General features: G+C 66.6%; 103 protein-coding genes, 5 pseudogenes and 1 riboswitch (1 of these 109 running past the window's edge). Of the genes and pseudogenes, 43 read left to right on the top strand and 65 right to left on the bottom strand.

Annotation, left to right across the window (positions count from 1 at the left end):
• The 9 genes and pseudogenes from QF040_RS25100 to QF040_RS25060 form a co-directional block, all read right to left on the bottom strand.
• Positions 1-3,882 carry the 5' portion of an alpha-2-macroglobulin family protein gene (locus QF040_RS25100; protein WP_429613282.1) on the bottom strand. 2,130 nt of this gene lie to the left of the window's left edge, so the window shows 3,882 of its 6,012 coding nt (coding positions 1-3,882); it begins with the start codon at positions 3,880-3,882; the stop codon falls past the left edge of the window.
• A 121-nt stretch (positions 3,883-4,003) separates the two neighbouring features.
• Positions 4,004-4,480 (bottom strand): DUF2269 family protein, encoded by a 477-nt coding sequence (locus QF040_RS25095; RefSeq protein WP_429613281.1) that lies wholly within the window; start codon positions 4,478-4,480, stop codon positions 4,004-4,006.
• Positions 4,477-4,854 (bottom strand): DoxX-like family protein, encoded by a 378-nt coding sequence (locus QF040_RS25090; protein WP_429613280.1) that lies wholly within the window; start codon positions 4,852-4,854, stop codon positions 4,477-4,479. The genes QF040_RS25095 and QF040_RS25090 overlap by 4 nt, the downstream gene beginning before the upstream one ends.
• Entirely contained in the window at positions 4,851-5,969 is a 1,119-nt protein-coding gene (locus QF040_RS25085; RefSeq protein ID WP_429613279.1) for a saccharopine dehydrogenase NADP-binding domain-containing protein, read from the bottom strand. The genes QF040_RS25090 and QF040_RS25085 overlap by 4 nt, the downstream gene beginning before the upstream one ends.
• Positions 5,966-7,598, bottom strand: a pseudogene (locus QF040_RS25080) (FAD-dependent oxidoreductase). Before QF040_RS25080 ends, QF040_RS25085 begins: the two are co-directional and overlap by 4 nt.
• Positions 7,599-7,606: 8 nt before the next feature.
• Positions 7,607-9,175, bottom strand: a complete 1,569-nt coding sequence (locus tag QF040_RS25075; RefSeq protein ID WP_429613278.1) for a polyamine aminopropyltransferase — start codon at positions 9,173-9,175, stop codon at positions 7,607-7,609.
• Positions 9,176-9,302: 127 nt separating this feature from the next.
• A complete protein-coding gene (locus tag QF040_RS25070) occupies positions 9,303-9,521 on the bottom strand; it encodes a DUF350 domain-containing protein (protein ID WP_429613277.1) in 219 nt (72 codons plus the stop codon).
• A 45-nt stretch (positions 9,522-9,566) separates the two neighbouring features.
• Positions 9,567-11,054, bottom strand: a complete 1,488-nt coding sequence (locus QF040_RS25065) for a DUF4178 domain-containing protein (protein WP_429613276.1) — start codon at positions 11,052-11,054, stop codon at positions 9,567-9,569.
• A 127-nt stretch (positions 11,055-11,181) separates the two neighbouring features.
• Entirely contained in the window at positions 11,182-12,231 is a 1,050-nt protein-coding gene (locus QF040_RS25060) for an SPFH domain-containing protein (protein ID WP_013544334.1), read from the bottom strand.
• A gap of 171 nt (positions 12,232-12,402) precedes the next feature.
• Between QF040_RS25060 and QF040_RS25055 the strand changes: the two are divergent.
• The 4 genes and pseudogenes from QF040_RS25055 (at position 12,403) to QF040_RS25040 (ending at position 16,046) form a co-directional block, all read left to right on the top strand.
• Positions 12,403-14,752: pseudogene (locus QF040_RS25055) on the top strand (NADP-dependent malic enzyme).
• 183 nt (positions 14,753-14,935) lie between these two features.
• Positions 14,936-15,349, top strand: coding sequence for a ribonuclease domain-containing protein (locus QF040_RS25050; protein WP_429613275.1), 414 nt, complete (start codon positions 14,936-14,938; stop codon positions 15,347-15,349).
• Positions 15,350-15,399: 50 nt separating this feature from the next.
• Entirely contained in the window at positions 15,400-15,825 is a 426-nt protein-coding gene (locus QF040_RS25045; RefSeq protein ID WP_086011111.1) for a barstar family protein, read from the top strand.
• 77 nt (positions 15,826-15,902) lie between these two features.
• The gene (locus tag QF040_RS25040; protein ID WP_167330532.1) at positions 15,903-16,046 is read left to right on the top strand and encodes a hypothetical protein; all 144 of its coding nucleotides are present in this window, start codon (positions 15,903-15,905) and stop codon (positions 16,044-16,046) included.
• Positions 16,047-16,094: 48 nt separating this feature from the next.
• Here the strand turns inward: QF040_RS25040 and rsmA are convergent, their stop codons facing one another.
• Genes rsmA through QF040_RS25025 form a run of 3 tightly spaced genes read right to left on the bottom strand, consistent with a single transcriptional unit; the run spans position 16,095 to position 20,909 of the window.
• Positions 16,095-16,859, bottom strand: coding sequence for a 16S rRNA (adenine(1518)-N(6)/adenine(1519)-N(6))-dimethyltransferase RsmA (rsmA, locus tag QF040_RS25035; RefSeq protein WP_429613274.1), 765 nt, complete (start codon positions 16,857-16,859; stop codon positions 16,095-16,097).
• Positions 16,860-16,862: 3 nt separating this feature from the next.
• Positions 16,863-18,272: a peptidylprolyl isomerase gene (locus QF040_RS25030; protein ID WP_429613273.1), complete on the bottom strand. Its 1,410-nt coding sequence runs from the start codon at positions 18,270-18,272 to the stop codon at positions 16,863-16,865.
• Positions 18,273-18,293: 21 nt separating this feature from the next.
• Positions 18,294-20,909, bottom strand: a complete 2,616-nt coding sequence (locus QF040_RS25025; protein ID WP_429613272.1) for an LPS-assembly protein LptD — start codon at positions 20,907-20,909, stop codon at positions 18,294-18,296.
• Positions 20,910-21,146: 237 nt separating this feature from the next.
• On the opposite strand from QF040_RS25025, the gene QF040_RS25020 reads away from it, so the two are divergent.
• From QF040_RS25020 to QF040_RS25000, 5 genes are all read left to right on the top strand, one after another.
• The gene (locus tag QF040_RS25020; RefSeq protein WP_429613271.1) at positions 21,147-22,244 is read left to right on the top strand and encodes an aminoglycoside phosphotransferase family protein; all 1,098 of its coding nucleotides are present in this window, start codon (positions 21,147-21,149) and stop codon (positions 22,242-22,244) included.
• A 70-nt stretch (positions 22,245-22,314) separates the two neighbouring features.
• Entirely contained in the window at positions 22,315-23,055 is a 741-nt protein-coding gene (locus QF040_RS25015) for a 16S rRNA (uracil(1498)-N(3))-methyltransferase (protein WP_429613270.1), read from the top strand.
• Between the two features lie 94 nt (positions 23,056-23,149).
• Positions 23,150-24,505: a M20/M25/M40 family metallo-hydrolase gene (locus tag QF040_RS25010; protein WP_429613269.1), complete on the top strand. Its 1,356-nt coding sequence runs from the start codon at positions 23,150-23,152 to the stop codon at positions 24,503-24,505.
• A 98-nt stretch (positions 24,506-24,603) separates the two neighbouring features.
• Positions 24,604-25,065: a YidB family protein gene (locus QF040_RS25005; protein ID WP_198785438.1), complete on the top strand. Its 462-nt coding sequence runs from the start codon at positions 24,604-24,606 to the stop codon at positions 25,063-25,065.
• Positions 25,066-25,155: 90 nt separating this feature from the next.
• On the top strand, positions 25,156-26,325 hold the full coding sequence (locus tag QF040_RS25000) for an MFS transporter (protein WP_429613268.1): 1,170 nt from the start codon (positions 25,156-25,158) through the stop codon (positions 26,323-26,325).
• A gap of 9 nt (positions 26,326-26,334) precedes the next feature.
• Here the strand turns inward: QF040_RS25000 and QF040_RS24995 are convergent, their stop codons facing one another.
• The gene (locus QF040_RS24995) at positions 26,335-27,189 is read right to left on the bottom strand and encodes a lysophospholipase (RefSeq protein WP_429613267.1); all 855 of its coding nucleotides are present in this window, start codon (positions 27,187-27,189) and stop codon (positions 26,335-26,337) included.
• 73 nt (positions 27,190-27,262) lie between these two features.
• Positions 27,263-28,771, bottom strand: a complete 1,509-nt coding sequence (locus QF040_RS24990) for a M20 family metallopeptidase (protein WP_429613266.1) — start codon at positions 28,769-28,771, stop codon at positions 27,263-27,265.
• A 91-nt stretch (positions 28,772-28,862) separates the two neighbouring features.
• On the opposite strand from QF040_RS24990, the gene QF040_RS24985 reads away from it, so the two are divergent.
• On the top strand, positions 28,863-29,657 hold the full coding sequence (locus tag QF040_RS24985; protein WP_429613265.1) for a DUF72 domain-containing protein: 795 nt from the start codon (positions 28,863-28,865) through the stop codon (positions 29,655-29,657).
• Here QF040_RS24985 and QF040_RS24980 read toward each other — a convergent pair.
• A complete protein-coding gene (locus QF040_RS24980; protein WP_307511757.1) occupies positions 29,654-30,175 on the bottom strand; it encodes a bactofilin family protein in 522 nt (173 codons plus the stop codon). The two genes, QF040_RS24985 and QF040_RS24980, sit on opposite strands and share 4 nt — an antisense overlap.
• A gap of 136 nt (positions 30,176-30,311) precedes the next feature.
• Between QF040_RS24980 and QF040_RS24975 the strand changes: the two genes are divergently transcribed.
• Positions 30,312-31,238, top strand: coding sequence for an ion transporter (locus tag QF040_RS24975; protein ID WP_429613264.1), 927 nt, complete (start codon positions 30,312-30,314; stop codon positions 31,236-31,238).
• Here QF040_RS24975 and QF040_RS24970 read toward each other — a convergent pair.
• From QF040_RS24970 to QF040_RS24955, 4 genes are all read right to left on the bottom strand, one after another.
• Complete coding sequence (locus tag QF040_RS24970; RefSeq protein WP_429613263.1) at positions 31,183-31,770, bottom strand: IMPACT family protein; 588 nt, start codon at positions 31,768-31,770, stop codon at positions 31,183-31,185. The genes QF040_RS24975 and QF040_RS24970 overlap by 56 nt on opposite strands.
• 22 nt (positions 31,771-31,792) lie before the next feature.
• Positions 31,793-32,380, bottom strand: coding sequence for a methionine biosynthesis protein MetW (metW, locus tag QF040_RS24965; RefSeq protein WP_429613262.1), 588 nt, complete (start codon positions 32,378-32,380; stop codon positions 31,793-31,795).
• Positions 32,377-33,534, bottom strand: coding sequence for a homoserine O-succinyltransferase MetX (gene metX / locus QF040_RS24960; protein WP_429613261.1), 1,158 nt, complete (start codon positions 33,532-33,534; stop codon positions 32,377-32,379). Before metX ends, metW begins: the two co-directional genes overlap by 4 nt.
• A gap of 121 nt (positions 33,535-33,655) precedes the next feature.
• A complete protein-coding gene (locus QF040_RS24955; protein WP_013544354.1) occupies positions 33,656-34,219 on the bottom strand; it encodes a TMEM165/GDT1 family protein in 564 nt (187 codons plus the stop codon).
• Between the two features lie 9 nt (positions 34,220-34,228).
• Positions 34,229-34,415, bottom strand: a riboswitch (yybP-ykoY riboswitch).
• A 260-nt stretch (positions 34,416-34,675) separates the two neighbouring features.
• Here QF040_RS24955 and QF040_RS24950 point away from each other — a divergent pair.
• Positions 34,676-35,242, top strand: a complete 567-nt coding sequence (locus tag QF040_RS24950) for an RNA recognition motif domain-containing protein (RefSeq protein WP_429613260.1) — start codon at positions 34,676-34,678, stop codon at positions 35,240-35,242.
• A 68-nt stretch (positions 35,243-35,310) separates the two neighbouring features.
• Here the strand turns inward: QF040_RS24950 and QF040_RS24945 are convergent, their stop codons facing one another.
• From QF040_RS24945 to QF040_RS24930, 4 genes and pseudogenes are all read right to left on the bottom strand, one after another.
• Complete coding sequence (locus tag QF040_RS24945) at positions 35,311-36,099, bottom strand: SDR family oxidoreductase (protein WP_429613259.1); 789 nt, start codon at positions 36,097-36,099, stop codon at positions 35,311-35,313.
• 23 nt (positions 36,100-36,122) lie between these two features.
• The gene (gene lptC / locus QF040_RS24940) at positions 36,123-36,776 is read right to left on the bottom strand and encodes an LPS export ABC transporter periplasmic protein LptC (RefSeq protein WP_429613258.1); all 654 of its coding nucleotides are present in this window, start codon (positions 36,774-36,776) and stop codon (positions 36,123-36,125) included.
• A complete protein-coding gene (locus tag QF040_RS24935) occupies positions 36,773-37,321 on the bottom strand; it encodes a KdsC family phosphatase (RefSeq protein WP_429613257.1) in 549 nt (182 codons plus the stop codon). The genes lptC and QF040_RS24935 overlap by 4 nt, the downstream gene beginning before the upstream one ends.
• Positions 37,321-38,323: pseudogene (locus QF040_RS24930) on the bottom strand (KpsF/GutQ family sugar-phosphate isomerase). Before QF040_RS24930 ends, QF040_RS24935 begins: the two are co-directional and overlap by 1 nt.
• Before the next feature lie 87 nt (positions 38,324-38,410).
• Here QF040_RS24930 and QF040_RS24925 point away from each other — a divergent pair.
• Positions 38,411-40,402: a cation:proton antiporter gene (locus tag QF040_RS24925; RefSeq protein ID WP_429613256.1), complete on the top strand. Its 1,992-nt coding sequence runs from the start codon at positions 38,411-38,413 to the stop codon at positions 40,400-40,402.
• A gap of 117 nt (positions 40,403-40,519) precedes the next feature.
• Here the strand turns inward: QF040_RS24925 and QF040_RS24920 are convergent, their stop codons facing one another.
• The 7 genes from QF040_RS24920 to rpmH all read right to left on the bottom strand — a co-directional run bounded on the left by QF040_RS24920 (position 40,520) and on the right by rpmH (position 46,220).
• Entirely contained in the window at positions 40,520-41,446 is a 927-nt protein-coding gene (locus tag QF040_RS24920) for a zinc-ribbon domain-containing protein (RefSeq protein ID WP_429613255.1), read from the bottom strand.
• A 106-nt stretch (positions 41,447-41,552) separates the two neighbouring features.
• The gene (locus tag QF040_RS24915) at positions 41,553-42,014 is read right to left on the bottom strand and encodes a Crp/Fnr family transcriptional regulator (RefSeq protein WP_429613254.1); all 462 of its coding nucleotides are present in this window, start codon (positions 42,012-42,014) and stop codon (positions 41,553-41,555) included.
• 100 nt (positions 42,015-42,114) lie between these two features.
• A complete protein-coding gene (mnmE, locus tag QF040_RS24910) occupies positions 42,115-43,524 on the bottom strand; it encodes a tRNA uridine-5-carboxymethylaminomethyl(34) synthesis GTPase MnmE (RefSeq protein WP_429613253.1) in 1,410 nt (469 codons plus the stop codon).
• Positions 43,525-43,601: 77 nt separating this feature from the next.
• The gene (yidC, locus tag QF040_RS24905; protein ID WP_429613252.1) at positions 43,602-45,293 is read right to left on the bottom strand and encodes a membrane protein insertase YidC; all 1,692 of its coding nucleotides are present in this window, start codon (positions 45,291-45,293) and stop codon (positions 43,602-43,604) included.
• Positions 45,290-45,577 (bottom strand): membrane protein insertion efficiency factor YidD, encoded by a 288-nt coding sequence (yidD, locus tag QF040_RS24900; protein ID WP_013544365.1) that lies wholly within the window; start codon positions 45,575-45,577, stop codon positions 45,290-45,292. Before yidD ends, yidC begins: the two co-directional genes overlap by 4 nt.
• A complete protein-coding gene (locus QF040_RS24895) occupies positions 45,574-45,999 on the bottom strand; it encodes a ribonuclease P protein component (protein ID WP_429613251.1) in 426 nt (141 codons plus the stop codon). The genes yidD and QF040_RS24895 overlap by 4 nt, the downstream gene beginning before the upstream one ends.
• Positions 46,000-46,085: 86 nt before the next feature.
• Positions 46,086-46,220: a 50S ribosomal protein L34 gene (gene rpmH, locus QF040_RS24890; RefSeq protein ID WP_007834827.1), complete on the bottom strand. Its 135-nt coding sequence runs from the start codon at positions 46,218-46,220 to the stop codon at positions 46,086-46,088.
• Positions 46,221-46,508: 288 nt separating this feature from the next.
• Between rpmH and dnaA the strand changes: the two genes are divergently transcribed.
• The 3 genes from dnaA (at position 46,509) to gyrB (ending at position 51,841) form a co-directional block, all read left to right on the top strand.
• Positions 46,509-47,888, top strand: a complete 1,380-nt coding sequence (gene dnaA, locus QF040_RS24885; protein WP_013538471.1) for a chromosomal replication initiator protein DnaA — start codon at positions 46,509-46,511, stop codon at positions 47,886-47,888.
• A gap of 89 nt (positions 47,889-47,977) precedes the next feature.
• Positions 47,978-49,084: a DNA polymerase III subunit beta gene (dnaN, locus tag QF040_RS24880; protein WP_013538472.1), complete on the top strand. Its 1,107-nt coding sequence runs from the start codon at positions 47,978-47,980 to the stop codon at positions 49,082-49,084.
• 135 nt (positions 49,085-49,219) lie between these two features.
• Positions 49,220-51,841: a DNA topoisomerase (ATP-hydrolyzing) subunit B gene (gene gyrB, locus QF040_RS24875; RefSeq protein WP_429613250.1), complete on the top strand. Its 2,622-nt coding sequence runs from the start codon at positions 49,220-49,222 to the stop codon at positions 51,839-51,841.
• Between the two features lie 126 nt (positions 51,842-51,967).
• Here the strand turns inward: gyrB and QF040_RS24870 are convergent, their stop codons facing one another.
• Positions 51,968-52,228 carry a hypothetical protein gene (locus QF040_RS24870; RefSeq protein WP_307511779.1) on the bottom strand — a complete coding sequence of 87 codons (261 nt, stop codon included), beginning with the start codon at positions 52,226-52,228 and terminating at the stop codon, positions 51,968-51,970.
• Between the two features lie 298 nt (positions 52,229-52,526).
• Between QF040_RS24870 and QF040_RS24865 the strand changes: the two genes are divergently transcribed.
• From QF040_RS24865 to QF040_RS24855, 3 genes are all read left to right on the top strand, one after another.
• The gene (locus QF040_RS24865; RefSeq protein ID WP_429613249.1) at positions 52,527-53,045 is read left to right on the top strand and encodes a hypothetical protein; all 519 of its coding nucleotides are present in this window, start codon (positions 52,527-52,529) and stop codon (positions 53,043-53,045) included.
• A gap of 137 nt (positions 53,046-53,182) precedes the next feature.
• Positions 53,183-53,680, top strand: a complete 498-nt coding sequence (locus QF040_RS24860; protein ID WP_429613248.1) for a hypothetical protein — start codon at positions 53,183-53,185, stop codon at positions 53,678-53,680.
• Between the two features lie 133 nt (positions 53,681-53,813).
• Positions 53,814-55,061: a metallophosphoesterase gene (locus QF040_RS24855; RefSeq protein ID WP_429613247.1), complete on the top strand. Its 1,248-nt coding sequence runs from the start codon at positions 53,814-53,816 to the stop codon at positions 55,059-55,061.
• Between the two features lie 17 nt (positions 55,062-55,078).
• Here the strand turns inward: QF040_RS24855 and QF040_RS24850 are convergent, their stop codons facing one another.
• Positions 55,079-55,576, bottom strand: a complete 498-nt coding sequence (locus QF040_RS24850; protein WP_429613246.1) for a polyhydroxyalkanoate granule-associated phasin — start codon at positions 55,574-55,576, stop codon at positions 55,079-55,081.
• Positions 55,577-55,776: 200 nt separating this feature from the next.
• Between QF040_RS24850 and QF040_RS24845 the strand changes: the two genes are divergently transcribed.
• On the top strand, positions 55,777-56,352 hold the full coding sequence (locus QF040_RS24845) for an acyloxyacyl hydrolase (protein WP_429613245.1): 576 nt from the start codon (positions 55,777-55,779) through the stop codon (positions 56,350-56,352).
• 1 nt (position 56,353) lies between these two features.
• On the opposite strand, the gene QF040_RS24840 is transcribed toward QF040_RS24845, so the two are convergent.
• Genes QF040_RS24840 through QF040_RS24830 form a run of 3 tightly spaced genes read right to left on the bottom strand, consistent with a single transcriptional unit; the run spans position 56,354 to position 59,424 of the window.
• Positions 56,354-57,334: a lysylphosphatidylglycerol synthase domain-containing protein gene (locus QF040_RS24840; RefSeq protein ID WP_429613244.1), complete on the bottom strand. Its 981-nt coding sequence runs from the start codon at positions 57,332-57,334 to the stop codon at positions 56,354-56,356.
• Positions 57,335-57,350: 16 nt separating this feature from the next.
• Complete coding sequence (gene clsB, locus QF040_RS24835; protein WP_429613243.1) at positions 57,351-58,622, bottom strand: cardiolipin synthase ClsB; 1,272 nt, start codon at positions 58,620-58,622, stop codon at positions 57,351-57,353.
• Between the two features lie 13 nt (positions 58,623-58,635).
• Positions 58,636-59,424: an endonuclease/exonuclease/phosphatase family protein gene (locus QF040_RS24830; protein ID WP_429613242.1), complete on the bottom strand. Its 789-nt coding sequence runs from the start codon at positions 59,422-59,424 to the stop codon at positions 58,636-58,638.
• Positions 59,425-59,643: 219 nt separating this feature from the next.
• Between QF040_RS24830 and QF040_RS24825 the strand changes: the two genes are divergently transcribed.
• A complete protein-coding gene (locus QF040_RS24825) occupies positions 59,644-60,078 on the top strand; it encodes a serine/threonine protein kinase (RefSeq protein WP_429613241.1) in 435 nt (144 codons plus the stop codon).
• A 91-nt stretch (positions 60,079-60,169) separates the two neighbouring features.
• Here the strand turns inward: QF040_RS24825 and QF040_RS24820 are convergent, their stop codons facing one another.
• The 9 genes from QF040_RS24820 to QF040_RS24780 all read right to left on the bottom strand — a co-directional run bounded on the left by QF040_RS24820 (position 60,170) and on the right by QF040_RS24780 (position 70,221).
• A complete protein-coding gene (locus QF040_RS24820) occupies positions 60,170-60,625 on the bottom strand; it encodes a Spy/CpxP family protein refolding chaperone (RefSeq protein WP_429613240.1) in 456 nt (151 codons plus the stop codon).
• A 270-nt stretch (positions 60,626-60,895) separates the two neighbouring features.
• Positions 60,896-61,969: a flavodoxin family protein gene (locus QF040_RS24815; protein ID WP_429613239.1), complete on the bottom strand. Its 1,074-nt coding sequence runs from the start codon at positions 61,967-61,969 to the stop codon at positions 60,896-60,898.
• 86 nt (positions 61,970-62,055) lie between these two features.
• Positions 62,056-62,952: a pirin family protein gene (locus QF040_RS24810; RefSeq protein WP_429613238.1), complete on the bottom strand. Its 897-nt coding sequence runs from the start codon at positions 62,950-62,952 to the stop codon at positions 62,056-62,058.
• 87 nt (positions 62,953-63,039) lie between these two features.
• Complete coding sequence (locus QF040_RS24805; protein WP_429613237.1) at positions 63,040-64,476, bottom strand: carotenoid oxygenase family protein; 1,437 nt, start codon at positions 64,474-64,476, stop codon at positions 63,040-63,042.
• Between the two features lie 110 nt (positions 64,477-64,586).
• Positions 64,587-65,378: a GNAT family N-acetyltransferase gene (locus QF040_RS24800; protein ID WP_429613236.1), complete on the bottom strand. Its 792-nt coding sequence runs from the start codon at positions 65,376-65,378 to the stop codon at positions 64,587-64,589.
• Positions 65,375-66,520 carry a biosynthetic peptidoglycan transglycosylase gene (locus QF040_RS24795; protein ID WP_429613235.1) on the bottom strand — a complete coding sequence of 382 codons (1,146 nt, stop codon included), beginning with the start codon at positions 66,518-66,520 and terminating at the stop codon, positions 65,375-65,377. Before QF040_RS24795 ends, QF040_RS24800 begins: the two co-directional genes overlap by 4 nt.
• A gap of 133 nt (positions 66,521-66,653) precedes the next feature.
• Entirely contained in the window at positions 66,654-67,232 is a 579-nt protein-coding gene (locus QF040_RS24790) for a hypothetical protein (RefSeq protein WP_429613234.1), read from the bottom strand.
• Complete coding sequence (xrtQ, locus tag QF040_RS24785) at positions 67,213-68,142, bottom strand: exosortase Q (RefSeq protein WP_429613233.1); 930 nt, start codon at positions 68,140-68,142, stop codon at positions 67,213-67,215. Before xrtQ ends, QF040_RS24790 begins: the two co-directional genes overlap by 20 nt.
• Positions 68,143-68,160: 18 nt before the next feature.
• Positions 68,161-70,221, bottom strand: a complete 2,061-nt coding sequence (locus QF040_RS24780) for a VIT and vWA domain-containing protein (protein ID WP_429613232.1) — start codon at positions 70,219-70,221, stop codon at positions 68,161-68,163.
• Between the two features lie 205 nt (positions 70,222-70,426).
• On the opposite strand from QF040_RS24780, the gene creD reads away from it, so the two are divergent.
• The 3 genes from creD (at position 70,427) to QF040_RS24765 (ending at position 76,277) form a co-directional block, all read left to right on the top strand.
• The gene (gene creD / locus QF040_RS24775) at positions 70,427-73,180 is read left to right on the top strand and encodes a cell envelope integrity protein CreD (RefSeq protein ID WP_429613231.1); all 2,754 of its coding nucleotides are present in this window, start codon (positions 70,427-70,429) and stop codon (positions 73,178-73,180) included.
• A gap of 11 nt (positions 73,181-73,191) precedes the next feature.
• Entirely contained in the window at positions 73,192-75,594 is a 2,403-nt protein-coding gene (locus QF040_RS24770; protein ID WP_429613230.1) for a penicillin-binding protein 1A, read from the top strand.
• Between the two features lie 77 nt (positions 75,595-75,671).
• Positions 75,672-76,277: a hypothetical protein gene (locus QF040_RS24765; RefSeq protein ID WP_429613229.1), complete on the top strand. Its 606-nt coding sequence runs from the start codon at positions 75,672-75,674 to the stop codon at positions 76,275-76,277.
• Here QF040_RS24765 and creC read toward each other — a convergent pair.
• Both creC and creB read right to left on the bottom strand, forming a co-directional pair.
• A complete protein-coding gene (creC, locus tag QF040_RS24760; protein WP_307511807.1) occupies positions 76,271-77,710 on the bottom strand; it encodes a two-component system sensor histidine kinase CreC in 1,440 nt (479 codons plus the stop codon). The two genes, QF040_RS24765 and creC, sit on opposite strands and share 7 nt — an antisense overlap.
• Positions 77,711-77,834: 124 nt before the next feature.
• Complete coding sequence (creB, locus tag QF040_RS24755; protein WP_429613228.1) at positions 77,835-78,626, bottom strand: two-component system response regulator CreB; 792 nt, start codon at positions 78,624-78,626, stop codon at positions 77,835-77,837.
• A 569-nt stretch (positions 78,627-79,195) separates the two neighbouring features.
• Between creB and QF040_RS24750 the strand changes: the two genes are divergently transcribed.
• Positions 79,196-80,140, top strand: a complete 945-nt coding sequence (locus tag QF040_RS24750; RefSeq protein WP_429613227.1) for a YcjF family protein — start codon at positions 79,196-79,198, stop codon at positions 80,138-80,140.
• Position 80,141: 1 nt separating this feature from the next.
• Here the strand turns inward: QF040_RS24750 and cueR are convergent, their stop codons facing one another.
• Together cueR and QF040_RS24740 are read right to left on the bottom strand one after the other, a co-directional pair.
• Positions 80,142-80,543 carry a Cu(I)-responsive transcriptional regulator gene (cueR, locus tag QF040_RS24745; RefSeq protein WP_013538501.1) on the bottom strand — a complete coding sequence of 134 codons (402 nt, stop codon included), beginning with the start codon at positions 80,541-80,543 and terminating at the stop codon, positions 80,142-80,144.
• Positions 80,540-80,734, bottom strand: a complete 195-nt coding sequence (locus tag QF040_RS24740; protein ID WP_206176408.1) for a heavy-metal-associated domain-containing protein — start codon at positions 80,732-80,734, stop codon at positions 80,540-80,542. Before QF040_RS24740 ends, cueR begins: the two co-directional genes overlap by 4 nt.
• Before the next feature lie 144 nt (positions 80,735-80,878).
• Here QF040_RS24740 and QF040_RS24735 point away from each other — a divergent pair, with 144 nt between their 5' ends.
• Complete coding sequence (locus QF040_RS24735; RefSeq protein WP_429613226.1) at positions 80,879-83,131, top strand: heavy metal translocating P-type ATPase; 2,253 nt, start codon at positions 80,879-80,881, stop codon at positions 83,129-83,131.
• Positions 83,132-83,258: 127 nt separating this feature from the next.
• Here QF040_RS24735 and QF040_RS24730 read toward each other — a convergent pair whose 3' ends face one another.
• Genes QF040_RS24730 through QF040_RS24710 form a run of 5 tightly spaced genes read right to left on the bottom strand, consistent with a single transcriptional unit; the run spans position 83,259 to position 87,424 of the window.
• On the bottom strand, positions 83,259-83,741 hold the full coding sequence (locus QF040_RS24730) for an N-acetyltransferase family protein (RefSeq protein ID WP_429613225.1): 483 nt from the start codon (positions 83,739-83,741) through the stop codon (positions 83,259-83,261).
• 52 nt (positions 83,742-83,793) lie between these two features.
• Positions 83,794-84,921: a sterol desaturase family protein gene (locus QF040_RS24725; RefSeq protein ID WP_429613224.1), complete on the bottom strand. Its 1,128-nt coding sequence runs from the start codon at positions 84,919-84,921 to the stop codon at positions 83,794-83,796.
• A 24-nt stretch (positions 84,922-84,945) separates the two neighbouring features.
• Positions 84,946-86,238: a beta-ketoacyl-[acyl-carrier-protein] synthase family protein gene (locus tag QF040_RS24720; RefSeq protein WP_429613223.1), complete on the bottom strand. Its 1,293-nt coding sequence runs from the start codon at positions 86,236-86,238 to the stop codon at positions 84,946-84,948.
• A complete protein-coding gene (locus QF040_RS24715) occupies positions 86,235-86,525 on the bottom strand; it encodes an acyl carrier protein (protein ID WP_429613222.1) in 291 nt (96 codons plus the stop codon). The genes QF040_RS24720 and QF040_RS24715 overlap by 4 nt, the downstream gene beginning before the upstream one ends.
• Before the next feature lie 38 nt (positions 86,526-86,563).
• Entirely contained in the window at positions 86,564-87,424 is an 861-nt protein-coding gene (locus tag QF040_RS24710; protein ID WP_429613221.1) for an alpha/beta hydrolase, read from the bottom strand.
• A 138-nt stretch (positions 87,425-87,562) separates the two neighbouring features.
• Here QF040_RS24710 and QF040_RS24705 point away from each other — a divergent pair, with 138 nt between their 5' ends.
• Together QF040_RS24705 and QF040_RS24700 are read left to right on the top strand one after the other, a co-directional pair.
• On the top strand, positions 87,563-88,252 hold the full coding sequence (locus QF040_RS24705) for a response regulator transcription factor (protein WP_013538509.1): 690 nt from the start codon (positions 87,563-87,565) through the stop codon (positions 88,250-88,252).
• Positions 88,249-89,628, top strand: coding sequence for a sensor histidine kinase (locus tag QF040_RS24700; protein WP_429613220.1), 1,380 nt, complete (start codon positions 88,249-88,251; stop codon positions 89,626-89,628). Before QF040_RS24705 ends, QF040_RS24700 begins: the two co-directional genes overlap by 4 nt.
• 132 nt (positions 89,629-89,760) lie before the next feature.
• On the opposite strand, the gene gloA2 is transcribed toward QF040_RS24700, so the two are convergent.
• The 7 genes and pseudogenes from gloA2 to gstA all read right to left on the bottom strand — a co-directional run bounded on the left by gloA2 (position 89,761) and on the right by gstA (position 96,088).
• Complete coding sequence (gene gloA2, locus QF040_RS24695) at positions 89,761-90,510, bottom strand: SMU1112c/YaeR family gloxylase I-like metalloprotein (protein WP_429613219.1); 750 nt, start codon at positions 90,508-90,510, stop codon at positions 89,761-89,763.
• Between the two features lie 5 nt (positions 90,511-90,515).
• Positions 90,516-90,983, bottom strand: coding sequence for a GNAT family N-acetyltransferase (locus QF040_RS24690; RefSeq protein WP_429613218.1), 468 nt, complete (start codon positions 90,981-90,983; stop codon positions 90,516-90,518).
• Positions 90,980-91,465 (bottom strand): RidA family protein, encoded by a 486-nt coding sequence (locus QF040_RS24685; protein ID WP_429613217.1) that lies wholly within the window; start codon positions 91,463-91,465, stop codon positions 90,980-90,982. The genes QF040_RS24690 and QF040_RS24685 overlap by 4 nt, the downstream gene beginning before the upstream one ends.
• A 70-nt stretch (positions 91,466-91,535) precedes the next feature.
• On the bottom strand, positions 91,536-92,639 hold the full coding sequence (locus QF040_RS24680) for an alkene reductase (protein ID WP_429613216.1): 1,104 nt from the start codon (positions 92,637-92,639) through the stop codon (positions 91,536-91,538).
• 83 nt (positions 92,640-92,722) lie between these two features.
• Positions 92,723-94,553, bottom strand: a pseudogene (locus QF040_RS24675) (acyclic terpene utilization AtuA family protein).
• Positions 94,550-95,332, bottom strand: coding sequence for an enoyl-CoA hydratase/isomerase family protein (locus tag QF040_RS24670; RefSeq protein WP_429613215.1), 783 nt, complete (start codon positions 95,330-95,332; stop codon positions 94,550-94,552). The pseudogene QF040_RS24675 and the gene QF040_RS24670 overlap by 4 nt, the downstream one beginning before the upstream one ends.
• Positions 95,333-95,479: 147 nt before the next feature.
• On the bottom strand, positions 95,480-96,088 hold the full coding sequence (gene gstA / locus QF040_RS24665) for a glutathione transferase GstA (protein WP_013538517.1): 609 nt from the start codon (positions 96,086-96,088) through the stop codon (positions 95,480-95,482).
• A gap of 204 nt (positions 96,089-96,292) precedes the next feature.
• On the opposite strand from gstA, the gene QF040_RS24660 reads away from it, so the two are divergent.
• From QF040_RS24660 to QF040_RS24615, 10 genes and pseudogenes are all read left to right on the top strand, one after another.
• The gene (locus QF040_RS24660; protein ID WP_013538518.1) at positions 96,293-96,478 is read left to right on the top strand and encodes a DUF1328 family protein; all 186 of its coding nucleotides are present in this window, start codon (positions 96,293-96,295) and stop codon (positions 96,476-96,478) included.
• On the top strand, positions 96,478-96,624 hold the full coding sequence (locus tag QF040_RS24655; protein WP_307511830.1) for a hypothetical protein: 147 nt from the start codon (positions 96,478-96,480) through the stop codon (positions 96,622-96,624). The genes QF040_RS24660 and QF040_RS24655 overlap by 1 nt, the downstream gene beginning before the upstream one ends.
• An 11-nt stretch (positions 96,625-96,635) precedes the next feature.
• A complete protein-coding gene (locus QF040_RS24650; RefSeq protein WP_306883279.1) occupies positions 96,636-97,523 on the top strand; it encodes a transglutaminase-like domain-containing protein in 888 nt (295 codons plus the stop codon).
• Between the two features lie 176 nt (positions 97,524-97,699).
• Positions 97,700-99,658, top strand: a complete 1,959-nt coding sequence (mnmG, locus tag QF040_RS24645; protein ID WP_013538520.1) for a tRNA uridine-5-carboxymethylaminomethyl(34) synthesis enzyme MnmG — start codon at positions 97,700-97,702, stop codon at positions 99,656-99,658.
• Positions 99,655-100,296 (top strand): 16S rRNA (guanine(527)-N(7))-methyltransferase RsmG, encoded by a 642-nt coding sequence (gene rsmG / locus QF040_RS24640; protein ID WP_429613214.1) that lies wholly within the window; start codon positions 99,655-99,657, stop codon positions 100,294-100,296. Before mnmG ends, rsmG begins: the two co-directional genes overlap by 4 nt.
• Positions 100,297-100,410: 114 nt before the next feature.
• Positions 100,411-101,025 (top strand): LysE family transporter, encoded by a 615-nt coding sequence (locus tag QF040_RS24635; RefSeq protein ID WP_429613213.1) that lies wholly within the window; start codon positions 100,411-100,413, stop codon positions 101,023-101,025.
• 18 nt (positions 101,026-101,043) lie between these two features.
• Positions 101,044-101,958 carry a ParA family protein gene (locus tag QF040_RS24630; protein ID WP_307511838.1) on the top strand — a complete coding sequence of 305 codons (915 nt, stop codon included), beginning with the start codon at positions 101,044-101,046 and terminating at the stop codon, positions 101,956-101,958.
• Positions 101,959-102,000: 42 nt separating this feature from the next.
• Positions 102,001-102,548, top strand: a pseudogene (locus tag QF040_RS24625) (RBBP9/YdeN family alpha/beta hydrolase).
• Positions 102,548-103,489: a ParB/RepB/Spo0J family partition protein gene (locus QF040_RS24620; protein WP_013538525.1), complete on the top strand. Its 942-nt coding sequence runs from the start codon at positions 102,548-102,550 to the stop codon at positions 103,487-103,489. The pseudogene QF040_RS24625 and the gene QF040_RS24620 overlap by 1 nt, the downstream one beginning before the upstream one ends.
• A 121-nt stretch (positions 103,490-103,610) precedes the next feature.
• A complete protein-coding gene (locus QF040_RS24615) occupies positions 103,611-104,504 on the top strand; it encodes a CsgG/HfaB family protein (RefSeq protein WP_306883273.1) in 894 nt (297 codons plus the stop codon).
• Between the two features lie 85 nt (positions 104,505-104,589).
• Here the strand turns inward: QF040_RS24615 and QF040_RS24610 are convergent, their stop codons facing one another.
• Positions 104,590-106,014: an FAD-binding oxidoreductase gene (locus tag QF040_RS24610; RefSeq protein ID WP_429613212.1), complete on the bottom strand. Its 1,425-nt coding sequence runs from the start codon at positions 106,012-106,014 to the stop codon at positions 104,590-104,592.
• An 83-nt stretch (positions 106,015-106,097) separates the two neighbouring features.
• Between QF040_RS24610 and QF040_RS24605 the strand changes: the two genes are divergently transcribed.
• The 3 genes from QF040_RS24605 to QF040_RS24595 are packed head-to-tail and all read left to right on the top strand — an operon-like array spanning position 106,098 to position 107,565.
• Entirely contained in the window at positions 106,098-106,598 is a 501-nt protein-coding gene (locus tag QF040_RS24605) for a DinB family protein (protein WP_429613211.1), read from the top strand.
• Between the two features lie 14 nt (positions 106,599-106,612).
• Entirely contained in the window at positions 106,613-107,218 is a 606-nt protein-coding gene (locus QF040_RS24600; RefSeq protein WP_429613210.1) for a cob(I)yrinic acid a,c-diamide adenosyltransferase, read from the top strand.
• On the top strand, positions 107,215-107,565 hold the full coding sequence (locus QF040_RS24595; RefSeq protein ID WP_429613209.1) for a hypothetical protein: 351 nt from the start codon (positions 107,215-107,217) through the stop codon (positions 107,563-107,565). The genes QF040_RS24600 and QF040_RS24595 overlap by 4 nt, the downstream gene beginning before the upstream one ends.
• 106 nt (positions 107,566-107,671) lie before the next feature.
• On the opposite strand, the gene QF040_RS24590 is transcribed toward QF040_RS24595, so the two are convergent.
• Both QF040_RS24590 and QF040_RS24585 read right to left on the bottom strand, forming a co-directional pair.
• Positions 107,672-108,310 (bottom strand): GDSL-type esterase/lipase family protein, encoded by a 639-nt coding sequence (locus QF040_RS24590; protein WP_429613208.1) that lies wholly within the window; start codon positions 108,308-108,310, stop codon positions 107,672-107,674.
• Positions 108,311-108,380: 70 nt separating this feature from the next.
• Positions 108,381-108,797 (bottom strand): winged helix-turn-helix transcriptional regulator, encoded by a 417-nt coding sequence (locus QF040_RS24585; RefSeq protein WP_429613207.1) that lies wholly within the window; start codon positions 108,795-108,797, stop codon positions 108,381-108,383.
• Positions 108,798-108,911: 114 nt separating this feature from the next.
• Here QF040_RS24585 and QF040_RS24580 point away from each other — a divergent pair, with 114 nt between their 5' ends.
• Together QF040_RS24580 and QF040_RS24575 are read left to right on the top strand one after the other, a co-directional pair.
• Positions 108,912-109,502: a dihydrofolate reductase family protein gene (locus tag QF040_RS24580; protein WP_429613206.1), complete on the top strand. Its 591-nt coding sequence runs from the start codon at positions 108,912-108,914 to the stop codon at positions 109,500-109,502.
• A gap of 124 nt (positions 109,503-109,626) precedes the next feature.
• Positions 109,627-110,070 (top strand): RcnB family protein, encoded by a 444-nt coding sequence (locus QF040_RS24575; protein WP_429613205.1) that lies wholly within the window; start codon positions 109,627-109,629, stop codon positions 110,068-110,070.
• A gap of 75 nt (positions 110,071-110,145) precedes the next feature.
• On the opposite strand, the gene QF040_RS24570 is transcribed toward QF040_RS24575, so the two are convergent.
• Both QF040_RS24570 and QF040_RS24565 read right to left on the bottom strand, forming a co-directional pair.
• Positions 110,146-110,409: a hypothetical protein gene (locus QF040_RS24570; protein WP_042580665.1), complete on the bottom strand. Its 264-nt coding sequence runs from the start codon at positions 110,407-110,409 to the stop codon at positions 110,146-110,148.
• Between the two features lie 136 nt (positions 110,410-110,545).
• A complete protein-coding gene (locus QF040_RS24565; protein WP_429613204.1) occupies positions 110,546-111,490 on the bottom strand; it encodes a CysB family HTH-type transcriptional regulator in 945 nt (314 codons plus the stop codon).
• Positions 111,491-111,647: the final 157 nt, after the last annotated feature.

Raw genomic sequence — 111,647 nt, 5'->3', positions numbered from 1 at the left:
TTTGCCCAGTTCGCCTTCGCCGTCGCCGCCGGGGGCTGCGCCCTGCATGAGCTTCTTGAACTCCGGCAGGATCAGGTCGAGCGTCTGCAGCGTGCCCACTTCGAGCGCGCGCTTCTGGAAGAAGTGCTTGAGCGGATCGGGCGTCTTGTAGCGCGCCACCTGCAGGATGCCTTCGTCCACCGCGAACAGCACGGCGCGCGTGGGCTTGTCGCTGGTGAGTTTCATCTTCACCGTCTGGCCCGGCTTCACAAGCTCGCTGCTGGTGAGCTGCAGGTTGGCGGTGCGCTTCGCGAGGCTGGTGGCGAAGGGGATGACGCCGTACGACAGCGGGCTCATGTAGACCTCGTCCGAAGCCGGGTCGCGCACGAAGTGCACGTTGATGTAGCCGGTGCCCTCGAAGTCCTTGGGCAGCGTGATCTTCTGCACCGAGGCGGTCTTGTCGGTCTTGAACCACGCGTGGGCGTAGACCTTGTCGCGCTCGATGGTGATGAGGCCCGCGCCCACGTACGGCGCGCGGATGCTCACCTCGATCTCCTGGCCCGGCTCGTAGTCCTTGCGGTCGAGCGTGAGCTGCAGTTCGGCGTTGCGGTCCAGCGAGCGCGAGACGTTCGCGTTGCCCGCCACGCTGTACTCGACGCGGTTCAGCTCCAGCCCGCCCGCATTGCGCACCACGTAGGCGAAGTTGCCGGGCGTGGCAGTGTTGAGCGCGATGGTGTTGCCCGCGGCGACGATGGCCAGCGGCTTCTCGTCGATCACGATTTCCTTCTTGCGCGATTCGTAGCGGTACAGGCCGTTGTCCTGCTTCACGAGCACCGACAGCACCTTGCGCTCCACGCGTTCGATCTTCAGGTCGTCCACGGCCGTCTTCTTCGCCTGCGGGTCGATCGCGATCACGGTCGCGTTGCGCGCGGCGCCCTTGCTCACGTAGCTGGTGTCGCCATCGACCTTCACGCCCACGAGATAGGGCATGTCGCTCACCAGCGTCTGCGCTTCGGCCGACACGCTGCGCCCGCCCTCGGGCTCGAAGGCCTTGGCGAGCACGTGCACCTGGTAGGTGGCGGCATCGAAGCGCGAGAGGCGCAGGTCGAACTCCGCCTTTCCCTCGGCGCTGGTCTGCACGCTGCCCAGGTCGTCGACCTGTTTCTCGGTGGCGCGCTGCGGATCGAAGAAAGCGTAGTCGGCGAACGCGCGGAACACCGGGAAGGCCGGGCTCAGCGTGAGCGTGCCTTCGACCTTGCGGTCGGGCGCGGGCGTGCCGAAGAGGTTCTGCACATCGATGAGCGCCTTCAGGTCTTTCGGCTTGACCCAGCCTTCGGCGACTTCGCTGCTGAGCTTGGCGACGACCTTGGTGCGGTCGGGCAAGAACTCCTGCACCTTCACCGTGGTGCTGCCGATCAGCAGGCCCTCCACCTCGGGGTTGCCGGGCGACGACTCGCGCGGCAGGTAGAGGTTGACGGTGTAGTTGCCGGTGGGCGAGGTGTCCTGCGTGGTGTGGGCGATTTCCGCCGCGCCACCGGGGCCGAGCTTGAGCTTCTCGCGGCGCACGCTGAGGCCGCGCGCATCGATGATCTCGGCTTCCAGCGGCAGGTCGCGCAGCGACGTGGCCCAGTTGCCTGCCTTGACCATCATTGCGATGTGCATGGTGTCGCCCGGGCGGTAGATGCCGCGGTCGCTGAACACATACGCCGTCATCTGGTTCGGCACGCCGGCTGCGCGAAGGCCGCCGACGTCAAAGCGCGAGATGTCGAGTGTGCGGTCCGTGCGGTTGAAGGGCAGGAAGCTCAGGTCGCCGTCCTTGCGCACCACCAGCACCACCGGCGCCTTCTCGCGCTGGTAGCCCGCGAGGTTCGGCAGCTTGGCAGCGCCCGTCGCATCGGTGGATTGCGACGCGACGATCATGCCGTTGCGGCCCCACACCTCGACCAATGCGCCGGCCACGGGTTGGCCGTTGGCGATGCTCTGCACGAACACGTCGCGCGTGCCGTCGAGCGATTTCTTCGCGACGATGCCCAGATCCGTGACCAGCACCAGGCGCTGGTCCTTCTGGTCTTCGGGGTTGCCGCTCTCGGGGTTGCCTTCGTCTTCGGAAGACTGCTGCTCTTCCTGCTGTTCTTCTTCGGGCTGGGCCTGTGCTGCATCGCCCTCCGGCTTCTTCTTGGCCTTGGGGTCGTAGCCCTGCACCTTGAGCAGGAACACGCCGCGGCGGTCGGCCAAGTCGCTGCGCAGGTACTCGGCGAAGTCGACGGTCTCGTAGTGCGCCTTGCCGGCGGGAATGCTGAGCGGAATCTCCTTCTGGAAGCGGTCCACGAGGTTGTCCGACTGCAGGCCGCCGTAGAACTGCGGATGCGCGAAGTCGCCGTTGGTCTGCGTGACCAGGTGCTGCAGTTGCTGCGGGAGCAGGCGGCCGATTTCGAGGCGGATGCCCGGCAGGTCGCGCACCAGGATCGGCAGCTTGCGTTCACCCGAGAGCGCGAGCAGCGAGCCCTGGCTCATGATGGTGAGCTCGGGCGCGAAGGTCTTGAGCAATCGGATGTCCTGCCGCCCGACGCCGAGCTGGTAGCCGCCCGGTGTCTTCAGGCCCTTGGCCACGCGCACCAGCAGATAGCGGCCGCCCTCGGCTTGCGGCAGGCGGAAGCTGACCATGTCGGTAACTTCGCGCTCGCTGGCGATGGGCTGCAGACTGAGCTTCTTCGCGCGGCGCAGCACGGCGTCGGTGACCTTCGCAGGATCGGCGGACCAGTCGAACTTCTCGTCCGGATCGCCCTTGGCTTCTTCGGTGACGGGCAGCAGCCAGGCCTGCACCACGCGCGCCATTTCGCGCTCGTGCACCGGCATCGAGGCGGTGACATGCATCACATGCTCCGGCTCGCCGTTCTCGCCGGTGACGATGGTCGGGTCGATGCTGGAGATGTCGAGGCTGAAGAGGCCGGGGATGTCGACCGCGCGCGAGATGTCGTTGCGCTGGGCCGGGCCGCCCTTCTGCGCGACCGCCCCGGCCGTGAGGCTCAGCACGACGGGGCGCGTTTTCTCGGGAATGGGCAGCGGCTCGGACTGGAGCGTGGCGGTGAGGCGCAGCTTGTCGTAGCTGACGGTGAACTTCTCGCTCGCGCAATTACGCACGCCGAAGATCACGGTGCCGCAGGCCTGGTCATAGTTCAGCAACAGGCGTTTTTCGAACTCGGCCGTGTTGACCGGGTGCGAGAAGCGCACCTGGAAGAGCGCACGCCGCACGTTGGCCTGCACCGGGTCTTGATAGAACTCCGCGCCTGCGATGCGCGCGTTGAATTCGGGCGAGGTGAACTCGTACTTGCGCTGCTCGATCTCGATGTGCGGCGCGAGGGCATCTTTCCCAAGTTGCACCTTGTAGGGCTGGCCGATCGGCCAGTCCTGCGCGGGCAGGAATTCGAGCTTCTTCTGGCTGCTCCACGTCCAGCGCCCGGCAATGGCGGGCTCGATGCTGATGCCCGTCGCCTCCTGGCCGATGCGCGCGATCGGCGCGACCGAGGCGGAGAAGTTGATGACGACCGGGTTCGGTCCCTTGTCGATCTCGATCTGCGTGCGCGGCGGCGGCACGATCTGCGCGGTGGAAACGACCGGCTCGACGCGGTCGGGCGTGAGGCCGTGCCACCACTTCAAGACATGCGGGCTGGCGAACCAGCCGGCCAGCACCAGCAATGCCAGCACCACCACCCAGGCCAGCCGCTGCTGCAACCACTGCAGGCCGAAAAGAAGAAAAGCACCCACGATGCGCAGCCACCCCGGGGGTCGCCAGGAACCGACGATTCCACGTGCCAGGGGACGCAGAAAACCGAGCGCACGGCTGAGGCCGGTGAAGAGCACGTCGCTGAGCGACGCGAGTTTTCGATTGGCAACTTGAAGCATGGAAGCTCCCCCGATGTTTTTGTTGGCGCCTGGCAGTCTCTTGCCGGCGTGTGAAACCACGGCGCTGTGTGTGAAGTCTGCGTGAAAACTGCACAGGGCCCGCGCACCGGCCCGGTTCCGATCAGAAAGAAAGTGCGGGCTTGTTCACCATCAGCCAGAACACGACGGCCATGGCCACAAAGGCCGGATAGCCGAGCCACTCCCAATAACGTTGATAACGCGCATACAGCGGCGGCAAGGGCGCGGCATCGCGATGCGCCTGCCCGGCCATCGCCGCCATGCGGATCTGCAACCACACCACCGGCAGCCAGCAGATGCCCGCGAACACGAAGAGCCCCAGCGACACCGCCAGCCACGGCGTCGAGAGCGGCCAGCCCGCCATGTGCGCCAGCGCGAAGCCAGTAGCCGGCTGCAGGATGACCGTGGGCGTGGTGAACCACCAGTCCGCGCGCACCACCAGCCGGCTCACCACCGCCTGCGCCGGCACGCTGCCGCTGCGGTTGGCGAAGAACATGTAGAAGGCCGAACCCAGCCCCGTGCCGACCATCAGCACGCTGGAGACGATGTGCAGCCACTTGAGGACGAGGTAGGTGTTCATGGCGTGGCGCGTCGGTACAGGTGCCAGAGCAGCGCGGCGATGGGCAGGTTCTTGAGCAGCGGGCCGAGCGGGTGCAGCCAGAGCGTGGGCTGCAGGAAGGTCGCAACAGCTGTCATGAGAAGCATCAGGCCAAGGGCCGCGAGATAGCTTGCGCGGCCGGGCCGCCACCAGAGCGCCAGGCCGATGGCGAGGTCGGCCGCCGCACCGCCAACGATCAAGGACTGCACCAGCCACGGCGGCGATGCAATGCCGGCATCGGCCAGCACCTGGCGGCTCTGCCCGTTCAGCTCGACGATGCTGGCGAAGGCCGTGAACAGCCAGACCGCGACGAGGCTCAGGCGCAGCAGGCGATCGTCGTCGGCCGGGCGGGTCATGGGGCGAGCGAGGTCTCGTCGATCACATCGGTCACCATGCTCCAGCGTGCGAACTCAGGCTCGAACTCCGACAACGTGAGCAGACCGGCGCAGGCGTGTGCGCCGATTGGGAGTGCATCGCCGCGCGCGAGCCGGCGGGCCAGCAGGATCGCGGCCATGCAAGGGATCTCTGGGCCGTGGTTGTCGTCGGCTGCGATATGCCAGGCGCGGCGCGCTGCGACACCTTGCGCATCGGTGCCCTCGACGCGCACCACCATCCCGCCCAGCGCGGTGCCGAGCGCATCGAACACGCCGCCCGCCGAATGCAGCAGCGGCGCCAGCTTCTGCGGCGCGCGCAGCAAACCGATGCGGTGCATGAACGCCATGAAGGCAAAGGCCTGCTGCGCGATGCCCACTTCGAGCGCCGCGCGAAACATGACCGACTGCACGCCCGCATAGCGCGCCGGAAAGAGTTCGAGATCGGGGATGTCGCACAGCGCACCCCGGCGCGGCCGCATGCGCGCGAACTGCACCTTCACCGGGTTCGCCCAGACGGGCTGCTCGGTCCATCGACCGTCCTGCCAGACGCGGATCGGCTCGCCGCAGTAGGCGAGCACGCCCGCGAGCGTGGCCTCGCCGCGCGGCGCGCCTTGCGCGGGCGCGATGCAGATGTCGATGCTGCGGATGCCCTGCCAGCCCGCCGCGAGATGGTCGACCACCGCCGACGAGAGCGCCGGCACGGTGCTGGCGCCTGCAACCGCCGTGCGGCCTGCGCTGCGGAAGACGGCATCCATCGCGGCCGGAAAGTCGCAGACGAAACGACGGCCATCCGCCAGGTCGATGTAGTGCGCACCAGCGGCCGCCACGGCTTGCGGCACGCGGTAGTCCTGGTTCTGGAACGGGCCTGCGGTGTGGATCACCAGATCGACACCCAGGTACCCCAGGCCCTGCGCAAGATCGGGCGACTGTGCATCGACGCGAACGCCGCGTGCATGCCCGCCCAGCGATTGCGCAAACGCCGTTGCACGTTCCAAGTCGCGCCCGCCGACCAGCAGCTCGATGCCTTCATCCGCCGCCAGCGCGCGGCAGATGCGCGCGCCGAAATTGCCGTAGCCGCCGAGCACCAGCGCCTTCATGCCAGGCTCGCCCCCGCGACGTGCCCGCGCGTGAACGCTTCCTCGAAGATCGAGTAGCCCGACCAATCCGCATGCGCGAACGACAGGCGTCCCGCGATGACGCTGCCGCGGTGCGCGTCGTCCGGTGCCGTGCGCTGCGAGCCGATCTGCGCCATCAGCCCAGGTCGCGGGATCGACATGGCGTGGCCGTAGCGCGTGATCTCGATGCGCGTGGCGAGCGCGGGCAGGTCCGGGTGCGGCACCGACAGCTCGGCGAGCAGGTCATCGCGCCAGCCGGTCCAGGGGCGCTCCAGCAGCAGCTTGCGGCCGTCGGCGGTGTCGTAGCTGCTCGGCCCCAGCGGCCGGTACCAGCTCAGCACAGTGCCGCGCGGCGTGGGGTCCAGCGTCTGGTGGCGCGCATCGACATAGCCGAGGCCGCGCGTGCCGTAGATCACGTTGTCCCAACTCGGCGCGGCGCCCACGCGGTCGGCCAGCGGGCCGCGCAGGTGCACGTTCGCCACCAGCCAAGGCGCGTAGCGCACATGCGCGGCGGCATGCTTCAGCACCTCGGGCGCGTTCTCGACCACGCGCGCGGCGATGAACACCGGCAGCGCGACGATGCAGCGCTCGGCCTGCCAGCGCACCAGCGATTTCGATGCGGCATCCCATGCCATCGACCTCGACGCCGCCGCGCAACTCGGCGATGCGCGTGACGACCTGCCCCGTGCGCAGGCGCTCGCCGAGCGGCACAGCCAGTTGCTTGGTGAGCCAGCCGTTGCCTTCGGGCCAGGTGAGCACGCCGTCGCGTTCGGGGTTCGCATCGTTGGCGCTGCCGCTCGGATCGCCAGGCGCATGGAAGCCGTGCCGGCTCGCGAAGTAATGAATGCCGGCCCAGGCCGACACCTGTTCGATGCCCGCGCCGTAGTCGTCGCGGCAGCAGTAGTCGAGGTACCAGCGCAACTGCAGGTCGCTGAAACCTTCGCTGTCGAGCCAGCGCGAAAAGGCGATGGCGTCGAGCGCCAACAGCTCGGGCGTGACGGCCACCTTGAGCGTCGGAATGGCGAAGTGCGCCGCGTGCTGCAGCGCGTCGATCCGCTGCGCGAACTTGCGGTACTGCGCCAGCGTGTCGACACTCGCGCCATGCACGGGCAGCAGGCCGTCCTGCCATTCGCCGTGAAAGAAAAGGCGCTCCTGCGGGCTGTGGCAAAGGGTGCGCTCGTCGTATTCCCAGCGGCCCGCCACGCGCTGGCGAAGGCCCAGGTCCTCCAGCAAGTCCTGCACCTCGCGCGCATCGTCACCGGGCACCGGCAGGTAGTGCGCGCCGAGCGGGCAGGCGATGCCGTTGACCATGCCGCCGCGCGCATTGCCGCCGGCACTGTCTTCGAGTTCGAGCACAGTGAAGTCTTCGATGCCCGCGAGCCGCAAGGCACGCGCGGCTGCAAGACCAGCGACGCCGCCACCGGCGATCACCACCCGCGTGCGCTTCACGGTGGCGGGCGCCTGGCTCCTGAGCGCGCCGTCGCGCATGGCATGTCCACGGGCGACGTCGATGCCGGTGAAGCCGCCTTCGATGGGTGGTGGCACCTCGCAGCCAGCCAGCGCCAGGGCGCCCGCCGCACCTGCCACGCCGAGAAAATCGCGCCGTTGCATGACGAAGGCTAGTGCGCCATGACCTTGCCCCACTCTTGCTCATAGGTGGTGACAAGGGTCTGGTTCGACAGGCGATTCACTTCTGCCGGCACGCGCGCCATGTCGAGCGGAAAGTCGAACATCAGCGGCAGCGTCGAAGGCGAGAGGAAGCGCAGCCCCGAAGGCAGCGCATCGGGCATGCGGTACGGCCGGCGGCTTGCGATGATGTAGCCCCATTCGCCGAAGCTGGGCACATGCGCGTGGTAGGGCGTCGCGCGCAGGCCGACCGATTCGATGGTCGTCGCCACGGTCCAGTAGCTCTTGCGCGCCACCAGCGGTGAGGTTGTCTGAACCACCGCGTAGCCGCTGGCCGACAGTCGCTTTTCGAGCAGCGAATAGAAACTGTTGGTGTAGAGCTTGCCGATGGCGAAGTTGGTCGGATCGGGAAAGTCGACCACGATCACGTCGAACATGTCGCCGGGTTGCTGCAGCCACTGGAAGGCGTCGGTATTGACGACCTTCACCTTCGGCGACGACAGCGAATGCGCGTTGAGCGCGGCCAGCGTCTCGTGCTCGGTGAAGAGCTTCGTCATGTTCGGATCGAGCTCCACGAGCGTGACCGATTCGACCGAGGGGTACTTGAGGATCTCGCGCACCGCCATGCCGTCGCCGCCGCCGAGCACCGCCACCTTCTTGGGCGCGCCCTGCGCAGCCATCACCGGATGCACCAGCGCCTCGTGATAGCGGTACTCGTCGCGCTCGGAGAACTGCAGGTTGCCGTTCAGGAACAGCCGGTGGCCGAGCTGCCCGCGCGTGACCACGATGCGCTGGTAGGGCGAGGTGGCGCTGAAGACGATACGGTCCTGATAGAACTTGTCTTCGGCCAGCGTGGTGATGTGGTCGGCCCCCACGAAGGCGCCGATCAGCGCGGCCAGCGCGAGAAAGCAGGCCAGCGCGTGCGCGCCGACGCGGCGCAGTTCATGGCGAAAGAGCCACAGCGCCCACACCGCGACCGCCGCGTTCATGACACCGAAGAGAAGGCCGGTGCGGATCATGCCGAGCTGCGGCACGAGGATGAGCGGAAACGCCACCGACACCGCGAGCGCACCGAGGTAGTCGAAGGTCAGCACCTGCGACACCAGGTCCTTGAGCACGATGTTGCGCTTGAGGATGCGCATGACCAGCGGGATCTCGAGCCCGACCAGCGTGCCGACGACCATCACGAGCCCGTAGAGCAGCAGGCGGAACGCGCCCGGCACGTAGGCGTTGGCCAGGAACAGGATCGCCGGCAGCGCGCCGCCGATCAGCGCGACCAGCAGTTCGATGCGAAGGAAGTGCGCCGGCAACTGGCGGTCGAAATAGCGCGAGAGCCACGAGCCCACGCCCATCGCGAACAGGTAGGTGCCGATGATGGTGCTGAACTGCAGCACCGAGTCGCCGAGCAGGTACGAGCTCAGCGCCGCCGCGCTCAGTTCGTAGACCAGCCCGCAGGCCGCGACCACGAACACGCTGGCGAGCAGGGCGATCTCGACGGGCTGCGGCCCGCGCGCATCGGCTGGGCGCGCGGACAGTGCCGCTGGACTGACGGGAGCGTCCATGAATCAGGCGGCCGCCGCCGGGCCGCCAGCGCGGCAACGTCCGCGCTTTGCCCGGACGGGCGAGCCGCGCCTCCCCCTCGGGGGGTGGCGAATGACACGTAGCAAAGCGAAGTGCAAAGCCGGGGGGCTAATGAATCGCTGCTGCGACGATGATGCAGATGCCCAGGCTCATCGCGGCCACGACGAGGCCCAGTGCCACGTTCTGCTTCTCGACGATCTCGCCCCACAGGTCATAGGGCGTGATCTTGTCGATGATGAGAAAGCACAGCCAGAAGATGATCACGCCCATCAGCGCGTACACGAGCGATCCGAGGACCACGCCCGGTTTCAGCCATTCAAATCCCATGGGGACCTCCAGTCGTAGTAATAAGAGACATCACGCGAAACTTCGTCATTTGTGGCCGCCGCCGCTCGAGGAGCCGCCGTACGAGCCGCCCGAGCTGCGGTAGCCGCTCGAGGAGCCACCGCGGCCGCTGCAGGTGCTCAGGATGATCAAGAGGATGATGATCACCACGATGACCAGGATGATCGTGCCGCAGCCCATGCCCGAGGCGGCGCTCACCGGCAGCGCGTCGCCGCGCTTGAACATGTCCTTCTTCGCGTCGAGCTTGAACGCGGTCGCGACCACGCCGCTGTCCAGCTTGATGCCCGACGACCAGGTGAGCTCGTTGGCCGAGCGCTCCATCGACAGCAGCGCGGGACCGCTGGCGAAGTCGCGGTTGAAGGTCTTTTGTCCGCGCTCGACCTGCCAGTAGAACTCGCCCGCCACGTAGGTGGTCTCGGCGTTGTAGGCGTACTGCTGCTGGTAGCTTTTGCTGAGGTAGGTAGCAGTGCTGCCGCTCTCGGCCATCACCGGCGCGCCGGTGGTCGGCTTGACCATGCTCCAGCCGTCCTCGGCATCCACCAGGAAGCTGAAGCCGCGCTTCTTGTTGTAGAGCAGGTATTCGTCCCAGCCGAAGTACTCGTCGTCGCCGGGCTCCACGCCCATGCGGTGCTGGAAGCCCACCACCTGCCACTGCGCACCCTGCAGCTGGCCCATGGTGCCGAGTGCGATGAGGGGGCGCACCGGCTCGTCCTGCGCCGCATGCTTGAGCTCGCCGCCGATGCCCTGCGACAGATCGATGATGCTGTTGCACGAGCGGCAGGTGATGCTCTTGCTACCCTCCAGGTTGACGGTGACCGGCGAGCCGCAGTTGGGGCAATTGAAGTTGCGGCCCTTTTCGTCCTTCGCTGATTCGTCGCGCAGGCCGGAGAGCTGCAGGTCTTCGAGCTGCACTGAACGGCCGAGGTACGCGCTGGGCTTGGCGGTGCCGTAGTCGATGCTGAGCACCAGCCCCTTGTCGTTGCGCAGCTCGACCATCGCGAACGGCCGGCCGAGATCGGGCAGGTGCGGCAGTTCGCCTTGTGCGGAGGTCAGCGCGACCTGCTCGTTCGAGGTGACTGTGTAGCTCTGGCCCGCGAAGGCGCTGGTGGCGCCCACGCGCAGATCGACCGGCGGCGGCGGCGTGCGCTGCAGGTCGAAGGGCAGCGCGAAGACGTAGGCGCCGTTGTCCTCGCTGAGGATGGCGGTGCGCTCGTCGTCGAGCGCGGCGATCCATTCGGTCCAGCGGCCGCCGGGATAGGTGTATTGCAGCCGGCCGATCAGCGTGAAGGGCTTGTCCTGGATGCGGCCGGTGGCGAAGAGCTGCAGCGGGCTGAAGTCGTCGAACAGCTCGGCCATCTTGCCGGTACGCGCGAGCGTCTCGCCCTGGCGCACGACGGTGCTCTGGCAGTAGGGGCAGACCGCGTGCGTCGATTGCGCCGAGCGGAATTCGACCGGTGCGCCGCAGCCGGGGCAGGGCGCGCGGTAGTAGCGTTGGTTGCCGGTTTCCTCAGCCATGGCAAACCACGGCAACGGCGGCAGATGCAGCTATGGGACATGCCGTGGAACCGGCTCTGCCGGGCCACAGGCATTGCCCCCTGCAAGGGGGGTGGAGAAGCGACACGGAGTGCGCGAAGCCTGGGGGTTAGACCAGCTTCTTGAGCAGTTCGGCCTTCTTGGCGTCGAACTCTTCCTGCGTGAGGATGCCCTTGGTCTTGAGCTCGCCGAGCTTCTCGAGCGTGGTCATCACGTCGACGGGGCTCACCACGGCCACGGCGGGCTGCTGCTGCGTTGCCGCGGCCTGAGCGGCCGCATTCGGGCTCAGGCCCTGTGCGAGGTTCTGTGCCAGCACCTGGCCGAGCGCCACGCCGGCACCCAGGCCCATCGCGTCGCCGGCAATGCCGCCGCCGCCCGCCGCGCCTTCGGCGAACTTGGGAATCGCCTGCGCCGTCTGGTACTGCATGAACTTGCCCATGTCGTTGCCGACCATGCCCATGCCGATCTTCTGGTCGAGGATCTTCTGCAGCTCTTCGGGCAGCGAGACGTTCTGCACCGTGATGTTCTCGAGCTTGATGCCGATCTTCTCGAACTCGGGCACGAGCTGCGCGGCGAGCGCCTGCGCAAACTGGATCTGGTTGGCCGCAAGGTCGAGGAACGGAACGCCGCTCGAAGCGATGGCGTTGCTGATGTTCTGCAGCACCAGGCCACGCAGCTGGCCGTCGAGGTCGGCCACGCTGTAGATGTCGCGCGTGCCCGAAATTTCGGTGTGGAACAGCTTGGCATCGCCGATGCGGAAGCTGTAGTTGCCGAAGGCCCGCAGGCGCACGGCGCCGAAGTCCTTGTCGCGAATGGTGATCGGCTGGGGCGTGCCCCACTTCTGGTCGACCTGCTGGCGCGTGCTGAAGAAGTAGACGTCGCTCTTGAAGGGAGACTCGAAGAGCTTGTCCCAGTTCTTCAGGTACGTGAGCACGGGCAGCGTCTGCGTCGTGAGCTTGTACATGCCGGGGCCGAACACGTCGGCCACCTTGCCTTCGTTGACGAACACGGCCACCTGAGATTCGCGAACGGTAAGCGAGGCGCCGTTCTGGATTTCCATCTCGGCCATCGGGAAGCGCCAGGCCAGCGTGCCATCGCCGGTCTCGGTCCACTGGATGATGTCGATGAACTGTTTCTTGATGAAATCCATCAGGGCCATGGTTGCTCCTCGTCTTCAGGTGTTTTGTCCGGACCGAGCATATTGCCACATCGTCTTGACAAAGCCCCGTGCTTTTGGTCATGCCGCGCCCTGGCCATGCGGCGTATGGCCCGCACGACCGAGGTCTACAATCGGCGCCCCCAGAAGAAGCGCCACCAGGAGCTACGGCACATGTCAGATTCGACCCCCTCGACCTCATCGACTCCCACGCCCGAAGACAAGCGCGCAGAACTGCGCCGTGCCGCCCTCGAGTACCACGAGTTTCCCGTTCCCGGCAAGATCGCCATCGCGGCGACCAAGCAGATGGTCAACCAGCGCGACCTGTCGCTGGCCTACTCGCCCGGCGTGGCCGCTCCCTGCGAGGAAATCGTCAAGGATCCGGCCAACGCGATTCAAGTACACCTCGCGCGGAAACCTCGTGGGCGTCATCAGCAACGGCACCGCGGTGCTCGGCCTCGGCGACATCGGCCCGCTGGCCTCCAAGCCGGTGATGGAAGGCAAGGGCGTTCTCTTCAAGAAATTCGCGGGCGTCGATGTGTTCGACATCGAGATCGACGAGAAGGACCCGGCCAAGCTGGTCGAGATCATCGCCGCGCTGGAGCCGACCTTCGGCGCCATCAACCTGGAAGACATCAAGGCCCCGGACTGCTTCTACGTCGAGCGCGAACTGCGCAAGCGCATGAAGATCCCGGTGTTCCACGACGACCAGCACGGCACGGCCATCACGGTGGCGGCCGCCATGCTCAACGGCCTGAAGGTGGCGGGCAAGAACATCGCCGAGGTCAAGCTGGTCACCTCGGGCGCGGGCGCCGCGGCGCTGGCCTGCCTGAACCTGCTGCTCAAGGTGGGCCTCAAGCGCGAAAACGTGTTCGTCACCGACCTGGCAGGCGTGGTCTACGAAGGCCGCACCGAGCTGATGGACGACGACAAGCGCCAGTACATGCAGAAGACCGACATGCGCAAGCTGGCGGAAGTGATCGCCGGTGCCGACGTGTTCCTCGGCCTCTCGGCCGGCGGCGTGCTCAAGCCCGAGATGGTCGCCAAGATGGCGCCGCGCCCGGTGATCTTCGCGCTGGCCAACCCCAACCCCGAGATCAACCCCGAAGACGCCCGCGCGGTTCGCGACGACGTGATCATGGCCACGGGCCGCACCGACTACCCGAACCAGGTCAACAACGTCCTGTGCTTCCCGTACATCTTCCGCGGCGCGCTCGACTCGGGCGCGACCACGATCACCGACGAGATGGAAATCGCCGCGGTGCACGCCATCGCGGACCTGGCGCAGGCCGAGCAGAGCGAGCGCGTGGCTGCCGCCTACGTCGGTGAAAAGCTGTCCTTCGGCCCGGAATACCTGATCCCGAAGCCCTTCGATCCGCGTCTGATGATGAAGATCGCACCGGCAGTGGCCAAGGCGGCCGAGGAAAGCGGCGTGGCGCTGCGTCCGATCAAGGACATGGACGCCTACCGCGACAAGCTGCAGAACTTCGTCTATGCCTCGGGCACGACGATGAAGCCGATCTTCGAAGCGGCCCGCCGCGCCTCGAAGAAGCGCGTGGCGTACTGCGAGGGCGAAGAAGAGCGCGTGCTGCGCGCCGCGCAGATCGTGGTCGACGAAGGCATCGCCCGCCCGACGCTGATCGGCCGTCCGGCCATCATCGCCCAGCGCATCGAGAAGTTTGGTCTGCGCCTGAAGGAAGAGCTCGACTACGACATCGTCAACGTCGAGCAGGACCACCGCTACCGCGACTTCTGGCAGACCTACCACCGGATGACCGAGCGCAAGGGCCAGACGGTGCAGACCGCCAAGATCGAGATGCGCCGCCGCCTCACGCTGATCGGCGCGATGCTGCTGCACAAGGACGAGGTCGACGGCATGATCTGCGGCACCTGGGGCACCACGCTGATCCACCTGCACTACATCGACCAGGTGATCGGCAAGCGCCCCGGCGGCTGCGAAAGCACCCCGCAGGACGTGCCGGTGTACGCCTGCATGAACGGCTTGCTGCTGCCCGACCGCCAGGTGTTCCTGGTCGACACGCACGTCAACTACGACCCCTCGCCCGAGGAACTGGCCGAGATCACGACGATGGCGGCCGAGGAAATGATGCGCTTCGGCCTGAAGCCGAAGGCAGCGCTGCTGTCGCATTCGAATTTCGGCACCAGCAACGAACCGAGCGCCATCAAGATGCGCAAGACGCTCGACCTGCTGCGGGTTCAGGCGCCCTGGCTCGAAGTGGACGGCGAAATGCACGGCGACGTGGCCCTGGACAGCAAGCAGCGCGCGGTCGTCATGCCGCACAGCGCGCTGGCCGGTGACGCCAATCTGTTGGTTTTTCCGAACATCGACGCAGCCAATATTTCGTACAACCTGCTCAAGACGGCGGCTGGCGGCAACATCGCGATCGGGCCGGTGCTGCTCGGCGCGGCCAAACCTGTGCACATTCTCACGGCCAGCGCGACCGTTCGCCGCATCGTGAACATGACAGCCTTGACAGTGGCTGACGCAAACGCAGAGAGATAGGCTATTTGGCGAGAGTGGTCGCCAACTTAAGGCGCCACTTTCGCCCCTCGCGACTGCTCAAACTTTGGGCAGTCGCTTGCTATTTTGGCCAGCGTGGTGCACACTCGCGGGCTTGAATTTGCGGGTTAACCCCAAGGTTGAGCGCAATTCGAAACCCCCCGCTCTTTTCTCCTGTGGTGTCCCATGGCGGCTTACGCCTCGATCACGTCCTCTGCCTCAAAGTTTGCGCTCACCAGTCTGATGCTGTTGGCGTTGGCGACCGGGGCCGAGGCCCGCGGATGGTTCGGCGCAGGAAAAACGTCCGCTGAGGAATCGATTGCACTGACCGATCTCCCGGTCCAGGGCCAGCGAACCTATCAGGCCATCTTGAACGGTGGCCCCTTCCGGTACGAAAAGGACGGCACTGTATTTGGCAACCGCGAGCGTCTCCTGCCGCCGGCACGGCGCGGCCACTACCGCGAGTACACGGTGACGACACCGGGTTCTCGCAACCGGGGTGCCCAGCGAATCGTCTGCGGTGGCGAGCAGCGCACGACGCCCGAGGCCTGCTGGTACACGGCAGACCACTATGCAAGTTTCAGACGGATTGCGCCATGAGCGATGAAAACGACCTGAGCGGCGCCCCGAAGCGCCCCGAAGAAATGATGATGACTATGGAAAGACCAGCGGAGATGACCTTATCCCTTCGTGCCGTACGCCCGAACATCGTGCAATCGATCCGCGCGTTCCGCGTGAACGACCTGCAGGACGCCGCCAACGCGGCCGGCCAGCACTTCCTGTACGCGAACCTGGGCAATGCCCAGACCAAGCAGGACGTGCTCGACCTGATCGCCCAGCAGTTCACCTTCCCGGCGCATTTCGGCAAGAACTTCGACGCGCTGTACGACTGCATGACCGACCCGTTGCATAAATCGGGCCCGCAGCCCGGTTTTGTCATCGTGCTCGAACAGATTCCGGCCAACGCCAAGTTCGACAAGGAAGCGCGCGAGCAGTTGCTCGACATCTTCCGGGATGCTTCGGATTACTGGGGCGACCGCAAGGTGCCCTTCCGGTGCTTCTATTCTTTTCTGTAGCCCGTTCTGCATCTACCAGCCAAGCAGAACGGGCGAACGAGGCTCAGCCGAACGCTGAAACCCTCGATGGCATCGAAGTGAATCCCAACGCCGCCGCAGCAGCAGCCAGCACCGAGCCGGCCGGCGAAAAAATGCCGACCGACAAACTGGTCGACGTGTCGCCCCTGGCGCTGCGCATGAGCAGCCCCTTCAACGCGGGGTACTGGCTGGCCGCCGCTTAACCGCAGCCTTCAGCTCCAACGAAAAAGCCCGTCGTCGACGGGCTTTTTTCATGCGGGAACGGCTTGGGCCAGTGCGACGTATTCGGCCACCGGCACCTCTTCGGCGCGGCGCTGGGGATCGAACTCCCCTTCGAAGCCGTGCGTCTCCAGCCATTTGCCCAGCGTGTGGCGCAGGATCTTGCGACGCTGGCTGAAGGCCACCTGCACGATCTCGCCGAGCCGCGCGGCATCGACCACCGGCGGCTGCGCCAGCGGCACCATGCGCACCACGGCGCTGTCCACACGCGGCGGCGGATCGAAGCTCTCGGGCGGCACGAACAACACGTTCTGCATGTCGTAGCGCCACTGCAGCATCACGCTCAGGCGGCTGTAGTCCGAGGTGGCGGGCCTGGCGACCATGCGGTCGATCACTTCCTTTTGCAGCATGAAGTGCTGATCGGCGATCAGATGGGCGAAGCCCAGCAGGTGGAACAGGATCGGCGTGGAGATGTTGTAGGGCAGGTTGCCCACCACGCGCAGCGGCTTCGGTTCGGCCTTGGCCGCGAGCTCGGCGAAGTCCACCTTCAGCACATCGGACTCGATGACCTCCAGCTGCGGATGATCCCGCAGCCGCTTGGCCAGATCACGATCGAGCTCGATGACCGTCAACCGCCCGAGCCGCTCGACCAACGGCTGCGTCAGCGCCGCGAGCCCCGGGCCGATCTCGACCATCGCATCGCCGGGCTGCGGTGCGATCTCATGCACGATCGCATCGATGATCCCGCCGTCGGACAGAAAGTGCTGCCCGAACCGCTTCCTGGCGATGTGTGCCATGGATCAGGACTGCGGCGGGTCGCGGTATTCGACGTAGGCGCGTGCGCGCACTTCCTGCACCCAGGTGGTGAAGGCTTCCTCGATGCGCTGTTCGCGCAGCACGTTGCGCGCGGCTTCGCGCTGCTCCGACTGGGTCAGCTTGGAGTCGCGGCGGCCGACCACCTGGATCAGGTGCACGCCGAAGCGCGACACGACCGGGTCGCTGATCTGGCCTGGCGACAGCCGGTCCATGGCTTCCTCGAACTCGGGCACGAACTGGCCGGGGCGCGACCAGCCGAGATCGCCGCCTTCCTTGGCGCTGGCGTCCTGCGAGTTGTCGCGCGCAAGGGCGGCGAAATCGGCCGTGCCGGCCTGAACGCGGCGCTTGAATTCCGCCAGCTGCGCCACCGCCTGCGCCGTGGTGCGCTTGGGGTCGTTGAGCAGCAGGATGTGGCGGACCTGGGTCTGCGTCACGGTCGCGTCGAGCGAGCCGATCTGCGCCTTGGCCAGGACCTTGAGCACGTGGAAACCGGCGCTGGAGCGCACCGGGCCGGCAATGCCGTTCACCGCCGTCGATTGCACAGCCTCGACGAACAGCGGCGGATAGCGATCGGCGCTGCGCATGCCGAGGGCGCCGCCGTTGGCGCGGTCGGGCGAATCGGAGTTCTCGCGCACCAGCTTCTCGAAGTCCTCGCCGGAGCGGGCGCGCTCGGCGAGGCCCTGTGCCTTCTTCTGCGCTGCGGCCACCTGCGCCTCCGTGGCGTTCTCGGGCAGGGCGACGAGCACTTGCGCGAGGTTGAGGTTCTGCAGGGCTGCGTTCTTGGTGTTCGAGTTGCGCTGGTCGCGCAGGTACTCGTCGGCCTCGCTGTCGCTGATCTTGACCTTCGACTCGACTTCGCGGTCTCGCAGGCGCGTGAGCAGCAATTGGTCGCGCAGGTCCTTGCGGAAGTCCGCCTGCGCAATGCCTTCGGCGGCCACGCGGCGGCGCAGCTCGACGAGGCTGATCTCGTTCTGGCGCGCCACGGTCTGCTCGGCCTGGTCGATCGCCACGTCGTCGACCTTGATGCCGTTTTCCTTGGCGAGCTGCAACTGCGCGCGCTCGACGATCAGGCGCTCGAGCACCAGGCGCGTGAGCTCGCCGCGCGGCACGCGTTCGGCGTCGGGGTTCTCCTTGATGAGGCGCGTCACCCGCGACTGCACGTCGGTGTTGGTGATCGGCTCGGAGTTGACCAGCGCGACGATGAATTCAGCCGCCCGCTGCACGGGCGCCGCCGACGGCGAGGCCGGGGCGCGCTGCACCGGCGGGGGGCCGAGGCGCGGACCGGCGCGCATGATGTCCGTGATGCCGCTGCCAGAGCGGAAGCCCTGCGCACCCGACGTTGCAGCCATTGCCGCGAGGCAGCCCAGGGTGATGATGGAACGGATGTGTTTCATGGCGATGCTCAATCAGTCGTCTCAGTCGTAATTGGTGAAGCGGCTCGGCGCCTCGCCAGGTTGGCGCAGGGGTTCGTAGCGCTGGATGTTCTGCCGCAAGGCCTGCATCGGGCTGGAGCCGATGCTGGAGAAGCCGACGAATTCGAGCTGGAACATGATGCGGGTGTTGGCCGTCACCTGGCCGGTGGTGATGCGCTGCAGCACCACGCGTCCGATCCAGCAGCAGCCGTCGTACTCGAAGCCGAGCACGCCGTCCGTGAGTTTCTTGTCCTGCAGGTCGTAGTTGAGACGGCCCACCGCATACCAGCGGCCACCGCCCTGGCCCTTGCCTGGCCCCAGGTTCTTGCCCTTGTCGCCCCACAGGTCGTTGAGCGGCCACTGCCAGCCCACGTCGATCGACTTGTTGCCGTCGTTCACCGCCGTGGTGTTCGGGTTGGCCAGCAGCGCGGCCTGGTAAGCCGCGCTCGGCGCCTGGTAGCGGAACGCCACGCTGAGGTTGTGATACGGCTCGGGGTTGTAGCGCGCGCTGAGCGCTGCGCGGGTCGACTTGCGCGTGTCGGGGTTGTACTGCACGAGTGCGTCGGTGCTCCACTTCGGCGTCCAGTTGATCTGGCCGCCGACGAGGAAGTCGCTCGCCCGGTCGGTCACCGGCAAGCCGCCGGGCAACACGACCTTCTGGTCGGCAAAGCGCAACCGCTGCGCGATGCCGATGCGCGCCGCCTCGACGCCGGTATCGGGGTCGATCAGGCGCGAGCTCACGCCGAGCGTGAGCGCGTTGGTGTCGGAGATGCGGTCGCCGCCCGAGAACGCGTTCTCGGTGTAGATGGTCGCGAAGCTGAAGTCGTTGGCGGCCGAATCGTAGTTCGGCAGCATGTTCTGGTTGCGGTACGGCGTGTAGACGTAGTAGGCGCGCGGCTCCAGGGTCTGGCGGAAGGCGCGGCCGAAGTAGCTCGCGTCACGCTCGAAGATCAGGCCGCTGTCCAGGCTGAAGGTCGGCACAGTGCGGTTGGACGACGTGCCGAAGAAGTACAGCGAACTCGCGTTGTAGGGCACGCCGTTGACGTACTGCACGCCGTTGAGCGTGAGCTTCGGAATGTCCGTCTGCGGCAGGTAGTAGTTGTACGACGCCGTGTTCAGCTGCACCTTCGGAATGACGAACGAACTCGGCGTGATGAACGGCCGGCTGATCGCGAGGTTCGCCATGGCGCGGTCGCCATCGGGCTGCGACTGCTGTACCGCGTCGAAGCCCGACTGGCCGCTCAGGATGGTGTTGACCCGAAAGCGCGTGTAGTCGAGGTTCAGCGCAACGTCGAAGCCGTGCCAGTCGTACTTGTTGTAGTTGGCCGTGATCTGCGGCATGCGGTCGTACGACGGCACGATCGGCGACAGGTTGTACTGCAGCGTCTGGTAGCGCAGCGTGCGGATCGCGCCGCTCCAGTCGTCCTTGCTCCAGTTGAGCGAGGCCTCGTTCGGCAACTGGCGCTGCGCCAGCGTCGGCGTGCGCGTGAAATCGCGCCAGTAGTCGTTGTCGCTGACGCGGTTGATGTTGATGTTGGCCGACAGCGAATCCAAGCCGAGCGCCTTGGCATCGAAGTCCTGGTGGTGGTTCGCCCAGATGCCCCAGCGCTTGGTGCTGCCGGGCGGCGCGGTCAGGTCCTTGGCCTGAATTTCTCCATTGGCCAGCTGCTGCAGCTGCGAGGCGCGCAGCTCGTTGTAGCGCTGGCCCACCAGGCGGTCGGCACCCATCAGGTCCAGGCGAATGCTGCCGCTGTAGTCCTTCTCCAGGTACCGGAACTCGGTGCCCAGGTTGAGGCCCCGCTTGCTCATGATCGTCGGCGTGATCGTGGCGTCGCGGTTGGGTGCGATGTTCCAGTAATACGGTTGCGAGATCTCGATGCCGTTGGTGTTGTCCACGCCGATGGTCGGCGGCAAGAGGCCGCTCTTGCGCGCATTCGACAGCGGGAAGCTCACGCTCGGGATCGGCGGCGTGCTGATGCCCATGAAGCTCAGGCGCGCGTTGGTGGCCACGCCCTCGTTCTCTTCGGTGTCGGTGGTGATCGTGGCTGCGGTCAACAGCCACGCCGGCATCCAGCCCGGGAAGTCTTCGCGACGGCAGGTGGTGTAGGTGGCGCGCCGCGCGACCGAGATGTTGGAGTCGACGAAATCGATGCGTTCCGCATCGCCGTGGCCGCCGTTCGCCAGGAACCGGTAGCGCACGTTGTTGAAGAAGCCTTCGAAGGTTTCCAGCTTGAGTTCGAGCTCGGGTCCTTCGTACACGTTGCCGGCCTGGTTGACCCGCACGTTGCCCTTGGCCTTGGCGCGGTCGTCGGGCTGGTAGTACTCGAGCCGGTCGGCGGTGATGGCGACCGGGCCGCGCCGCAGCGTCGCGTTGCCTTCGACCACGGTTTCGAGGTCGGGTCGGCCGGACATGCGGTCGCCGGTAACGAGGCTGGGCAGCTGTCCGCGCTCGGTGGGCGGAATGATTTCGGTGAGCAGCGGGGTGCGCTTGAGCGTCAACGGGCCGTCGAGGCCGCCGGCGGACTGCGCGAAGGCGCCGTGCGCCTGGAGCAGCGCCAGCGACAGCATGGCCAGCTTCAGCGGCGGGCCGGCGCGTCGCAGGGCAACACGTCGGCTCATCAAGCCTCCCGCCAGGCCGTTCCGAGGAAAGCCCGCGGCTCCCCCGAGGAGAGCAGCGAGCGCACAAGGTGCCAAGCGTGGGGGCTTTGGGTCGTAGGCATCGGTTCGGAACGAAAGATCGTCGGGGAGACGGCGCGGCAGGCCGGCGGGTTGCAGGGGCCGGCAGCAACCTTTGCTCGGTCGGTGGCCGACCGGGAGGGGTTGCCGCGCCAGGCGGATTTGTAGAATCGATTATCCATGACAGCACCCCCGCCCCCGGCCGCATTGGCCCCAAGCCCCGCCGAGACCATTCTCTGGACAGATCCGCAACGGGCCGAAGTGTTCCGGGCCTGGCTGACCGGCATCGCCGCAGCCCAGCAGCTCCTGCCCGACACCGTGCGCCTCGCCTCGGCCGATGCGAGCTTCCGCCGCTACTTCCGCGTCGACACCGGCATCCCCGGCACGCCGACACGCATCGTGATGGACGCCCCGCCGGACAAGGAGAACAGCGATCCTTTCGTGCAGGTGGCCAAGCTCATGGCCGAGGCCGGCGTGACCGCGCCGCAGGTGCTCGAATGGGACCGCCCGAACGGCTTCCTGCTGCTGGACGACCTGGGCCGCCAGACCATGCTGGACGTGATCGACCCGGCCCAGCCCGACGCCAGCCGCCCGCTCTACGACCAGGCCATCGACGCGCTGATCCGCTGGCAACTGGCCTCCCAACCCGGCGTGCTGCCGCCCTACGACGGGGCGTTGCTCGAGCGTGAACTGGCGCTCTTTCCCGAGTGGTACATCGGCCGCCACCGCGGCGTGGCCATCGAGGGCAAGCTGAAGGAACGGCTCGAACGCAGCTTCAAGCTGATCGTGGAGAGCAACCTGGCCTCGCCGAGCGTCTACGTGCACCGCGACTTCATGCCGCGCAACTTGATGGTCGGCAACGGGTCCGCACTTGGGGTGCTCGACTTCCAGGACGCCGTCTACGGCCCGATCACCTACGACATCGCCAGCCTGATGCGCGACGCCTTCCTCAGCTGGGACGAGGAGTTCGTGCTCGACATCACCGTGCGCTACTGGCAGGCGGCGCGCAAGGCCGGGCTGCCGGTCGACGAGGACTTCGGCGCCTTCTATCGCGCGGTCGAATGGATGGGCCTGCAGCGCCACCTGAAGGTCGCCGGCATCTTCGCGCGGCTCACGCTGCGCGACGGCAAGCCCCGCTACCTGGCCGACACACCGCGCTTCATCGCCTACATCCGCGCCACCGCCAGCCGCTACATGGAACTCACGCCGCTCGTGCGGGTGATCGACGAGGTCGAAGGCACCTCCCCGCTCACGGGCTTTGCCTACGGCCGGGTCTGAAGCGCAATTCACAAAAAAACGCTCGGGATGCTCGCACCACGGCTGCATCTCTCGCTCCTTATTCCATAGCATGCCCCGTTTCCACTGTTCCGTGCCGTTGAGCACCGGCACCGCTTTCGCGCTGCCGCCCGGTGCTGCGCGCCACGTGCAGGTGCTGCGGATGCAGCCCGGCGACGCGCTCACCCTCTTCGATGGCGCGGGCGGCGAGTACGAGGCCACGATCGAGCGCATGGGCCGCAACGACGTCTCGGTGACGGTCGGCGCCCACTACCCGGTCGAGCGCGAGGCGATGCGCGCGGTGCACCTGGCCGTCGGCATGCCGGCCAACGAGCGCATGGACTGGCTGGTCGAGAAGGCCACGGAACTGGGCGTCGCGAGCATCCAGCCCCTGGCCACGGCGCATGGCGTGCTGCGTCTTTCGGGCGAGCGCGCCGAGAAGAAACGGGCGCACTGGGAGGCGATTGCCATCGCGGCGTGCGAGCAATGCGGCCGCAATCGCGTGCCGGTGATTCACCCGGTGCGGTCGTTCTCGGGCAATTCGGGGTGGATCGACGTGCAGCAGGACGAGGGCGCTACGGCGCGCTTCGTGCTGAGCCTGGCCGAGGGCACGCAAGGCATTGCCGCAGCCGCTGCGGCACACGCCCCCGACAACCGCGATGTGCGCGTGCTGAGCGGCCCCGAAGGCGGGCTCAGCGCCGCCGAGGAGCAGGAAGCGATCGCGCGCGGCTTCGCGCCGGTCACGCTCGGGCTGCGCGTGCTGCGTGCCGAAACCGCCGCGCTCGCGGCCCTGGTGTCTCTCGGCGGCGCCTGAGAAGGTGGGTTTTCCGCGACGCGCGCGCGGGAAGGCTGCGGAAGAATGGGTACCTCATTACCCATTCATCACGACAAAGAAGGACCTTCCGCCCATGTCCCGTTCGCTCCGTCTCGCGCCTCTCGCCTCTCTTGTTCTGGCCGCGCTGTGCGCCGCGCACAGCGTCCATGCCCAAAGCAACGCCGTCGCGCCCACGCCGGCGCAGGTCAGCCCTGAAGTCGACAGGACTTACACCCAGCTGATGGCCTCGCCCGCGATCCAGAAGCTGCTGGAAGCGGTGAAGGCGGATCACGAGCGCGCGGTCGAGGACCTGAAGATGCTGACCGAGATCGAAGCGCCTCCGTTCAAGGAACAGAAGCGCGCCGAGGCTTTCCTCGCACGCATGAAGGCGCTGGGTCTCACTGACGCGAAGATCGATGCCGAAGGCAACGTCGTCGGTCTGCGCAAGGGCGTGGGCAACGGCCCGAAGCTGTTGATCTCCGCGCACCTGGACACGGTCTTTCCCGCCGGCACCGATGTGAAGGTGAAGGAGCGCGACGGCCGGCTCCATGCGCCGGGCATCGGGGACGACACACGCGGCCTCACGGTGCTGCTGTCGTGGCTCAAGGTTCTCAACGACAACAAGGTGCAGACGGCGGGCGACCTCCTGATCGTCGGCAACGTCGGCGAGGAAGAGCTGGGCAACCTGCGCGGCATCAAGGCGATCTTTCGCGACCACCTCGACATCGACGGCATGGTCGGGCTGGAGCCCTCGCCTGACGGTCATGTGCTGGTGCTCGGCACCGCGAGCCATCGCTACGAGGTCACCTTCAAGGGCCCGGGCGGCCACAGCTTCGGCGCATTCGGGCAGGTACCGAGCGCGATTCACGGCATGGGCCGCGCGATTGCCAAGATCGCCGACGTGCGCACGCCGAGCTTTCCCAAGACCACCTTCACCGTCGGCACCGTGGGCGGCGGCACGTCGGTCAACACCATCGCGCCCGATGCGCGCATGGCGATCGACATCCGCTCGGACGACATGGCCTCGCTGCTGGAGACCGAGAAAAAAATCCTCGCAGCCATCGACGAAGCGGTGACCGAAGAAAACAAGCGCTGGAACGTCACAACGCTGAGCGCAAGCCACAAGCTGATCGGCGACCGGCCCGGCGGCCGCACCCCCACCGACTCGGTGATCGTGGAGGCGGCCACGCGCTCGAACACCGCCTTCGGCCAGAAGACGCTGCTGCGCGGCGGCAGCACCGATGCCAACGTGCCGATCTCGCTGGGCATCCCGGCCATCATCATCGGGGGCGGCGGAAAGTCCTCCGGCTCCCATGCGCTGAGCGAGTCGATCGACGTGACAGATGCATGGAAAGGCGCGCAGAATTCGCTGGTGACGGTGCTCGGGCTCGTCGGCGTGCAAGGGGTGACCCCCGCATTGCTGCCCAAACGCCCGGCACGCATCAAGTAATTTGTCACGTTGCAAGTTCGAAAAGTGGGGCGCCACTTACAGCTTGCGGCCCGTCGCACGGAAAATGCGTCGGTTCTGTCACACACCAAGGAAACGCCATGGGATTGCTCGATTCAGTACTCGGTCAAGTGCTCGGAGGCGCTGGCCAACAGCAGCAACCACAAGGCGGAGGCATCGGGGGATTGGGAGATCTCGGCGGCCTGGCTGGCGCACTGGGTGGCCTGCTCGCCAACAACGGCGGTCAAGGCGGCCTGGGCGGTCTGGTTTCCAAGTTCGAGCAGGCGGGCATGGGCGATGTCATCGGCTCGTGGATCGGCAAGGGGGACAACCAGCCGGTATCGGGCGACCAGCTGCAAAACGCACTCGGTGGCGACACCATCGCGAACATTGCAGCCAAGCTCGGCATCAACGCGCAAACGCTGCTGCCCATGCTCGCCACCATGCTGCCGGCGCTCATCGACCAGCTCACGCCGCATGGCAAGGTGCCGGACCAGGGTCTCGGCAACCACGACGATCTGCTGGGTTCGCTCAGCGGCTTGCTGCAAGGCAAGCAGTCCTGAACGAGGCCTGCCTCATCAAGATTTCCGGCGCCCGCGAGGGCGCTTTTTTTTGGCTGGCGCCAAGGCAACGAATCCCGTAGAACCCTCGCCATGAACCGCAACCTCTGGCTCCTGGCCATCTGTCAGGGCCTCTTCCTGACCAATAACGTCACCTTCATCGCCATCAACGGGTTGGTGGGCCTCGGTATCGCGCCGCGCGGCTGGATGGCGACGCTGCCGGTGATGGGCTATGTGGTGGGCGGCGCGCTCACCACCGGGCTGGTGGCGCGCACGCAGCAGCGCTTCGGCCGCCGCGGATCGTTCCAGATCGGACTGGCCGTGGCGCTGTGTTCGGCGCTGCTGTGCGCGTATGCCGCGATGACGAAGAACTTCTGGCTGCTGTGTTTCGCGACGGTCGTGGCCGGCTACTACAACGCCAACGCCAATCTCTACCGTTTTGCAGCGGCCGAACTCGCGGCACCCGAATGGCGCGAGAAGGCGGTGTCGCTGGTGATGGCCGGCGGGCTGATCGGCGCGGTGGCGGGCCCCAACCTGGCGTCCGCCACGCGCGAACTCTTCGCCGTGCCCTTCGCCGGCGCCTACATCGCGCTCGCGGCGGTGGCGCTGCTCTCGATGGCGGTGATGCGCTTCATCGACTTCCCCGCCCCGCTGACTCGCCAGCAGGCTCTGGGCGGACGGCCGCTCTCCGAAATCATGCGGCAGCCGGTCTTCATCGTGGCCGCGGCGGCAGGTGCGCTGGGCTTCGGCGTGATGAACCTGCTGATGGCAGCCACGCCGATCGCGATGCAGATCTGCAGTCTCCCGTTTTCCGACGCCGCGCTGGTGCTCGAATGGCATGTGATCGGCATGTTCGCGCCCGGCTTCTTCACCGGCCACCTGATCCGCCGCTTCGGCGCGCTGCCCGTCATGGGCGTGGGGCTCGCGCTCAACCTGGGCTGCATCGCGGTCGCCCTGTCGGGGGTCGAACTGCACCACTTCCTCGTGGCGCTGTGCCTGCTGGGCGTGGGCTGGAATTTCCTGTTCACCGGGAGCACGACGCTTTCGCTCACCGCCTACACGGCGGAGGAGCGCGATCGAGCGCAAGGCGCGCTCAACTTCTGCGTGTTCGCGACGCTGGCGCTGACCTCTTTCGCCTCGGGCGTGTTGGTCACGACGCAGGGATGGCAGTTGCTGAACTACGGCTCGCTGGTGCCGGTGGTGCTGACCGGCGCTGCGTTGCTGTGGCTGGCGCGGACACGGCGGCGCTCGGCCGCGGTCTGACGCGTTCGATCAATTCGACGGAAAGCGCTTGTCGAGCCAGCGCTGCAGCGCGGCGAACACCGGCTCCGCGTCCAGCTCGTTGAAGATCTCGTGATACAGGGTCTCGAAGCACTGCGCTTCGACCCTGCCGCTGGGCGCCGCAGCCGCTGCAAACGCACGGCTTGCGGCGGGCTTCACAAGCCGGTCGTCGCCCGCATAGATCAGCAACGTGGAGACGGGCCATCGCGCCGCCGCCTGCTGCACCGTAGCGCCTTCGTAGGCGAGAAAACGCGCGAGCCGGCTGCCGATGCGATCGTGCGTGAGCGGATCGTCGCGGTAAGCCTGCACAACGGCGCGGTCGTGCGAGAGAAAGTTGTCGTCCAGCCCGTTGCCCACGCGCAGGTTCGGCGCGATGCGCGGCAGCACCGCGAGCAGCGCTTTCTGGAATCCGCTCAGGCCCGGATCGAGCCCCGGCGACGAGAGCACCAAGCCATCGACAGGCCGCACGTCGCGCGCCACGAGGCTCGCCGCGACCAGTCCGCCGAGGCTGTGCCCCAGCAACACGACCGGCACGCCGAGGTTCTCACGGCGCGCGTCATCGATCACGAGCGCAAGGTCGTCGACCAACCGCAGTTCGCTCGGCAACCCGCCGCGCGCGCCGGTCGATTCGCCATGGCCGAAATGGTCGTGCGCCCAGACCGCGAAGCCCCATTCGTGGAGCCGCTTCGCAAGCCCGTGATAGCACCCCGCGTGCTCGCCCAAGCCGTGCACCACGACCACCACGGCGCGGGGCGTGCCGGCAACGGGCAGTCGGCGCAGGGCCAGCGTCTCGCCGTCCGGCGCGGACAGCGGCACGCGCTGCGGCAGCGGCAGCGCGTCGCTCATGGGTGCACCCCTGGTGCTGCGCGCCTTCCCGCCAAGCGGAAGCGAGCTTGCTCGGGACGGCCCGGCGCGTCGCTCAAGCAGCCACCGGCTCCGCGGCGGCGCGGTGCGCGACCGGCAGGGCGGCGATCACCTCGGCCACGGCGGCCGTCAGCTTCTTGGCGTAGGGCACATGCAGGAACTCGTTGGGCCCGTGGGCATTGCTCCTTGGGCCGAGCACGCCGCAGACCATCATCTGCGCCTTGGGGAAGCCGGCGCTCAGCATGTTCATCAACGGGATCGTGCCGCCCTGGCCGATGTAGCCGCAGGACGCGCCGAAGTGCGCCCGCGAGGCCTTGTTGAGCGCGTCCTCGAACCACGGCGTGATCGTCGGCGCGTTCCAGCCGGTGGCGCCGCCGTTGCTCTCGAAGGTGACGCGCGCCTGGTAGGGCGCATTGTCTTCGAGCAGCTTCTTGAGGTTCTGCACCGCCTCGGCCGCATCGACCAGCGGCGGCAGGCGGAGCGAAAGCTTGAAGGCGGTGTAGGGGCGCAGCACGTTGCCCGCGTCCTTCAGCGCCGGAAAGCCTTCGGCACCGGTGACCGACAGCGTGGGCTTCCAGGTGCGGTTGAGCAGCGCCTCCACCGGATCGGTGGTGGTCGGCAGCGCGAACATCGTCGAGCCGCCGCAGTCGTAGTGCGCCCACGGAAAGCGCTTGTAGACCTCTTCGCCAAGGATCGCGGCGGTCGCCTTGGCTTGCGCGAGGCGGTCGGCCGGCACTTCGCAGTGGAAGCTCGCGGGCAGCAGGCGGCCGGTGGCGCTGTCCTCGAGGCGATCGAGCACCTGCCGCATGATGCGGAAGCTCGAGGGCACGAGGCCCGACGCGTCGCCCGAATGGATGCCTTCGGTCAGCACTTCGACCTTGAGCGTGCCGCTGGCCATGCCGCGCAGCGAGGTGGTGAGCCACAGCTGGTCGTAGTTGCCGGCGCCGGAATCCAGGCAGATCACCAGCTCGACATTGCCCAGGCGCGGACGCAGCGCGTCGACGTACGGCAGCAGGTCGTACGAGCCGCTTTCCTCGCAGGTCTCGATCAGTCCGACGATGCGCGGATGCGCCACGCCCTGGGCCTTGAGCGCCTGCAGCGCGGCTACGCTCGCGTACACCGCGTAGCCGTCGTCGGCGCCGCCGCGGCCGTAGAGCAGGCCGTTCTCGTACTTGGGCGTCCAGGGGCCGAGGTCGTTGCGCCAGCCGGTGAATTCGGGTTGCTTGTCCAGGTGGCCATACATCAGCACGGTCTCGCCCATGTCGGTGCCGGTGGCCGGCACTTCGAAGAACAGCACCGGGGTGCGGCCTTCGAGGCGAACGATCTCCAGCTTCAGGCCTTCGACCTTCTGGGCCTCGACCCAGGCGGCCGCGTTGCGCAGCACGGTCTCCAGGTAGCCATGGGCCGACCAGTCCTTGTCGAAGCCGGGCGACTTGGCCGGAATGGCGATGTAGTCGGTGAGTTGCCTGACGATGTCGCCATCCCACTGGGCGGTGACATCGGAGAGGGCGCGCGTCGCGTCGAGCGTGCCGGCAGGCATTTCGCGGTGCAGGGGGGCGTTCATCGGTGGGTTCTCCGCGGGGACGAAAAAAACGCATTTTGCGCCTCGCGGCGACCGCGCGTAGAGTGCGGGCGATCTCAACCCGGAGCGCAATGTGAGCAAGGCAACATCGACTCGGAGCAAGACGAACATCAAGGTTGGCATCGGCGGCTGGACCTACGAACCCTGGCGCGACAACTTCTATCCCAAGGGCCTCGCGCAGGCCAAGGAGTTGAACTACGCGAGCCGCCACGTGAGCGCCATCGAGATCAACGGCACCTACTACAGCACCTTCAAGCCCGAGACCTTCCGCAAGTGGCACGACGACACGCCGGAGGACTTCGTGTTCTCGATGAAGGCCTCGCGCTTCACCACCAACCGCAAGGTGCTGGCGACCGCGGGCGAGTCGATCCAGCGCTTCATCGACAGCGGTGTGAGCGAACTGGGCGACAAGCTCGGGCCGATCGTCTGGCAGTTCATGCCGACCAAGCAGTTCGACGCGGAAGACTTCGAGGCGTTTCTGGAACTGCTGCCGAAGAAGGAAGGCAGCCGCGTGCTGCGCCACGTGATGGACGTGCGGCACGAGAGCTTCATCACGCCCGCCTACAAGGCGCTCGCCAAGAAGCACAAGGTCTCGACCGTGTTCACCGACGCGGACAAGTTTCCGTCGTTCGAGGAGCCCGAAGGCGACGTCGCCTATGCGCGGCTCATGATGGCCGACGCGAAGCTCAAGACGGGGTATGGACCGAAGGCGCTCGATACCTGGGCCGAGCGTGCGCAGGGCTGGACCGGATCGCCCAAGAAGCGTGACGTGTTCGTCTACTTCATCAATGGCGCCAAAGAAAGAGCACCGGCCGCGGCCGGTGCTTTGCTGGAGCGCCTGGGGTGGGAGCCCCCCGAGGGGGTTTAGGCCGCCGCTTGCAGGGCAGGCTTGGCGCCGAAGCTGATCTCGCCGGAAAGCTGGCCGCCTTCCTCGATCACGATCTTGCCGTAGCGGATCTTGCCGGTGACCTTGCCGGTCGAGTGAATGACGAGCTTCTCGCGCACCGTGAGGTTGCCGTCGAAGACGCCGCGAATTTCGGCGATGTCTATTTCGGCCGAGCCCTTGAACTCGCCTTGCTCGGCGATCTGCATCAGGCGCGAGTCCATGGTCGCTTCGACCAGGCCTTCGACCACGAGCGTGTCGCAATCGGTGATCTCGACGCCCTTGAGCTTGATGTTCGGGCCGACGGTGAGCTTGCTGCCGCCTTCCTTGGCGACGGGAGCTGCCGCTGCGGCGGCGAGGCCGCCCTGCTGCGCGGTCAAGGAGGAGGGATTGACGGGCGTGCCCGACAGATTGGTGCCCGAACCGACCAGCGGTGCAGGGCGGGATGTCAACGAGTCGGTGTCACGATCGCGCTTGCCGAAGAAGGGGGACTGTGTAGCCAATGGGGAGCTCCTCAAGAAAGGGACTATCGTAAGAACGCACTTACGGCTTACCGCACTTCATTGCGCAAGAGGCGTAACCGGATAAAACCACACGCCCGGACAATAGAGCGCTCCAGTAGACCCTAAACAACGGACGATGACGACCCCTTTGCAAAGCACCGCCACGCCCCCCGTTTCCTTGGCCGCCGACGCGGCGGCTGGCGACGCCCGTTTCGGCAAGCCGGCCGATGGCTGGCGACGCGCGTTGTTCTCGGTGATCTTCGAATCGGAAACACGCCTGGGTCGCCTGTTCGACCTGATCCTCATCGCCGTGATCGTGACCAGCGTGGCGGTGGTGATCCTCGACAGCGTGCAGGCGATCCACCTGCGCGCGGGCCATGTGTTCGGCGTGCTCGAGTGGGTCTTCACCGGGCTCTTCACGCTCGAGTACATCGGGCGGCTGGCCTGCGTGAAGCAGCCCCTGCGCTATGCCACCAGCTTCTACGGCGTGATCGACCTGCTCGCGCTGCTGCCGACCTTTCTCGTGGCGCTTGCGCCGGAGTTCGCCTACCTGATCGACGTGCGCATCCTGCGGCTCCTGCGCGTGTTCCGGATCTTCAAGCTGTCGCGCTATTCGGCGGAGTACCGCGCGCTGGTGTCGGCCGTCGCGGCGAGCCGCCGGAAGATCACGGTGTTCGTCGGCTTCGTGATGCTGGTGGTGCTGGTGATGGGCACGCTGATGTACGTGGTCGAAGGCCCGGTGCACGGCTTCACGAGCATTCCGGTCGCGATCTACTGGGCCATCTCGACGATGGCCACCGTGGGCTTCGGCGACCTCGTGCCCAAGACCGACCTGGGCCGCGCAATCGCCTCGGTGATGATGCTGCTGGGCTGGGGCGTGCTGGCCGTGCCCACCGGCATCGTGACCGCCGAGATGGCGCGCCGCGGACCCGACGATGAAGCCGTGCCGCTGACCGGACGCGGCATCCTCGCGATGACGCCGCCGCCTGCCGTGCCGCCGCGGCGGCTTACGCCGGCTGCCAGACGACGCGCCCTTGCGCAGCATCGTCGAGGCGGGCGATGAAGGCATTCGCCTCGGGCTCGGGCAGCGTGAAGGCGAAGAGCACGTCGTCGGCATGCTGCACGGCTTCGAGCACCGCGCCGACGGCCGCCAACTCGCGCCGCACCAGTCCTTCGAGCGCGTAGGGCACGGCACAACGCAGGCCGAGCTGCCGCACCAGCGGCACGAGCGCGGCGCCGAGCAGGGCCTGCGCGATGGCGTCGGTGTACGCGCGCACGAGACCGCCTGCGCCGAGCTTCACGCCGCCGAAGTAGCGCACCACGGTCGCGAGCGAGCCTTCGATCTGTTGATGGCGCAGCACTTCCAGCATGGGTCGGCCGGCTGTGCCGCCGGGTTCGCCATCGTCGTTGGCGGCCGATTGGCCGCCGGCCATCAGCGCCCAGCACACATGCGCGGCCGCGGGGTGTTCGGTGCGCAGCGACGCGACGACAGCCAGCGCCGCGGCGCGGTCCGCCACCGGCTGCACGCAGCCGATGAACCGGCTCTTCTTGATGACCAGTTCGCTGTGGACCGGCTGCGCCAACGTGAAGCTCATCCGGTGCGCTCCGGCGCGGTGCTCAGCCGCCGCGCTCGAACTTGAAGACCGCCGTGCTGGCGCGCGCGTTGGGCAGCCAGCGCACGTCGCGTCCGTCCTGCAGGCCGAAGGCATCGAGCACGCGCAGGTTGTTCTTGCCGGCCAGCACCTCGAAGTCCTTGAAGGTGCCCACGCGGATGTTGGGCGTGTCGTACCACTGGTAGGGCAGGCGGCGCGTCACCGGCATGCGGCCGCGCGCCACGCTCAGGCGGTTGGGCCAGTGCGCGAAATTCGGAAAAGCCACGATGCCGGTGCGGCCGACGCGCGCGGTCTCGCGCAGCATCACCTCGGCATTGCGCAGGTGCTGCAGCGTGTCGATCTGCAGCACGACGTCGAAGGAGGCGTCGTCGAACATCGCGAGGCCTTCGTCGAGGTTCAGCTGGATCACGTCGACGCCGCGGCGGATGCACTGCAGCACGTTGCCGTCGGCGATCTCCACGCCGTAGCCGGTGCAGCCGCGCTCGCGCTGCAGCAGGTCGAGCAAGGCGCCGTCGCCGCAGCCGAGGTCAAGCACGCGCGAGCCTTCGGGCACGAGGGCAGCAATCAATTTCTGGTTGTCGAGATCGCTCATTGGAGTTCCTTCGCCACGCGTTCGAAGTACGAGCGCACCACGCCGATGTAGCGCACGTCGTCGAGCAGGAAGGCATCGTGGCCGTGCGGCGCGTCGATCTCGGCGTAGCTCACGTTGCGGCGGTTGTCGAGCAGCGCCTTCACGAGCTCGCGGCTGCGCGCAGGCGAGAAACGCCAGTCGGTCTTGAAGCTCACGAGCAGGAACTTGGCCGTGGCCTTTGAGAGCGCGGTGCTGAGTTGGCCGCCGTGGCTGCGCGCGGGGTCGAAGTAGTCGAGCGCGCGGGTGATCAGGAGGTAAGTGTTGGCGTCGAAGTACTCGCTGAACTTGTCGCCCTGGTAGCGCAGGTAGCTTTCGATCTGGAACTCGACGTCCTGCGTGGAGTAGCGGTAGTCGAGCCCCGCCGCTTCGCCTTCGACGGCGCTGCGCAGGATGCGCCCGAACTTCTCGTTCATCACGTCGTCGCTCAGGTACGTGATGTGGCCGATCATTCGCGCGATGCGAAGGCCCCGCTTGGGGATCACGCCATGTTCGTAGAAGTGGCCGCCGTGGAAATCGGGGTCGGTCACGATGGCACGGCGCGCCACTTCGTTGAAGGCGATGTTCTCGGCCGTGAGGTTGGGCGCGCTAGCCACCACCACGGCGTGGCGCACGCGGTCGGGATACTGCAGCGTCCACGACAGCGCCTGCATGCCGCCGAGGCTGCCGCCCATCACGGCGGCGAGCGTCTGGATGCCCAGCGCATCGAGCAGCACGGCTTGCGCATCGACCCAATCTTCGACGGTGACCACCGGGAAGTCGGCGCCGTAGACGCGGCCGGTCGCGGGGTTGACGTGCATCGGGCCGGTCGAGCCGAAGCAGGAGCCGAGGTTGTTGACGCCGATCACGAAGAAGCGGTCGGTGTCGACCGGCTTGCCCGGGCCGACCATGTTGTCCCACCAACCTTCGGAACGGGCCTGGCCTTCGTAGACGCCCGCGACGTGGTGCGAGGCGTTGAGCGCATGGCACACCAGCACCGCGTTGCTGCGGTCGGCATTGAGGGTGCCGTAGGTTTCGTAGGCGAGCGTGTAGTCGCTGATCGATGAACCGCTGCGCAGGGCCAGCGGGCCTGCGAACTGCATCGACTGCGGACTGACGACCAAAGGAAGTGACGACATGAATGAAAAAACCCGGCCTCGCCAAAAACGAGCCGGGTTCCGGTGCCGTCTTTAGCTGAATTTATAAAGCGCCCGCAAGCTGTAGCAAATCGGCGCGGGGGCAGTATATCGCCCCGTCGAATTACCAGCCGACGATCATCACGATGCCCAGCACCAGGAAGATCGCCGCCGAAATGCCGTGCACGAGCTTGATCGGCACGCGCCGCACGATCTTCTCGCCCAGCCACACCACCGGCGCATTGGCCAGCATCATCCCGAGCGTGGTGCCGGTGACGACCCAGAAATAGTCCTGCGTGAAGCGGGCGGCGAGCATGACGGTGGCGATCTGGGTCTTGTCGCCCATCTCGGCGAGGAAGAAGGCAATCAGCGTGGTTCCGAAGACGCCGAAGTGCGACGCGCCGGGGGCATCGTCATCGTCTAGCTTGTCGGGAATCAGCATCCAGACGGCCATCGCGATGAAGGAGCCACCGAGGATCCAGCGCAGCACCTCGGGGCCGAGCCAGCGCGTGATGTAGTTGCCGACAGCGCCCGCCAGGGCGTGGTTGACGATGGTGGCGGCAAAAATGCCGAGGACGATGGGCCAGGGTTTCCTGAAACGGGCCGCGAGAAGAAGGGCCAGGAGCTGGGTCTTGTCGCCCATTTCCGCGAGCGCGACAACGCCCGTTGCTACGAGAAAAGCTTCCATGATGAACGTGGGGTTCCTTGGGCCGAAGGACGCAATTGACCGTGCAACACCTTCGGCCATATTCCCGAAGTTGCACGGTCAAAGGTCTCGCCAGGTGTGTTCACTGCACGCGCCATGTCCCGTGTGGGGCAGGACAAGTCTGTTGACGCGGGCCCTTCTCGAAAACGGAAGGCGGCTACTCCCCAATGACGGGGCGGATTCTACCTGTAGCGCCAATCGCCTCATTCCGCGAGGTAAGCGTGCGCTAGCTTTCCAAGGTTTTGACAAGTGCTACTCCAAGAAGCAATTTCTCGCTTGCTTTTTGGATATTTCACCCATAATGCACGAGCCTCCCTCTTCATTTTGGTCGGGGGGTAGTTCGGTGATCGGTCAGTTTCGCGCGACTCGACGGCTCTCGTTTGAGTGATGCTTTCGGGACTCCATCGCTTTTCTTGATGTGTTTATAGGAGTCCCTCGATGGGCAACAAACTGTACGTCGGCAACCTGCCTTACTCGGTGCGCGACGGTGATCTCGAACAGGCATTCGGGCAGTTCGGCGCAGTGACCAGCGCCAAAGTCATGATGGAACGCGACACCGGTCGCTCGAAGGGCTTCGGCTTCGTCGAGATGGGCAGTGACGCCGAAGCGCAAGCTGCCATCAACGGCATGAACGGCCAACCTCTGGGCGGCCGCAGCGTCGTCGTCAACGAAGCACGTCCGATGGAAGCACGTCCCCCGCGCAGCGGTGGTGGCGGCTACGGCGGCGGCGGCGGTGGTGGTTATGGCGGCGGTGGTGGCGGAGGCTACGGCGGCGGCGGTGGTGGCGGCTACGGTGGTGGCGGCGGCGATCGCAGCGGTGGCGGTGGTGGTCGCTCCGGTGGTGGCGGAGGCTACGGCGGCGGCGGTGGCCGCAGTGGTGGCGGCGGCGGTGGCGGCGATGGCGGTTTCCGCAGCCCCTACGGCGCAGGTCCTCGTGGCGGTGGCGGCGGTGGTCGCTCCGGTGGGGGCGGCGGCTACGGCGGCGGTGGCAACAGCGGCTACTGAACCCTGCGCACATAAAGACAAAGGCTCCCTTGGGAGCCTTTTTCATTGGGGAATCGCCGGGCTCGGCTTCAGATTTCGCCGCTGCGCTTCTTGCGTTCGCGGCCTTGCGCGGCGCGATCGAGCAGGGCGTTCGGCAGCATGCGCATGATCTTGGCGATCACGCCCATCTGCCACGGAATCACGCGATAGCTCGTGCCAGCCTCGATGGCGCGCAGCGCCTGGTCGGCAAAGTCCTCTGCCTTCATGAGAAAAGGCATGCCGTAGCGGTTGCCCTGCGTGAGCGGCGTGTCGATATAGCCCGGGCAGAGCGTGACGACCTTGACGCCGCTCTTGTGCAGCTCGCCGCGCAGGCTCTCGCAGTAGGCGACGACACCGGCCTTGCTGGCGCAATACGCCCCGTGCCCCGGCAGTCCGCGGATGGCCGCGACGCTCGCGATGCCGACCAGCCGCCCGCTGCCGCGCTGCCGCATCGCCGCCACGAACGGATGGAAGGTGGCCATCAAGCCGACGTTGTTGGTCGCGAAGGTCCGCGTCATCACCTCGATGTCTTCGCGCTCCGTCGTGTCGATGCCCACGCTGATGCCGGCGTTGGCGATCACCACGTCGGGCAGGCCCTGGCGCTCGATGCAGGCGGTGCCGGCGGCCACGATGCTGTCTGTCTGCGCCACATCGGCGCTGTAGATCTGAAAACGGCTCGTGTCCAGCTGGCGCCCCGCTGCCCAGGCTTCGATCTCTCCGGTACGTCGTGCAACCAGCGCCAGGCGATAGCCCGCGTCGTAGAAACTCGCCGCCAGCGCCTGGCCGATGCCGCTCGATGCGCCGGTGATGAAGACCAGCGGGGACGACGGAGTGTTCATGCGTGAGGTTTTTCTTTTCTTCTTCAGCGCGGCTTGCCGCCCGGGGTGGCGGCCGACGGCACCAGCAGCCCGCGCACCCGGCCGGTCAGGTTGGCGACGCCGCTCAGGTTGTCGTAGTCAAGGTTGTCGGCGGTGAACTGGTCGGTGCCGCGGATGAGCGTGACCGGCTTGTTCGACGTCACCCGCTCGGTATCGAGAAAGGCATGCAGGAATTCGCCGCGGAACTCCAGGCGCGGCGTCGGCTTGCCGTTCGCACCCACCGAAGGATCGCGAATGACGACTGCGTTGCCGAACAACTGGATCTCGCTGCCGTCCGAATTCGAGATCCCTCGATTGGCCGTCGAGCGTGTGGTGTAGCCCTGCGGCGAGACGGAACGCATGTTCACCTCGTCGACCTCGACCGTGTCGGTGTCCGGGTAATGCCGGCCTTCCTTGCCGTGCAGTTCGCTGCGGAGGTCTCCGTTGGGCAGGAAGTTCTTGATCACGAAGTCGCGCATGAAGTAGTCGGGCTCGTGCGTGGGCGCCACCTTGGCGGTGGGCTCCAGCAGCTTGGGCGCGTTGCGCACCAGCCAGTAGGTGCCGAGCGCCACGGCCGCCGTGAGGATGATCGGCAGGTAGATCGTTGCGCGGTCGAGCACATCGCGTACCCGGTCCCATGCGCTTTTCAGGTTGTTCATGGGTTCGGACCTCGCGCAGCGTCGAGCAGGTGGCGGTACTGGCCGCAGGCCGTGAGCAGCAGGTCGCAGAATTCGCGCGCCGCGCCTTCACCGCCGCGCGCCTGTGTGACGTAGCGCGCGATGCCGCGCACTTCGACATGCGCATTGGCCGGCGCCGCGGCAAAACCGACACGGGTGAGCACCGGCAGGTCGGGCCAGTCGTCGCCGATGGCCGCGGCCTGCGCCCAGGTGAAGCCGAGCTGTTCGAGCATGACTTCGGCCGCGGGCAATTTGTCTTCGGTGCCGTAGCGCACGTGTTCGATGCCGAGCGCCTCGAGCCGCACCCGCAGCGGCTTGGAATCGCGCCCGGTGATCACGGCCGGCACGATGCCCGCCAGCTTCAGCAGCTTGAGGCCGTAGCCATCCAGGATGCTGAATCGCTTGAGCGTTTCGCCGTGTTCAGTGAAATAGACGCCGCCGTCGGTCAGCACGCCATCGATGTCGAAGAAGACGATGCGGACATCCTGTGCGGCAAGCAAGGTCTCGGCCTGGAACGCGAGCGGCATCAGATGACTTTCGCGCGCATCAGGTCGTTGATGCTCAGCGCGCCGATCAGGAGGCCCGCCGCGTCGACCACCAGCACGCTGGTGATACGGTGGTTTTCCATCAGGTCCGCCGCCTCGACGGCCAGCGCATCGGCGCGCAGCGTGCGGGGACCCGGGTGCATGACATCGGCGGCCGTGAGGGCGCGCAGGTCGGCGCCGGTTTCGACCTTCCGACGCAGATCGCCGTCGGTGAAGATGCCGATCGCGCGGCCTTCGGCATCGACAACGGCGGTGGCACCGAGGCCCTTGGAGCTCATCTCGCGCATCAGCTCGCTCAATGTGGCGGTGGGCGCGACGCGCGGCACCTCGGCGTCCGAGCGCATCACGTCGCTCACGTGGGTCAGCAGTTTGCGGCCCAGCGCGCCACCGGGGTGCGAGCGCGCAAAGTCCTCGGAGCCGAAACCCCTCGCATCAAGCAGCGCCACGGCCAGCGCGTCGCCCATCGCCATCTGGGCGGTGGTGCTCGCGGTGGGGGCGAGGTTGAGGGGGCAGGCTTCCTTGGAGACGCCCGCGTCGAGCGTGATGTCGGCATGGCGCCCGAGCGTCGAATCGGCGCGGCCGGTGATCGCGATCAGCGGCACGCCCTGGCGCTTGACCACGGGCAGGATCACGGTCAGTTCCTCGACCTCACCGCTGTTGGAAATCGCCAGCACCAGGTCGACCGACTTGATCATTCCGAGGTCGCCGTGGCTGGCCTCGGCCGGGTGCACGAACATCGCCGGCGTGCCGGTGGAGGCGAGGGTGGCGGCGATCTTGCGGCCCGACATGGCCGCTCTTGCCCATGCCCATCACGACCACGCGGCCGCGCACTTCGAGGATCTTGCGCACGGCGTCGACGAAGCTGGGACCGACGCGGGTCTTCAGACCGAGGACGGCTTCGGCTTCGATGTCGAAGGTCAGGCGTGCCCGAGCGAGGATGGCTTCGGGGTCGACCACGGGGGCCGGGGCTGGGCGGGAACTCATCGGCCGATTTTACGGGCGGGCCAGAGCCGATCGGCGGGTTGTCCCGGGGAAGCCCGGGGCACGGACATTGCTCTAGCATCGGCGCCCATGTCTTCCTTCGATCTCACGCTGTTGTACCTGCTGGCCGCGGTGATCGGCGTGGTGGTCTGCAGGTCGCTCAAGCTGCCGCCGATGCTGGGCTATCTCTCGGCGGGCGTGCTGATCGGACCGCACGCGTTGGCATTGACGGGAAGCACGGAGACCGAGGGCATCCGGCACCTGGGCGAATTCGGCGTGGTGTTCCTCATGTTCGTGATCGGGCTCGAGTTCAGCCTGCCCAAGCTGCGGGCGATGCGCAAGCACGTGTTCGGGTTGGGCCTGCTGCAGGTGCTGCTCACCATGGCCATCGCCACGGCCGGCGCCCTGGTCATCGCCACGCAGCTGCCGTCGGCCTGGCGCCTGGGCTGGCAGACGGCGCTGGCGCTCTCGGGCGCACTCACCATGAGCAGCACCGCCATCGTGGTCAAGCTGATGTCCGAGCGGCTGGAGCTCGAGAGCGAACACGGCAAGCGCGTGATGGGCGTGCTGCTGTTCCAGGACTTGGCCGTGGTGCCACTGCTGGTGCTGATTCCCGCGCTGGGCGCGCCGCCCGAGGCGCTGGCCAAGGCGCTCGGCCTCGCGCTGGTGAAGGCAACCGTGCTGATCGGCCTCCTGCTCTACGGCGGACCGCGCGTGATGCGCTGGTGGCTCACCCTCGTCGCGCGGCGACGCAGCGAAGAGCTCTTCATCCTGAACGTGCTGCTGATCACGCTGGGGCTCGCATGGCTGACCGAGCTGGCCGGCCTGAGCCTCGCGCTGGGCGCCTTCATCGCCGGCATGCTGGTGTCGGAGACCGAATACAAGCACCAGGTCGAGACCGACATCCGACCGTTCCACGACGTGCTGCTCGGGCTGTTCTTCATCACGGTCGGCATGTCGCTCGACTGGCACATCGTGGTCGACCGCTGGCTGCTGGTGGCCGTGCTGCTGCTGGTGCCGCTCTTCTTCAAGCTGGCGCTGGTGACGCTGCTCGCGCGGGTGCTGGGCGCGACCTCGGGCGTGTCGCTGCGCACTGGTCTTTATCTTGCGCAGGCCGGCGAGTTCGGCTTCGTGCTGCTGACGCTCGCGCAGGACAAGAGCCTGCTGCCGCCCTGGCTCGCGAACCCGGTGCTGGCCTCGATGGTGCTGTCGATGCTCGCGACGCCGTTCATCATCATGTACAGCAACGCCATCGTGCGAAAGCTGGTGGCCAGCGACTGGCTGCAGCAGTCGCTGCAGATGACGAGCATCGCGCGCAAGACCATCAACACCGCCCGGCACGTGATCATCTGCGGCTACGGGCGCTGCGGGCAGAACCTGGCGCGCATCCTGGAGCGCGAGGGCATTCCGTACATGGCGCTCGACCTCGACCCCGACCGCGTGCGCCAGGCCGCCGCCGCCGGCGACTCGGTGGTGTTCGGCGACGCGGCGCGGCTGCAGGCGCTGATGGCCGCGGGCCTCGCCCGCGCCAGCGCGGTGGTCGTCACGTACCTCGACGTGCCCGGCGCGATGAAGGTGCTGGCCAACACCCGCGCCCACGCGGCCCATGTGCCGGTGATCGTGCGCACCCAGGACGACCACGACCTCGAGAAGCTGCAGGCGGCAGGCGCGACCGAGGTGGTGCCCGAGGCCATCGAGGGTTCGCTGATGCTCGCGAGCCATGCGCTGGCGCTGGTCGGCGTGCCGATGCGGCGCGTGATCCGCGTGGTGCAGGACCAGCGCGACGCGCGCTACAACCTGCTGCGCGGCTACTTCCACGGCGCCGACGACGACAACGCCGACGAGATCGACCACGAGCGGCTCAACAGCTTCACCCTGACCCCCGGCTCCCGCGCCATCGGCCAGACTCTGGAGCAACTGGCGCTGGACACGCTGGGCGTACGCGTCGCCACCCTGCGCCGCCAGGACGGCCAGGCGCGCGTGCCCACCGGCGAGACCGTGCTGACCGATGGCGACACGCTGGTGCTGTCAGGCAAACCCACGGCCCTGGCCATCGCGATCGAACGCCTCCAAAAAGGCTGACGTCCCCTTCAGGAAGACCGAGGAACCGTCCGGCGGGCCTTGGATATTGCCGCCTGAGGCGGGTAGGCGAAGCGGACACGAAGTGCCGCGCAGCCTGGGCCAAGCTCAGTGCCCGCGCTAATTCACCAGAGTGGGGTTGCGCTTTTCTTCTTCGATGCGCTGCTGGCGCCGCACCGCTTCGCACTGCGCGTGCGCCTTGAACTCAGGCTTGAGGCACTGCGTCGCCATGCACTGGGCCTTGGCGATGAAGTTGCGTTCGCCGCACAGGGTTTGTGGCTCGGACGGCGCGGCTGGGGCGGAGGGCGGCGGTGCCGCCGCCGCGGCAGCGGGGGCTGGCGCTTCGGGGGTTGCCGCCTGGGGCGCAGCGGTCGCCTGCTTGCGTGGCTTGGCAGCGGGCTTGGGCGCGGCCACTGGCGCAGCGTCTGCCGCGGGCGCTTCCGTGGCCGGCGCCTCGGGCGTCGCAACAGGCTCGGCAGGCGGAAGCTCCGCGGCCGGCGGTGCGGCGACGACCGGCGCCGGTGCGGGCGCAGCAACGGGCGGCGGCGGGATGTCGACCGGCTCGGCCGTCTTGCGGCTGCCATAGCCATACCAGCCCGCAACGACCATCACCACCGCGAGCACCAGCAGGCCGAGCCACAGCGCAAGGCCGCGTCGGCGCAGCGGCGGTTCGGGGGGCTCAGGCGGCCGGGGAACCTTGACCCGCGAGCGCTTCCGCTCGGACCGTCCGACAGAGGACGACGCCGACGCGGCCGGCTGGCCGGGCGCCAGGATCACAGTGCGCTCGTCGCCTGGCACAGCAGCGGGTCTGCCGAAAAAGCTGCGCGAGGACGGCGCAGGCTCGGGCAGGTCGAACAGCGGCGCTGGAATCGTCGGCGCCCGCAACTGGGCGGGCGCGGTGGTGGCCCATTCGCGGTCGGCCTGGCTGTCCGGGCTGGGGGGAGGAGGAATACGGCTGGCCGTTGCGGACAGCGTCGTGCCACAGCTCTTGCAGAAATTCGCGCTCTCGCGGTTTTCCGTGCTGCAGACCGGACAGATCGAGGCCATGGCTTACTTACTGACTACTCTCGGGATCGAAAACAAGAACTTGCTGCGGGTGCGGCCTGCGAATCTGGGCTCGGGCTTTGCTGGGCACCGAAGACGCCTCAGCCTCTCAGGTCACCGCCACGCGCTTGGACCGGTGCGCCATGCGTTTGGCGATCACGGCGCCGAGCGCCATCGCGATCTCCAGCGCCATGTTGGGCTGGCGGTTCGACATTTCGGCAAAGCGGATCGCCGTGAGGCGCCAGACACGGCCCGCACCGGTGACGACGACGTTCGCCGAATGCGGCTGGCGGGAAAAGAAAGCACCTTCACCCACCACCGAACCCGGCGACAGCACGGCGAGGCGCATCTGCTCCTTGCTGCTGACGCGGTGCACGCTGATGGCGCCGCTCTCGACGAAGAACACGGAGCGGTCGGGCGTGTTCTGCTCGATCAGGACGTCGCCCACGCCGGTGTCGATGGGCTGCAGGTAACCGGCCACCGTGTCCCATTGCTGGACGGTGAACGTCAACGCAAAAGCGTCGGTGCTCGTGTTTTCCGCGATGGCGCGGCTCAGGTTCTGGATGGACATTTTTTTTCGACCCCCGCATGTGGGTTGAAGTATCCGCGAAGGCCGCGAGTTTCGGCTACAAGTGTTTACGTTTCGCCCGGCGACGCGTCGCCATGTGTCGCTATTTCCCGATACAGAAGCGCGAAAAGATGACCCCCAGCAGATCGTCAGCGCCGAACTCGCCGGTGATCTCGTTGAGCGCGTTCTGCGCCAGGCGCAGTTCCTCGGCCAGCAGGTCGAGCAGTTGAGCCTGGGCAGCAAGATGGCTGGCGGCCAGCGCCAGGTGCGTCTCGACCTTGCCCAATGCCTGCACATGGCGCGCCCGCGCGAGGTAGACGCCTTCGGGCACGGACTGCCAGCCGGCCATCGCCAGCAACTGGTCGCGCAAAGCTTCGATGCCGAGACCGGTCTTCGCGGACAGCGCGATGCCTTCGGCCGGGGCGGCAGTCGGCGCGGCGTCCTGCTTGTTCCAGACATCGAGCACCGGCACGCTCGCGGGCAGCTTGCCCTGGAGCCCGCGCAGGATCTCGGCGTCGGCGGCGGCGTAGTCCGGCTGGTCGGCGCGCGTCAGGTCGTGGAGGAACAGCACCGCATCGGCGCTTTCGATCTGGCCCCAGGCGCGCGCCACGCCGATCTGCTCGACCTCGTCGCTGCTTTCGCGCAGGCCCGCAGTGTCGGCCACATGCAGCGGCACGCCGTGGATCTGGATCGTCTGCGAGACCACGTCGCGCGTGGTGCCCGCCACCGCGCTCACGATGGCCAGTTCGGCGCCGGCCAAGGCGTTGAGCAGCGAACTCTTGCCCGCGTTCGGCTGGCCCGCGATGACGACCTTGATGCCTTCGCGCAGCAGGGCGCCCTGTTTGGCGCGCTGCTGAACGGCGGCGAGCTGCGACTGCAGCCTGGCGAGTTGCCCGGTGGCATCGGCCTTCTGCAGGAAGTCGATTTCTTCCTCCGGAAAGTCGAGCGTCGCCTCGACCAGCATGCGCAGATGGATCAGCGCATCGCGCAGCGTGTGGATCTCGCGCGAGAAGGCGCCCGACAGCGAGCGCCCGGCGCTGCGCGCGGCGGCCTCGGTGCTGGCGTCGATCAGGTCGGCGATCGCCTCGGCTTGGGCCAGATCGATCTTGCCGTTGAGGAAGGCGCGCTGGCTGAATTCGCCGGGCTCCGCCACGCGCAGGCCCGGCAGGCGCGGGCGCCCGGTGGCCGAATCGGCTTCCGCCGCCGCTTCGAGGCAGCGCGCCAGCAGCAACTGCAGCACGACGGTCCCGCCGTGAGCCTGCAGCTCGAGCACATCCTCGCCGGTGAAGGAGTTCGGCGAAGGAAAGTGGATCGCCAGCCCATGATCGACCGGCTCGCCGTCGGCATCGCGGAACGGCAGGTACGTCGCCTCGCGCGGCTTGAGCGCACGTCCGCAGATGGCGTCGATCAAGGGCGCCAGCCGCGCGCCGGACACCCGCACGATGCCCACCGCCCCGCGCCCCGAGGCGGTGGCGATGGCGACGATGGGATCGGTGGTGCGGGCGAAGGTCATGGCAAGAGCGCGATTCTTTCAGCAAAAAAGGAAAAGGGCCGCGATGCGGCCCTTTGCGGTCACGGTGGTCGTGCGGCTTACTTGCCCAGCACGCCCAGCCGCTTGTTGATGAACCACTGCTGCGCGATCGACAGCACGTTGTTCGTGATCCAGTACAGCACCAGGCCGGCCGGGAAGAAGATGAACATCACGCTGAACGCGAGCGGCATGATCCACATCAGCTTGGCCTGCATCGGATCGGGCGGCGTCGGGTTGAGCCAGGTCTGGAACAGCGACGTGGCGGTCATCACGACCGGCAGGATGTACCAGGGGTCCGGTGCCGAGAGGTCGGTGATCCAGCCGATCCACGGGGCGTGGCGCATTTCGACCGACGACAGCAGCACCCAGTAGAGCGCGATGAACACCGGGATCTGGATCACGATCGGGAAGCAGCCGCCCATCGGATTGACCTTCTCGGTCTTGTAGATCCGCATCATTTCCTGCTGCATCTCTTGCGGCTTGTCTTTGAGCCGCTCGCGCATTTCCATGATCTTGGGGTTGATGGCCTTCATCTTGGCCATGCTGGCGTAAGCCTTGGCGTTGAGCCAGTAGAAGGCCGCCTTCAGCAACACCACCAGCGCCACGATCGCCCAGCCCCAGTTGCCCAGGATGCCGTGCAGTTGCGTGAGCAGCCAGTACAGCGGCTTGGAGATGATCGCGAAGATGCCGTAGTCCTTCACCAGGTCCAGGCCGGGGGCGATGGCTTCGAGCTTCCGTTCTTCTTCGGGACCGGCGAACAGCACGCTGTTCACGGTCTGCGTCGCGCCCGGAGCGATCTTCGGCAGCGTGGCCACCATGGCGACGGTGAAGAGGTTGTCGCCCAGGTCCTTCACGCGGAATTCGCGGCGCAATTGCTCGCTGGCGGGATCGCCCTTGAGCAGCCAGGCCGACGCGAAGTAATGCTGCACCATCGCGATCCAGCCGTCGTTGGCGGGCGGCGGCGGTTCGATCTTGCCCTTGGCGATGTCCTTGAAGTCGAGCTTGTGGAACTTCTTCTCGTTGGTGTACGCGGCGGGACCGGTGAAGGTGTTGGTGCCGAACATGGTGCCGGCGGCCACCGTGCCGTGGCGCAGGAGCTGCATGTAGAGCTGCGCGTCGCGCGGCTGGTCGCTCACGTTGGCCACTTCGTGGCGCACGCCGATGGCGTAGTCGCCCCGGTGGAACACGTAGGTCTTGGTGTACTTCAGGCCGCCGACGGGGGCGCTCTCGAAGCTCACTTCCAGCGTGTTCTGGCCATCGGCCATTTCGCGCGAGCCGGCCTTCGGCGTCATCGGCGTCAGGTGGTTGGGAAAGCGGTCACCGGTATCGATGGTGTTCAGCAGGCCGGTCTGCGCCACGTAGCGGGTGGCGGGCGAGCCGTTTTCGAACAGCACGACGCGCTTGGTGCGGTCGGCTTCGTCGTACTTCTGCAGTTCGAGGTGGTTGACCGTGCCGCCTTCGCTGTCGATCGTGGCCTTGAACAGGTCGGTGGTCACGACGACCTGCTCGCGGGGAGCGGCGGCCGCAGCCTGCGTGGGCACGGCGCCCGCGTTGCCGCTGGTACCGGATGCCGTCGGCACGCCGTTATTGGCTGCGGGCGGGGTGCCGGCCGGGGCGGTGGCGACGGCGGCTGGCTTGCTCGACGGCAGGAAGGTCGGCTTGTTGCCGTTGAAGACCTGCCATTGGTCCCACAGCAATACCAGCGAGAACCCAAAAATCACCCACAGGATCGTGCGGCGGATATCGTTCATGACGAAGACTTCTTGTCGGAGGAGAGAAGAGACGAAAACAGCGAGCCTGACTTGTCAGTGCGACACGGTGATTTCGGTGGAACCGGATCGTGGCCGCCCTGGCACCAGGGCTGGCAGCGCGCGATGCGGTGCAGAGTGAGGTAGCTGCCCTTGAGCGCGCCGTGCACTTCCAGCGCCTCGATCGAATACACCGAGCAGGTCGGCGTGAAGCGACACGACTGGCCGAGCCAGGGGCTCAGCAGCAGGCGGTAGCCCTTCACGAGGCCGATCAGCAGGCGTTTCATGAGGAGGAGGGCGAAGAAGGTGCAGGTGCAGGTGCCGGTGCGGGCGAACGCGCGGCACGCGCCAGCAACTGCTGGAGTTCGGCGCGCACGGCGCCCTTGAGCTTGTCCGAGGAGGCGCTCACGAATTCCTTGCGGTCGAAACCCGCCCGCAGCCGCACCACGTGCGCGGCACGGGGCAGGGCGACGTCGGGTGCGGCGCTCACGGTGTAGATCTGGCGCTTGATGGCATTGCGCGTGACGGCACGGCGCGCCCAGCGCTTGGGCACCATGGCGCCCAGCCAGACATCGTCAGACGCGAACAGCGGAGCCGCGCTCGATGCGAGATCGAGCGCACAGCGATGCAATGCGAAATGAGCAGTGCGCGCCACGGTGGCACCTGCGAGGACGGCCTGGAATTGCGCGCGGGTCTTGAGCCGCTGCATGGAAACCGAGCCTGACACGCCGTGTGCGCTAGCTGAAGGAGCTGGCGCTGGCGGGTCGGCTGCTGGCAACGGCAGGTGGGTTGCCGTCAGACGGCCAGGCGCTTGCGGCCCTTGGCGCGGCGTGCGTTGATGACGGCACGGCCGCCGCGGGTCTTCATGCGGACCAGAAAGCCGTGGGTACGGGCGCGGCGGACTTTGGATGCTTGGTATGTGCGTTTCATGATGGTTCCTGATTCCCTGATTTCCGCATGCGAAAAGCAGCGGGCGCTGGGGGAGCGTGTTTCGGATGGCCCCCGAAAGACGCAATGAGGTTTTCAGGGAAACCCGCAATTATCGCAAACATTCGGCCCGGGAACAATCTTCGACTGGATTTGCGGGCCTTTCGCAGCCGTCCACAGCGTGTGGATAAGGTTTTGACAAGTTAGAATGCCCGGCGCCTTCCAGCAGAGAATATCCACAATACCTATACCAAGAAATGCCCGAGGGATTCACCACTTTTCAAAGCGCCCATGTCGACTGACGGCATCGGCGAAAGCCTCTGGCAGGCCTGCGTCGACCAGCTCGCGCAGGAGCTGTCCGAGCAGCAGTTCAACACCTGGATCAAGCCCCTGACCGCACAGGTCGCCGACGACCTGTCGCGCATGACGGTGTTCGTCGCAAACCGCTTCAAGCTCGACTGGATCCGCGCCCAGTACGCCGGCAAGATCGCCGCCATGGCCGAGAAGATGTATGGCCAGCCGGTGGCCGTCGAGTTAGCGCTTGCTCCTCGCGAAGCGCCCGTGCGCTCTGCACCCATCGCCGTGATGACCGAGACCGACGTGCCGCGCGACGTGGCCGGTCCGGGCGAGGAGCCAGCCGCTGCTGGCTTCAAGAACCGCCTGAATTCAGGCCTCACTTTCGACACCCTCGTCGAAGGCACGGCCAATCGCATGGCACGCGCCGCCGCGATGCACGTGGCCGGCATGCCGGGCCATCTGTACAACCCGCTTTTCATCTACGGCGGCGTCGGCCTGGGCAAGACCCACCTGATGCACGCTGTGGGCAACCGGCTGCTGGCCGATCGCCCCGATTCCAAAGTTCTCTACATCCACGCCGAGCAATTCGTGTCGGATGTGGTCAAGGCCTATCAGCGCAAGACTTTCGATGAGTTCAAGGAGCGGTATCACTCGCTCGACCTGTTGCTGATCGACGATGTGCAGTTCTTCGCCAACAAGGACCGCACGCAGGAAGAATTCTTCAACGCGTTCGAGGCCCTGCTCGCCAAGAAGTCGCACATCGTGATGACCAGCGACACCTACCCCAAGGGCCTGGCCGACATCCACGAGCGACTGGTTTCGCGCTTCGATTCCGGCCTCACGGTGGCCATCGAGCCGCCCGAGCTCGAGATGCGCGTGGCCATTCTTATCAACAAGGCGCGCGCCGAATCGGCCGAGATGCCGGAAGAGGTGGCTTTCTTCGTTGCCAAGAACGTGCGCTCCAACGTGCGCGAGCTCGAAGGGGCGCTGCGCAAGATCCTGGCTTACTCGCGCTTCAACCAGAAGGAGATCTCGATCGCCCTGGCACGCGAGGCGCTGCGCGACCTGCTGTCGATCCAGAACCGGCAGATCTCGGTCGAGAATATCCAGAAGACGGTGGCCGACTACTACAAGATCAAGGTCGCCGACATGTACAGCAAGAAACGCCCGGCCAGCATTGCGCGGCCGCGGCAGATCGCGATGTACCTGGCCAAGGAACTCACGCAAAAAAGCCTGCCGGAAATCGGCGAACTGTTCGGCGGGCGCGACCACACGACGGTGCTGCACGCGGTGCGCAAGATCTCGGGGGAGCGCCAGCAGCTCACCGAGCTCAACCAGCAGCTGCACGTCCTCGAACAGACGCTCAAGGGCTGAAGCCGGATGTCATCGGGAATGCCCCTCGCGACAGCGGAGAATGGCGTCTTACAAGCTGATTCAAAGAGATAAGAGAAGAGGAAGAAGACATGATCGTTTTGAAGGCAACCCAAGACAAGGTTCTTGCAGCGCTGCAGTCGGTGTCGGGCATCGTCGAGCGGCGCCACACGCTGCCGATCCTGGCGAACGTGCTGATCCGCAAGACCGGCGGCCAGCTCCAGCTGACCACCAGCGACCTCGAGATCCAGATCCGCACCACCGCCGAGCTGGGTGGCGACGAAGGCAACTTCACCACCACCATCGGCGCGCGCAAGCTCATCGACATCCTGCGCACCATGCCGGCCGACCAGACCGTGAGCCTGGAATCGAGCGCGAGCAAGCTGGTGCTCAAGGGCGGCAAGAGCCGCTTCACGCTGCAGTCGCTGCCCGCCGAAGACTTTCCGCTGGTGCAGGAAGCCGCCAATTTCGGCCCCGTGTTCAGCGTGCCGCAAAAGACGCTGAAGGACCTGCTCTCGCAGGTCTCGTTCGCGATGGCCGTGCATGACATCCGCTACTACCTGAACGGCATCCTGTTCGTCGCCGAAGGCAAGCAGCTGAGCCTGGTGGCCACCGACGGCCACCGCCTGGCGTTCTCCTCGGCCATGCTGGACGTCGAAGTGCCTCGTCAAGAAGTGATCCTTCCGCGCAAGACGGTGCTCGAAATGCAGCGCCTCCTGTCCGATGCCGAAGGCGCCATCGAGATGCAGTTCGCGAACAACCAGGCCAAGTTCAGCTTCGGCGGCATGGAATTCGTCACCAAGCTGGTCGAGGGCAAGTTCCCCGACTACAACCGCGTGATTCCGAAGAACCACAAGAACACCGTCACGCTCGGCCGCGCGCCGCTCCTGGCCAGCCTGCAGCGCACCGCCATCCTGACCAGCGAGAAGTTCAAGGGCGTGCGCCTGAACATCGAGCCCGGCACGCTGCGCATCGCATCGAACAACGCCGAGCAGGAAGAGGCGCAAGACGAGCTCGACATCGACTACGGCGGCGACGCCATCGAGATCGGCTTCAACGTCACCTACCTGATCGACGCGCTGTCCAACATGGACCAGGACATGGTCAAGCTGGACCTGGCCGACTCCAACAGCTCGGCCTTGTTAACCATCCCCGAGAACGCATCTTTCAAGTACGTCGTGATGCCGATGCGTATCTAGCAGACAGACCACACAGCGCCTTGCGCAGACAACCCGCGGCCCTCCGCGGGTTTGCGCTTTCAAGAGGCGCCGAATTGAGTTCTTGAGAGCCCGAAAAATCACGTCGATGACGTGAGAGAGATAGAGGAATATCGAATGAGTGCAGAAGAAAACAAGCCCGAAGTCCCGCACACCGAGCCGGTCTACACGCCTGAAGTCCAGATCGTCGCGCCCGAGGTCATCCTGGCCGACACCAGCTACGGCGAAGGCTCGATCACGATCCTGGAAGGGCTTGAAGCCGTGCGCAAGCGCCCCGGCATGTACATCGGCGATACCTCCGACGGCACGGGCCTGCACCATCTCGTGTTCGAAGTCGTGGACAACTCCATCGACGAAGCGCTCGCGGGCCATTGCGACGACATCGTCGTGACCATCCACAGCGACAACTCCATCTCCGTCACCGACAACGGCCGCGGCATCCCGACCGGCGTGAAGATGGACGACAAGCACGAGCCCAAGCGCTCGGCCGCCGAAATCGCGCTCACCGAGCTGCACGCGGGCGGCAAGTTCAACCAGAACAGCTACAAGGTCTCGGGCGGCCTGCACGGCGTGGGCGTGTCCTGCGTGAACGCGCTGAGCATCAAGCTGCGCCTGATCGTGCGCCGCGAAGGCAAGATCCACGAACTCGAATTCAGCCGCGGCTTCGTGCAGAACCGCCTGCTCGAAACGGTGAACGGCTTCGAGGTGTCGCCCATGAAGATCATCGGCGACACCGACAAGCGCGGCACCGAAGTGCACTTCCTGCCGGACACGGAAATCTTCAAGGAAAACAACGATTTCCACTACGAGATCCTGTCCAAGCGCCTGCGCGAACTGAGCTTCCTGAACAACGGCGTGCGCATCCGCCTGCTCGACGAGCGCACCGGCAAGGAAGACGACTTCTCGGGTGCCGGCGGCGTGCGCGGTTTTGTGGAATTCATCAACAAGGGCAAGACCGTCCTGCATCCGAACTCGTTCTATGCAGCGGGCGAGAAGCCGGCCGACACCTACGGCGGCATCCCCGGCACGCACATCGGCGTCGAAGTGGCGATGCAGTGGAACAGCGGCTACAACGAGCAAGTCCTCTGTTTCACCAACAACATCCCTCAGCGTGACGGCGGCACCCACCTGACCGGCCTGCGCGCTGCGATGACCCGCGTCATCAACAAGTACATCGAAGAGAACGAGTTCGCCAAGAAGGCGAAGGTCGAGGTCACCGGCGATGACATGCGCGAAGGCCTGTGCTGCGTGCTGAGCGTGAAGGTGCCGGAGCCCAAGTTCTCCAGCCAGACCAAGGACAAGCTGGTGTCCAGCGAAGTGCGCGCGCCGGTGGAAGACATCGTCGGCCGCCTGCTCACCGACTACCTGCAGGAGCGCCCGAACGACGCCAAGATCATCTGCGGCAAGATCGTCGAAGCCGCCCGCGCCCGCGAGGCCGCCCGCAAGGCCCGCGAAATGACGCGCCGCAAGGGCGTGCTCGACGGCATGGGCCTGCCCGGCAAGCTGGCCGACTGCCAGGAAAAAGATCCTGCCCTGTGCGAGGTCTACCTGGTGGAGGGCGACTCCGCCGGCGGCTCCGCCAAGCAGGGCCGCGACCGGAAGTTCCAGGCCATCCTGCCGCTGCGCGGCAAGATCCTGAACGTCGAAAAAGCGCGCTACGAAAAGCTGCTCACCAGCAATGAAATTCTCACGATGATCACCGCGCTGGGCACCGGCATCGGCCGCGCCGGCGCGACGACTGCGGGTGGCGGGGCCGACGACTTCAACGTCGCCAAGCTGCGCTACCACCGCATCATCATCATGACCGACGCCGACGTCGACGGCGCCCACATCCGCACGCTGCTGCTCACCTTCTTCTACCGGCAGATGCCCGAGCTGGTCGAGCGCGGCCACATCTACATCGCGCAGCCGCCGCTCTACAAGGTGAAGGTCGGCAAGGAAGAGCAGTACCTGAAGGATGGCCCCGCGCTCGACGCCTTCCTTCTCAAGGTGGCGCTGAAGGACGCGCGCATCGAGACCGGCGGCGCGAGCTCGACCACGCTCACCGGCGACACCCTGGCCGAGCTGGCGCGCAAGCACCAGGTGGCCGAGTCCGTGATTGCGCGCCTGCGCAACTTCATGGACGCGGAGGCCCTGCGCGCCATCGCCGACGGCGTGGCGCTCGACCTGGACACCACGCCCGCCGCCGAGGCCTCGGCCGTCGCGCTGCAGGCCAAGCTGCGCGAACTCAACACGACCGGCATTCCGGCCGAGGTGAGCAACGAGTTCGACGCCCGCACCGACAAGCCGCTCCTGCGCATCAGCCGCCGCCACCACGGCAACATCAAGAGCAGCGTGATCACGCAGGACTTCGTGCACGGCGCCGATTACGCGGCACTGGCCGAAGCAGCCAACACCTTCCGTGGCCTCTTGAGCACCGAAGGCGCGCTGGTCAAGCGCGGCGAGGGCGAGCGCGCCAAGGAAGAAAAGGTCGACGATTTCCGCCAGGCCATGAAGTGGCTCATCAGCGAAGCCGAACGCGCCACCTCGCGCCAGCGCTACAAGGGCCTGGGCGAAATGAACCCCGAACAGCTGTGGGAAACCACGATGGACCCGACCGTGCGCCGCCTCCTGCGCGTGCAGATCGACGACGCGATCGAAGCGGATCGCGTGTTCACGATGCTGATGGGCGATGAGGTGGAGCCGCGGCGGGAGTTCATCGAGCAGAACGCGCTGCGGGCGGCGAATATCGACGTCTGAGCGAGCGCGTATTTCCAGCGCAATTGCCGTAATCCTCCACCGGGGATTACGGCAATTTTTATTGCGCCGGTGCTTCGGCTTCAGACGATCAGCAGATCGTCGTTTGATCGTGGTCGCGTCGGACCGCTAGCTCTTCACGCGACCAGGTTGCCCACGGCCCTGAACCGCAGCCGCCACACGCGCGATCCCGCCCGTCCCGCTCGCAGCCCGCCCGATCAGCGCCCCGCCGGCCGCACCGGCCACCAGGCGCGCAATGAAAGACCGGCTGCGTCCCGAAATCAGCAGCAGCAACACACCCGCCCCGAGCACCGCCAGATGCTCGCCCGGAAAGTCGGCCCGTTGGGCATCGACCCGCTTGAATTCGTTGATCGTCGACTGGATGGTCATTCGAAAGCTCCTTCTGTAGTCATGCCCCCTTGATAGCCGGCGGCGTCGTGCACCGCTGTAGGCGCGAACCATGCACCCTTGCGGGCCGGGCTCAAAAGCGTTGCGTCTCAGGGTTTCCGTGAAGTCAGGGTCCGGAAACGGCCGCGATGCCCGTCACACAGTCGTCATCAGCTATTAAAACAATAGCGTTCAACTTCGATTGGAGGATCGTTCCTCGTAAACGCTATATCTAGCCCGACTCTTGCTAAGCAAAATCCTCGACGGATTTCACGTCATGCAAGATCGAGGACAACAAGCAATGAACCCTATGCGTCTCCGGCGGCCACTGGCCGCTTTGGTACTGGGCGGTACAGCAGCATTCCTCGGCGCCGTTTTGCCGGCGCACGCTTTCTCGAACCCGCCCATCCAGGTGGCGCAAGGCATCGAGTACATGTGCGGCGGCGCAGCCAAGGGCGAGGCCGACTTCATGGAAATGGTGGCGCCGCGCTGGGCCGCGACGATCGAGCTGGGCGTGAGCGACGGCAAGGGCGCGCAGTTCGCGGGCTTCCCGGCCAAGGCCTCGATCGAGATTCGCCAGAAATACACCGGCCAGACGGTGATGGACGTGCAAACGCAGGCGCCCTACATGCTTGCGCGCCTCGACCCGGGTGCCTACGACGTGAATGTCACGCTGGGCGGGCTGACGCTGACGCAGACGCTGATCGTGATTGCCGGCGTGCCGGGCCGCGCCTCGTTCCTCTGGCCGTCGAACTTCGACATGGCCTCGGTCACGCCGCCGATGCCGCAGGCGCTGGCGCAGACCTCCGCCGCTCGCTGAGCCCCAGCATCGGCCGCGCCACGGCCGCATGCGCGGCCTGTGGTGGCCGTCATCAGGTCAGTCAGCCTTTTCTAAGTCGTGCGCCGCACATTGGTGGCGTGGCTCTCGCCATCACGACCTGGAAAGGATTCAAGACCATGACCTCCCGTTTTACTTCCTCTTCTTCGCGCATGCGGCCGCTGGCTGCCGCCATGCTGTGCGGCGCTGTCCTGCTGGGGGCGCTGTCGTCGGCGCACGCGGCGGTGAATCCGCCGATCTACATGACGCACGGCGTCGAATACATGAGCGGCGGCATCGGCAGCGACGAAGCGCAGTTGATGGAGACGGTGTCGCCGCGCTGGCCCGCGACCTTCGAATTCGCGGTCAAGGACCACAAGGGCAGCGCCGATTTCGCGGCCGGCGTGCACGTCACGGTGCGCGACAGCAGCGGCACCAAGCTGCTGGACAACGTGGTGTCGGGTGGCCCCTTCATGGTGGCGCGGCTGGAGCCGGGCACCTACGAGGTCGAGGCGCGCATCGGCAGCCAGACGCTCAAGCAATCGCTCACTGTGCCGACCGGCGCGTCCGCCAAGGCCATCTTCGAATGGCCGGCAGGCACCGACATGGCTTCGGCCGGCACGCGCACGGTGCAGTGACGCGGCGGCGGCGGCTGCAGGTGCGGCTTGCCGGCGTCGCGGAAATCTGACGCTCCTCAAGCCACGGCGCCCGCTATCCGGGCGCCGTGCGCTATAGAAAAAATAGCGAGCACGGCGCCGTTGGGCGTCTTGAATGCGCGGCATGCGCCTTGCAGGTGGTGTATCCCGGGCGATGCCCGAACCCATTGCCCCGATGCCGATCCGCCCCCTGAGCGCCCTGACCGCGCTGTTGCACGTCTACATTGCGCTGCGCCTCGTGCCTGCGCTGGCCACGCTCACGCCTGCATGGCCGCTGGCGCTGGTGCTGCTGGCGGTGTCGGCGCTCACGATTCCGCTGCCTTTCGTCTCGCGCCGCATTGCGTCCAATGCCTCGATGGGCGAAGTGCTCAAGTGGGTCGGGCTGATCAGCATGGGCTGGTTCTCGTCGATGTTCGTGCTGACGCTGCTGCGCGATGCCGGCCTGCTGATTGCCTGGCTGGCGGGCGCGCTGGGCCCTGTGCAGGTGCGCTGGAATGCGCTCTTGCCGTGGAGCGCGCTGGCGGTGCTGGCGATGGCCACGGGCACATCGCTCGTCGGCTTCCTCAACGCGCGGCGCACGGCGAGCGTGAAACGCGTGGAGGTGCCGATCCGCGGACTGCCGGCGGCGCTCGAGGGCTTCACGATCGCGCAACTGAGCGACATCCACGTCGGGCCGACGATCAGGAGCGCCTACATCCAGCGCATCGTCGACGCGGTGAACCGGCTGGGCGCCGACGCCATCGCGATCACCGGCGACCTCGTGGACGGCACGGTGCCCGAACTGCGCGAGCACATCGCGCCGCTCGCGGGACTGCGCGCGCGGCACGGCACCTTCGTGGTCACGGGCAACCACGAGTACTACGCGGGCGCGCATGCGTGGATCGACGAACTGCGGCGGCTCGGCCTCAAGGTGTTGCTCAACGAGCACGTGGTGCTGCAGACGCGCAATGTGCGCGGTGCGCAGACCGATGAAGAGCTGTTCGAAAGCGCGCTGGTGCTGGCTGGCGTGACCGACTTCACCGCGGGGCACTTCGACGCCGCGCATGCGAGCGACCCGCACCTGGCGCTGTTCGATGCGCCGCCGCTGGTGCACACGCGCGTGCTGCTGGCGCACCAGCCGCGCAGCGCGACGGTGGCCGCCGCAGCGGGCTACCAGTTGCAGCTGTCGGGCCACACGCACGGCGGCCAGTTCTTTCCGTGGAACCTGTTCGTGCCGATGCAGCAGCCCTTCACGGCGGGCCTGCACCGATTGCACGACATGTGGATCTATGTGAGCCGGGGCACCGGCTACTGGGGCCCGCCGAAGCGCTTTGGCGCGCCTTCGGAAATCACGCTGCTGACGCTGGTGCCGGCTCGGCCCTGAGCCGCCCTTTTCTTTTTTCAGGATTGCAGTTCGGCCAGCCGGCGCGCGTTGGACGTTGCGGCCGCGTGGATCGGCTTGAGCCCTTCGCGCGCGATGCGGACGGCAACACCGGAGAGCTGGCTGGCCGCGCTCGCGGTGCGGGCCGCGGTCTGAACAAACGCATCGCTGCGCGCGGCGGCCTGTGCGGGGGTGACGCTGCCGGCCATCGAGAAGAAGGCCGTCGTGCCCTGGAGCCACTGCTGCAGCGCCTTGCTGGCCAGCGAGAAATGGCTGCTGTGCCACTGCTTGACCATCGCGATGCCCGATTCGCTCGCCGCGGCGAGCTTCTCGTGCCCCATGAGCTGGAACTCCGCCAAGTCGGCCGCGCTGGGCGTGAGGCCGGCTTTGGCGATGCGCTCGGTCCGCATGCGGATCACCGAGCCGGAGGACAGCAGCATCTCGTTGGTCTTCTGGGCCAGGTCGAGCCACTGCATGAGCGGATGGGCCAGACGGGCGGTGGAACTGAGAGATGACATGTGAGGGGCCGATGCGTGGGGAGGAGAACCCACTATAGGCCTCGACCGTTTCGAATTGCTGCGGCGCAGCAATTTCAGACTGCATTCTTGTTGAACAAGTCCTACCTTCGGATGTGGAAATTACGTGCGACGGCATCGGTGCCCTGCGCTGGAAAGTAAACATGCGTTTTCTTCCGTTATCCGCACTGGACACCCATCACATGAAATCACATCCTTGCGCGCCCCTTCGGGCCGCCGTGTTCGCAGGCCTTTTCGGCTTGCTGGGCACGGCGGCCCATGCTTTTGGCGATGACACCCGCGGCTTCTACATCGACGGCGGCCATGCGCGGCACGGCGAGAAGGGCGACACCAACTCGGTCAGCGCGGGCCTGACGGTGCCATGGTCGATCACCGAGCGGCAGCCCGGCGGCCCGCTCAGTTCGTACCTCGACTTCTTCGTGAGCAACTGGCATGCGCGCGCGCTCGACGATGGTCCGCGCAATTACCTTCAGGTCGGCGCGATCTACACCTTGCGCTACCGATTCGGTGGCGGCACGTCGCCCTGGTTTGCCGAAGGCGGTGTCGGCGCCACGTTGATGAACCATGTCTATCGCACACCCGACCGCAGCTTCAGCACGGCCTTCCAGTTCACCGAGGTGCTGGGCATCGGGCGCAGCTTTGGCGACAACGGAGCGCACGAGCTCTCTCTGCGGGTCCAGCATTTTTCGAATGCCGGCATCAAGAAGCCCAACCCGGGCGAGACCTTCCTGCGCCTGCGCTACACCTATCACTTCTAGGCTAGACGCCCGGGGCGCGACCAGACAAGCGACGACGGCGGCTGCGGCGCATGCGCATCTCGGCGACGAGGTAGGCGCCCAGCGCAACTGCCAGCGGCAGCAGGTAATACAGGCCGCGATAGGCCAGCAGCGCACCCAGCAGCGTGGTCTCGGCCACCTGGTAGGACAGCAGCGCGACGAACACCGCTTCCAGCACGCCGAGCCCCGCCGGCACGTGCGTGACGACGCCGGCCACCGCCGCCACCAACAACACCGCGAGCACATGCGGATAGCCGACCTGGCCCTGCAGCAGCAGCCAGATCACCCCGCCCATCAGCGACCAGTTCAGGCACGACATCGCCAGCTGCAGCAGCGCCATCGCGAGCCCCGGCGTCTTGAACGTGTGGCCACGCACGCGCCACACGCGCCCTGCCGAGAAAGCGCACAGCGCGAGGTAGCCCACCGACAACGCCAGCAGCACAGCACCCAGCACGCGCAGGCCGCCGCTGCCGATCTTCCATTCGGGCGGCAGCGCCATCGGCCAGAAGAAGAAAGCCGCGCCGGCCACCACCAGGTAGCCCAGCCAGTTGGTCAGCATGCTGAACCCCAGCACGCGGGTGATGGTCGCGTTGCCGAGACCCAGGCGCGAATAGAGCCGGTAGCGAAACGCCACGCCGCCGACCAGCGAGCCGAAGTTCAGGTTGAAGGCATAGCTGATGAAGGTCACGCCCATCACCGTGCCGGCGCCGAGCTTGTGCCGCGTGAGATGCCGGCCGAGCAGGTCGTAGGTGCTGTAGAGCACGAAGCTGCATGCGGCCAATGCGCCGGCCGCGAGCAGCGTCATCGCGGGCAGCGCGCGAATCGCCTGGAACACCTCGTTCCAATCGATGGCCCGTGCCTGGGTCACCAGCAGCCACGCGACGAGCCCGAAGAAGCCCCACACGACCACCCGGCGGGCCCAGGGCCACCAGGACTGGCGAGCGAGGGCCATCGTCGTGCTCATGCTTTTGCTCACGGGCTCATGCCGCTTCCGTCGGCGTCGCGCCGCCGGTGTTGTTGCTGTTCTTCTCGTTCTTCTGCCGCTCGGCCAGATCGGTCGCCTCGGCCGGCGTCAGGCGCGGCACGTGGCGCGGCAGGCGGTCCAGCCACGCGGGATACCAGCGCAGGAAGTGAAAGATGAAGAAGCTGCGCACCAGCCGCCATCCGCTCCACTCGCTCGCGAGGTCTGTCGTTTCGATGCGCTTGCAGCTCTCCTGCATGAGCTGGTCCATGCGCTTCCACAGCACCTCGTTGAAGGCCTTGTCGCGCACCACCACGTTGGCTTCGAGATTGAGCGACAGGCTCAGCGGATCGAGGTTGCTCGAGCCGACCGTGCTCCAGCGGTCGTCCATCAGCGCGACCTTGCCGTGCAGCGGCCGGTCGCAGTATTCGTAGATGCGTACGCCCGCGTGCAACAGGTGGTGGTACAGCATACTGGCGGCGGTCTTCACGATCGGCATGTCGGGCTCGCCCTGCAGGATGAGCCGCACATCGACGCCACGGCGCGCGGCGCGGCGCAGTTCCTTGATGAGCCGGTAGCCCGGAAAGAAATACGCGTTGGCGATCACGATGCGCTCGCGCGCCGCGCGGATCGCCGCGCGGTAGTGGCGCTCGATGTCGTTGGTGTGGCGGCGGTTGTCGCGCGTGACGAACATCGCGTCGGCTTCACCCGCTGTGAGCTGCCGCACCGGCGGCGCCTGCTTGAGCCGGCGGCGAAACCACCCCGCGCCCTTGCCGCCGACGGCGATGGCGCGCAGCACGAACTGGTGGATCTCCGCGACGATCGGGCCCGCGAGTTCCACCGCCCAGTCCTGCTTGGCCTTCGGACCGAAGTCGAGCAGGTGGTCCGCGGAATAGTTGATGCCGCCGACGAAGGCGCGCTCGCCGTCGACCACCACGATCTTGCGATGCATGCGGCGGAACACGTTGAGCCGTTGTCCCATGAAACGATGGCCGGGGTCGAACACCCGCACCTTCACGCCGACCGAGGTGAGGCCCTCGATGAACTCGCGCGAGAGGTCGGGCGAGCCGAAGCCGTCGATCATCAGGTCGACCTTGGCACCGCGCTGCGCCGCTTCGCGCAGCGCCGCGTGCAGCCCGAGGCCGACCTTGTCCTCGAACAGGATGAAGGTCTCGACGATCACTTCGCGCTGCGCCGCACGAATCGCGTCGAACACGCGCGGGAAAAATTGCTCGCCGTTCTCGAGCAGCTCGATGCGGTTCCCGCCGACCCAATGGTTGCCGTGGCTCATGGTGCGGCCCGTCTCAAAGATCGATGTCCGCCACCAGCGGCGCGTGGTCCGACAGGTGCGACCACGGCCGGCGCGGCAGCACCACCGGCGCATGCACGCCGGCGTTGCGCACATAGATGCGGTCCAGCGGCAGCATGGGAAAACGCGAGGGAAAGGTCTTGGCGGCGCGACCATTCGCATGCACGAACACCTCGCGCAGGTCGGCGCCTTTCTCCAGCACCTCGTGTGCGCGGCCGCGCCAGTCGTTGAAGTCGCCCGCGACGATCAGCGGCGCATCGGCCGGCACTTCGTCGCGCACGATGTGGCAGAGCAGTTCGAGCTGCTGCTGGCGATGCGCTTCGGCCAGGCCCAGGTGCGCGCAGATCACATGCACATCGACCGTGCGGCCCGGCAGGCGCAGCACGCAGTGCAAGAGGCCGCGCTTCTCGGGGCCGCTCACCGACACGTCATGGTTGCGGAAATGCACGATCGGAAACTTCGACAGCACCGCATTGCCGTGGTGACCCTTCGGGTACACGGCGTTGCGGCCATAGGCGAACTGCGGCCACATGGTGTCGGCCAGGAATTCGTAGTGCGGCGCGTCCGGCCAATTGCTCACCTTGCGCGAATGGCGCGAGTGCGTGCCCAGCACTTCCTGCAGAAAGACCACGTCGGCGCCGACCGTGCGCACCGCGTCGCGCAGTTCGGGAAGGATGAACTTGCGGTTGAGCGCGGTGAAGCCCTTGTGGGTGTTCACCGTCATGACCTTCAGCGAGGTCGGCGCGGGCGCATCGGCAACGGTTGGAATCGGGGAGGAAGACATCGGTTCTGACGTTGTACGTTGCCGCGCCGGGCCTGCCTGTAGGAACGCGCCACCTTCTTCCGTGCCTTTCGCGCGCGGGCGGCGGGCTCCTACAGGCGGGCCTGCCCCACCCCGACACGCCCGGCGCGAAGCGCCTCCTACGGTGATTTCAGGGCTGCGAAAGGGCAGCCCAAGGTTCTCCATCCATCACTCTTACGAGACAAGCAAAAGGAACTCACCATGAAGCAGAAGACCACTCTTTTTCGGGGCACGGTGCTTGCCGTGCTGATGGCCGCGGCCGGCGGCGCGATGGCCCAGGCGACGTCGATTCCCGCACAGCCTGATCCGTCCGTGGGCGGACAGGCCAGCACGATGACGCCGGCCGGCGTGGCCAATCCGCCGCAGCGCCCCGACAACTCGATGCCCGCCTCCCGCGAGGCCGTGAAGGCCGAGGCACGCGTGCAGAACCGCAACAACGCCAACAGCATGGTGCCCAAGGGCGAGGCGACGACCACGGTCAACCACCAGCCCAACGCAATGCCGCGGCCGACCGGGGAGCAGTCGCGTGCCGAAGTCAGCCAGCAGGCCCGCAAGGTGAAGCCGCAATTCGGCGAGAAGGGCGAGCGTCCGGCGGTGCCGACCAATCCGACCGAAAAGACCGGTACGCCGCAATAAGCAGGCAGCTCCAGCCGGACGGAAAAAAGCCCGCAGCGCTTCGTGCGCTGCGGGCTTTTTTCAGAGGCCGCCGTCACCGGCGGCCGGGTGCTCAGCTCTTGGCGGGCGCTGCGTCGCGCTGGCCGTCGTGGCCGCGGTGACCGTCATGGCCGCGGTGGCCGTGACCGCCGGCATGCACCGTTTCGGCATCGAAGGTCTTCTTCTGGTCAGCCGACAGCGCGGCGTAGAAGGTCTTCGTGGCTTCGGCGCGCTTGGCGAACATCGCGCTGCGCTCGGCCTGGCGAGTCTGCATGCGTTCCAGGCGCTCGGGCGTGGTCAGCTTGGCGAACTCGGCGCGGTCCATGCGCTGCGGGCGGGCACCGGCCGGCGGCTGGTTGGCCGTGGTGTAGGTGGTCCACGCGCTTTCCTGGGCGGCCGTCAGCTTGAGCTTGTCCTTCAGCGCGGCGAGGCGCTTGGCACGGTGCTCCTTCATGCGCTCCATGCGCTGGGCCGGGTCCATGCGCTTGTGCTGCGCCTTGGGGGCGGCGGTGGTGTCGGCCTGAGCCACTGCGCGGCGGGCGCTGCGGGCGTGGTGGTTGCGGCCGGCGCTTGTGCGAAGGCACCCGAAGAGGCGAGGGCGGCGGAGCCCAGGAGGCTGGCCCAGACGATGCGTTGGCGAAGAGAAATCATGAGAAGTGCTTCCTTTCGAAGAAGCCCGCCACCGAGGGGCAGCAGGTGAAGCGAAGTGTGGAAGACCTCTGTATCGCCTCCGTTAGCCCGGCGTGAGCTTGCGTAAAGAATGATGAACAGCGCGGTGCGCTGCGCTGTGCGATGGCGCTTATTTGGGCCGCGGCTGCTTCAGGCCCCGATCCGGCGATTGCAGCTTTCCCGCCCGCAATTCGCCGACCGCGCGAGCGACGGCGCGCGCGACATTGCGCACTTCTTCCTGCACGTCGGTGTCTTCGTCGAGCGCATCGTGGCTGGTGGCATACGGCTCGTAATAGCCGATGTAGCGGTCCAGCCGCGCTTGCGCGCCCGCGTCGACGAGCCCCATCCAATCGAGCCAGTCGGTGAGGTTGCGGCGCACGCTCTCGACGCCGGCCACGTCGCCGTGCACCACCACACCATAGACGCGGCCCTCCAGGTGCTTGGGATAGCCCCAACCCTGGAGCTCGAGCGCCTTGGCTTCTTCGGGTTTCTTGCCGTGCGTGCTCGTGGGGTCGGGGTTGCCGCCGTCCGCGCAGACGAGGCGATCGATCATCAGCTTGAGGGGGCTGGCGGCCTGGTACCAGTGCGTGGGCGTGAGCAGGATCACGCCGTGCGCGGCCACCCAGCGTTCGTAGATCTCGTTCATCCAGTCGCCGGTCTGGCGCAGCGAATGGTTGGGATAGCAACTGCAGGGCCAGTGGCACAGCGGCATGGCGGTGGAGACGCAGCCCTTGCAGGGGTGGATGTGCCGGCCGTACTCCGAGGTGAGATGGCTCAGGTCGAGCACGTCGGCTTCGACGCCGCTGCCTTCGAGCACTTCGCGCGCCAGTTCGGTCAGGCGCCATGTTTTGGAGATTTCGCCGGGACAGGTGCCATCGTTGCGCGGCGACCCGTTCACCAGCAGCACGCGCGAACGCGTCTGCGGCTGGCCCCAGACAGCCTGCGCTGCATCGATGCGCGCCTTGGCTTCGAGCCAGTCCACCGACAGGTCGTAGTCGGGGTCCGCATAGCCGGGCCCCGCCTTGCGCGTGACCGGCGCCTTGCGGCCTTCCTGGTACGCCTCCCACGCAATCAGTTCGATGCGCTGGAGCGAATCGGACTCGGCCTTGAACGCCGGATCCTGGAACGGCTGCATGAAGCGGTCGTGGAACTGGGCGCGCTGCAGCGTCTCGGGCGCCTGTCCTTTGCGGATCGTGGGGGGCATGGCCGGAATCTATGCGGCCGCGCGCCGGCACAGAACCACGCGCGATGCCGACTTCCGGTAGGCGCGCGACTACAGATCAGCTCAGCTCAGCCGAGCTGGCCGTTCTGGAAATCGTGCACGGCCTGCTTCACTTCCTCCTGCGTGTTCATCACGAACGGCCCGTACTGCGCGATCGGTTCATGCAGCGGCCGGCCCGCGATGAGCAGCGCGCGCGCCGGGCTGTGGTTGGTCGCGCCCGCGCGCAGCACCACGCCGTCGCTGCCGGCGTCGTTGGCGAGGATCGCCATGCGGCGCGTCGGCACTTCGCTCCCGGCGATCCAGAGCGATTCGCGGAACACGTAGACCAGCACGTTGTGGTCCGCCGGCAGCGGCTGCGCGAATTCGGCGCCGGGCGGCAGCGTGAGGTCCAGGTAGAGCGGCTCGGTGTGCGCGCGCAGCACCGCGCCTTCGATGCCGTGGCTGGTGCCGGCGATCACCCGCACGTGCACGCCTTCGGCGGTGGTGTATTCGGGAATCTCCTCGCTCTGGATGTCGCGATACCAGGGTTCGCGCATCTTGTCCTTGGCCGGCAGGTTGAGCCAGAGCTGAAAGCCTTCCATCAGGCCTTCTTCCTGCTCGGGCAGTTCGCTGTGCACGAGGCCGCGGCCGGCGGTCATCCATTGCACCCCGCCGTTTTCAAGCAGGCCTTCGTGGCCGGCGCTGTCGCGGTGGCGCATGCGGCCCGCGATCATGTAGGTGACGGTTTCGAAGCCCCGGTGCGGATGGTTCGGAAAGCCGCCGATGTAGTCGCCCGGGTTGTCGCTGCCGAAGGCGTCGAGCATCAGGTACGGATCGAGCCGCTTCTGCAGCGGCTGCTGCAGCACGCGGGTGAGTTTGACGCCGTCGCCGTCGCTGGTGGAGACACCGGCCACGATGTGGTCGAGGCCGCGGGGCGTGGCGACGGGTTCGGTGGGATGGTTGGCGTTCTTGGTCATGCGGCCCATGGTGTCACCAACCCGCTGACCGCACCACCGGTGGGGATGAGCGCGGGCTCCGCAAGAACGATCGAGGGCGCAAGGCCCGCCACCTGCTCACGCGCGCTCTTCTGCGCGTTCTTCTTCGAACCAGTTGCCATGAAAGCCGACCGGCACGCGGTGCGGCAACAACGCCGTGCAGACCGGGCCCTTGGCGATCGCTCGGGCGTCGAAGATCACGAGGTCGCTGGTGTTGGTCGCGCCGCGCCACACGGTCGCGAGCAGCCAGCCGTCGCCTTCTTCCGCATCGGGCGAGCGGGGAACGAAAACGCCTTCCGACACCACATCGGGTGCGGGGAACATGTACATGTCGCGCTCGGTCTTCTGTTCGGCCTGGGCGTGATCAATGTGGACCAGGCCCGCATAGAGCCGCGGCGGCGCGCCGGGCGCCGGTTCCGCATGGCACGCATACCAGCCATGGCGGTAGGGCAGGCCGGCGAAGCGTTCGTCCATGCGCGGGAACTCGCCCGGAATCTGCGCGAGCCGCGTCTGCGTGAATTCGCGCGACGGGTTCGACAGGTCGAACTGCCAGCGCACCAGCCAACTCGGCGGCGGCACGTCGCTGGCGGGCGAGCCGTCGGGCTTTGGGAAGAGGGGCGGCGTGTCGAACTGGAACACGTCGGCGAACAGGCTGCCATCGGCTTCCCAGGCGTTCATGACATGGAACGCGTAGCAACTCGGGCCGCGCCACCAGACGATGTCGGCCGTGCTGCCGTCGCGCGGCATCACGCCGACGCGGGTGCCGTATTCGGGCTCCCAGGCATAAGGCGGCCGGCCGCTCTGGGCGCGCTCCATGCTGGCGGTGAGCGGCATGATCGGGAACATCACATGGCGGTCGGTCGCCATGAAGTCGTGGACCATGCTGGCGTAGGGCGCCTCGAAATGCTCGAAGCGCGTGACGCGGCCCTCGGGCGAGATCACGCCGAAGCTCATGCCGTTGGAGAGCTTCGCCGGTGTGCCGTAGCCGAAGAACAGCAGCTCGCCGGTGCGCGGATCGGTCTTCGGGTGGGCGGTGAAACTGCCGCTCAGGGCCCCGTCGAAATCAGTGGCGCCCAGGGTGGCGAGCGTGGGCAACTCGAAGCCGATCGGCAGATGCGCCTCCTCGAGCGCGAGCAGCCGGCCGGCGTGGGCGATGACGTTGGTGTTGCCCGTGCCGTCGTGCTTCGGCGGCGGTTCGTCGCTGACCCTTGCCTTCTGGAAGCTGCTGGTCAGGTCCCGCCCTTCGGTGGCGGCGCGCCAGAGATCGGTGCGCAGCCAGCGGTTGCGGTAGTGCACCTGGCCGTCGGCCAGGGTGAACGAATGCAGCATGCCGTCGCCCGCGAACCAGTGCGCCTTGGGGTCGGGCACCACCGGGTTCGGGCCGTTGCGCACCAGCGTGCCCCGAAGGCCTTTGGGCAAGACGCCTTGCAGCGGCAGCGGCCCGAGTTCCGTTTCGAAGTCGATCGGCGCCATGTTGGGCGGCGGGGCGTTGCGAGGAAGGGTGACGTCGTTCATCGGGGCTCCTGGGTTCGAGGGAAGATCGCCCGATATCTTGCGGCATCCGCGCCCGCCTTCGAACCCCGCAAAACAGCCAGGAAAAGAGCCGGCCGTCTGGGGACGAACCCTTACCTAGGCCACTGCTGGCGCTGCCAGTAGCGGTATTGCCAATGCGTTTGAAAGCCGGCGCGCCGGTAAAGCGACAACGCCGGATGATTCTGCGCATCGACCTGCAGGAATACGCGCTCGAAACCCTTCGTCAGTGCCGCTTGAGCGAGCCCCGCCAGCACGCGCCCCGCGAGGCCCCGGCCCCGGTGCGCCTTGTCGGTCCGCATGCCGTGCACGCTGGCCCAGCCGTGTCCGAAAGCCATCGCGCCCGCAGCCACTGTGCGGCCGTTTTCGCGCACGCTGGCATAGAGCGAGCCCTTGGCGCGGGCCAGCGCGCGCACGCGATGGGCGCCATCCACCGGATCGAAGCCCTCGCCGAGGAACAGCGCCGCCCAGGCGTCGTCGGGTGCGCGATCGACATCGGCCAATGCGCCGGCACTCGCACCCGCACTCGTTCCCGCGGCCGCGACCTGCCGCATCTGCCGCACCGTTCCGATCTGCACGCAGGTGGGATGGTCTTCGACGTAGTGCCGCCGCTCCAGTTCGGCCCGCAAGCTGTCGAAGCACTCGGCGTCGGCCAGCCGCAGCGCGGGCACGACCTGACGGCTGTCGTAGCGGTCCTCGATGCGATCGAGCGTGCCGGCGTCCACCGCGCTGCGGTGCAGGGGAACCGCCGAGCGCGCACGCTTGACGGTGCCGCCGTCGAAGGGCAGCAGCCAACCGTCCAGCTCTTCGGACGCTTCGGGCGACACCGCCGCGACGGTGGCGCGCTCGATGGCTTCGATGTCGGCAACGCTCGGCATTGAACTCATTGTGTGTTGGCCTCCGGGGCAACGTACTTGGCCGCCGCCACGCTCTTGAGCAGCGCCTCCCGCTGATTGCGGCTGATGCCGCGCACGCTTTCGGCGACCCACTTGGTGCGGTCGGGATCGATCTGTCCGTCGCGCCGCCATTGCTCCAGCACGGCCTGCGGCTTGTGCAGCATCGCGGCGAGCCAGACGGCCTGTGCGGGCTCCAGCGTGCGCGCGCTGCGCTTGAAGTAGCGCCGCGCCGCCGCCTCGGCGCCGCAGAGGTTGCCGCCCCAGGGCGCGTTGTCGAGATACAGCTGCAGGATGCGGGCCTTGCCCAGCGTCTGTTCCATCTCGACCGCATAGAGCATTTCGCGCAGCTTGCGCTCGGCCGTGCGGTCGCTGCCGGTCACCAGCAGCTTGGCGAGTTGCTGCGTGAGCGTGCTGCCGCCGCGCTTGGTCTGGCCTTCCTTCTGGTTGTTGTCGATCGACGCGAGGATCTCGGTGATGTCGTAGCCCGCGTGCGTGAAGAAGCGCTGGTCTTCGGCCGCGATGACGGCACGCGCCAGCCAGCTGTCGTTGGCCAGCTTGGCGGACGGGCCGCAACTGGTGCGCGCCCCGAGCATCGCCTCGGTGCCCAGCCCCTCGACAGTGAACTGGCTGATGACGGGCTGCACCGCGAACGTGGCTTCGGGCAGCACCATCTGGGCGCTCACGGCGAGCGTGCCGCCGATGCGCGCGCGCTGCAGCTCGGGCAGCGTAGGCACCAGCACCGCGTACCAGCCCGCGATGGGCGCATCCTGGACCTTGGCGCTCAAGTGCAGATTCTTGGGGGCGAGGCGGCCTTCCCATGTGCCCTGGAGCATCTCCGTCTCGGTGGTCCGGGGCGTGGCTTCGAAGGTGCCGGCCAGCGTGTTGCCGTCGCGGCGCACAGTGGCGACCAGGCGCTCGACCTTGATCGGCTGCGTGCCGAGCGCCGGTACCTCGATGCTGCAGGGCTCGCAGCGCAGCTCCTGCAGGCCGGCCGCCTCTTTCCAGCTGAAGCGCACGGTGCCGAAACGGGTGTCCAGCGAATGGCCGTCCAGCCGCGGTGCGAACCAGGGCGAGGTGGCCAGGCGCATCGCCGTCGGGACACCGATCTCGAAGTGGAGCGGACCGGCCTTCACCGTCGTGCTCCATTCGCCCGCCGCCGGGGCCAGCGCGATCCTAACTATCAAAAAGATAGCTACAAGCGCTGTCAATACGAGGGCCAGCAGCCCGAAAAGCACAAATCGCAGGGTCTTCTTCACACACACGCTCTCACATCGGTCTCGCCACCGTGACGGCTTGCCACGGACCGGTCGACTGTCCACTGGCCGCCGACCAATACCAGGCTGAAGTGTCGGTGAAAGCCGTGCCTTGAGCATCGACGATGCGCTCGCAAACGCGGATCTTTTGCGCACCGTGCAGTTGCGCAACAAAACAGCGCCACAAACGCGCCTGTGCATCGCGTTCGAGGCGCGCCTGTTCGATGCGGTAGCCGAGCGCGCGGTAGCAGTCCGCGGCCGGATGGAGCATGCGCGTGGGCTGTTTCACCTCGCGCATCACGAGCGTCTGGGTGCCGTCGGTCATGCGGCCGATGGCGCCGGGGAAGCGGTCGGCGAAGCGCTGCTCGACCTCGCTCAACGCGAGCGGGCGCAATGGAACGCCGTCCCACTGGCTCGGCCACTCGTGCGAGGCGGCCATCGTTTCAGGGGCCGCCGGTGCCCGCAGCGCCGCAGCAGTCGACCACAGCATGCACAGCATGCACAGCAGCATCGCCAGCGCGAAGGCCGTCTTGTGGCCGATGCGGTTGATGAAATGGTTGGCGAACCAGCGCTCAAAGAACGGTGTCGACATGGCGGCCTCCTTGCGTGGTGATCAGGCCCGGAACGGGGTGGTCGGCGGGTTCCGGCACGGTGCGCGCGGGCACCATCAGGCGGGCGATGCAGCCGCACACGGCCGCCAGCACAGCGAGGCCCAGCGCGTTGTGCGCCCAGGGCGCCAGCGCGTGGCCCGCGCCTTCGAAGGCGATCAGCACGCTGTTGCGCACGATGTTGCCGGCCAGCACCAGCACGCCGACCATCGGCAGGTGCCGCAGGAATGCCTTGTCGCTGCGGCGCGCCCACAGCGCGATGGCACAGGCTGTGAAATAACCCAGCCACACCATCTGCACGCCGGAGCAGGGCGCATCGACGATCACCAGGCGGCTGTCCACCATCAGGCTCGTGCCCTCGCGCGCCACGTCGAAGCCCGGCGCGAGCAGCCAGCGGCTGGCCTCGGCCGTCACCACGCGCAGCGGATAGCCGGCGTAGAACTGCAGCGACGACAGCAGTGGCAGCGCAAGCACCGCAAGGCCCGCGACCGGCAATGCAGCCACGCGCCTCGGAAGGAAGGCCAGCAGGCCGCAGGCCAGCGCCAGCACAGCCACCAGTCCCGCCGCCAGCGGCGGCAGCGCGGGCACGACGCCGAGTCCCGAGCGCAACACCGTGGCGAGCACGGTGCCCGTGCCCGCGAGCGCCAACCAGCCCAGTCGCGGCGAAGCGCGCAACTCACGCCGGCATTGCCACGCCAATGCAGCCAGTGCGACCAGCGCCACGAGGCCCATCGGATCGTCGGAGCCGTCGCGCATGCGCTGGACCATCCACGCCCAGGTGGGCGCGAGCGCGGCGAACTGCAGCGCAAGCCAGCCGGCGGCCGGCGTGCGGTCGATGTGAATGCCCCAATCCACGATGCGCGGATGACGATGGGCGAGCGTTGCCAGAGACATGTTGTTCTTCCCGCGGCTTCAGGAGGTGAACCGGCGCGCGTCGTTGCGGCGCGCACGGCGGCGCAACATGGCCAGCATCGACAGCACGACGACGAGGGCGCCGAGCGTTTCGGGTTCGGGCGTGCTGGGCACCTCGGCACCCAGCGCCAAGTCGCTCACGCCTTGCGGCATCGGCAGCGGCTGGTTCACATCCACGCTGTTCTGCGGCGCCGGGTTGCGCACCACCTTGTCGACCGCGATGAAGCTCGTGTACTGCGTGAGCAGGCTGTACTTCAGGCCCAGCTCGGTGATGCGCTCCTTGAAGGCCACGCTGCCTTCGAGCGCTTCCTGGTCGCTCAGGCTCTGGATGCGATGGCGCGCCCACAGCGTGCGCAGCGCGGCGGTGTCCAGGCGGGTGCGGTCGTCGATGCGCACTTCCTGGCGGTACGGGTCGCTGGCGCTCCGGCCTTCGATGATCACGCGGCCTTTGGGTTCGCCACGCCACTTGCCGAACACGATCACCGGGCGTTCGCCGAGCACGTCGGGCAGGGCCTGCGGTTCCACGTCGTACACATCGAGGCCGCCGAAGGTGGCCTTCACGCTGGTGAGCACCGGCGACTCCACCATGCGGCGAAAGCGCGCGGCCTGCTCGGGCGCCTGCACCGGGTCGGTGATGATGAACGGCTCGCCCATGCCGGCACGGGCGATGCCTTCCATCAGGCTGCGGTTCACCGAAGAACCGATGCCGAAGGCGAACACGTTGGCTTTGGAGAGGTTGTTGCGCACCAGGTCGAAGGCTTCGCGCTCGACCGTCACGTAGCCGTCGGTCACCACGACCACGGTGCGCGACACGTTTTCTTCCTTCGGCTCGGCGTAGACGCGCTTGAGGGCCGGGATCAGCTCAGTGCTGCCGCTGCCGCTGTAGTTCTTGATCGTCGCGAGCGCCTGCTCGATGTTGGCGCGCGTGGCCGGCACCGACTTCGGCGAGAGCATCTTGTTGCTGCCGGAGAACAGCAGCACGTTGAAGGTGTCGCTCGGGCGCAGGCCGCCGATCAGGCGTTCGAGCACTGTCTTGGCGGTGTCGAGCGGAAAGCCGTGCATCGAGCCCGAGATGTCGACCACGAAGATGTAGTCGCGCGGCGAGATCGCACTGGCAGCCACTGCTTTCGGAGGCTCGACCATTGCGAGGAAGAAGTTCTCCGCGTTCTCACCCTGGCCCTTGTAGAGCATCAGGCCCGATTCGATTTTTTCGCCCGCGAGACGATAGTCGAGCACGAAGTCGCGGTTGTCGGCAGGGCGCCCATCGGCTGTGAGCGCGATGTCGGCGTGCTGGTCCTCGTCGCTCTTCTTCACGTCGATGGCGTGGGTGGTCGAGCGCACTTCCTTCAGGCCCATCGGCGTGTCGATGGTGGCCTTCAGCTTGAAGCCGGTGCTCGGCGCGACGCCTGCGTGCAGCGTGGGTTGCGCAGCCCACTTGGCTTGCGCGTTGTCCGATTGCGGGCTGTTGTAGCGCGGGCCGACCACGGTCGGGAACACGAACTCGTAGTTGCCCGATTGCGGCACCAGGAGTTCGGTGTAGCGCAGCTCCACCTTCACATCGTCGCCCGGCAGGATGTTGGCGACGTTCATCTGGAACACATTGGGCAGGTGCTGCTCGAGCAGCGCGGCGGTCTTGCCTTCTTTCTTGGCGGTGTCGTATTCGATCTGCGCCTGTTGCTTCTCGCGGATCTGCGCGGTGATCAGGCGATCGGCCAACCGGACGTTGAGGCCGCTCACGGCCGCCTTGGTCGAACCGGGGAACACGTACTTGGCTTCGATCGCGCGCTGGCCTTCGTTGCGATAGGTCTGCGTGACCGTGACATCGGCGATCACGCCCGAAATCTTCACGGCGACCTCGGTGCCCTTGAGCGGCAGCCGATCGACAGAAGGGTCGTCGCTCTTGACGAAGAAGTACGGGCTTTCTGTCTTGAGTCTTGGCCCGGCAAGCGCTTCTTGCGCATGCACCGGGCGCACGCCCATGGCGATGAAGCCCGCGGTCGCCAGGCTCACGGTGGCGAGCCAGAGCCAGCGGCCGGGACGTGGGGTGGTGGTGGCATCCATGGCGGGGGTCCTTGTCCGTGCGAACTTGCACGGCCGCAACTTTCTCTGCCGCACGAGAAGGCAGTTGGAAGGCTCTTTGAAGTCACACACCAGGAACGCCGCGCTGTGTGAAGCCTGTGTGAAGTGACCCGGCACCGGTGCTTCACACAAGCTTCGGGTCGCGCGGGGAGCATCGCCGCTTCGCTACAGACGAGGAGAAAAAACCATGCTTCAGTTCCTGAAGGCACTTCAGACATCCGTGCTGGCCAAGGTGGCCGGCCTGTTCTTCCTGACGTTGCTGCTTTGCATTCCGCTCGCGGAGATCGACTCGATCAACAACGCGCGCGGCGAGAGCCAGCGCGAAGCCGCCCAGGAACTCGCCGCCACCTATGCCAGCAGCCAGACCATGATCGGCCCGCTGTTGCTGGTGCCGTATGTCGAGCGCTGGATGGAGCCGCTGCGCGATGCGCAAGGCAAGGTGATCGGCCAGGAGCAGCGCAGCAAGGAAATGGTCCATGCGGTGTTTCCCGACAAGCTGCACATCGAAGGCTCGATGACCCCGCAAGAGCGCTATCGCGGCATCTTCAAGATTCCTTTCTACACACTCAACGCCACGCTGACCGGCGGCTTCACGGCCTTCGACCCCAAGGTCCTGCCTCACAGCGAAAACGATTCGAAGATCGAGTTCAAGGCGCCTTTCATCGCCTTCAACGTGAGCGACCTGCGCGGCCTCGACGGTTCGCCGGCGCTGGTGACGGGCGGCGAGGCACTGCGTTTCAAGCAGCGCGTGCCGGGCCTTGCCGACAACGCCTGGTTCGCCGATGGCATCCACGCACCGGTCACTGGCGCCGCACTCGCTGCATGGCAGGCCAACACGCCACTCACCTTCGAGATGAAGCTCGGCCTCGTCGGCCAGGACACCCTCGCGATCGCGCCCATCGCCGACGACACCACCGCACACCTCACCTCGCCCTGGGCGCACCCCAGCTTCGGTGGCCGCTTTCTCGCGGCGCAGCGCAACGTGACGCCGCAAGGCTTCGATGCGCAATGGCGCATCTCGTCGCTCGTGACCTCGGCGCGCGAACAGGTGCGCGCCGGACTCTCCGGCCGCGTCGATGGCAACGATGCAGCCGCAGTGGCAACGGCGAGCAGCGCGCGCCCGCAACGCAACCTCGGCCCGCTGCAGACCTTCGACGTGTCGCTCGCGCAGCCGATCAACGTCTATTCGATGAGCACGCGCGCCGGCAAGTACGGCATGCTCTTCATCGGCCTGGTGCTGATGGCGGCCTTCATGTTCGAGCTCTTTCGCAAGCTGCGCCTGCACCCGATCCAGTACGGCCTCGTCGGCCTTTCGATCGCGCTGTTCTTCCTCTTGCTGCTCGCGCTGTCCGAGAAGTTCGCGTTCTGGATCGCCTATGCGGCGTGCAGCCAGCGCCAGCGTTGCGCTGCTCGCCGTGTACTTCAGCGCCGTGCTCGGTGGCTGGCAACGCGGCCTGTCGTTCGGTGCCTTCATCGCGCTGTTGTACGGCGCGCTCTATGGACTGCTCGCCTCCGAAAGCAATGCGCTGCTGCTCGGCGCGCTGCTGATCTTCGGCATGCTGGCCACGCTGATGCTGGTGACGCGCAAGGTCGACTGGTATGCACTGTCGCGCCGCGCGGAACCCACCGCACCCGCTGCACAAGGCGCATGAAATTCCTGCGATCCGCGCTCGGTGCCCTGGGTTGGCTGGCCCTGGCAGCGCTGTGGTTCTGGGCCTGGCACCTGAAGGACCCGCATCTGCGCTTCATGCGTGCATGGGAGTTGCCGATGCTGCTGGGTGCGCTGGGGGTGGGCGCGGTGATTGCATGGCGCTTCGGGCGTCGCGCACTGCGGCCCGTGTCGCTCGGCCTGGTGTTCGCGGCGCTGCTCACGGCCCTCGGCAACGAAGCGGCGAGCCTGCATCACCGTGCGGCAGTGCCCACCTCATCCGGCCCCTTGGCGCAGATGCTCGGCGCGCACTTCATCGTCGGCTACGACGATGCGAAGGACCTGCACGAGCTCGCCCGCAAGGGCTTGATCGGCGGCGTGTTCATCACGGGCCGCAATGTGAAGGGACGCACGGCCATCGAACTGCGCAAGGAGATCGATGACCTGCAGGCCCTGCGCCGCGAAGCCGGCCTGCCTCCGCTGATCGTCGCGACAGATCAGGAGGGCGGCGCCGTGTCCCGTCTCTCGCCGTTGATCGAACGGCAGCCCGGGCTCGCGGCATTGCTCGATGTGGACGTGCCCGAGAACGAACTCGCGCAACGCGCCCACGCCTACGGCGCGCAGCAAGGCAGAGCGCTTGCTGCCCTTGGCATCACGCTCAACTTCAGTCCCGTGGTCGATCTGCGCACCGGCCGCGCGCCGGGCCGATGGGATCTGCACACCCGCATCGACGAGCGCGCCATTTCGGCGGACCCCGCACTCACCACGCAGGTGGCGCTCGCTTACGAGCAAGGCCTCGAATCGGCTGGCGTGCGCGGCACGCTCAAGCACTTTCCCGGACTCGGCGGCGTGACCGAAGACACGCATCACTTTGCCGCGACGCTGCGCACGCCCGTCGCCCGACTTGCAACACATGACTGGAAGCCGTTTCAAGACGTGTCCAGAAACTCGAACGCCGCGATCATGCTCGGCCATGTGCTCGTTCCGGAGCTCGATGCGGTCTATCCGGCCTCTTTCTCGCGCAAAATCGTGCAGCAGCTGATTCGCGGCGAGTGGGGCTTTCAGGGCCTGTTCGTCACCGACGATCTGACGATGGGCGCGGCCTACAACCGCGGGCTGTGCGATGCCACGGTCCGCGCCCTCGATGCCGGTGTGGACCTGGTGTTGATCGCCTTCGACCACGACAAGTATTTCGACGCCATGCATTGCGCGCAACAGGCCGCGCGACGCGGCGCACTCGACCTGCCGATGCTGGAACGCAGCGGCGCCCGCCGGCTCCAACCCCTTCGCTAGCCACTTTCTCTATGTTCAAACGTTCAAGCCCTTCCCGACCCGACGACGGCGCCACGCCGGACGAACGCAACGCCCGCTGGAAACGCATCGGCAAATGGAGTGCCATCGTGGCGGGCTCCGGCGCGCTCGTGGTGCTGGTCGCCTCCATCGTCGCGGTCGTCGCCATCTATCCGAAGCTGCCCGACATTTCCGAGCTCGCCGACTACCGGCCCAAGCTGCCGCTGCGCGTGTACTCGACCGAAGGCACGCTGATCGGCGAGTTCGGCGAAGAGCGCCGCAACCTCATGCCGTTCGCAAGCATTCCCAAGGTCATGAAGGATGCCGTGCTCGCGGTGGAAGACGCGCGCTTCTACGACCATGGCGGCGTGGACTACAAGGGCTTCGCGCGCGCCGCGGTGGCCAGCCTGAAGGGCGGCAGGAAGCAGGGCGCCTCGACCATCACGATGCAGGTAGCGCGCAATGTCTACCTGAGCTCGGAGCGCACGCTCAGCCGCAAGACCTACGAGATCATGCTGGCCTTCCGGCTCGAGCAGCAGCTCACGAAGGACCAGATCCTCGAGATCTACCTGAATCAGATCTACCTGGGCAATCGCGCCTACGGTTTTGCCGCTGCGTCGGAAGCGTATTTCGGCAAGCCCCTGCAGAACGTGACCATCGCCGAAGCCGCGATGCTCGCCGGTTTGCCGAAGGCTCCGGGTGCGAACAACCCGGTGGCCAACCCGCGCCGTGCGCGCGCACGCCAACTCTATGTGATCGACCGCATGCAGGAGACCGGCTTCATCACCGCCGAACAGGCAGCCGAAGCCAAGAAGGAAGAACTGCATCTGCGCGACGCGGCCGACCCGAACCGCCTGCATGCCGAGTACGTCGCCGAAACCGTGCGGCAAATGATGTACGCGCAGTACGGCGACAGCATCTACACCAGCGGCATGAAGGTCTACACCTCGCTGGTCGCGGCCGACCAGGCGGCAGCCTACAAGTCGCTGCGCAAGGGCATCATGGATTACGAGCGCCGCCAGGTCTATCGCGGGCCCGAGAAGTTCGTCGACCTGCCGACCGAGCAGAAGGAAGTCGATGAGGCCGTGGACGACGCGCTCGCCGAGCATCCCGACAACGGCGACGTGATCGCCGCCGTCGTGCTCGATGCCAACGCGAAGGAAATCAGCGCAGTGCGTGCCAACGGCGAAGCGATCCAGATCACCGGCGAGGGCTTGAAGCCCGCGCAGTCTGGCCTCGCAGCCAAGGCACCGCCCAACATCAAGATCCGCCGCGGCGCGGTGATCCGCGTGGCGAAGACGCCGAAGGGCACCTGGGAGATCACGCAGCTGCCCGAAGTGGAAGGCGCCTTCATCGCGATGGACCCGCGCAGCGGCGCGATCAAGGCGCTGGTGGGCGGTTTCGATTTCGGCAAGAACAAGTTCAACCACGTCACGCAGGCCTGGCGCCAGCCGGGTTCGAGCTTCAAGCCGTTCATCTATTCGGCCGCGCTCGAAAAGGGCTTCACCCCCGCCACCGTGGTGAACGATGCGCCGCTGTATTTCGATGCTGCCGCCAACGGCGGCCAGCCCTGGGAGCCGAAGAATTTCGAAGGCACCTACGAAGGCCCGATGCCGCTGCGCACCGCGTTGATGAAATCGAAGAACCTGGTGACGCTGCGCGTGCTGCAATCGATCGGTGCGCCCTATGCGCAGGACTGGGTCACCAAGTTCGGCTTCGACAAGGACAAGCAGCCCGCCAACCTGCCGATGGGCCTGGGGGCAGGCTCGGTCACACCGATGCAGATGGCGGTGGGCTACTCGGTGTTCGCCAACGGCGGCTACCGCGTCAACCCATACCTGGTCACCCGCATCACCGACATGAAGGACAAGGTCATCATGGAAACCGAGGCACCTGTGCTCGACGAAGCACGGCGCGCCATCCCCGCGCGCAATGCCTTCGTCATGGATTCGCTGCTGCAAAGCGTGGTCAAGGGCGGCACCGCGTTCAAGGCGCACCAGGCCCTGAAGCGCGACGACCTCTACGGCAAGACCGGCACCACCAACGATTCTTTCGACACCTGGTTCGCGGGCTTCCAGCCCACGCGCGTGGGCATCGCATGGATCGGCTACGACACGCCGCGCCAGCTCGGCGTGCGCGGCGAAACCGGCGGCAGCCTGAGCCTGCCGATCTGGATCGGCTACATGCAATCGGCGCTGCAGGGCGTGCCGGTCACGCAGCCGACTGCACCGCCGGGCGTGGTGAGCATCGACGGCGAGTGGTACTTCGACGACTTCACGCCGGGGCACAACGTGGCGAGCCTGGGCCTGGAGAACGCCGAGCAGGCGCCACCGCCGGTGGAAGAGCTCACCGGCGCGCCGATCGGGGCACCGCCTCCGCCTGAAGAGCGCAACCGCATCCTCGATTTCTTCAGGTAAACGCTGACCGAAAGGGACGGCACCGGGTCTCTACACTCGGTGCCGTCCCCTTTTTTCTTTGGCCGAACGCATTCATCATGGAAATCCTCACGCTGGTGGCGCTGCTTCTTGTCGGCGCTTACATCCTCAAGTCCAGAGACCAGCGCCAGCGCATCGCGCTGCTGGGCAGCCACCTCGGCCAGTACCAGATCGAGAAGCTCATGGAGAGCCTGACCCAGGGTTACCTCCGCTGCCTCGGCGAAGACGACCCCGAGCGCCGCCAGCAGATCTGGAGCCTGCTCGACACCACCGAAGAAAAGCTCTCGTCGCAATTCGACAGCTTCGCCGCCGGCTTCGCGCGCCTTCCCGAAGCGGACACGCGCGTGAGCAAGCTGCCCATCGCCATTCCGTACGCGCACAAGCTGTTCCCGGCCGGGACCTTCGACCTGCGCGAAGCGTTGAACATCCATGCACGCGGCATCGCCGGCGTGATGAAGAACGGATCGAACCGCCCGGCCAAGTCCAAGGCCTTCACCATGTCGGCGGAGCTGTTCCTGATGCAGCACACCTGCCACTGGTTCTGCAAATCGAAGACGGTGGCGTCGGCGCGCATGCTGGCGCGGCACCAGACGTCGTACGAGCAACTGCTCGATGCGGTGAGCCCCGAGACGCGCCGCGCCTACGGCACCCTGACAGGTCAGTGATGTGACAACAGCGGCAGCGTGAGCGTGGCCACCGCGCCGCCGCGCGTCGCATTGCCCAGTTCGATGCGCCCGCGGTGCAGCGCTGCGATTTCCTTGACGAACGCGAGCCCCAGCCCCGTGCTTTTCTTCTGGTTGTGCGGCCGCGCGAGCGAATAGAACTTCTGAAAAACCTTTTCCTGTGCGTAGTCCGGAATGCCGGGCCCGTGATCGCGAACACTCACCCGCGCGAGCTTCGCGGTGGTCTCCAGCGTCAGCAGCACCTCGCTGTCTGGCGGTGAGAAATCGATCGCGTTGTCCAGCAGGTTGCTGATCGCACGGCGCAACAAGAACGGGTCGCCTTCGGTGCTGGCTTCGGTGCGGATGTTCACCAGCAGCCGGATGTTCCGCTTGGCCGCCGCGGGCTGCGCGCTGATGGCGATGTCGTCGATCAGCGAAGCCAGTGGCACCGGCTCGGTGCGCTCCAGCGCGCGCCGCGTTTCGAGCGCGGTGAGCTCCATCATGCGGTCGACGATTTCCTGGATGCGCTGCGTCTCGCGTTCGATGTTCTTCAGGAACCGCTCGCGCTCCGCATGCGGCATCGACGGCTCCTGCAGCAGTTCGGCCGCCCCGCGAATCGCCGAGAGCGGGCTCTTCACTTCGTGCGTGAAGGTCTGCACGTAGTCGGCGACGTAGTTGCGGCCCGTCAGTGCGTCGCGCATTTCGCTGAAGCCGGTGCGCACCGCATCGACCGCGCGCCGCGCCATGCGCGAAAAGCTCAGGGTGCGCTGCGCGCGCACCCAGGTCCAGTAGTCCGAAATCAGCCCGAAGGGCCGCACCAGCCAGACCGAGACGATCACCGCCAGCAGCAACAGCGCCAGGCCCGAACCCACGCCCACCCACAGCGTGCGGGCCCGCGCGTCTTCCACGAACTGGCCGAAGCTCTGCACCGGCTTGCCGACGCTGACCATGCCGACGATCTCGTTGTTCCAGCGGATCGGCGCGCCCACGTACATCACCGAGGTGCGCGGATCGCCGTCGACATCGCGCGAGGTGCGCGCGCCATAAAGGCCGGCGAGCGTGCGGCTCACGTCGCTCCATTGCGAATAGTCGGCGCCCAGGTGCCTGCCGAGCGAATCGAACATCACGCGGCCGCTGCGGTCGGTGACGTACACGCGCAGTTCCACCTGGCTCTTGTGCAGGTTGTAGATCTGCGCGGAGAACTCTCGCGCGTAGACGGTGCGGAACAGCGGCTCCAGGCGCCCGGTGTTGATGGCGCCTGCGATCACATCCTGCTCGACCAGGCTGGCCATGAGCTGCGAAGTCTCGACCAGCGACTCTTCGGCCGATTCGCGGTAGCGCGGATCGATGTCCGATACCACGCGGTAAAGTAAAAAGGCGATGCCCGCCGTGTAGATCAGCAGGATGCCGATGAAGATCCGCGTGCGTCTTGTCAAAGCCTGGCTCTCCCCCAGGCTTGCCCACTTCGTGTGGCCTCCAACCCCCTCGCCGGGGGCAATACCTGCGGCCCGGCAAAGCCGGTTCCGCGGTATTCCCCGAAAAGGCAGACCGGGACCGGTGTCATGCCTTCGATGGAAGTTCTTCGTTCAGGGCATAGCCCGTGCCGCGCAGCGTGCGGATCGGCTCCACGTCGGGTGCCACCGCCTTGAGCTTGGCGCGCAGCGTCTTGATGTGGGCGTCGACCGTGCGGTCGAAGCTGTCGCTCGCGTCGTCCCAGACGTGTTCCAGCAATTCGTCGCGGGTGAAAACGCGGCCCGGCCGCTGCACCAGCAGCCGCAGCAAGCCGTATTCGTAGCGCGAGAGCTCCAGAAGCCGGCCGTAATAGCGGATCTGCATGCGCTCGTTGTCGAGCGCGAAGGGCATTGGCGGGGTCTGTGGGGCCGCTGGAGGCGGCGGGGGCAAATTTTGAGGGGGTACCCCGTTTCCGGGCCCTGCGGCCGTTCCGGGGCCTCCAGGGCTGTTGCGCGTGCTGCGCCGCAGGATCGTGCGGACCCGCGCGACCAGTTCGCGCGGCGAAAACGGCTTGGCGATGTAGTCGTCGGCACCCAGTTCCAGGCCCACCACGCGGTCGATTTCATCGCTGCGCGCCGTGAGAAACAGCATCGGGACCTCCGGCCCGCCCTGCGACTGGTTCAACGCTCTCAGGCGCTTGAAGAGCTCGAAACCGTTGAGATCGGGCAGCCCGATGTCCAGGATGGCCAGCGCGGGCGGCTCCTCTGCGAACTGCGCGATGGCTTCTTCGGCGGTGGCGCACCAGACCGGCGTGAAGCCATCGCTCTTCAGGACGTATTGCAGGGTGTCGGCGATGCCCGATTCGTCTTCGGCGATCAGGATCCGGGGTTTGAAGCTCATCCGCGAATGTTAGCGAGGGCAAAGAAGGACGGCGGGCCCGCTTTCTCGTCCGAGGCGTCGGGAACCGGCGCGGCCTTTCGCGGCCTTTTTTTTGGCGCGGCGCTCTTTCTGTCTTCTATTTCTTATTCTTCTTATTCAAATTAGTAGTAGTAGATAAGGGAAGCACTCTTCTGTGGAAAGGGCACTTTTTTCCTTATGTGACAACGACTTGTCATTGCTCTGTCACTGTGCGCAGCCGTGCTTCCGGGATGTACCCGCAAAAGGGACAACATTGGGTAACCCGCCCGCCCTGTGGATAACCCATGGCTTGTGCCAGAACTCTCCCCAGAGTTGTCCTTTGACAGCCCCTAGAAAATCTGCGAAAGGCGGTTTTCGGTCCGAAAAATCCAGTGCCTCTTATTTGGGCAATATGTAGATTTCCCTTTGAAATCAATCACTTGCCGCGCCCCTACACAGAAGTGCCGACGTTATCCACAGAGTTGCCCAAGTTTTGCGGGGACAACGCCAGAGGAACCTTCGCGCCGGTGGGCAACCCAACGCCGTCCTTCACATTGCAAAAAATTTCGAACATGACACCTTCAGAAACCAAGGCCATCGTGACCCTGAGCCTGCTGGCTGCCTTTGTCGACGGCGAGAAACACGAGCGCGAACGTGCCGAGATCAAGCGCATTGCGGAGGGCCTGTCGCAAGCCGACGGGCTGAACCTGCCGACGCTCTACCAGGACGTGCTGATGAAGCGCGTGTCGCTGGCCTCGGTGGCGGGTGAGCTGGCCAGCAACGAATCGAAGCAGCTCGCCTATGAGATGGCGGTGTGCGTGTGCGACGCCGACGGCGCGCAATCGGAAGCGGAGCGCATGTTCCTCGTGGATGTGCGCACCTCGCTCGGCCTCGATGCCTCGGCGGCGCGGTTTTCAGAGCAGGCGGAAGAAATTGCCGCGGTGCCTGTCGCGGCTGCAGCGGGAACTGCCGCGACTTCGGTTGCCGCCCCCAACGTGCCGGACAGCGCCGAGCTCGACAAGTCGATCCTCAACGCCTCCATCCTCAACGGCGCGCTCGAGCTCTTGCCCGAGACGCTCTCGACCATGGCGATCATTCCGCTGCAGATGAAGCTGGTCTACCGCATCGGGCAGGCGCACGGCTATCAGCTGGACAGCGGCCACATCAAGGATTTCCTCGCTACCGTGGGTGTGGGCCTGACCTCCCAGTACCTGGAGCAAGCCGGGCGCAAGCTGCTCGGCGGTCTGCTCGGAAAGATGGGCGGCGGCCTGCTGCGCGGGCTGGGCAACCAGGCCGTGAGCTCGGGCATGAGCTTCGCCTCGACCTACGCCCTCGGCCATGTGGCCAAGCGCTATTACGGCGGCGGCCGCACCCTCTCGACGCAGATGCTCAAGGATGCGTTCTCGGGCGTGGTGAAGGAAGGGCAGAGCCTGCAGACGCAATATCTGCCGGCCATTCAGGAGAAGGCCCGCACGCTGGATGCGGGCAAGGTGCTCTCGTTGGTGCGCGGCGCCTGATCTAGGCTTTGCCCAGGTCGTCGAGGATCGGGCAGTCCGGGCGTGCATCGCCGTGACAGCAATGCACGAGGTGCGCGAGCGTGTTGCGCATCGACTGCATATCCGCGATGCGCTGCTCCAGTTCGCCCAGGTGCTTTTCCGCAACCCGCTTGACGCTCGAACTCGCGCGCCGGCGGTTGTGCCAGAGGCCCACCAGCTCGGCGATTTCTTCCATTGAAAAACCGAGGTCGCGCGAGCGCTTGATGAAGCGCAGCGTGTGCACATCGGCCTCGCTGTATTGCCGATAGCCGCTGTCGGTGCGCGCCACCGCCGGCAGGAGGCCCAGCCCCTCGTAGTGCCGGACCATGCGCGCCGACACGCCCGAGAGGCGTGCGGCTTCGCCGATGGCGACCTGGACCGTCATTGAACGCCGTAGCCCGCGTTCTCGATCGCGGCAACGATGTCCTTGCGCGGCTGTTCGCTCAGCACGTCGACATGGCCGGTTTCGAGATCGACCGTGACCTGCGCTTCGGGATCGACCGTCTGCACCGCGTTCTGCACCGCGTTCACGCAATGGCCGCAGCTCATGCCCGACACCTGGAATTTCTGGCTCATCGTTCTGGCTCCTTCTTTGGTGGATGAATGAATGATTGAAATGAGCCGCCAGTTTGAACCCTCTCACGATGTCAACGTCCAGCGAAGGGGCACTTCAAAATCAGCCTTGACCTTGCCATGGTGTGAGGCTTTAGTCTTCGGCACATGGAAACCTTGCAGCAACATCCCTCGGCCGCCACTGCCAACGCCACCACGCTGGACCTCTCGGTCGGCGGCATGACCTGCGCTTCGTGCGTGATGCGCGTGGAGCGCGCCTTGAAGAACGTGCCCGGCGTGCAGGACGTCAGCGTGAACCTCGCGACCGAGTCGGCCCGCGTGGTGACCACCGATGCCGAAGACATGGACGCGCGCCTGCGCCGCGCCGTGCGGGCTGCGGGCTACGAACCGCGCGCCGCAAGCAGCGTGGCCGACGAAGCGGCTGCACTGTCGCCGTGGCACGGCTTCGGTCCCGTGGCCATCGGCCTGGCACTGTCGATTCCGCTGCTGGCACCCATGCTCGGCGATCCCTTCGGGCAAGACTGGATGCTGCCGCCCTGGCTGCAGTTGCTGCTCGCCGCACCGGTTCAGTTCTGGCTCGGTGCGCGGTTCTATCGCGCGGGCTGGCATGCAGCCAAGGCCCGCACCGGCAACATGGACCTGCTGGTGGCGCTCGGCACCAGCGCAGCGTTCGGCCTGTCCCTGTGGCTGTGGTGGCGCTCGGCGACGGGTGAGCACGCGGGTCATGGCGAAATGCCGCACCTGTACTTCGAAGCCGCCGCGGTGGTGATCACGCTGGTGCTGCTCGGCAAGTGGCTGGAGGCGCGTGCGAAGCGCCAGGCGACTTCCGCAATTCGCGCGCTGCAGCAACTGCGGCCAGAGGTCGCGCACCTGGTCGGCGCACGCGGTGAAAGCGATGTGCCGCTTGCCGAGGTGATGGTGGGCGACCGCCTCGCCGTGCGTCCCGGCGAGCGCGTGCCGGCCGATGCGCGCGTGATCGAAGGCCAGTCCGAAGTTGATGAATCGATGCTCACCGGCGAACCGCTGCCGGTGGCCAAGGGACCCGGCGATGCGTTGACGGGCGGCGCGGTCAATGGCGATGGCCGGATGGTGATCGAGGTGAGCGCCATCGGTGCCGAGAGCGTGCTGGCACGCATCATCCGTCTGGTCGAGGACGCACAGGCCGCCAAGGCGCCGATCCAGCGGCTGGTGGACAAGGTGGCGGCCGTGTTCGTGCCCGTGGTGCTGGTGATCGCGCTGCTCACGCTGGCAGGTTGGCTGATCGCGGGCGCCGGCGTCGAAACCGCGTTGATCTACGCCGTCGCCGTGCTGGTGATCGCCTGCCCTTGTGCGCTGGGCCTCGCAACGCCGGTCGCGGTGATGGCCGGCACCGGCGTGGCCGCGCGGCACGGCATCCTGATCAAGGATGCACGCTCGCTCGAGATTGCGCACCGCGTCGACACCGTGGCCTTCGACAAGACCGGCACGCTGACGTTGGGCCGGCCTGTGCTCACCGCATTGCTGCCGGTGGCGGGCATCGAAGCCACGGAAGACCAGTTGCTCGCCATCGCCGCCAGTCTTCAAGGCGGCAGCGAACATCCGCTCGCACGCGCCGTGCTCGCCGCCGCAGCGCAACGCGGCGTGCAGGCGCCGCCGCTGGGCGCGATGCAGGCCATGCCGGGCCGCGGCGTTCGCGGCGAAGTGAATGGCGCCACCTGGGCCATCGCGAGCCTGCGCTGGTGCAGGGAGCTCGATGCGATGCCCGCGGAAGCCGAGGTCGAGAGCCTGCAGGCGCAGGGTGCCACGGTGTCGGCACTGCTGCGTTTCGACGAAGCAGGTGCCGCGCATGTGCAGGCCCTGCTGGCCTTCGCCGACGAGCCCAAGCCACAGGCCGCCGAAGCCATTCGCACGCTGCGTGCGCGAGGCCTGCGCGTGGTGATGATCTCGGGCGACAACCTGCGCGCGGCGCAAGCCATGGCGGCGCGGCTCGGCATTGCGATCGAGGACGTGCGCGCCGATGTGCTGCCGGCCGACAAGGCCGCGCAGGTCAGCGCCTTGCGCCGCGACGGCCACGTGGTGGCGATGGTCGGCGATGGCGCCAACGACGCCCCTGCGCTCGCCGCGGCCGACGTGGGCATCGCGATGGCGCCCTCGGGCGGTGGCACCGACGTGGCGATGGAAGCGGCCGGCATCACGCTGATGCGCGGCGACCTCGCGCTGGTGGCCCAGGCGTTCGAACTTTCCGCGCGCACGGTGGCGAAGATCCGCCAGAACCTGTTCTGGGCCTTCGCCTACAACGTGGCAGGCATCCCGCTCGCGGCCTTCGGCTTGTTGAGCCCGGTGGTCGCCGGCGCGGCGATGGCGCTGTCGAGCGTGAGCGTGATGGCGAATGCGCTGCTGCTGCTCCGCTGGAAGCCTTGATACGAATTCGCGATCAATTCACAAGAACCGTTCGGGCTGAGCTTGTCGAAGCCTTGCGCGGCGCTTCGACAAGCTCAGCGTGAACGGTTTTATCTTTTCGAACGCAACTTGGCATGAGCCGTTCTCTTCAGTCGAACAGCAGCGCCATCATGTGATCGTCAATGGCCTCCGCGTCGCCGGCTCGCTTGTAGAACTTGCGCAGCGTGCCTTCGCGCTGGAAGCCCAGCTTCTCGTAGAAGCGCAGGCCCGGCGCGTTATCGCTTTCGACGCAGAGCTCGATGCGTTTGACGCCGGCTGCTTTCAGCTCGTCGATGGCCTGGTTCACCATCGCAAGCGCAACGCCTTTTCCGTGCAACGTGGGATCGACAGCCAGCGTGCCCAGGCTCGCCACATGCTGCACCCGGCCCGGATAGCGCGTCGCGCGATAGAAGCCGGCGATGCGCCCGTCCAGTTCATAGACGAAGAAGCGTCGGCTCTCGACCATCTCCTGGTAGATGGGCCGGAAGTCTTTGAGCGGCATCGGGTCGTGGCCGAGGTAGGGCACGACCTTCTCGTGCATGTAGAGCGTGAAGACCGCGTGGAGGTCTTCGGGCGTGGCGAGCCTGCGCATTGGTGAAAGTCCCGGAGCGATGGAAGCGCCGAGCTTAGCGAGCGACTGCGCCTCAGGCCAGGAGCGCCACCGAGAACGCCAGCAGTGCGCATTGCGCGCACCACGCCCATCGCAGGCGGATGCGGGAATCCAGCACCGCGCCGATGGCCCAGAAACCCGCGACGGCCAGCGTGAGGAGTTCAAGGCCGGTGCGGAATGCGAGGTCGTCGGCGCCCCACAGGAAAGCAAGCGTCACGCCGGTCCATCCGATGAAGTGGATCGACGCCGAGACGACCTGCGCACGCGTCAGCACCGGATCATGGATGTGCATCGCTTCGTCGAGCGAGAACGGCGCTTCCAGGAAACGTGCCGCCACATCGGCCGGCCGCCAGCCCGGCGACTTGAACCACACCGCGAGCTTGTCGCGCCACCTGCGCGTGTGCCAGCTGTCGCGCACGAGCGGCGCATACGGCCCGAGGATCGCCCGCAGCGGATCGAAGCTCGTGAGCGCCTTGCGTGTGCCGTAGACAGGGGGGGCGTTCTCTTCGGCGAAGGTGCCGAACATGCGGTCCCACACCACGAGCATGCCGCCGTAGTTGCGGTCCACATACCCGTCGTTCACCGCGTGGTGCACGCGATGGTTCGAAGGAGAAGAGAACACGCGGTCGAACCAGCCCAACTTGCCGATGTGCTCGGTGTGGATCCAGAACTGGTAGACCAGCACGATGAGCCCCGCGATGCCGAACTGCTCGGGCGGCACGCCGACGACAGCCATCGGCAGGTAGAAGGCCCAGCCGAGAAAAGCGACCATGCTCTCCTGCCGCAGTGCGGTGGAGAAGTTGAACTGCTGGCTCTGGTGGTGCACCGAGTGCGCGGCCCAGAACACCGCCGACTCGTGGCCCGCGCGGTGCAGCCAGTAGTCGCAGAAGTCGAACAGCAGCACCGCCACGATCCAACCGATGGCGCTGTCCCAGAAGGCGGGTCGCGTCCAGATCGCGACGACCGGATAGACCATCGCGTAGAGGCCGATCTGGAAGAGCTGCGTGCACACCGCGAGCGCCTGGCTCAACAGGCCCTGGCTCAGACTGCCGAGCGTGTCGCTGAAGCGGTAGGTGTTGCGGTGCTTGAACCAGCCCCAGGCGAATTCGCACGCCATGAGCAGCGCGAACACGGGCACGACGAGAACGACCAGCCGATGCACCGCCTTGTGTTTTTCAGCAAGCCTTCAGCGATCCGGTGCGTCTGAAGAGAGACCGGCCACGATCACCGCGTTGGTGCCGCCGAAAGCGAAGGAGTTGGAGAGCGCGTAGCGGATGCCCTTGGCTTCGCGCGCTTCGCCGCGCACGAAGTCGAGATCGAAAGCGGCATCGGGCGTCTGCAGGTTGGCGATGGGCGGCAAGGCTTCGCGCGCCAGTGCGCGCAGCGTGGCAATCAGTTCGATGGCACCGCCGCCGCCGAGCACATGGCCGTGAATCGCCTTGGTGGCGCTCACCGGCGTGGCACTGCCGAACACCTCGCGGATCGATGCGGCTTCGGCCGCATCGCCGGCCGACGTGGCGGTGCCGTGCGCGTTGATGTGGCCGATGTCCGAGGCCTCGATGCCGGCATCGCGCAACGCGGCGCGCATGGCGCGCACCTGGCCCGCGCTGTCGGGGTTTGTGATGTGCGTACCGTCGCAGTTGGTGGCGTAGCCCGCGAGCACGAAGGGCGCAGCGTCCGCGCCGCGCGCCCGTGCATGCGCTTCGGATTCGATCACCAGCGCGGCAGCGCCTTCACCGATCGCAAAGCCTGCGCGGTCGCCCGAGAAAGGCCGGCAGGCGGACGACGGCGCATCCGCCGGCGGTGGCGCCATCACGCGCATCGCGTGCCAGCTGGCCATCACGCCGGGCGTGAGCATCGCGTCGTGGCCGCCGACGATGGCGACGTCGATCCATCCACCGCGAATCGCGCGCATCGCTTCGCCGATGGCGACAGCCGAAGAGGCGCAGGCACACGCATAGGCAATGGCCGAACCGCGTGCGCCGAAGTGCAGTGCAAGTTCGGCAACCGCTGCATTCGGCATCACGGTGAGCACGGTCGTCGGGCGCATGCGCTTCTGCTCGCCGTAGAGGGCGCTGGTCGTGGTGTCGAAGGCGCCCGCGCCTGCGAGGCCACTGCCCCAGAAGATGCCCAGGCGTTCGGGATCGACGCTGTCGGCACCGAGCCCGGCTTGTGTCGCCGCATCCTGTGCGGCGGCGAGCGCCATGGCCGTGCCACGGTCCAGCGGCAGGCGCGAGGTGCTGCGCACGCCGTTCGAATCGAAATCGCAGGCGGCCACGGCGAGCGACATCGGGTCCATGCCCTTGATCTCGAGCGTCTGTGCGCGCACGGCCGAGCGACCGGCGAACAGCGCATCGTCGAAGGCCTCCACGGTGCGGCCGATGGGCGTGACGAAGCCGATGCCGCTCACGCGCACAGGTGCGGATGCCGCACGCGCTGCGGACGCAGCCAGCACGGCGTGTGCGGCACCGCTGCTCATGCGTGAGCCGCCTCAGCTGCAGGTGCAGATGCAACCACGCCGCTGCTTTCGGTATCGATCACTTCGCACAGGCGCTGCAGCGTGATGCCGGCTTCGCGCGGGTCGAGCCGGTCCTCGGGAATGCGCAGGTGGAAGGCGTCTTCCACTGCGAAGACGAACTCCATCAGCGCGAGCGAATCGAGCCCGAGGTCGGTCAGCACGGTGGCGGGCGAGATGGCGCTGCGATCGACCTTGAAGTCGGTCTCCAGGATCGTCGCGATGCTGTTGAAGGTGGGCGAGGAGGACATGGGCTGTGTTCCTTTCAGGTGTGTTCGTTCGGGCGAACTCATGCGTACAGGGGATGCTCGGGCATCGAGCCATGCGCTACCGCATCGGCGAATGACACTGTTTCGCGCACGACCTGCTGGCGGTCGTTGTCTATCGTGATCATGTGGTAGCTGTTGGCCACGACCACGGTGCGGAATGCGCGGCAGCGCAGGCCGCGCGCGAGGATGCCCAGGTTGGCCACGCTGGCCACCTCGTCCTGCTGGGCATGCAGTGCGAGCACGTTGTCGCACTGCACGGCGTTCAGGTTGCGCCGCACATGGCGGATCAACCGGTCGTGTTCGCGCAGGTGATCCACGCCGAGCACCGAGCAGCCCGCGCGCGAGATCTTGCGGTGGCGCAGTTCGCGCTCGATCCAGGCGCGCACGCGTTCGTTCTTCACGCCGTAGGGCGGCCGTTCGCGGTATTGCCAGAGGCGCCCGAGCGGCGTGTAGAACGCGAGCGGCAGCAGGAACTGCGTGCGCGGAATCGCCCAGCCGTCGAAGCGCAGCGTGGTCGACATGAGCACCAGCGCATCGACCTCGCGGCCGCAGCGGATGGCCGCGCCCAGTGCGAGCGAGGAGCCGGCGGAGATGCCGACCAGCATCACGCGGTCGTGCTGCTTGCGCAGCGCCTTCACCTGGGCCTGGATGGCGTCGAGCCAATGTTCGTACGGCGCGGCATGCTGCATCGGCGCGTTGGCATCGAACGAGTAGCCGTCGATCGACAGCGGATGTGCCGCATACCCCCGGGCGCGCAATGCCGATTGCACGGTCAGCAGCTCGTCAGGCGTGCTGCATAAACCATGCAGGAGGACCACCGCGGTGCGTTGCACCTCGGGGGGAACCAGGCTCAGCTCATCGGAGGCGTCACGTGCGCTCATCGTGTGGCGCCGGCCATGAAAATGGCCCGTGTTTCATGCTGCTGTCGTATGCTCATGCAACGACTATCGTGTGGAGCTACTGACCGGCCCCTGACCCATCCATTCAGCAACTCTTCACACTTCCACACCCCCACCACCATGCGAATCCTGCTTGTCGAAGATGACGCCGTACTGCGCGATGTGATGCTGCGCAGCCTGGCGGACGCGGGCCACCGGGTCGACGTGTCGACCAACGTCGAAGACGCCGACCATCTCTGGCGCGTGCAACCCTTCGATGCAGTGCTGCTCGATCTCAACCTGCCGGCTACGGCAAGCCCGACGAGCGGTCTGGCGAGCGGCCTCACCGCATTGCGGCAGGCACGTGCGCGCGGCGACCGCACGCCGGTGCTCGTGCTCACCGCGCGCGGCCGCACGGAGGAGCGCATCGCGGGCCTCGATGCAGGTGCCGACGATTACCTGGGCAAGCCCTTCGATCTCGCCGAAGTCGAAGCGCGCCTGCGTGCGCTGGTGCGCCGCGCGAAGGGCACCGAAGACATCGTGCTGCTCGGCCAGCTCAAGCTCGATCGCAAGGCGCGCCGCTTCTCCACCGCGGGCGGCCCGCTCGACCTGCCCGCGCGCGAGTTCGAGGTGCTGTGGGAACTGATGAGCCCGCCCGGCCGCACGGTCAGCAAGCGTGCGCTGTCCGACAAGCTCTCCAGCTTCGATGAGTCGCTGGGCGACAACGCGCTCGAAGCCTTCATCTCGCGTTTGCGCAAGAAGCTGCTCGGCACCGGTGCGAGCATCCGCACGCTGCGCGGCATCGGCTATCTGCTCGAAGCCGAGGTGTGACGGACAGCACTGCTGCCCCGATCGCACCGTCGCTCACGCGGCGGGTCCTGCGCAACGTGCTGGTGCCGCTGGCGCTCACGTGGGTGGTCGGCGCGGTGATCGCGCTGGTCATTGCCAATTACTTTTCCGAACGGGCCTTCGATCGCGGCATGCTCGACGATGCGTACGCGCTGTCGGCCAACGTGCAGGCGGGGGAGCGGGGCATCGAGTTGCTGCTCACGCCGCGCGAAGTGGCCACGGTGCTGTTCGACCAGGTCGACAAGATCTACTTCTCGGTGCAGCGGCTCGACGGCACGCTGATCTCGGGGCAGTCGGACCTGAAGGCGCCACTGCCGGTGGACGGCGCGCGCTACCGTTTTTCCGACCTCGACTATCAAGGCACGGTGCTGCGTGCCGTGGTGCTCGAGCACGATGCGGAACCGGGCATCGCGATGCCCTACCGCGTGGTGATCGCGCAGACCACGCTCAGCCGCACGGCGCTGGTGCGGCAGCTGCTCGGCTTTGCGCTCGCGCCGCAGATCGTCTTGCTGCTGCTGCTCGCGGTGTGGCTCTGGTGGGGCATTCGCAGCGACCTGCGGCCGCTTGGCGAGCTGCAACGTGCGCTCGACCGGCGCGACGTGCACGACCTGTCGCCAGTTGCGGTGGCGCAGACCTCGCGCGAGTTGCAGCGCCTGGGCAATGCGGTCAATTCGCTGTTCGAGCGGTTGAGCCAGAGCGTGCAGGCGCAGCGCGAGTTCGTGGGCAATGTGGCGCATGAACTTCGCACGCCGTTGGCCGGCATTCGCGCGCTCGCCGAGTACGGGCTGGCCCAGCAAGACACGGCTGTCTGGCGCGAGCAGCTCGCGCGCGTGTCGGAGCGCCAGGCGCGCGCGAGCCACTTGATCGACCAGCTGCTCGCGCTCGCGCTGGCCGAGGAAGCGCGCACCAGCCTCGCCCGCGCGCCGGTGCGTCTCGATGTGCTGGCCGAGCAGACGGTGCTGCGGCATCTCGCGCGTGCAGATGCGCGGGGCGTGGACCTCGGCGCGCGCGGCCTCGACGATGGCGTGGTCGTGATGGCGAACGAAGCGCTGGTCGAAGGCATCCTCGACAACCTGATCGACAACGCGCTGCGCTATGGCGGCCGCACGATCACAGTGGAGCTTGCGGGGCGCACACTGAGCGTGATCGACGATGGGCCCGGGATTCCGCTCGAGGCGCAGCGCGACCTGATGCAGCGCTGGGCGCAGGGGCCTGCTGGAGAAAAGCTGGGGCAGGGCTCGGGGCTGGGGCTGTCGATCGTGTCGCGCTATGCGGAACTGCTGGGCGCCGAGCTGCGGCTCGAAGCGGCCGAACCCGTGGGCTTGCGCGTGAGCGTCGCGTTCGGCGAAGCGGTGTAGGCCTGCCTTGCTCCTTCCCCTTCCGGGGGAAGGCTGGGATGGGGGCAGGCCTTCGATCGGGCGCCGAGTTCTTGTGGAGGCCGTCGAGCCTCCACCCCGACCCTCCCCCGGAAGGGGAGGGAGAAAAACCAGCTACAGCGGCGTGCCTTGGTGAAACACCATGCGCCATCTGCCATGCCGCAGCCGCCACAGTGAGCTGCGAAGCGAATCGGCTGCAGCACGCTCCGGTATCGCGGCACGGTGCGCGCGGTAGGTGACCAGCGCGATGTCGGGCGCCATGCGCTGCACGCGAAAGTCCGACATCGTTCGCTCCGAGAAGGCTTCGTCGCGCAGCGCATCGACGATCGCGGGCCGTGTCCATTCCATGCCCGACACACCAAGCTCGCGGAAGTCGTCGTCGAGCAGTTCTTCGATTTGCACGGCGTTCGCACGCACCTCACGAAGATGCAGGGCGCCTTCGAGTTTCAACAGCAGCGTGTCGAGGTTTTCGGTCGGCGCGGCTTCGTAGAGCTCGAGCGGAAGGCCGTCGGGATCGGCGAAGAAAGTGAAGCGCCGGCCTGTGTATTCGTCGACGCGCAGCGGCTCCACCGCGATGCCGTGCGCCACGAGTTCATCGGCCGCGGCCCGCACGTCGTGCACTTCGAAAGACAGGTGCCGCAGCCCCTGCGCTTCGGGCCGCGTGGGGCGTGCGGGTGCTTCGGGAAACGAGAACAGCTCGATCTGCGACCCGTCGGGCAGTGCGAGATCGAGCTTGTACGAAGCGCGTGCGGCGCGGTGGTTCTCGGCGGCGATGCGCAGGCCGAGCACCTCGGTGTAGAAGCGCTTCGAGCGTTCGTAGTCGGCGCAGATGATGGCGACGTGGTGAATGCGGGCGAGCTGCATGGCGGTCACTTCTTCAGGGGCTTGCGCAGGAAGACACGGGTGCGCTCTGCCAGGGTGAGGCGCTTGTATTCGACATAGCCGATGCGTTCGTAGAGCGCGCGGTTCTCGGTCATCTTCTCGTTGGTGAAAAGGTAGATCGAATCGTTGCCTTGGCGCAGCGCCTCGCGCTCCGCAAGCTCGAGCAGGGCGCGGCCGACGCCGGTGCCCTGGTGCGCGGGCCGCACTGCAATCACGTCGACGAGGAAGCCCTCGTCGGTGATGTCGAGCACCAGCGCGGCAATGACTTCGTCCTGCTGTCTGGCCACCCAGACCTGCGCGTTCGCGATGGCAGCGCCGTAGTCCTTGGTCATCGGAATCGGCGTGAGGCCGAGGCGCGGGATGTAGTGGCGGAAGGCCTCGATGGCACAGGCAGCAACCGATGCCGCATCGCTCGCACCAGCCCGTCTGAGCACCCAAGGCGCGGCGCTGCTCACGCGTCGAACTCCACCTCGCCCTCGATCTCGACCGGGATGTTGAACGGCAATTCCGCCATGCCCACGGCGCTGCGTGCATGGGCGCCGACATCGGGCCCGAAGAGGTCGAGGATGAGGTCCGAGAAGCCGTTGATCACCGCCGGTTGTTTGTCGAAGCCGGACGCCGAGGCGACCATGCCGAACACGCGCGTCCAGGCGGTGATGCGGTCGAGATCGCCGAGGGCGCGTTGCAGGCTGCCAAGCATCGCGAGGGCCGTGAGGCGTGCGGCCACATAGCCTTGCTCGACGCTCACCTCGCGCCCGAGCTTGCCAAGCGGCGAGGCGATGCTGCCGTCGGCGTTGAGCGGGCCGTGGCCCGAGACGATCGCGCGCCGGCCGATGAGCCGCACGAACTGGAAAGGAAGCACGACGCCGGGCGGCGGCGTCACGGTCGGGGGAAGAACGAGGCCGAGTGCGGCCAGTCGTTGCGCGATGCGGGCCATGGCATTTCTCTCCTGGAGGATGGAGGCGGGGACGTGGAAAGTCCGCCGCATCTTGCCATGGCCGAGGGCGTCAGCCGAGTGCCGGATAGTCCGTGTAGCCCTTCGCGCCGCCGCCGTACATCGTGGCCTTGTCGAGCTCATTCAGCGGTGCGTTTTCGCGCAGGCGCCGCACCAGGTCGGGGTTCGAAATGAAGGGCTTTCCGAAGGCCACGAGGTCGTCGCCTTCCTTCACGGCTTCGTCGGCCAGCGGCTTGTCGTAGCCGTTGTTGACCATCCATGCGCCCTTGCCGCCGGCTTCGCGGTACGCGGCCTTGAGGGCCTCGTAGTCGAAGGGCCGGTCCTCGATTTCGCGCGGGCCGCCGGTGGCGCCTTCGATGATGTGGATGTAGGCCAGGTTGAGTTGCGCGAGCTGTTTCACTGCGTAGGTGAAGAGCGGCTGCGGGTCGCTGTCGTGCACGTCGTTGGCGGGCGTGACGGGCGACAGGCGGATGCCGGTCTTGCCGCCGCCGACCGCGTCAACCACGGCACGCGTCACTTCGAGCAGGAGGCGCGCGCGGTTCTGGATGGAGCCGCCGTAGTCGTCGGTGCGCTTGTTGCTGCCGTCCTTCAGGAACTGGTCGAGCAGGTAGCCGTTGGCGCCATGCACTTCGACACCATCGAAGCCGGCGGTCTCGACCGCGCTGCGCGCCGCGACCGCATAGGCGTGAACGATGCCCGGCAGTTCAGCCGCATCGAGGGCGCGCGGCTCGGAGGTCTCGACGAAGGTCGGCACGCCGTCCTTGATGAGCACGGTCTTGGTCTTGGCGGTGATGGCCGAGGGGGCGACAGGCTTACCGCCATCGGGTTGCAGTTCGGTGTGCGAGACGCGGCCGACGTGCCAGAGCTGCACGACGATCTTGCCGCCCTTGGCATGCACCGCTTCGGTCACGCGCTTCCACGAATCGAGTTGTTCGGTGCCGTAGAGGCCGGGCACGTCGGAATAGCCCTGGCCCTGGTGGCTGATGGCCGTCGCTTCGGTGATCAGCAGGCCGGCGGTGGCGCGCTGTGCGTAGTAGGTGACGGCCAGATCGGGCGGCACGGCATTGGGCGAACGGTTGCGCGTCAGCGGCGCCATCACGATGCGGTTGGCGAGCTTCAGGTCGCCGGCCTGTACGGGGTCGAAAAGGGTGGTCATCGTGAAAGAAGGGTTGAAACAGAGAGGCGCAAGGCTAAGCGCCCGGCCTCAACCCTGCTGTCGCACGGTTGTCCCGATTGGTGCTATGGGAGCAGCGCCAGCAGCGCGGCGCTCACGCGCACCGGCACCGCGAGCAGGATCTGCCCCATGCCCTTGCCCAGCGGGTCGTTGCGCAGCGACGCCATGCCGCCGCCGCCCAGCGCTTCTTCGCAGACGAAGTTGAAGGCGTCGATGCCGGGCACCTCGTGACGCGTGACGCTGCCCTTGACGAGGTGCGCGAGCCATTCGGCCACGCGCACTTCGGTGAGCTGTTCGCGCAGCAGTGGCAACAGGGCAGGGTGCCGCGCGATGACGCCGATGTTCGAGGTGTCGCCCTTGTCGCCGCTGCGGGCCCAGGCGAGGCGGATGAGGGGCACTTCGACGGTGTCCGCGGCCTCGGGTGCCGCTTCGTGTGGCGTGGCGTTTGCGGGCCGGGGCGCGGGCAATGTCGGCCGCTACGGGCGCGAGGGTGCGTGGCACATCGATGCACTGCCCGTCGAGGTTCACGCTGGCCTCCACCAGCGCCTTGTCGAGCAGGAATGCGTACTGCCGGATCGATGGCGACACCGAGGCCCGACCGCCGCCCGCGCCCGTGGTGCCTGGAGACCACGAGGTGCCGGCCGGCGCCACCTCGCGCGCGAACAGCTCGAGCGCTTCCTTGCGCGGATGCGTCACCGCGAGCCGCAGCACCACCTCGCGCGTCTGCAGCACCTGTGCATTCGCATGCGGGCCGTAGCAGGACTCGGCGCCCAGCATCTCGATGTGCGTGGCGCTGTAGGGACCGAAGCCGAATTGCGCGAAGAGTTCGCCGGTGCGCGCGAGGATCGCTTCGCCCGTGCGCCGCGCCTTCGCGGCCGCATCGAAGCCCACGATGGTGAGCTGCGCCGCTGTCTTGAAGCCGTCGACATACGTGGCGCTGACCTTGTAGCTCGCGGTCGGTGCACGGCCGCGCGCGCCGTGCACACGGACACGGTGCTCGCCGGCCTGCTCGATGCGCACCTGCATGAAGTCGGCCGTGACGTCGGGCAGCAGGTACGCCGCGGGGTCGCCGATTTCATAGAGCATCTGCTCGCCGACCACCGCAGGCGTGAGCTTGCCGCCGGTGCCCGCGGGCTTGGCGACGACGAAGCTGCCGTCGGCGCTGCATTCGACGATCGGATAGCCGATGTGCGGCCAGTCGGGCACCGTGTCCCAGTCTGTGTGCAGGCCGCCGGTCGCCTGGCAGCCGCATTCGATGATGTGGCCCGCGAGGCTGCCGGCGGCGAGCAGGTCGTGGTCGCCGGGCTGCCACTCGAACTCGTGCATCAGCACGCCGAGCGTGACGGCCGAGTCCACGCAGCGGCCGGTGATGACGACCTGCGCGCCCGCATCGAGCGCCGCCTGGATCGGCCGTGCGCCGAGGTACGCATTGGCGGTGAGCACGCGTTCGGGCAATGCTGCGCCGCTCTGCAGTTCGCGCACCGGCGGTTGAGCCTGGCGCAGTTGGGGCAGCAGCGCGGAGACGTCGTCGCCGCTCACCACGGCGATCTTCAGTTCGATGCCTTGCTCTTTCGCGAGCGCGGCCAAAGCGTCGGCGCAGCCTTGCGGATTCACGCCGCCCGCATTGCTCACCACGCGAATGCCTTGTTTCACGACATCCTTGAGCACCGACTTCATCGCGACCGAAACGAAGTCGGTCGCATAGCCGAGCTCCGGCTTCTTGAGCCGCGCGCCCGCGAGGATCGACATGGTCAGTTCGGCGAGGTAGTCGAACACGAGGTAGTCGATCTGTCCGCTGGCCACGAGCTGCGGCGCGCCCACGCTGCTGTCGCCCCAGAAGCCCGAGGCGCCGCCGATGCGGACGATGCGTTCGTTGTCGTTGCTGCTGTCGTTCATCGGCCGCTCCACTGCGGCTTGCGCTTTTCGCGAAAGGCGAGCTGACCCTCCGCCGCGTCTTCGGTGAGCGCGAAGAGGCCGATCTGGCTTTCGGTGAACGCCATCGATTCCTCGAAGGCCATCGCCTCGATCTTCTTCATCGTGTAGAGGCCGCGGCGGATGGCGGCGGGCGACTTGTCGAGCATGCGGCCGAGCAGCCAGTCAACGCTTTCATCGACGTCGTCGCTCGTGCGGTTGATCAGTCCATGTTCCAGCGCTTGCGCAGCGGTGATGGGCTCGCCGGTGATGCACATCTCGGCCAGCACGCGGCGCGGCAACAGGCCGTCGAGCACGCTGAGCACCTGCGCGGGAAAGAGGCCGACCTTCACCTCGGGCAGGCCGAACACGGCGCTGTGGCTGGCCACGGCCATGTCGCACATCGCCATGATCCCCATGCCGCCGGCCATGCATGCGCCGTTGACGCGCGCGATGAGTGGCACGGTCGATTGCCGCGCCTGGCGGAAGAGGTTGGCGAAGCCCTGGTAGGGCTCGGCGTAGTCGAATTTGAAGGCGGTGCCGCTTTGCAGGTCGGCGCCCGCGCAGAAGGCGCGCGTGCCGGCGCCGGTGATGACGACCGCGCGCACGGCAGCGTCGGCGTTGGCGCGCGCGAGGGCATCGGAGAGGCGCGCGAGCACGGCTGCGTTGATCGCATTGCGCCGCTCCTCGCGGTCGATGGTGAGCCACATCACGGGCCCGCGCATCTCTTCGCGCAAGTCAACGGTGGGAGGGGTTTCGGCCATGGCGCTGGGTTCCTTCGGTGTCTGGAGTTGCTGCCCCTAGCGTGACGCGAAAAAAAAGCCGCATCGTGCGGCTTGTGGCTGAAGCGGGCCGGGTTTTCCCTGAGAGCTGGGAAGCCCGGCCGATTCGCTGCTTCTGTGAGCTTCGGTTTACTTCAGCAGGCCTTCGGCCTTCATCGCTTCCTGCACCGCCGGACGGGCCGCGACGCGCGCATGCCAGGCCTGCACGTTGGCGAAGGCCGAGATGTCGACGCCGGTCGGCTTCGTCCAGTTGGTCACGGTGAACAGGTAGCCGTCTGCCACGCTGAAGTGCTCGCCCATCAGGTACTGCTTGTCGGCGAGCTGACCGTCGAGCCATTCGTAGCGCGACTTGAGCTTGTCCTTGAAGATGGTCTTGGCTTCCTCGGGCATGTTCGGGTTGAACAGCGGGCTGTAGCCCTTGTGCATCTCGGTGCCGATGAAGGTGAGCCACTCCTGCAGGCGGTAGCGCTGCAGCGTGCCGTTGGCCGGCGCGAGGTTCTTGGTGGGGGCGAGGTCGGCGATGTATTGCACGATGGCCGGGCCTTCGCGCAGGCGCGTGCCGTCGTCCAGTTCGAGCATCGGCACGTAGCCCAGCGGGTTGATGCCGTAGTAGTCGGTGCCGTCCTGCAGCTTGTGGCTCTTGGTGCTGGCCATCACCGGTTCGAAGGCAAGGCCCGCTTCGTGCAGCGCGATGTGGGGCGAAAGGGAACAGGCACCGGGCGAGTAATACAGCTTCATTCGAAATGACTCCAATGGAAATCGATGTGGATTGGATGCGGATGGCGAGGTTGATCTTTATGGGAAACCGCCGGGGATGCTAGCGGGTTTGGCGGCATCGCGTTTTTGTCCTACGGTGGCTTGGGGCCCGTGACTATCAAGGCGGCGAAGCGCGCTTTCTAAGCTCCCCGCACGGTGGGCGAGGCCCGCTGCAAGGAGTTTCGGATGTTGAAGTACGCGATCATTTTTGCGGTCATTTCTCTGGTGGCCGGCCTGCTCGGCTTCGGTGGCGTGGCTGCGGGCGCGGCCGGTATTGCCAAGCTGCTGTTCGGCCTGTTCCTCGTGCTGGCCGTGCTCTTCGTGGTGCTCGCAGCGCTGGGCGTGGGCGCGGTGAAAAAGGCGCTGGATTGATGCAGCGTCCGAGGACGAAGTGGCCGCAGGCGCGGTCGCTCGACATGCTGCTGCAGAGCCCCGCGCACCGCGTGGTGCGGGTGCTGCTCGTGACGCAAACACACTGGCAATTGCCTGAACACCGCTCGCGGCGACGACGGGCCTGAAAAAGAACCCCATGCACATCTCCCACATCGACGCGCAACTCGACTACGAGGTGACGGCGCCCGCGCACATGCTGCTCAACATCGAGGCCGCGCGCTCCGGCGCACAGGCGGTGGTCGAGGAGACGCTGACCATCGAGCCGCCGACCGAGATGCAGGTGTTCTGCGACGAGGGCAGCGGCAATCGCTTCATCCGGTTCGATGCGAAGCCTGGGCCGCTGAAGATCGGCTACAGGGCGACGGTGCAGCGCTCGCACGTGCACGTGCCTTCGGACCTGCGTGAAGTGCCGGTCAATGAAGTGCCCGATGAGGTGCTGCATTACATGATGCCGACGCGCTACTGCGAGTCGGACCTGATGTCGCGCTGCGCGCAGCAGCTCTTCGGTGACCTGCCGCCGGGCATCGGCCGCGTGCAGGCGATCGTCGACTGGATTCACGACAGCATCGCCTACGAGCCCGGCAGCACCGACTCGACCACGACCGCGCGCGAAGTGTTCGTGGAACGCGCAGGCGTGTGCCGCGACTTCGCGCACCTGGGCATCACCTTCTGCCGTGCCCTCAACATTCCGGCGCGGCTGGTGGTGGGCTATGTGTGGTTCGACGAGCCGCCGCAGGATTTCCATGCGGTGTTCGAAGCCTGGCTCGGTGGGCAGTGGGTGCTGTTCGATCCGACCCGCATGGCGCCGGTCGACCGGCTGGTGCGCGTAGGCACGGGGCGCGACGCGAAGGACGTTGCCTTCTGCACGATCTTCGGCGCGGTGCGCATGACGGACAAGAAGCTCGTGGTGCGCGAGCTGCAGGACGAAAGCGTTCCACCGCCTGCCGCGCCGGCCCCGAGCGGCGCGCTGGTCGGCATCGAAAAGCCGGTGCCGGTGACGCAACTGGCTGAAACCGCCGCCTGATAACGATAGTTTGCTATTGAATACATAGCAAACTATCAAGCAACCGCGGGCCGAAGCGGGCAGTTTGGTATCGCCCTCTAGCTTGCCCACACAACGGGCGCAAGACGGTGCCGCCGATTAAAATTGGCGCCCCTTTTGCGCAGCGCACGCGTCCCAGTAGTGCGCCCCCTTTTCAAATGCTGTACCCCGAAGAATTCGATGTGATCGTCGTCGGCGGTGGCCATGCCGGCACCGAAGCCGCGCTCGCTGCCGCGCGCATGGGCGCCAAGACGCTGCTGCTCTCCCACAACATCGAGACGCTGGGGCAGATGAGCTGCAACCCGTCGATCGGCGGCATCGGCAAGGGGCACCTCGTGAAAGAGGTCGATGCGCTCGGCGGTGCGATGGCGATCGCCACCGACGAAGCCGGCATCCAGTTCCGCATTCTCAATTCGAGCAAGGGGCCGGCGGTGCGCGCGACCCGCGCCCAGGCCGACCGCGTGCTGTACAAGGCCGCGATTCGCCATCGCCTGGAGAACCAGCCGAACCTCAGCCTGTTCCAGCAAGCGGTCGACGATCTGATGGTGGAGGGCGATCGCGTGGTCGGCGCCGTCACGCAGGTGGGTATCGCTTTCCGAGCGCGCACCGTGGTGCTGACAGCGGGCACGTTCCTCGACGGCCGCATCCACGTCGGCCTCGACAACTACCAGGCCGGACGTGCCGGCGACCCGCCGGCGATCAGCCTGTCGGCGCGTCTGAAGGAACTGAAGCTGCCGCAGGGCCGCCTCAAGACCGGCACGCCACCGCGGCTCGACGGTCGCAGCATCGACTTTTCGAAGTGCACCGAACAACCCGGCGACGGCATGCCCGGTGGGGCAGGGCCGATGCCTGTGTTCAGCTTCATGGGCCGTGCCGACATGCATCCGCGCCAGATGGCCTGCTGGATCACCCATACCAACGCGCGCACCCACGACATCATTCGCTCTGGCTTCGACCGCAGCCCGATGTTCACCGGCAAGATCGACGGCGTTGGTCCGCGTTACTGCCCGAGCGTCGAAGACAAGATCAACCGCTTTGCCGACAAGGAAAGCCATCAAATCTTTCTCGAGCCCGAAGGCCTGACCACCAACGAGTACTACCCGAACGGGATCTCGACCAGCTTGCCGTTCGACATCCAGTACCAACTGGTGCGCTCGATGCCGGGACTGGAGAACGCCCACATCCTGCGGCCGGGCTATGCGATCGAGTACGACTACTTCGATCCACGCGAACTCAAGAGCAGCTTCGAGACGCGCTCAGTGAAGGGACTGTTCTTCGCCGGGCAGATCAACGGCACGACCGGCTACGAAGAAGCGGCGGCCCAAGGCTTGTTCGCTGGCATCAATGCCGCGCTGCAATGCCGTGGCGAAGATGCTTGGCTGCCGCGACGCGACGAAGCCTATCTGGGTGTGCTGGTCGATGACCTGATCACCAAGGGTGTGACCGAGCCGTACCGCATGTTCACCAGCCGCGCCGAGTTCCGGCTGCAACTGCGCGAGGACAACGCCGACATGCGCCTGACCGAAGCAGGGCGCAAGTTGGGACTGGTGGACGATGCGCGCTGGGATGCTTTCAGCCGAAAGCGCGACGCTGTTTCACGTGAAACAGAGCGGCTCAAGTCGATTTGGGTGAACCCGCGCAACCTGCCAGCCGCCGAGTCCGAGCGCGTGCTGGGCAAGGCCATCGAGCACGAATACAACCTGGCCGACCTGTTGCGCCGGCCCGATGTGAATTACGAAACGCTGATGTCGCTGGACGGTGGGAAGTACAGCGCCAGCTCGGCACTGAGCGAAACCGAGATCGAACAGATCGAGATCTCGGCCAAGTACTCCGGCTACATCGAGCGCCAGCATGACGAGGTGGAGCGCGCCGCTCACTTCGAAAACCTGCGTCTGCCTGCCGATTTCGACTACGGGCAGGTCAAGGCCTTGAGCTTCGAAGTACGCCAGAAGCTGGACAAGCACCGTCCCGAAACCCTGGGCCTGGCCTCGCGAATCTCCGGTGTGACGCCCGCAGCCATTTCGCTTTTGATGATCCATTTGCGCAAGGGCGGGCACAAAGCCTTCGCCCGTGACGCCGCCACGGAAGCAGCCGCCGAGCCGCAGTCTGCCGAATGAGCGCGCCGATCGATACGCTGCGCGCTGGCGCGGCAGCGCTTGGCGTCACCTTGTCCGACCGTCAAGCCGAGCAGTTGCTGGCCTACGGCACGTTGATGCTCAAGTGGAACAAGGTCTACAACCTGACTGCGGTGCGCGATCCGGCCGGGGTGATGACGCACCATCTGCTCGACAGCTTGGCAGTCATCGCACCGCTGCAGCGCCAATATCCGAAGCAGGGCAGGTTGCTCGACGTGGGTTCGGGCGCTGGATTGCCCGGCGTGATCATCGCAATCATGCGGCCGGACATTGACGTGAGTTGCCTGGACGCGGTCGCCAAGAAGGCGGCCTTTGTCCAGCAAGTAGCTGTCGAACTGGAGCTGCCCAATCTTCGCGGACTGCATGCCCGGGTCGAATTGCTGGAAGGCAACTACAACGTCATCAGTTCGCGGGCCTTCGCTTCGCTGCCGGACTTCTTCAATGGCTCAAAGCATTTACTGGCGGCAGACGGTGTTTGGCTCGCCATGAAAGGCAAGACGCCCAGCGATGAGCTCGCTGTTCTGCCTTCAGAAGTGGCTGTGTTTCACGTGGAACAACTGACGGTTCCGGGCCTCGACGCCGAGCGCTGCATCGTCTGGGCGCGAAAAGCGTCCGTCTGATTCCGTAAAAGATGCGGCGCCGCTGGCAAAAGCCGGCGCCCGAACGGCCCTCCGCGCGCCGGCCTCGCTTAGACTCGACGCCTCCCCTTGGCTCTCTTCTTCGAGGCAAATTCCATGTTTGGCATCGCTGACTACGGCGCATTTGTCGCCGCCATCATCCTGTTCCTCCTGATTCCCGGCCCGGGCAATCTGGCGCTGATCACCTCGACCAGCAAAGGCGGAATTCGCGGTGGATTGGCAGCGACGACGGGTGTGATCGTCGGCGACCAGTGCCTTTTGTGGGCTGCGGTGGCGGGCGTGTCGGCGGTTCTGGCCGCTTACCCGACCGCGTTCAAGGCGGTGCAATGGCTGGGCGCCGCCTACCTGGCGTGGCTCGGCTTCAAGATGCTGTTCGCCAAGCCGGGCTCGGCGCCGATCCTCAACATCAAGCCGGGCCACTTTTTCCGCCAAGCGTTCATGATCACCTTGCTGAACCCGAAGGCCATCGTCTTCTACATGGCGTTCTTCCCGCTGTTCGTCGATCCGGCACGGCATCAAGGCCTGATCACTTTCGGGGCGATGGCGGTGACGATCGCAGCGCTGACCTTCCTCTATGGCTTGACCTCGACGCTGCTCACGCACTTCCTTGCCGAGCGCATCCGTGCCAATCGCCGGATCTCCGGCACGCTCGAAAAGCTGGCAGGCGTTTTCCTGATCGCCTTTGGCGTCAAGCTCGCGATCTCGCGCTGACCGATCCTCTGAACTGACATGGCCAAGATTTTCTGTATTGCCAACCAAAAGGGCGGCGTCGGCAAGACCACCACCACCGTCAACCTCGCCGCCGGTCTGGCCAAGGTGGGGCAGCGGGTGCTGATGATCGACCTCGATCCTCAAGGCAATGCGACCATGGGTTCGGGCATCGACAAGCGCGAGTTGGAGCTGACGGTGTACGACGTGCTGCTTGAATCGGCTTCCGTTGCCGAGGCGCGCGTCAAGGCCGACAAGCTGGTGGAAGGCGGTTGCGGCTACGACGTGCTGGGCGCCAATCGCGAACTGGCCGGCGCCGAAGTGGAAATGGTGGCGCTCGACCGCCGCGAAAAGCGCCTTCGCACCGCGCTGGCGGCCGTCGGCGCCGAGTACGACTTCGTACTGATCGACTGCCCGCCGAGCCTGAGCCTGCTCACGCTCAACGGCTTGTGCGCCGCCCATGGCGTGATCGTGCCGATGCAATGCGAGTACTTTGCGCTCGAAGGGCTGACCGATCTGGTCAACACCATCAAGCAGGTGCACGCCAACCTCAACAAGAACCTGCAGATCATCGGCCTGCTGCGCGTGATGTTCGATCCGCGCATCACGCTGCAGCAGCAGGTGAGCGAGCAGCTCAAGTCCCACTTCGGCGACAAGGTGTTCGACACGGTGATCCCGCGCAATGTGCGGCTGGCCGAGGCGCCGAGCTACGGCCTGCCGGGCGTGGTGTTCGATCCGGCCGCCCGGGGCAGCCAGGCGTTCATTGCTTTTGCGCAGGAGTTGGTCGAGAAATTGCCGCCTGCGAGCGCGTTCGCTTCTGGGGCTGTCGCGCCGCCGATCGCCCCGGTCGACCGCATCGCGCCTGACCTCGCCATTCCCGAGGACGTGCTGGCGCCCGCGCCTGCATCCGATGCCACCCCTGAAAAAAGCCTCTGACGCCTGCCCCGAATCGGCACGGCGCTATCAAGTTCTTAGCAAATGACAGTTTCCCGCATCCTGCTGCTGCCGGGTTGGCAGAACAGCGGCCCCGGCCATTGGCAGACCATTTGGGAGTCGATCCATGGCGATCGCCGTGTCGAGCAACACGAATGGATGCGCCCGCTCTGCGCGGTGACTGGTCCGCGCGACTTGAAGAAGAAGTGCTGGCGGCCCCCGGTCCGGTGGCCTTCGCCGCGCACAGCCTCGGCTGCATCCTCGTCGCGGCCTGGGCCGCGCATTCGCGCAACACGCACAAAGTAGCCAGCGCATTGCTGGTGGCGCCTGGCGATGTGGAGCGTGAGGATCTTCGGCAACTGATTCCGGGCTGGGCGCCGATCGTGCGCCAGCCGCTGCCTTTCTCCTCGGTGCTGATCGCAGCGAACGACGACCCTTACTGCGAAGCCTCGCGCTCGCGGCAACTGGCCAAGGACTGGGGCGCGCGCTTCGTCGACGCCGGCAAGGGCGGCCACCTGAACGCCGAATCCGGCCTGGGCGACTGGCCCGAGGGCCGGCAACTTCTGAACGACATTTCGAAAGACAAGAACTGATGGCGACCAAGAAACCCAAGGGCCTCGGCCGCGGCCTCGAAGCGCTGCTCGGCCCGACGGCCGCACCCGCCGCCGATCACGGCAATTCGGGAACGGAAGAGGGCGCCGCGCCGCCGAACCCGACCACGCTGATGCTCGACCAGATGGTGGCCGGCGTCTACCAGCCGCGCACGCGCATGGACGAGGGCGCGCTCTACGAGCTGGCCGAGAGCATCAAGGTGCAGGGCATCATGCAGCCGATCCTGGTGCGCCGGCTCGATGCCGAATCGGCGGCCGCCAAGAACGCCGAGTACGAAATCATCGCGGGCGAACGGCGCTTCCGAGCCGCCAAGCTGGCGGGCCTGGAGAGCGTGCCGGTGCTGGTGCGCGACGTGCCCAACGAGGCCGCAGCGGCGATGTCGCTGATCGAGAACATCCAGCGCGAAGACCTCAACCCGCTCGAAGAGGCTCAAGGCCTGCAACGCCTGGTCGCCGAGTTTGGGCTCACTCACGAAATGGCGGCGCAGGCCGTGGGCCGCTCGCGCAGCGCGGCCAGCAACCTGTTGCGCTTGTTGAACCTGGCCGAGCCCGCGCAGCAAATGCTGATGGCCGGCGACATCGACATGGGCCACGCCCGCGCGCTGCTCTCCCTGGACCGCGGCACGCAGATCACCGCAGCCAACCAGATCGCCGCCAAGAAGATGTCGGTGCGCGAGACCGAGGCGCTGGTGAAGAAGCTCGCCGCCGAGTTCACGCTGACCCCGTCCCGCCGCGGCAACAGCGGCGAAAAGTCGCGCGACCTGCAGCGCGTGGAAGAAGAGCTGGCCGATCTGCTTACCGCCGAGGTCGAGGTGCGCATCAAGAAGCGTACGAAGCGCGGCGAAAGCGGCGAGCTCGCGATCCATTTCGGCTCCATCGAAGCACTGAACGGATTGATCGAACGCATCCGCCGAACGGCCTAGTTTTGAAATCGGGGCGTGTCGTTCGTTCGATTGATAACTGCAATCCTTTACGCGTATCCTTCGGCTGCATTTGTTAACCAACGTCTCTGACAATGTCTCTGAAACAAGAGGGAGTCCGCTCATGAAGTTCACCCAATTCCCGCTCGCGGCCATCGCCGTCGGCGCGCTTCTCCTCACCGGTTGCGCGACCACCGACATGCAGATGGGCAGCCAGTCGGCCAAGACCATGGCCACGGGCAGCGCCGCCGGTTCAGCCACCGCCGGCGAAAGCAGCCAACTCGAGCGCTGCGAATCGCCGCTCGGCACGGTGTCGCTGATCGAGAACCAGAGCGCGGGCTGGTACACCATCCTCACCGGCGAATACCGCCTGCCGCCTACTGCAAATCTGTTGCGTTTGCTGGTGCAGCAGTCGAACTGCTTCATCGTGGTCGAGCGCGGTGCGGCCGGCATGAACGCCATGACGCGCGAACGCGCGCTGCAGCAGTCGGGTGAAATGCGCGGCGGCAGCAACTTCGGACGCGGCCAGATGGTCGCCTCCGACTACGGCCTGTCCCCCGAGATCGTGTTCAGCAACAGCGATGCCGGCGGCATCGGCGGCGCGCTCGGCGGCCTCGTGGGCGGCGGCCGTGGCCGCGCGCTCGCAGCCATCGGCGGCAGCATGCAGACCAAGGAAGCCAGCGCGCTCCTGACCCTCATCGACAACCGCTCGGGCGTGCAGGTTGCAGCCTCCGAAGGCAGCGCTTCCAAGACCGACTTCGGCGCCTTCGGTGGCCTGGCCGGCCGCAGCGGTGCGGGCGGCCTCGGCGGCTACACCAACACGGCGCAGGGCAAGGTGATTGCCGCAGCGTTCATGGACGCCTTCAACCAGATGGTTCGTTCGCTGCGCAACTACAAGGCGCAGACCGTGCGCGGCCAGGGTCTTGGCGGCGGCGGCCGTCTCGGCGTCGATGGCGGTGCGGCACCTTCGCAGACTTATGTGCCGCCAGAGCAGGCGCCGGCGCGTCGCCGCAAGTAAGCAAGAACAGTCGGCCTTCGGGCCACTAAAAAGCCCGGCGCTCTCGCGAGCCGCCGGGCTTTTTCGTGTGTGACGGAGATCGCGATCAGAGGCTGAAGATCTTCCCCGGATTCATGATGTTCTTCGGGTCCAGCGCACGCTTGATCGTGCGCATCATGTCGATCGCGCCGACACCCGCCTCGGTCACCAGGAAGTCCATCTTGTGCAGCCCCACGCCGTGCTCGCCGGTGCAGGTGCCTTCGAGCACCAGCGCGCGGGTCACGAGGGCGTGGTTCAGCGCTTCGGCCTTCACGCGCTCTTCGGGGATGTTCGGGTCCAGCAGATAGCCGAAGTGGAAATTGCCGTCGCCCACGTGGCCGACGAGGAAGTAGGGGATGCCGCTCGCATCGGCCTCGGCCACCGAGTCGAGCAGGCAATCGGCCAAGCGCGAGATCGGCACGCAGGTGTCGGTGGAAATCACGCGGCAGCCCGGGCGCGACTGCACCGCAGCGAAATAACTGTTGTGCCGCGCAGTCCACAGGCGCGTGCGTTCTTCCGGCGTGCTGGCCCATTCGAAGGCGTTGCCGCCATGGCCGCTCGCGAGTTCCTGCACCGTCTCGGCCTGCTCCTTCACGCCGGCCGGCGAGCCGTGGAATTCCATCAGCAGCATCGGCTCTTCGCGCAGGTTCAGCTTGGCGTAGGCGTTCACCATGCGCACCGTGTTCACGTCGATCAGTTCCACGCGCGCGATCGGCACGCCGAGCTGGATCGTCTCGATGGTGGTGCGCACCGCGGCCTCGATGCTCGGGAACGAACAGATGGCGGCCGACACGGCTTCGGGCAGCGGATAGATGCGCAGCGTGACTTCGGTGACCACGCCCAGCGTGCCTTCGCTGCCCACCATGAGGCGCGTGAGGTCGTAGCCCGCGGACGACTTCTTCGCGCGCGTGCCGGTGCGGATGACTTCGCCCGCGGCCGTCACCACTTCGAGCGCCAGCACGTTCTCGCGCATCGTGCCGTAGCGCACCGCGTTCGTGCCGCTCGCGCGCGTGGCCGTCATGCCGCCGATGGAAGCGTCCGCGCCCGGATCGATGGGGAAGAACAGGCCCGTGCTCTTGATCTCTTCGTTCAGTTGCTTGCGCGTGACGCCCGGCTGCACCGTCACCGTGAGGTCGTCGGCGTTGATCGACAGCACCTTGTTCATGCGCGACACATCGATGCTGATGCCGCCCTGCACCGCGAGCAGATGGCCTTCGAGCGAGGAGCCGACACCGAAGGGAATGACCGGCACGCTGTGTTCGCTCGCGAGCTTCACGGCATCGGCCACATCCTGCGTGCTCTCGGCGAACACCACGGCCGAGGGCGGCGGCGCATCGAACGACGACTCATCGCGCCCGTGCTGCGTGCGCACCGCCATCGCCGTGGAACAGTTGGCGCCGAAGCGCGCCTTGAGGCCCTCGATCAGGCTGGCGGGCACGTCGCGCAGATGAAGCGCCGGCATCAGGTGCGAGGTTTGGGTCGGGGCGTTCATCGGACTTCTCCTGAGGGGCAATGAGGGCAGGGGGGAAAGGCCATTTTACGGAGCGAGCACCATAATGCGCTTCGGAAAAAATGATGAACCCCACGACCCTCAGTGCCCTCGCGGCCTTCCCCTCGCAACTGGAGGCCCACTACGCGGCCGTTCCCGAGGCCTTCAGGCATTGGGCGCCGCCTTCGTGGGAGGGCGTGCCCAGCGAAGCCTTCACCGCCATCGAGCAGCTCTGCCATGTGCGGGACATCGAGATCGAGGGCTACCACGTGCGCTTTCGCCGCACGCTCTCGGAAGATCGTCCCACGCTGGCGTCGATCGACAGCGAGCCGCTCGCCATCGAACGCAACTACGGCGCCGCCGATGCGAAGCAGGTGCTGGCCGATTTCCGTCTCGCGCGCGTGCAGACGATGGAGATCGTCTCGAGCCTGACCGATGCGCAACTCGCGCGCACGGCCGTCTTCGAAGGCTACGGCCCGCTCACCATGCGAAGCCTCATCCACTACCTCTGCAGCCACGACCAGCAACATCTGGCAGGCCTGCAATGGCTGGCCGGCAAGATCGACGCGTCGACCGTCCCCGCATAAACAGGAGCGCGCCCATGGGCAACCGACTTTCCCAGATCGCCACCCGCACCGGCGACGACGGCACCACCGGCCTCGGCGACAACACCCGCGTGCCCAAAGATCACCTGCGCGTGCATGCGATGGGCGATGTGGACGAGCTCAATTCGCAGATCGGCGTGCTGCTCTGTGAGCCCATGCCCGAGGCCGTGCGCGAGCTGCTGGTCGACGTTCAGCACCAGCTCTTCAATCTTGGCGGCGAACTCTCGATGCCCGGTTTCACGTTGCTCAAGCCCGAAGCGCTGCTGCAGCTGGACAACGCACTGGCCGATCACAACGCCGCATTGCCGCGCTTGGCCGAATTCATCCTGCCGGCCGGCACGCGCGCCGCCTCGCTCGCACATGTGTGCCGCACCGTCGCGCGGCGGGCCGAGCGCGCAGTGGTGGCGCTCGGTGCCACCGCGGAACTCAACGACGCATTGCGCCAGTACCTCAACCGGCTCAGCGACCTGCTCTTCGTGCTTGCGCGCGTGCTCAACCGGATGAACGGCGGCGACGACGTGTACTGGAAGAGCGAGCGCATGGCGCGCGCGGCGGCTGCTGATGCGAATGTCGCCAACGACGAAGAAGGAAGCCCGTCATGAAGATGCCTACCTACAGCTTGGCCCTTGCGGCAGCGTTCTTCCTGCTGCCAACCGCAGCCGTTCACGCGCAGAGCGCAGACAGCCCGCCCAAAGCCCAGCGCGCCCAGACGCTCAAGGCCCCGCCGCGCGACAGCAAGGTGGTGAGCGGCGTGCAGCGCGGTACCAACGCAGCAGGCCGCGGCATCGACCGCGCCGACAGCGCCACGCGGCGCGGTGTCAACAACGTCTCGGCCCGCGCGAGCCGGCCGGTGCGCAACGTGGGCGAGGCCTTCGGCCGCAAGCTCGCGCCGGGCTCCAGCGGCCGTGCGGCACCGCCGCCGGTGGGGCCACAGGGCAACGCGCCCTGATCGAAGAGGCCTGTGTTCGGGGCGGCGCGAGCGCTTTCAGGGCAGTCGGTGATTCGCTGTTCAACCAGAGCGTGCCCACCTGCTGCAGGCGGCCGTCTGAGCCTCTTCAGCGCCAGCCCGCAGCCTTGAACTGATCTGCGAGCAGCTGCGCAACCTTCGCATAGCCCTCGGCATTGGCGTGGATGCGGTCCGATCGCAGCGACGCATCCGACAGCACGCTCGAATACACATTGGCGACGAGCAGCGCCTGCCCCGACTTCGCGACCTCTTCGTAGAACGGCGCATCACTGAGCGAACCGACGAATGCGCGCATCGCGTCGGGCGCGGGCGTCGCCAGCAGCGCGACATGCGGCGTGTGCTCGCGCGCCTCTTTCACGAGCGCCGCGATGTTGTCGCGCGTGGCCGAGGCCGACACGCCGCGCAGCATGTCGTTGCCGCCGATGCCGATCAGGATCGCGTCATAGCTGCCCGCGGCCAGCAGCGACGGCAGGCGCTGCAATGCGCCGGCCGAGGTGTCGCCGTTGACGCCCGCGTTCTCGATCTGCCAGCCGGTGATCTCGCCCAGCTTCACGGGCCATGACGCATCAGGCGATGCGCCGTAGCCGAAGGTAAGGCTGTCGCCGATCGCCAGCACGCGGGCATCGGATTTGAGCGCAGCGGTGGAGGGCTTGCGCTTGCCGCAGGCGGCCAGGACGGCCGCGGCCGGCACGCCGCACATCAGTTGGAGGAGGTGTCGTCGCTTCATGGAGCGCGCAGCTTAAACGCGGGTGGCGCATGCGCCGGCATTGACCCTTCGCCAGCCCAGAGAGCAGGCCCTAGCCCAGGTGCGCCTGGCGCAACGCCGCCCGCATCTTCTTCTGCAGCGCCGGCCCGCCTTTCTCCAGCGCCGCCGCGGGTGCGCCGCTCTCCCTGGTCGCCTGCGTGTACTTGCGCCCCCAGATGCCGATCTGCGTCACCACGGGCAGCAGGTCGATGCCCATCGGCGTGAGGCTGTAGATGGCCTTCTGCTTGTGCGTCGGATCGTCGGTCTTGCCGAGCACGCCGTACTCGACGAGCTTGCCCAGGCGCTCGGTCAGGATGTTCGAGGAGATGCCTTCCTCGGACTGCAGGAACTCCCTGAAATGCCGCTTGCCGGCAAACATCATGTCGCGAACGATAAGGAGGCTCCAGCGGTCGCCGAAGACTTCGAGCGCGAGGTTGATCGGGCAGAGCGATTTCTGTGCGGTGGCCATCGAGGACTTCCGGTGCGATTGAAAAACTGCTTGCATTTTGGCATCGGTTTCAGAATACTGCGAACCGATTGCATTTCAAGAGCAGTTATTTCATTCGATCCAAGGAGAGCCACCATGCGAAAGCTCATATTGCAGATGCAGATGTCCGTCGATGGCTACGTCTCGCCGGCCAACGGCAACCTCGACTGGCAGGTCTGGGGTTGGGGCGATCGCTGGGCCTGGGACGACAAGTTGAAGGCGTACTTCAACGCTGTCTTCGAAGGCGTCGACACCATCCTGCTGAGCCGCAAGATCGTGGAAGAAGGCTACCTCGATCACTGGGGCCGTGCGGCGAAGAACTATCCGGCCAACCCGCAGTTCGCCTTCGCGCAGAAGGTGGTCGATGCACAGAAGGTCGTGCTCACCGACAAGCTCAAGACATCGCGCTGGGAGCGCACCGTCATCGCGCGCGGCGGTCTGGTCGAAGAGGTGAATGCGCTCAAGCGCGAGGAGGGCAAGGACATCCTCGTCATCGGTGGTGTCGGCTTCGCGTCGTCGCTCGTGACCGAAGGGTTCGTCGACGAGTTCCAGTTCTTCGTGAATCCGACAGCCGTGGGCGCCGGCCGTTCGGTGTTTCACGATCAGCGCAAGGGGCACAAGCTGCGCCTGCTCGGGTCGGTTGGCTACGAATGCGGCGTCGTGGTGAACCGCTACGCGCCGCAGTGAAGGACAACGCGCCGCCCCGATACCAGCGCTTACCTGATTTCACCTGACTGCGACCTGAGGTGAGCCGGCCAGACACAACAGCGGCACACAATGAACTCGTCATCAACGCATGAAGGAGTTCCAGATGATCATCAATTCAAAGCGCATGGCCGTTGCCGCTACGGCGCTCGCGATGTGCATGGCAGCGGGAAGCGCCTTCGCGCAAGATCGCCGCTTCGAAGGACGTCCCGGCGATGGCCGCGACGGGCGTTTCGAGCAACGCCATGACAACGGGCACCGCGATCGCAATTTCGATCGCCGCGGTCCTCATCGCGACTACCGCGGCAACCAGGACTTCCGCGATGGCCGCCAGTTCGATCGCCGCGGCTTCCCGCAGCCTCACGCCGAATGGCGCCGTGGCGGCCGAGTGCCGGCAGAGTACCGTGGCCGCAACTACGTGGTGAACGACTACCGTGCGTACCGCCTGCAGCCGCCGCCCCGCGGTTACCAATGGGTCGGCGTTGGCGGTGACTACGTGCTTGCCGCCATTGCCACCGGCCTGATCGCGCAGATCATCGCGGGCCAGTAAGCAACCCGCGCGGCGCGAGCCGCATGCGAAACCGCCACAGGTCACTGTGGCGGTTTTTCTTTTTTGGGGCGCTTGCTAGGCCAGCGCGGTGGATGCCGACTGGGCGCACACGTTGCGCCCGGTGATGGTGAGGCGCAAGCCGCCACCGTGCCATTCGAGCCAGTTGAGGCTCACATACGCGTCGATGTCGTTGTCGTCGATGCGGTCGGCCTGGCGGCTCTGCAGGAGCTCCACCGTGGCGGGCAATGCCCGTTTCAACCGTTCTCGTCGCTCCGCTGCATCGGCCGCCTTTTGGGCGGCCCTGGTTTGCTGTTGCTGCTGCTGCGGGGTCGATGCCATTGCTGATCCGTTCCGGAAGCCAAGGAATTAACCCGAATGTACGCCGCTTGTGTGAAGCCGCACGCTTTCTTTTGAACCCCGCCGTTTTCGCAGTACCCGCCACGCAACAGCGCCCCGCAGGGGCTTGCGGCGAGGGCTAGATTTCGTAGTGGGAAGCCTTGGCTTCGTCGCCCAATGCCTTCTCGACGATGGTGCGCGTCAGGGTCGGCGCGAACGACTCGATGAAGGCATAGACGTACTTGCGCAGGTAGTTGCCGCGGCGCACCGCGAGCTTGGTGAGGTTGATGCCGAACAGGCGCCCCGCATCGATCGCGCGCAGCTGCGTGTCGCGCTCCGCTTCGTACGCCACGCCGGCCACGATGCCCACGCCCAGGCCCAGCGTCACGTAGGTCTTGATCACGTCGGCGTCCATCGCGGCGAGCACGATGTTGGGCTGCAGCCCGCGCGCCTCGAAAGCCTCGTCGATGCGCGAGCGGCCGGTGAAACCCGTGTCGTAGGTGATGAGCGGATAGCGCGTGAGCGCCTCCATCGACAGCGGCGCATCGAGCAGCGGATGGCCCGGCGGCACGATCACCGAATGGGTCCAGCGGTAGCAGGGCAGGGCGACCAGTTGCGGGTAGTCGCCCAGCGCCTCGGTAGCGATGCCCACGTCGGCCTCGCCGTCGATCAGCATCTGCGCGATCTGCTTGGGCGAGCCCTGGTGCAGGTGCAGTTTCACGTTCGGAAACTGCGCGCGAAATTCCTGCACCGCCACCGGCATCGCATAGCGCGCCTGCGAGTGCGTGGCCGCGATGGAGAGCAGTCCGCTTTGCTGCGCGACGAACTCCTGCCCCGCATGCCGCAGGTTGCTGCTCTCCAGCAGCATGCGCTCGATGATCGGCAGCACGTGGCCGCCCGGTTCTGTGAGGCCGGTGAGCCGCTTGCCGGCGCGCACGAAGAGTTCGATGCCGAGCTCTTCCTCGAGTTCGCGGATCTGCCGGCTCACGCCGGGCTGCGAGGTGTGAAGGGTGTGGGCGACTTCGGTCAGGTTGAAGCCGCAACGAACGGCCTCGCGTACCGAGCGCAGTTGTTGAAAGTTCATCTGGCGCCGAGGTGTCATCTGGTCCCCGGGGTGGGGACCGACCGGCGATTCTCGGCAGAAGCGCTTATGCAGGGAACGATGCGTTTGTTGGTTCCACATGAGCAAAACATCTTTACGACCCGTCTTCTACACCGTACTTGTAATTTCGCACGACTGT

Source organism: Variovorax sp. W2I14 (assembly GCF_050435205.1).
Classification (GTDB): Bacteria; Pseudomonadota; Gammaproteobacteria; order Burkholderiales; family Burkholderiaceae_C; genus Variovorax; species Variovorax paradoxus_C.
This window is presented reverse-complemented; position numbering and strand designations above follow the sequence as displayed.

Excerpts from the sequence above, each read along its gene's own strand:
- yidC (WP_429613252.1), bottom strand. The coding sequence starts at position 45,293 with ATGAACGATATCCGCCGCACGATCCTGTGGGTGATTTTTGGGTTCTCG.
- QF040_RS24855 (WP_429613247.1), top strand. The coding sequence starts at position 53,814 with ATGCGCGGCATGCGCCTTGCAGGTGGTGTATCCCGGGCGATGCCCGAA.
- QF040_RS24715 (WP_429613222.1), bottom strand. The coding sequence starts at position 86,525 with ATGTCCTCCTCGCCCACCTTCAACAGCATCGCGACGATCCTGGAGACC.
- QF040_RS25015 (WP_429613270.1), top strand. The coding sequence starts at position 22,315 with ATGCCCCGTTTCCACTGTTCCGTGCCGTTGAGCACCGGCACCGCTTTC.
- QF040_RS24720 (WP_429613223.1), bottom strand. The coding sequence starts at position 86,238 with ATGAGCAGCGGTGCCGCACACGCCGTGCTGGCTGCGTCCGCAGCGCGT.
- QF040_RS24800 (WP_429613236.1), bottom strand. The coding sequence starts at position 65,378 with ATGAGTTCAATGCCGAGCGTTGCCGACATCGAAGCCATCGAGCGCGCC.
- lptC (WP_429613258.1), bottom strand. The coding sequence starts at position 36,776 with ATGAACAACCTGAAAAGCGCATGGGACCGGGTACGCGATGTGCTCGAC.
- QF040_RS24970 (WP_429613263.1), bottom strand. The coding sequence starts at position 31,770 with ATGAGCTTCACGTTGGCGCAGCCGGTCCACAGCGAACTGGTCATCAAG.
- gloA2 (WP_429613219.1), bottom strand. The coding sequence starts at position 90,510 with ATGCAGCTCGCCCGCATTCACCACGTCGCCATCATCTGCGCCGACTAC.
- QF040_RS24915 (WP_429613254.1), bottom strand. The coding sequence starts at position 42,014 with ATGTCCATCCAGAACCTGAGCCGCGCCATCGCGGAAAACACGAGCACC.
- QF040_RS24975 (WP_429613264.1), top strand. The coding sequence starts at position 30,312 with ATGACGACCCCTTTGCAAAGCACCGCCACGCCCCCCGTTTCCTTGGCC.
- QF040_RS24615 (WP_306883273.1), top strand. The coding sequence starts at position 103,611 with ATGAAGTTCACCCAATTCCCGCTCGCGGCCATCGCCGTCGGCGCGCTT.
- QF040_RS24735 (WP_429613226.1), top strand. The coding sequence starts at position 80,879 with ATGGAAACCTTGCAGCAACATCCCTCGGCCGCCACTGCCAACGCCACC.
- QF040_RS25030 (WP_429613273.1), bottom strand. The coding sequence starts at position 18,272 with ATGAAACACATCCGTTCCATCATCACCCTGGGCTGCCTCGCGGCAATG.
- QF040_RS24805 (WP_429613237.1), bottom strand. The coding sequence starts at position 64,476 with ATGAACGACGTCACCCTTCCTCGCAACGCCCCGCCGCCCAACATGGCG.
- metW (WP_429613262.1), bottom strand. The coding sequence starts at position 32,380 with ATGAGCGATCTCGACAACCAGAAATTGATTGCTGCCCTCGTGCCCGAA.
- QF040_RS25090 (WP_429613280.1), bottom strand. The coding sequence starts at position 4,854 with ATGACCCGCCCGGCCGACGACGATCGCCTGCTGCGCCTGAGCCTCGTC.
- creD (WP_429613231.1), top strand. The coding sequence starts at position 70,427 with ATGCTTCAGTTCCTGAAGGCACTTCAGACATCCGTGCTGGCCAAGGTG.
- dnaN (WP_013538472.1), top strand. The coding sequence starts at position 47,978 with ATGATCGTTTTGAAGGCAACCCAAGACAAGGTTCTTGCAGCGCTGCAG.
- QF040_RS24825 (WP_429613241.1), top strand. The coding sequence starts at position 59,644 with ATGAAGCAGAAGACCACTCTTTTTCGGGGCACGGTGCTTGCCGTGCTG.
- QF040_RS24770 (WP_429613230.1), top strand. The coding sequence starts at position 73,192 with ATGTTCAAACGTTCAAGCCCTTCCCGACCCGACGACGGCGCCACGCCG.
- QF040_RS24570 (WP_042580665.1), bottom strand. The coding sequence starts at position 110,409 with ATGGCATCGACCCCGCAGCAGCAGCAACAGCAAACCAGGGCCGCCCAA.
- QF040_RS24635 (WP_429613213.1), top strand. The coding sequence starts at position 100,411 with ATGTTTGGCATCGCTGACTACGGCGCATTTGTCGCCGCCATCATCCTG.
- mnmE (WP_429613253.1), bottom strand. The coding sequence starts at position 43,524 with ATGACCTTCGCCCGCACCACCGATCCCATCGTCGCCATCGCCACCGCC.
- QF040_RS24995 (WP_429613267.1), bottom strand. The coding sequence starts at position 27,189 with ATGAGCGACGCGCTGCCGCTGCCGCAGCGCGTGCCGCTGTCCGCGCCG.
- cueR (WP_013538501.1), bottom strand. The coding sequence starts at position 80,543 with ATGACGGTCCAGGTCGCCATCGGCGAAGCCGCACGCCTCTCGGGCGTG.
- QF040_RS25000 (WP_429613268.1), top strand. The coding sequence starts at position 25,156 with ATGAACCGCAACCTCTGGCTCCTGGCCATCTGTCAGGGCCTCTTCCTG.
- QF040_RS24710 (WP_429613221.1), bottom strand. The coding sequence starts at position 87,424 with ATGAGCGCACGTGACGCCTCCGATGAGCTGAGCCTGGTTCCCCCCGAG.
- QF040_RS24860 (WP_429613248.1), top strand. The coding sequence starts at position 53,183 with ATGACCTCCCGTTTTACTTCCTCTTCTTCGCGCATGCGGCCGCTGGCT.
- rpmH (WP_007834827.1), bottom strand. The coding sequence starts at position 46,220 with ATGAAACGCACATACCAAGCATCCAAAGTCCGCCGCGCCCGTACCCAC.
- QF040_RS24590 (WP_429613208.1), bottom strand. The coding sequence starts at position 108,310 with ATGAAGCGACGACACCTCCTCCAACTGATGTGCGGCGTGCCGGCCGCG.
- clsB (WP_429613243.1), bottom strand. The coding sequence starts at position 58,622 with ATGAGCCACGGCAACCATTGGGTCGGCGGGAACCGCATCGAGCTGCTC.
- QF040_RS24660 (WP_013538518.1), top strand. The coding sequence starts at position 96,293 with ATGTTGAAGTACGCGATCATTTTTGCGGTCATTTCTCTGGTGGCCGGC.
- QF040_RS24750 (WP_429613227.1), top strand. The coding sequence starts at position 79,196 with ATGACACCTTCAGAAACCAAGGCCATCGTGACCCTGAGCCTGCTGGCT.
- QF040_RS25095 (WP_429613281.1), bottom strand. The coding sequence starts at position 4,480 with ATGAACACCTACCTCGTCCTCAAGTGGCTGCACATCGTCTCCAGCGTG.
- QF040_RS24840 (WP_429613244.1), bottom strand. The coding sequence starts at position 57,334 with ATGAGCACGACGATGGCCCTCGCTCGCCAGTCCTGGTGGCCCTGGGCC.
- QF040_RS24810 (WP_429613238.1), bottom strand. The coding sequence starts at position 62,952 with ATGGGCCGCATGACCAAGAACGCCAACCATCCCACCGAACCCGTCGCC.
- QF040_RS24650 (WP_306883279.1), top strand. The coding sequence starts at position 96,636 with ATGCACATCTCCCACATCGACGCGCAACTCGACTACGAGGTGACGGCG.
- QF040_RS24595 (WP_429613209.1), top strand. The coding sequence starts at position 107,215 with ATGAAGATGCCTACCTACAGCTTGGCCCTTGCGGCAGCGTTCTTCCTG.
- QF040_RS25060 (WP_013544334.1), bottom strand. The coding sequence starts at position 12,231 with ATGGCCCTGATGGATTTCATCAAGAAACAGTTCATCGACATCATCCAG.
- QF040_RS24850 (WP_429613246.1), bottom strand. The coding sequence starts at position 55,576 with ATGTCATCTCTCAGTTCCACCGCCCGTCTGGCCCATCCGCTCATGCAG.
- QF040_RS25065 (WP_429613276.1), bottom strand. The coding sequence starts at position 11,054 with ATGGCTGAGGAAACCGGCAACCAACGCTACTACCGCGCGCCCTGCCCC.
- QF040_RS24565 (WP_429613204.1), bottom strand. The coding sequence starts at position 111,490 with ATGAACTTTCAACAACTGCGCTCGGTACGCGAGGCCGTTCGTTGCGGC.
- yidD (WP_013544365.1), bottom strand. The coding sequence starts at position 45,577 with ATGAAACGCCTGCTGATCGGCCTCGTGAAGGGCTACCGCCTGCTGCTG.
- QF040_RS24955 (WP_013544354.1), bottom strand. The coding sequence starts at position 34,219 with ATGGAAGCTTTTCTCGTAGCAACGGGCGTTGTCGCGCTCGCGGAAATG.
- QF040_RS25020 (WP_429613271.1), top strand. The coding sequence starts at position 21,147 with ATGACAGCACCCCCGCCCCCGGCCGCATTGGCCCCAAGCCCCGCCGAG.
- QF040_RS24605 (WP_429613211.1), top strand. The coding sequence starts at position 106,098 with ATGAACCCCACGACCCTCAGTGCCCTCGCGGCCTTCCCCTCGCAACTG.
- QF040_RS24670 (WP_429613215.1), bottom strand. The coding sequence starts at position 95,332 with ATGGCCGAAACCCCTCCCACCGTTGACTTGCGCGAAGAGATGCGCGGG.
- QF040_RS24990 (WP_429613266.1), bottom strand. The coding sequence starts at position 28,771 with ATGAACGCCCCCCTGCACCGCGAAATGCCTGCCGGCACGCTCGACGCG.
- QF040_RS24730 (WP_429613225.1), bottom strand. The coding sequence starts at position 83,741 with ATGCGCAGGCTCGCCACGCCCGAAGACCTCCACGCGGTCTTCACGCTC.
- QF040_RS24895 (WP_429613251.1), bottom strand. The coding sequence starts at position 45,999 with ATGCAGCGGCTCAAGACCCGCGCGCAATTCCAGGCCGTCCTCGCAGGT.
- QF040_RS25005 (WP_198785438.1), top strand. The coding sequence starts at position 24,604 with ATGGGATTGCTCGATTCAGTACTCGGTCAAGTGCTCGGAGGCGCTGGC.
- QF040_RS24685 (WP_429613217.1), bottom strand. The coding sequence starts at position 91,465 with ATGGCCCGCATCGCGCAACGACTGGCCGCACTCGGCCTCGTTCTTCCC.
- QF040_RS24585 (WP_429613207.1), bottom strand. The coding sequence starts at position 108,797 with ATGGCCACCGCACAGAAATCGCTCTGCCCGATCAACCTCGCGCTCGAA.
- QF040_RS25010 (WP_429613269.1), top strand. The coding sequence starts at position 23,150 with ATGTCCCGTTCGCTCCGTCTCGCGCCTCTCGCCTCTCTTGTTCTGGCC.
- QF040_RS24575 (WP_429613205.1), top strand. The coding sequence starts at position 109,627 with ATGATCATCAATTCAAAGCGCATGGCCGTTGCCGCTACGGCGCTCGCG.
- gyrB (WP_429613250.1), top strand. The coding sequence starts at position 49,220 with ATGAGTGCAGAAGAAAACAAGCCCGAAGTCCCGCACACCGAGCCGGTC.
- QF040_RS25050 (WP_429613275.1), top strand. The coding sequence starts at position 14,936 with ATGGCGGCTTACGCCTCGATCACGTCCTCTGCCTCAAAGTTTGCGCTC.
- QF040_RS24600 (WP_429613210.1), top strand. The coding sequence starts at position 106,613 with ATGGGCAACCGACTTTCCCAGATCGCCACCCGCACCGGCGACGACGGC.
- QF040_RS24870 (WP_307511779.1), bottom strand. The coding sequence starts at position 52,228 with ATGACCATCCAGTCGACGATCAACGAATTCAAGCGGGTCGATGCCCAA.
- QF040_RS24950 (WP_429613260.1), top strand. The coding sequence starts at position 34,676 with ATGGGCAACAAACTGTACGTCGGCAACCTGCCTTACTCGGTGCGCGAC.
- QF040_RS24865 (WP_429613249.1), top strand. The coding sequence starts at position 52,527 with ATGAACCCTATGCGTCTCCGGCGGCCACTGGCCGCTTTGGTACTGGGC.
- rsmG (WP_429613214.1), top strand. The coding sequence starts at position 99,655 with ATGAGCGCGCCGATCGATACGCTGCGCGCTGGCGCGGCAGCGCTTGGC.
- QF040_RS24845 (WP_429613245.1), top strand. The coding sequence starts at position 55,777 with ATGAAATCACATCCTTGCGCGCCCCTTCGGGCCGCCGTGTTCGCAGGC.
- metX (WP_429613261.1), bottom strand. The coding sequence starts at position 33,534 with ATGTCGTCACTTCCTTTGGTCGTCAGTCCGCAGTCGATGCAGTTCGCA.
- rsmA (WP_429613274.1), bottom strand. The coding sequence starts at position 16,859 with ATGGCACACATCGCCAGGAAGCGGTTCGGGCAGCACTTTCTGTCCGAC.
- QF040_RS24790 (WP_429613234.1), bottom strand. The coding sequence starts at position 67,232 with ATGTCGACACCGTTCTTTGAGCGCTGGTTCGCCAACCATTTCATCAAC.
- QF040_RS24620 (WP_013538525.1), top strand. The coding sequence starts at position 102,548 with ATGGCGACCAAGAAACCCAAGGGCCTCGGCCGCGGCCTCGAAGCGCTG.
- QF040_RS24705 (WP_013538509.1), top strand. The coding sequence starts at position 87,563 with ATGCGAATCCTGCTTGTCGAAGATGACGCCGTACTGCGCGATGTGATG.
- QF040_RS24935 (WP_429613257.1), bottom strand. The coding sequence starts at position 37,321 with ATGCCGCTCGCGTTCCAGGCCGAGACCTTGCTTGCCGCACAGGATGTC.
- creB (WP_429613228.1), bottom strand. The coding sequence starts at position 78,626 with ATGAGCTTCAAACCCCGGATCCTGATCGCCGAAGACGAATCGGGCATC.
- mnmG (WP_013538520.1), top strand. The coding sequence starts at position 97,700 with ATGCTGTACCCCGAAGAATTCGATGTGATCGTCGTCGGCGGTGGCCAT.
- QF040_RS24780 (WP_429613232.1), bottom strand. The coding sequence starts at position 70,221 with ATGGATGCCACCACCACCCCACGTCCCGGCCGCTGGCTCTGGCTCGCC.
- QF040_RS24630 (WP_307511838.1), top strand. The coding sequence starts at position 101,044 with ATGGCCAAGATTTTCTGTATTGCCAACCAAAAGGGCGGCGTCGGCAAG.
- QF040_RS25070 (WP_429613277.1), bottom strand. The coding sequence starts at position 9,521 with ATGGGATTTGAATGGCTGAAACCGGGCGTGGTCCTCGGATCGCTCGTG.
- QF040_RS24580 (WP_429613206.1), top strand. The coding sequence starts at position 108,912 with ATGCGAAAGCTCATATTGCAGATGCAGATGTCCGTCGATGGCTACGTC.
- gstA (WP_013538517.1), bottom strand. The coding sequence starts at position 96,088 with ATGAAGCTGTATTACTCGCCCGGTGCCTGTTCCCTTTCGCCCCACATC.
- xrtQ (WP_429613233.1), bottom strand. The coding sequence starts at position 68,142 with ATGTCTCTGGCAACGCTCGCCCATCGTCATCCGCGCATCGTGGATTGG.
- QF040_RS25045 (WP_086011111.1), top strand. The coding sequence starts at position 15,400 with ATGACTATGGAAAGACCAGCGGAGATGACCTTATCCCTTCGTGCCGTA.
- dnaA (WP_013538471.1), top strand. The coding sequence starts at position 46,509 with ATGTCGACTGACGGCATCGGCGAAAGCCTCTGGCAGGCCTGCGTCGAC.
- QF040_RS25025 (WP_429613272.1), bottom strand. The coding sequence starts at position 20,909 with ATGAGCCGACGTGTTGCCCTGCGACGCGCCGGCCCGCCGCTGAAGCTG.
- QF040_RS24920 (WP_429613255.1), bottom strand. The coding sequence starts at position 41,446 with ATGGCCTCGATCTGTCCGGTCTGCAGCACGGAAAACCGCGAGAGCGCG.
- QF040_RS24740 (WP_206176408.1), bottom strand. The coding sequence starts at position 80,734 with ATGAGCCAGAAATTCCAGGTGTCGGGCATGAGCTGCGGCCATTGCGTG.
- QF040_RS24815 (WP_429613239.1), bottom strand. The coding sequence starts at position 61,969 with ATGCCCCCCACGATCCGCAAAGGACAGGCGCCCGAGACGCTGCAGCGC.
- QF040_RS24680 (WP_429613216.1), bottom strand. The coding sequence starts at position 92,639 with ATGACCACCCTTTTCGACCCCGTACAGGCCGGCGACCTGAAGCTCGCC.
- QF040_RS24925 (WP_429613256.1), top strand. The coding sequence starts at position 38,411 with ATGTCTTCCTTCGATCTCACGCTGTTGTACCTGCTGGCCGCGGTGATC.
- QF040_RS24830 (WP_429613242.1), bottom strand. The coding sequence starts at position 59,424 with ATGTCTTCCTCCCCGATTCCAACCGTTGCCGATGCGCCCGCGCCGACC.
- QF040_RS25085 (WP_429613279.1), bottom strand. The coding sequence starts at position 5,969 with ATGAAGGCGCTGGTGCTCGGCGGCTACGGCAATTTCGGCGCGCGCATC.
- QF040_RS24765 (WP_429613229.1), top strand. The coding sequence starts at position 75,672 with ATGGAAATCCTCACGCTGGTGGCGCTGCTTCTTGTCGGCGCTTACATC.
- QF040_RS24945 (WP_429613259.1), bottom strand. The coding sequence starts at position 36,099 with ATGAACACTCCGTCGTCCCCGCTGGTCTTCATCACCGGCGCATCGAGC.
- QF040_RS25075 (WP_429613278.1), bottom strand. The coding sequence starts at position 9,175 with ATGGACGCTCCCGTCAGTCCAGCGGCACTGTCCGCGCGCCCAGCCGAT.
- QF040_RS24655 (WP_307511830.1), top strand. The coding sequence starts at position 96,478 with ATGCAGCGTCCGAGGACGAAGTGGCCGCAGGCGCGGTCGCTCGACATG.
- QF040_RS24610 (WP_429613212.1), bottom strand. The coding sequence starts at position 106,014 with ATGAACGCCCCGACCCAAACCTCGCACCTGATGCCGGCGCTTCATCTG.